This window comes from Paenibacillus liaoningensis (assembly GCF_059609455.1).
This window is the reverse complement of the sequence record NZ_JCAALU010000022.1, coordinates 1-115,343: the sequence shown is the minus strand read 5'-3', so window position 1 is coordinate 115,343 and position 115,343 is coordinate 1. Positions and strand designations below refer to the sequence as shown.

96 protein-coding genes (1 of these 96 running past the window's edge) are annotated in these 115,343 nt (G+C 49.0%); 69 read left to right on the top strand and 27 right to left on the bottom strand.

The features are described 5' to 3' along the window. Positions 1 to 290 carry the end of an ABC1 kinase family protein gene (locus AC6B99_RS28805; RefSeq protein ID WP_327204949.1) on the top strand. The gene continues 1,273 nt to the left of window position 1, outside the view, so 290 of the gene's 1,563 nt are visible here — the last part of the coding sequence; its start codon lies off the left edge, out of view; it ends in the stop codon at positions 288 to 290. A gap of 147 nt (positions 291 to 437) precedes the next feature. Continuing rightward, positions 438 to 1,115 carry an Lrp/AsnC family transcriptional regulator gene (locus AC6B99_RS28800; RefSeq protein ID WP_496664830.1) on the top strand — a complete coding sequence of 226 codons (678 nt, stop codon included), beginning with the start codon at positions 438 to 440 and terminating at the stop codon, positions 1,113 to 1,115. A gap of 222 nt (positions 1,116 to 1,337) precedes the next feature. On the opposite strand, the gene AC6B99_RS28795 is transcribed toward AC6B99_RS28800, so the two are convergent. The 4 genes from AC6B99_RS28795 to AC6B99_RS28780 form a co-directional block, all read right to left on the bottom strand. Next, on the bottom strand, positions 1,338 to 2,321 hold the full coding sequence (locus tag AC6B99_RS28795) for an aldo/keto reductase (protein WP_056040883.1): 984 nt from the start codon (positions 2,319 to 2,321) through the stop codon (positions 1,338 to 1,340). 112 nt (positions 2,322 to 2,433) lie between these two features. Then, positions 2,434 to 3,105 carry a nitroreductase family protein gene (locus AC6B99_RS28790; RefSeq protein ID WP_494863488.1) on the bottom strand — a complete coding sequence of 224 codons (672 nt, stop codon included), beginning with the start codon at positions 3,103 to 3,105 and terminating at the stop codon, positions 2,434 to 2,436. Positions 3,106 to 3,189: 84 nt separating this feature from the next. Beyond that, a complete protein-coding gene (locus AC6B99_RS28785; RefSeq protein ID WP_494863486.1) occupies positions 3,190 to 3,822 on the bottom strand; it encodes a hypothetical protein in 633 nt (210 codons plus the stop codon). Positions 3,823 to 3,876: 54 nt separating this feature from the next. Continuing rightward, positions 3,877 to 4,710, bottom strand: coding sequence for a helix-turn-helix domain-containing protein (locus AC6B99_RS28780; protein WP_056040889.1), 834 nt, complete (start codon positions 4,708 to 4,710; stop codon positions 3,877 to 3,879). Between the two features lie 292 nt (positions 4,711 to 5,002). Here AC6B99_RS28780 and AC6B99_RS28775 point away from each other — a divergent pair, with 292 nt between their 5' ends. Next, positions 5,003 to 5,812 carry a phytanoyl-CoA dioxygenase family protein gene (locus tag AC6B99_RS28775; protein ID WP_496664829.1) on the top strand — a complete coding sequence of 270 codons (810 nt, stop codon included), beginning with the start codon at positions 5,003 to 5,005 and terminating at the stop codon, positions 5,810 to 5,812. Beyond that, entirely contained in the window at positions 5,790 to 6,662 is an 873-nt protein-coding gene (locus AC6B99_RS28770; RefSeq protein WP_496664836.1) for a sugar phosphate isomerase/epimerase family protein, read from the top strand. The genes AC6B99_RS28775 and AC6B99_RS28770 overlap by 23 nt, the downstream gene beginning before the upstream one ends. A gap of 566 nt (positions 6,663 to 7,228) precedes the next feature. Here AC6B99_RS28770 and AC6B99_RS28765 read toward each other — a convergent pair. Both AC6B99_RS28765 and AC6B99_RS28760 read right to left on the bottom strand, forming a co-directional pair. After that, positions 7,229 to 7,876, bottom strand: coding sequence for a transcriptional regulator (locus AC6B99_RS28765; RefSeq protein WP_496664828.1), 648 nt, complete (start codon positions 7,874 to 7,876; stop codon positions 7,229 to 7,231). A 200-nt stretch (positions 7,877 to 8,076) separates the two neighbouring features. Continuing rightward, complete coding sequence (locus AC6B99_RS28760; protein WP_056040892.1) at positions 8,077 to 8,895, bottom strand: arylamine N-acetyltransferase family protein; 819 nt, start codon at positions 8,893 to 8,895, stop codon at positions 8,077 to 8,079. A 226-nt stretch (positions 8,896 to 9,121) separates the two neighbouring features. Between AC6B99_RS28760 and AC6B99_RS28755 the strand changes: the two genes are divergently transcribed. Then, positions 9,122 to 10,021, top strand: coding sequence for a LysR substrate-binding domain-containing protein (locus tag AC6B99_RS28755; RefSeq protein WP_056040893.1), 900 nt, complete (start codon positions 9,122 to 9,124; stop codon positions 10,019 to 10,021). 13 nt (positions 10,022 to 10,034) lie between these two features. On the opposite strand, the gene AC6B99_RS28750 is transcribed toward AC6B99_RS28755, so the two are convergent. Beyond that, positions 10,035 to 10,850 carry an alpha/beta fold hydrolase gene (locus tag AC6B99_RS28750; RefSeq protein WP_496664827.1) on the bottom strand — a complete coding sequence of 272 codons (816 nt, stop codon included), beginning with the start codon at positions 10,848 to 10,850 and terminating at the stop codon, positions 10,035 to 10,037. Positions 10,851 to 10,958: 108 nt separating this feature from the next. Between AC6B99_RS28750 and AC6B99_RS28745 the strand changes: the two genes are divergently transcribed. Next, a complete protein-coding gene (locus AC6B99_RS28745) occupies positions 10,959 to 11,900 on the top strand; it encodes a helix-turn-helix transcriptional regulator (RefSeq protein WP_056040895.1) in 942 nt (313 codons plus the stop codon). A 47-nt stretch (positions 11,901 to 11,947) separates the two neighbouring features. On the opposite strand, the gene AC6B99_RS28740 is transcribed toward AC6B99_RS28745, so the two are convergent. Continuing rightward, the gene (locus AC6B99_RS28740; protein WP_496664826.1) at positions 11,948 to 12,937 is read right to left on the bottom strand and encodes an aldo/keto reductase family protein; all 990 of its coding nucleotides are present in this window, start codon (positions 12,935 to 12,937) and stop codon (positions 11,948 to 11,950) included. A 215-nt stretch (positions 12,938 to 13,152) separates the two neighbouring features. On the opposite strand from AC6B99_RS28740, the gene AC6B99_RS28735 reads away from it, so the two are divergent. After that, a complete protein-coding gene (locus AC6B99_RS28735; RefSeq protein WP_496664825.1) occupies positions 13,153 to 15,891 on the top strand; it encodes a winged helix-turn-helix domain-containing protein in 2,739 nt (912 codons plus the stop codon). Positions 15,892 to 16,055: 164 nt separating this feature from the next. Here the strand turns inward: AC6B99_RS28735 and AC6B99_RS28730 are convergent, their stop codons facing one another. The 5 genes from AC6B99_RS28730 to AC6B99_RS28710 form a co-directional block, all read right to left on the bottom strand. After that, complete coding sequence (locus tag AC6B99_RS28730) at positions 16,056 to 16,595, bottom strand: SDR family oxidoreductase (protein ID WP_496664824.1); 540 nt, start codon at positions 16,593 to 16,595, stop codon at positions 16,056 to 16,058. A 57-nt stretch (positions 16,596 to 16,652) separates the two neighbouring features. Further along, complete coding sequence (locus AC6B99_RS28725) at positions 16,653 to 16,916, bottom strand: Crp/Fnr family transcriptional regulator (RefSeq protein WP_496664823.1); 264 nt, start codon at positions 16,914 to 16,916, stop codon at positions 16,653 to 16,655. Beyond that, positions 16,916 to 17,173 carry a Crp/Fnr family transcriptional regulator gene (locus tag AC6B99_RS28720; protein ID WP_496664822.1) on the bottom strand — a complete coding sequence of 86 codons (258 nt, stop codon included), beginning with the start codon at positions 17,171 to 17,173 and terminating at the stop codon, positions 16,916 to 16,918. The genes AC6B99_RS28725 and AC6B99_RS28720 overlap by 1 nt, the downstream gene beginning before the upstream one ends. 70 nt (positions 17,174 to 17,243) lie before the next feature. After that, positions 17,244 to 18,056, bottom strand: coding sequence for an NAD(P)H-binding protein (locus AC6B99_RS28715; protein WP_496664821.1), 813 nt, complete (start codon positions 18,054 to 18,056; stop codon positions 17,244 to 17,246). 57 nt (positions 18,057 to 18,113) lie between these two features. After that, positions 18,114 to 18,560: a MarR family transcriptional regulator gene (locus AC6B99_RS28710; RefSeq protein ID WP_494879685.1), complete on the bottom strand. Its 447-nt coding sequence runs from the start codon at positions 18,558 to 18,560 to the stop codon at positions 18,114 to 18,116. Between the two features lie 236 nt (positions 18,561 to 18,796). On the opposite strand from AC6B99_RS28710, the gene AC6B99_RS28705 reads away from it, so the two are divergent. The 4 genes from AC6B99_RS28705 to AC6B99_RS28690 all read left to right on the top strand — a co-directional run bounded on the left by AC6B99_RS28705 (position 18,797) and on the right by AC6B99_RS28690 (position 23,569). Next, positions 18,797 to 19,708 carry an NAD(P)-dependent alcohol dehydrogenase gene (locus AC6B99_RS28705; protein ID WP_496664835.1) on the top strand — a complete coding sequence of 304 codons (912 nt, stop codon included), beginning with the start codon at positions 18,797 to 18,799 and terminating at the stop codon, positions 19,706 to 19,708. Between the two features lie 82 nt (positions 19,709 to 19,790). Continuing rightward, positions 19,791 to 21,404, top strand: a complete 1,614-nt coding sequence (locus AC6B99_RS28700; protein ID WP_056040902.1) for a helix-turn-helix domain-containing protein — start codon at positions 19,791 to 19,793, stop codon at positions 21,402 to 21,404. A 126-nt stretch (positions 21,405 to 21,530) separates the two neighbouring features. Continuing rightward, the gene (locus AC6B99_RS28695; RefSeq protein WP_056040904.1) at positions 21,531 to 22,520 is read left to right on the top strand and encodes an ABC transporter substrate-binding protein; all 990 of its coding nucleotides are present in this window, start codon (positions 21,531 to 21,533) and stop codon (positions 22,518 to 22,520) included. Beyond that, positions 22,517 to 23,569, top strand: a complete 1,053-nt coding sequence (locus AC6B99_RS28690) for an NAD(P)/FAD-dependent oxidoreductase (RefSeq protein ID WP_496664820.1) — start codon at positions 22,517 to 22,519, stop codon at positions 23,567 to 23,569. Before AC6B99_RS28695 ends, AC6B99_RS28690 begins: the two co-directional genes overlap by 4 nt. Before the next feature lie 131 nt (positions 23,570 to 23,700). Here the strand turns inward: AC6B99_RS28690 and AC6B99_RS28685 are convergent, their stop codons facing one another. Both AC6B99_RS28685 and AC6B99_RS28680 read right to left on the bottom strand, forming a co-directional pair. Beyond that, positions 23,701 to 25,161, bottom strand: coding sequence for an MFS transporter (locus AC6B99_RS28685; RefSeq protein ID WP_056040909.1), 1,461 nt, complete (start codon positions 25,159 to 25,161; stop codon positions 23,701 to 23,703). 127 nt (positions 25,162 to 25,288) lie between these two features. Continuing rightward, complete coding sequence (locus tag AC6B99_RS28680) at positions 25,289 to 25,405, bottom strand: ribosomal protein L7/L12 (protein WP_081419046.1); 117 nt, start codon at positions 25,403 to 25,405, stop codon at positions 25,289 to 25,291. A gap of 201 nt (positions 25,406 to 25,606) precedes the next feature. Between AC6B99_RS28680 and AC6B99_RS28675 the strand changes: the two genes are divergently transcribed. The 8 genes from AC6B99_RS28675 to AC6B99_RS28640 all read left to right on the top strand — a co-directional run bounded on the left by AC6B99_RS28675 (position 25,607) and on the right by AC6B99_RS28640 (position 38,412). Beyond that, positions 25,607 to 27,076: a spore germination protein gene (locus AC6B99_RS28675; RefSeq protein ID WP_496664819.1), complete on the top strand. Its 1,470-nt coding sequence runs from the start codon at positions 25,607 to 25,609 to the stop codon at positions 27,074 to 27,076. 18 nt (positions 27,077 to 27,094) lie between these two features. Further along, positions 27,095 to 28,213: a GerAB/ArcD/ProY family transporter gene (locus tag AC6B99_RS28670; protein WP_056040911.1), complete on the top strand. Its 1,119-nt coding sequence runs from the start codon at positions 27,095 to 27,097 to the stop codon at positions 28,211 to 28,213. Then, a complete protein-coding gene (locus AC6B99_RS28665) occupies positions 28,188 to 29,366 on the top strand; it encodes a Ger(x)C family spore germination protein (protein WP_056040915.1) in 1,179 nt (392 codons plus the stop codon). The genes AC6B99_RS28670 and AC6B99_RS28665 overlap by 26 nt, the downstream gene beginning before the upstream one ends. A gap of 206 nt (positions 29,367 to 29,572) precedes the next feature. Further along, on the top strand, positions 29,573 to 33,019 hold the full coding sequence (locus tag AC6B99_RS28660) for an S-layer homology domain-containing protein (protein WP_496664818.1): 3,447 nt from the start codon (positions 29,573 to 29,575) through the stop codon (positions 33,017 to 33,019). A 401-nt stretch (positions 33,020 to 33,420) separates the two neighbouring features. Then, complete coding sequence (locus AC6B99_RS28655; protein WP_496664817.1) at positions 33,421 to 35,076, top strand: helix-turn-helix domain-containing protein; 1,656 nt, start codon at positions 33,421 to 33,423, stop codon at positions 35,074 to 35,076. Between the two features lie 313 nt (positions 35,077 to 35,389). After that, on the top strand, positions 35,390 to 36,367 hold the full coding sequence (locus AC6B99_RS28650) for an iron-hydroxamate ABC transporter substrate-binding protein (RefSeq protein ID WP_056040921.1): 978 nt from the start codon (positions 35,390 to 35,392) through the stop codon (positions 36,365 to 36,367). Between the two features lie 33 nt (positions 36,368 to 36,400). Next, the gene (locus AC6B99_RS28645; protein ID WP_056040923.1) at positions 36,401 to 37,408 is read left to right on the top strand and encodes a FecCD family ABC transporter permease; all 1,008 of its coding nucleotides are present in this window, start codon (positions 36,401 to 36,403) and stop codon (positions 37,406 to 37,408) included. Continuing rightward, positions 37,405 to 38,412 (top strand): FecCD family ABC transporter permease, encoded by a 1,008-nt coding sequence (locus AC6B99_RS28640; RefSeq protein ID WP_056040924.1) that lies wholly within the window; start codon positions 37,405 to 37,407, stop codon positions 38,410 to 38,412. Before AC6B99_RS28645 ends, AC6B99_RS28640 begins: the two co-directional genes overlap by 4 nt. Before the next feature lie 87 nt (positions 38,413 to 38,499). Here AC6B99_RS28640 and AC6B99_RS28635 read toward each other — a convergent pair whose 3' ends face one another. Next, a complete protein-coding gene (locus AC6B99_RS28635) occupies positions 38,500 to 39,360 on the bottom strand; it encodes an alpha/beta fold hydrolase (RefSeq protein ID WP_496664816.1) in 861 nt (286 codons plus the stop codon). Between the two features lie 59 nt (positions 39,361 to 39,419). Then, positions 39,420 to 43,901, bottom strand: coding sequence for an AAA family ATPase (locus tag AC6B99_RS28630; RefSeq protein ID WP_496664815.1), 4,482 nt, complete (start codon positions 43,899 to 43,901; stop codon positions 39,420 to 39,422). Between the two features lie 369 nt (positions 43,902 to 44,270). On the opposite strand from AC6B99_RS28630, the gene AC6B99_RS28625 reads away from it, so the two are divergent. Further along, positions 44,271 to 48,773, top strand: a complete 4,503-nt coding sequence (locus AC6B99_RS28625; RefSeq protein ID WP_496664814.1) for an invasin domain 3-containing protein — start codon at positions 44,271 to 44,273, stop codon at positions 48,771 to 48,773. A gap of 102 nt (positions 48,774 to 48,875) precedes the next feature. Here AC6B99_RS28625 and AC6B99_RS28620 read toward each other — a convergent pair whose 3' ends face one another. The 3 genes from AC6B99_RS28620 to AC6B99_RS28610 all read right to left on the bottom strand — a co-directional run bounded on the left by AC6B99_RS28620 (position 48,876) and on the right by AC6B99_RS28610 (position 53,046). Then, positions 48,876 to 50,348 carry an S-layer homology domain-containing protein gene (locus tag AC6B99_RS28620; protein WP_496664813.1) on the bottom strand — a complete coding sequence of 491 codons (1,473 nt, stop codon included), beginning with the start codon at positions 50,346 to 50,348 and terminating at the stop codon, positions 48,876 to 48,878. A gap of 63 nt (positions 50,349 to 50,411) precedes the next feature. Then, positions 50,412 to 52,172, bottom strand: a complete 1,761-nt coding sequence (locus AC6B99_RS28615) for a glycosyltransferase (RefSeq protein ID WP_496664812.1) — start codon at positions 52,170 to 52,172, stop codon at positions 50,412 to 50,414. A gap of 154 nt (positions 52,173 to 52,326) precedes the next feature. Beyond that, positions 52,327 to 53,046: a response regulator gene (locus tag AC6B99_RS28610; RefSeq protein WP_494863443.1), complete on the bottom strand. Its 720-nt coding sequence runs from the start codon at positions 53,044 to 53,046 to the stop codon at positions 52,327 to 52,329. A 282-nt stretch (positions 53,047 to 53,328) separates the two neighbouring features. Between AC6B99_RS28610 and AC6B99_RS28605 the strand changes: the two genes are divergently transcribed. From AC6B99_RS28605 to AC6B99_RS28535, 15 genes are all read left to right on the top strand, one after another. Next, positions 53,329 to 54,519 carry an ABC transporter substrate-binding protein gene (locus tag AC6B99_RS28605; RefSeq protein ID WP_056040933.1) on the top strand — a complete coding sequence of 397 codons (1,191 nt, stop codon included), beginning with the start codon at positions 53,329 to 53,331 and terminating at the stop codon, positions 54,517 to 54,519. A 34-nt stretch (positions 54,520 to 54,553) separates the two neighbouring features. After that, positions 54,554 to 55,513, top strand: coding sequence for an NHLP bacteriocin system secretion protein (locus AC6B99_RS28600; RefSeq protein WP_494879649.1), 960 nt, complete (start codon positions 54,554 to 54,556; stop codon positions 55,511 to 55,513). 196 nt (positions 55,514 to 55,709) lie between these two features. Further along, complete coding sequence (locus AC6B99_RS28595) at positions 55,710 to 57,866, top strand: NHLP family bacteriocin export ABC transporter peptidase/permease/ATPase subunit (RefSeq protein ID WP_494879647.1); 2,157 nt, start codon at positions 55,710 to 55,712, stop codon at positions 57,864 to 57,866. 26 nt (positions 57,867 to 57,892) lie between these two features. After that, positions 57,893 to 60,811 carry an NHLP bacteriocin export ABC transporter permease/ATPase subunit gene (locus tag AC6B99_RS28590; protein ID WP_496664811.1) on the top strand — a complete coding sequence of 973 codons (2,919 nt, stop codon included), beginning with the start codon at positions 57,893 to 57,895 and terminating at the stop codon, positions 60,809 to 60,811. A gap of 102 nt (positions 60,812 to 60,913) precedes the next feature. Next, positions 60,914 to 61,297 carry a hypothetical protein gene (locus tag AC6B99_RS28585; protein ID WP_056040939.1) on the top strand — a complete coding sequence of 128 codons (384 nt, stop codon included), beginning with the start codon at positions 60,914 to 60,916 and terminating at the stop codon, positions 61,295 to 61,297. A gap of 177 nt (positions 61,298 to 61,474) precedes the next feature. Beyond that, positions 61,475 to 62,758, top strand: a complete 1,284-nt coding sequence (locus AC6B99_RS28580; RefSeq protein WP_496664810.1) for a dicarboxylate/amino acid:cation symporter — start codon at positions 61,475 to 61,477, stop codon at positions 62,756 to 62,758. Further along, positions 62,730 to 63,620 carry a GNAT family N-acetyltransferase gene (locus AC6B99_RS28575; protein WP_496664809.1) on the top strand — a complete coding sequence of 297 codons (891 nt, stop codon included), beginning with the start codon at positions 62,730 to 62,732 and terminating at the stop codon, positions 63,618 to 63,620. Before AC6B99_RS28580 ends, AC6B99_RS28575 begins: the two co-directional genes overlap by 29 nt. Positions 63,621 to 63,638: 18 nt before the next feature. After that, positions 63,639 to 66,074 (top strand): beta-ketoacyl synthase N-terminal-like domain-containing protein, encoded by a 2,436-nt coding sequence (locus AC6B99_RS28570; protein WP_496664808.1) that lies wholly within the window; start codon positions 63,639 to 63,641, stop codon positions 66,072 to 66,074. A gap of 66 nt (positions 66,075 to 66,140) precedes the next feature. After that, positions 66,141 to 66,446 (top strand): phosphopantetheine-binding protein, encoded by a 306-nt coding sequence (locus AC6B99_RS28565; protein WP_056040947.1) that lies wholly within the window; start codon positions 66,141 to 66,143, stop codon positions 66,444 to 66,446. Continuing rightward, a complete protein-coding gene (locus AC6B99_RS28560; protein ID WP_496664807.1) occupies positions 66,443 to 67,186 on the top strand; it encodes an SDR family oxidoreductase in 744 nt (247 codons plus the stop codon). The genes AC6B99_RS28565 and AC6B99_RS28560 overlap by 4 nt, the downstream gene beginning before the upstream one ends. Positions 67,187 to 67,215: 29 nt before the next feature. Further along, positions 67,216 to 67,947, top strand: a complete 732-nt coding sequence (locus AC6B99_RS28555; protein ID WP_496664806.1) for an SDR family oxidoreductase — start codon at positions 67,216 to 67,218, stop codon at positions 67,945 to 67,947. 50 nt (positions 67,948 to 67,997) lie between these two features. Further along, entirely contained in the window at positions 67,998 to 68,222 is a 225-nt protein-coding gene (locus tag AC6B99_RS28550; RefSeq protein WP_056040954.1) for a hypothetical protein, read from the top strand. Then, positions 68,219 to 69,211, top strand: a complete 993-nt coding sequence (locus AC6B99_RS28545; protein WP_056040955.1) for an ABC transporter substrate-binding protein — start codon at positions 68,219 to 68,221, stop codon at positions 69,209 to 69,211. The genes AC6B99_RS28550 and AC6B99_RS28545 overlap by 4 nt, the downstream gene beginning before the upstream one ends. Before the next feature lie 131 nt (positions 69,212 to 69,342). Further along, positions 69,343 to 72,696: an ATP-binding protein gene (locus tag AC6B99_RS28540; RefSeq protein WP_496664805.1), complete on the top strand. Its 3,354-nt coding sequence runs from the start codon at positions 69,343 to 69,345 to the stop codon at positions 72,694 to 72,696. Between the two features lie 194 nt (positions 72,697 to 72,890). After that, complete coding sequence (locus tag AC6B99_RS28535) at positions 72,891 to 73,871, top strand: cell wall hydrolase (protein ID WP_056040959.1); 981 nt, start codon at positions 72,891 to 72,893, stop codon at positions 73,869 to 73,871. Positions 73,872 to 74,036: 165 nt separating this feature from the next. Here AC6B99_RS28535 and AC6B99_RS28530 read toward each other — a convergent pair whose 3' ends face one another. Together AC6B99_RS28530 and AC6B99_RS28525 are read right to left on the bottom strand one after the other, a co-directional pair. Beyond that, positions 74,037 to 74,708 (bottom strand): zf-HC2 domain-containing protein, encoded by a 672-nt coding sequence (locus AC6B99_RS28530; protein WP_056040961.1) that lies wholly within the window; start codon positions 74,706 to 74,708, stop codon positions 74,037 to 74,039. Further along, the gene (locus tag AC6B99_RS28525; RefSeq protein ID WP_494863410.1) at positions 74,708 to 75,193 is read right to left on the bottom strand and encodes a sigma-70 family RNA polymerase sigma factor; all 486 of its coding nucleotides are present in this window, start codon (positions 75,191 to 75,193) and stop codon (positions 74,708 to 74,710) included. The genes AC6B99_RS28530 and AC6B99_RS28525 overlap by 1 nt, the downstream gene beginning before the upstream one ends. A 207-nt stretch (positions 75,194 to 75,400) precedes the next feature. Here AC6B99_RS28525 and AC6B99_RS28520 point away from each other — a divergent pair, with 207 nt between their 5' ends. Next, positions 75,401 to 75,778 carry a VOC family protein gene (locus tag AC6B99_RS28520; protein WP_494863408.1) on the top strand — a complete coding sequence of 126 codons (378 nt, stop codon included), beginning with the start codon at positions 75,401 to 75,403 and terminating at the stop codon, positions 75,776 to 75,778. A gap of 110 nt (positions 75,779 to 75,888) precedes the next feature. Here the strand turns inward: AC6B99_RS28520 and AC6B99_RS28515 are convergent, their stop codons facing one another. Further along, on the bottom strand, positions 75,889 to 76,926 hold the full coding sequence (locus tag AC6B99_RS28515) for an NAD(P)/FAD-dependent oxidoreductase (protein WP_099518978.1): 1,038 nt from the start codon (positions 76,924 to 76,926) through the stop codon (positions 75,889 to 75,891). 209 nt (positions 76,927 to 77,135) lie between these two features. Here AC6B99_RS28515 and AC6B99_RS28510 point away from each other — a divergent pair, with 209 nt between their 5' ends. After that, entirely contained in the window at positions 77,136 to 77,624 is a 489-nt protein-coding gene (locus AC6B99_RS28510) for a SitI3 family protein (RefSeq protein ID WP_099518979.1), read from the top strand. A 100-nt stretch (positions 77,625 to 77,724) separates the two neighbouring features. On the opposite strand, the gene AC6B99_RS28505 is transcribed toward AC6B99_RS28510, so the two are convergent. After that, entirely contained in the window at positions 77,725 to 79,236 is a 1,512-nt protein-coding gene (locus tag AC6B99_RS28505; protein WP_494863406.1) for a PAS domain-containing protein, read from the bottom strand. A 280-nt stretch (positions 79,237 to 79,516) separates the two neighbouring features. On the opposite strand from AC6B99_RS28505, the gene AC6B99_RS28500 reads away from it, so the two are divergent. The 11 genes from AC6B99_RS28500 (at position 79,517) to AC6B99_RS28450 (ending at position 91,168) form a co-directional block, all read left to right on the top strand. Continuing rightward, the gene (locus AC6B99_RS28500; RefSeq protein ID WP_494879622.1) at positions 79,517 to 81,280 is read left to right on the top strand and encodes a histidine kinase; all 1,764 of its coding nucleotides are present in this window, start codon (positions 79,517 to 79,519) and stop codon (positions 81,278 to 81,280) included. Beyond that, positions 81,273 to 82,880, top strand: a complete 1,608-nt coding sequence (locus AC6B99_RS28495) for a helix-turn-helix domain-containing protein (protein WP_056040977.1) — start codon at positions 81,273 to 81,275, stop codon at positions 82,878 to 82,880. Before AC6B99_RS28500 ends, AC6B99_RS28495 begins: the two co-directional genes overlap by 8 nt. Positions 82,881 to 83,156: 276 nt before the next feature. Beyond that, positions 83,157 to 84,071 carry an ABC transporter permease gene (locus AC6B99_RS28490; RefSeq protein WP_056040979.1) on the top strand — a complete coding sequence of 305 codons (915 nt, stop codon included), beginning with the start codon at positions 83,157 to 83,159 and terminating at the stop codon, positions 84,069 to 84,071. 32 nt (positions 84,072 to 84,103) lie between these two features. Continuing rightward, positions 84,104 to 85,033: a carbohydrate ABC transporter permease gene (locus AC6B99_RS28485; RefSeq protein ID WP_056040981.1), complete on the top strand. Its 930-nt coding sequence runs from the start codon at positions 84,104 to 84,106 to the stop codon at positions 85,031 to 85,033. Positions 85,034 to 85,118: 85 nt separating this feature from the next. Beyond that, entirely contained in the window at positions 85,119 to 86,687 is a 1,569-nt protein-coding gene (locus AC6B99_RS28480; RefSeq protein ID WP_056040983.1) for an ABC transporter substrate-binding protein, read from the top strand. A gap of 413 nt (positions 86,688 to 87,100) precedes the next feature. Continuing rightward, the gene (locus AC6B99_RS28475; protein WP_056040985.1) at positions 87,101 to 87,397 is read left to right on the top strand and encodes a LiaF transmembrane domain-containing protein; all 297 of its coding nucleotides are present in this window, start codon (positions 87,101 to 87,103) and stop codon (positions 87,395 to 87,397) included. Positions 87,398 to 87,430: 33 nt separating this feature from the next. Further along, positions 87,431 to 88,105 (top strand): PspA/IM30 family protein, encoded by a 675-nt coding sequence (locus AC6B99_RS28470; RefSeq protein WP_046232873.1) that lies wholly within the window; start codon positions 87,431 to 87,433, stop codon positions 88,103 to 88,105. 5 nt (positions 88,106 to 88,110) lie between these two features. After that, on the top strand, positions 88,111 to 88,608 hold the full coding sequence (locus tag AC6B99_RS28465; RefSeq protein WP_063892659.1) for a PspC domain-containing protein: 498 nt from the start codon (positions 88,111 to 88,113) through the stop codon (positions 88,606 to 88,608). A gap of 2 nt (positions 88,609 to 88,610) precedes the next feature. Beyond that, positions 88,611 to 89,303, top strand: a complete 693-nt coding sequence (locus AC6B99_RS28460; protein ID WP_056040988.1) for a PspA/IM30 family protein — start codon at positions 88,611 to 88,613, stop codon at positions 89,301 to 89,303. A 79-nt stretch (positions 89,304 to 89,382) separates the two neighbouring features. Next, positions 89,383 to 90,468 carry a histidine kinase gene (locus AC6B99_RS28455; RefSeq protein WP_494879618.1) on the top strand — a complete coding sequence of 362 codons (1,086 nt, stop codon included), beginning with the start codon at positions 89,383 to 89,385 and terminating at the stop codon, positions 90,466 to 90,468. 40 nt (positions 90,469 to 90,508) lie between these two features. Next, the gene (locus AC6B99_RS28450) at positions 90,509 to 91,168 is read left to right on the top strand and encodes a response regulator (protein ID WP_056040989.1); all 660 of its coding nucleotides are present in this window, start codon (positions 90,509 to 90,511) and stop codon (positions 91,166 to 91,168) included. A gap of 38 nt (positions 91,169 to 91,206) precedes the next feature. Here the strand turns inward: AC6B99_RS28450 and AC6B99_RS28445 are convergent, their stop codons facing one another. Together AC6B99_RS28445 and AC6B99_RS28440 are read right to left on the bottom strand one after the other, a co-directional pair. Next, positions 91,207 to 91,890, bottom strand: coding sequence for a hypothetical protein (locus AC6B99_RS28445; protein ID WP_099518984.1), 684 nt, complete (start codon positions 91,888 to 91,890; stop codon positions 91,207 to 91,209). A gap of 91 nt (positions 91,891 to 91,981) precedes the next feature. After that, positions 91,982 to 92,362 (bottom strand): hypothetical protein, encoded by a 381-nt coding sequence (locus tag AC6B99_RS28440; protein ID WP_494879614.1) that lies wholly within the window; start codon positions 92,360 to 92,362, stop codon positions 91,982 to 91,984. A 311-nt stretch (positions 92,363 to 92,673) separates the two neighbouring features. Here AC6B99_RS28440 and AC6B99_RS28435 point away from each other — a divergent pair, with 311 nt between their 5' ends. From AC6B99_RS28435 to AC6B99_RS28390, 10 genes are all read left to right on the top strand, one after another. Beyond that, positions 92,674 to 93,444, top strand: a complete 771-nt coding sequence (locus AC6B99_RS28435; protein WP_496664804.1) for a YwmB family TATA-box binding protein — start codon at positions 92,674 to 92,676, stop codon at positions 93,442 to 93,444. Between the two features lie 143 nt (positions 93,445 to 93,587). Further along, on the top strand, positions 93,588 to 95,144 hold the full coding sequence (gene zwf / locus AC6B99_RS28430; RefSeq protein WP_056040996.1) for a glucose-6-phosphate dehydrogenase: 1,557 nt from the start codon (positions 93,588 to 93,590) through the stop codon (positions 95,142 to 95,144). 147 nt (positions 95,145 to 95,291) lie between these two features. Beyond that, on the top strand, positions 95,292 to 96,878 hold the full coding sequence (locus tag AC6B99_RS28425) for a peptide chain release factor 3 (protein ID WP_056040997.1): 1,587 nt from the start codon (positions 95,292 to 95,294) through the stop codon (positions 96,876 to 96,878). A 269-nt stretch (positions 96,879 to 97,147) separates the two neighbouring features. Further along, positions 97,148 to 97,477: a hypothetical protein gene (locus AC6B99_RS28420; RefSeq protein WP_056040999.1), complete on the top strand. Its 330-nt coding sequence runs from the start codon at positions 97,148 to 97,150 to the stop codon at positions 97,475 to 97,477. Between the two features lie 184 nt (positions 97,478 to 97,661). Beyond that, entirely contained in the window at positions 97,662 to 98,690 is a 1,029-nt protein-coding gene (locus AC6B99_RS28415) for a substrate-binding domain-containing protein (protein WP_494879610.1), read from the top strand. 20 nt (positions 98,691 to 98,710) lie between these two features. Beyond that, positions 98,711 to 99,877, top strand: coding sequence for a Gfo/Idh/MocA family protein (locus AC6B99_RS28410; protein WP_056041004.1), 1,167 nt, complete (start codon positions 98,711 to 98,713; stop codon positions 99,875 to 99,877). A gap of 18 nt (positions 99,878 to 99,895) precedes the next feature. Next, complete coding sequence (locus tag AC6B99_RS28405; protein WP_496664803.1) at positions 99,896 to 100,597, top strand: ThuA domain-containing protein; 702 nt, start codon at positions 99,896 to 99,898, stop codon at positions 100,595 to 100,597. Then, positions 100,590 to 101,693: a Gfo/Idh/MocA family protein gene (locus AC6B99_RS28400; protein WP_056041008.1), complete on the top strand. Its 1,104-nt coding sequence runs from the start codon at positions 100,590 to 100,592 to the stop codon at positions 101,691 to 101,693. The genes AC6B99_RS28405 and AC6B99_RS28400 overlap by 8 nt, the downstream gene beginning before the upstream one ends. Before the next feature lie 245 nt (positions 101,694 to 101,938). Continuing rightward, the gene (locus AC6B99_RS28395) at positions 101,939 to 103,042 is read left to right on the top strand and encodes a M24 family metallopeptidase (RefSeq protein ID WP_496664802.1); all 1,104 of its coding nucleotides are present in this window, start codon (positions 101,939 to 101,941) and stop codon (positions 103,040 to 103,042) included. A 248-nt stretch (positions 103,043 to 103,290) separates the two neighbouring features. Further along, positions 103,291 to 104,550 (top strand): alpha-D-ribose 1-methylphosphonate 5-triphosphate diphosphatase, encoded by a 1,260-nt coding sequence (locus tag AC6B99_RS28390; RefSeq protein ID WP_496664801.1) that lies wholly within the window; start codon positions 103,291 to 103,293, stop codon positions 104,548 to 104,550. Positions 104,551 to 104,556: 6 nt separating this feature from the next. On the opposite strand, the gene sspI is transcribed toward AC6B99_RS28390, so the two are convergent. After that, a complete protein-coding gene (gene sspI, locus AC6B99_RS28385) occupies positions 104,557 to 104,787 on the bottom strand; it encodes a small acid-soluble spore protein SspI (protein ID WP_056041012.1) in 231 nt (76 codons plus the stop codon). Positions 104,788 to 104,982: 195 nt separating this feature from the next. On the opposite strand from sspI, the gene AC6B99_RS28380 reads away from it, so the two are divergent. The 11 genes from AC6B99_RS28380 to AC6B99_RS28330 all read left to right on the top strand — a co-directional run bounded on the left by AC6B99_RS28380 (position 104,983) and on the right by AC6B99_RS28330 (position 115,085). Next, a complete protein-coding gene (locus tag AC6B99_RS28380) occupies positions 104,983 to 105,648 on the top strand; it encodes a potassium channel family protein (protein WP_056041014.1) in 666 nt (221 codons plus the stop codon). Positions 105,649 to 105,657: 9 nt separating this feature from the next. Beyond that, on the top strand, positions 105,658 to 106,512 hold the full coding sequence (locus AC6B99_RS28375) for a TrmH family RNA methyltransferase (protein WP_496664800.1): 855 nt from the start codon (positions 105,658 to 105,660) through the stop codon (positions 106,510 to 106,512). A 654-nt stretch (positions 106,513 to 107,166) separates the two neighbouring features. Next, a complete protein-coding gene (locus AC6B99_RS28370) occupies positions 107,167 to 108,021 on the top strand; it encodes a GIY-YIG nuclease family protein (protein WP_496664799.1) in 855 nt (284 codons plus the stop codon). A gap of 189 nt (positions 108,022 to 108,210) precedes the next feature. After that, positions 108,211 to 109,071: a hypothetical protein gene (locus AC6B99_RS28365; RefSeq protein ID WP_496664798.1), complete on the top strand. Its 861-nt coding sequence runs from the start codon at positions 108,211 to 108,213 to the stop codon at positions 109,069 to 109,071. A gap of 357 nt (positions 109,072 to 109,428) precedes the next feature. Then, complete coding sequence (locus tag AC6B99_RS28360; RefSeq protein WP_496664797.1) at positions 109,429 to 109,965, top strand: NUDIX hydrolase; 537 nt, start codon at positions 109,429 to 109,431, stop codon at positions 109,963 to 109,965. Positions 109,966 to 110,424: 459 nt separating this feature from the next. Continuing rightward, the gene (locus AC6B99_RS28355) at positions 110,425 to 110,856 is read left to right on the top strand and encodes a hypothetical protein (RefSeq protein ID WP_496664796.1); all 432 of its coding nucleotides are present in this window, start codon (positions 110,425 to 110,427) and stop codon (positions 110,854 to 110,856) included. Between the two features lie 137 nt (positions 110,857 to 110,993). Further along, positions 110,994 to 111,917, top strand: a complete 924-nt coding sequence (locus AC6B99_RS28350) for a hypothetical protein (protein WP_496664795.1) — start codon at positions 110,994 to 110,996, stop codon at positions 111,915 to 111,917. A gap of 474 nt (positions 111,918 to 112,391) precedes the next feature. Then, positions 112,392 to 113,075, top strand: coding sequence for a Fic family protein (locus AC6B99_RS28345; protein ID WP_496664794.1), 684 nt, complete (start codon positions 112,392 to 112,394; stop codon positions 113,073 to 113,075). Between the two features lie 10 nt (positions 113,076 to 113,085). Further along, complete coding sequence (locus AC6B99_RS28340; protein ID WP_496664793.1) at positions 113,086 to 113,490, top strand: hypothetical protein; 405 nt, start codon at positions 113,086 to 113,088, stop codon at positions 113,488 to 113,490. After that, positions 113,471 to 113,911 (top strand): hypothetical protein, encoded by a 441-nt coding sequence (locus tag AC6B99_RS28335; protein ID WP_496664792.1) that lies wholly within the window; start codon positions 113,471 to 113,473, stop codon positions 113,909 to 113,911. The genes AC6B99_RS28340 and AC6B99_RS28335 overlap by 20 nt, the downstream gene beginning before the upstream one ends. A 508-nt stretch (positions 113,912 to 114,419) precedes the next feature. Continuing rightward, the gene (locus AC6B99_RS28330) at positions 114,420 to 115,085 is read left to right on the top strand and encodes an HNH endonuclease (protein ID WP_496664791.1); all 666 of its coding nucleotides are present in this window, start codon (positions 114,420 to 114,422) and stop codon (positions 115,083 to 115,085) included. The last annotated feature ends 258 nt before the right edge of the window (positions 115,086 to 115,343 follow it).

Genomic DNA, 115,343 nt, shown 5'->3' with positions numbered 1-115,343 from the left:
CTTTGAAACAGCTTTCTCTCGTCGTACGGAAGGGAAAACTACGGATGGAAGTGGAATCACCTCAGCTCGACACGCTCATGAAAAAAATGGATCGGATCAGCAACCAGCTGTCTTTCAGTATTGTCTTGCTTGCGCTTAGTTTAGTGATGGTTGGCTTAATTGTCGGTGCAGCCTTAAACCACTCCCAAACGCTGTTTTGGGGACTGCCTATTATAGAAATCGGCTTCGGTGTTACCTTGGCTATGTTTATTTGGCTGATCTATGCGATTATCCGTTCTGGGCGTTTCTGACAACAGGATGATCCAAATAACGGCAAGCTGTTGCCTTGGAACGCTTGTTGACGGAACTGAGAGGGGATGTTAACATTAAGCCGCAAACCAGCCAAAGGTAGACAGACAAGAGGCAACCAGCTGCTGGCTGAAAATAGGGGTGGATTTATGGGGCTTACGAAACGCCGATTACAATTTCTAGACCAGCTCATGGAATTGTATCAAAGCACTTCATTACCGATACATTATGAGACGTTAGCAAAAGCCCTAGGCGTAAGCAAATGGACAGCCTATGACATGCTGAAGGAAATAGAGAAGATGGGTTTTGTATCGCGCAGCTATGAGGTAAATGAAAAAGAAACAGGAAGGTCACAGGTTGTGTTTGCACCGACAGTCAAGGCGGCGGAGCTTTTTCACCAGGAGCGTTCTGACTTAGTTAATCCTGGAGACTGGGAGGCAACTGCAAGTACGATTAAGCAATTGCTCAGCGGCAAGAATCATATGAACATCAATGAGCTGCTTAGAAAAATATTGGATGGCATTCCTAACAAAGCGACCCATATTGAATTTTGCGGCTACATTATTGGGCTGCTGCTAGCCTATTTAAAGAAACTTGGAGGCAAGTCGGAGAGTGTCATTCGACTGCTTGTTAATAAAACGCCGAATGACCATTCCGGGCTGCTCGTATTTGTTGGAACGGTTCTGGGTACGGTCATCCAAACCGTTCAAGAGGAGCTGGGTAAAGAGATTACGGAGCTGGTGTCGGAGTTCGTTAATATGATCCAGAATCTCTCTAATAAAGAACAAAAATTATTGTCCGAGTTCGTCAAGGAGTCACTGGCTTAATGCAAACAGCTGCATAATTGTTCGAGAGCTACGGCGACGATATTTCGATACTAATTTTAAACAGCCATTATCCCCTGAACTCAGAAATGCCGCCTGATGCGGAGCAATATGGCGTGATAAAGTGCCATACTGCCCGCATCAGGCGGCGTTTGCTGGGCTATTTTTGCATAGAAGGTAACTGGGGCTATAAAGAGTATGGAGCAGCTAATAACCAAGCTGACGTCAGCTTAGACCGCCCATAACGGGATGGGGAACGTAAGGCTCCTCCAAGGCGGCGATTTCCTCAGCTGTTAATTTAACATCCAGGGCAGCTACAGCATCCGTCAAATGATGGGGCTTCGTTGCACCGACGATTGGAGCGGTAATCGAGTCTTTTTGCAGCACCCAGGCAAGCGCGACCTGCGCTCTAGGGATTTCACGTTTGCCAGCGATTTCAGCTACTTTATCTACGATTTTCCGATCGGCTTCTGCGGTTTGGACATACAAGGTTTTGCCGAACTCATCTGTCCTTGAGCGTTCGCTCTCTTGCTCCCAATCACGGGTCAGGCGGCCGCGGGCAAGCGGGCTCCAAGGAATGACACCGATACCGTCCGCTTTGCAAAGGGGAAGCATTTCCCGTTCCTCTTCGCGGTAAAGCAGATTGACATAGTTTTGCATCGAGACGAAGCGGGTCCAGCCGTTCCGCTCCGCAGCCTGCTGCATTTTCATAAACTGCCAGGCATACATGGAGGACGCGCCGATATAGCGGGCTTTTCCGGCCTTTACAATATCGTGGAGCGCTTCCATCGTTTCTTCAATCGGCGTACCATTGTCAAAGCGATGGATTTGATACAAATCGATATAGTTGGTGCCAAGCCGCCTCAAGCTGTGATCAACCTCCGCCATAATGGCTTTGCGCGAGAGGCCTGCGCCATTAGCGCCGGGGCGCATCCGGCCGTGAACCTTGGTTGCGATTACGACGTCGTCGCGGCTCGCGAAATCTTTTAACGCCCGGCCGACGATTTCCTCGCTTGTCCCATCTGAATAAACGTTTGCTGTATCAAAAAAATTAAAGCCCAGCTCAAGCGCCTGCTTAATATACGTTCTGCTCGCATCCTCACCTAACGACCAAGGATGCGTCCCGCGATCAGGAGCCCCATAGGTCATACAGCCAAGCGCAAGCCGTGATATTTCAAGGCCTGTTCGTCCTAGTTTCGTATATTCCATGTTCCATTAAGCCCCTTTCGAATTAGGAAATCGCTCGATTTGAAAAAAAACCATTTTCCATAAGAGGCGTCGCTAGGCAGCTCTAGTGGAAAACGGTCTTTTGCTAATTGATTTAGAAATGATTCCAATGTGTAACGTCATTAACATCCAGACGGGTAGTCGGGTGACCAGCCTCTGATGCTTTGCCAAGGGCAATCAGCATGACATTCGTATATTGGTCAGGCACATTCATCAGCTCACGGAATTTCGCTACGTCGTAACCAGCCATCGGTACGGTATCGAAGCCTTTGGCACGCGCAGCCAGCATCAGCTGCATCGACACAAGTCCGCCGTCAACGAGTACAGAGGAGAGCAGACGTTCAGCAGGAGCATTAGAATAGAAGCCTGTCATATTTGTTCTGAGCTTGTCGGCAGCTTCACGAGTCATATAGCCAGCTTCAATTGATTTTTCATAGATGCGCTCGGCATGCTTATAAAACTCCAAATCGGCCATAACGGCAATGACCGCAGAAGAAGTTACAATTTGCTCTTGGTTGAAAGCAATAGGAAGCAGCTTTTGCTTCGTTTCCTGATCCGTAATAACTAGAAAACGCCAAGGCTGCAGGTTGCTTCCGGATGGCGCAAGAACCGCGTCAGCGATAATATCGTGAATTTCTTCCTGCGTCATTTTAACAGTTGGATCGTATTTGCGAACCGAACGGCGCTCGCGGATAACCGTGCTGAATGAACTTTCGGAATTAGACAAGGGTGACACTCCTCTTCGCAGATCAAATGCGTTCACCATTCGGCATGAAGCTGCCAAAAGAGAACGATGAACTGTACTATTTTTATGTACAGTATAATTGTCGGCAGAGCCGATTGTCAATTGTTATTCCAAACCGTTCTCTTCACGGATTTTGTACAGGCCATGAACGAGCGGATCTGCTGGATCACGATTCATTAAATGAAGCGTGAGCAAGTAGGCGAAAGGCATCGCACATACATTGTTGCCATCTGTAATTGCAGGGAATCCAGCTTCGATAACCGGGCCAATTTGCTCATTCATGTCCAAATCGACATAAACCTGCTCAGGACTAAATTCTTCCCGAACCGACTTCGCGCAATGCGGCACGATATATTCATCGATCAGCTTCTTGGCTTCGTCTTCGGACTGAGGAGGTGTCTGAAGCGGCTTGCTGATACCGCTGTCAATCATATCGATATAGAAGGAAGCGAGCCATTGGCTTGCCCTCTCAGCATCCTTATGCTTTTCAAGCAGTTCATTAATGAAAAAGCCGCAAGCATATTCCTTATCGGTATCCGCTTCTTTCAAGCGGTAGGCAAACAGGGGCCCGTAGTTGGGATTGTTAGTAATCTGTCCCTCAACCTGATAGGTTTCAAACTCGGCTTGAAGCATTTGGAGCGTGCGAGCATATACCGCCAAAATAATTTGTTTCGCTTCTTGCTCTTGTGGGTTCTCGCTTTGTTGTTCCTCTTCGCTTACTTCGTTTTCCGTGGTCATAGTTGACCTCCTTCCCTGTTCCTATTTTACCATTTCTAAGAGTTTGGTTTCCACTTATTGTTGTGCCAAATGATCAGGCGTTTGTTTCCAGTTGCGGTAAGCGCGTGGGGAAATGCCATAAACCTTGCTAAATTGCACCGCAAAGTGATTATAATTTTGGTAGCCTACGTCAAAAGCGATTTCAGAAGCGCTCCGCTTCGTATGCTCCAGCAGCAGGGCAGCTTGGCGAACACGCATCCGGTTATGCATATCGATGATCGAATAGCCGGTTGAAGCCTTGAATAGATGGGACAATCTGGACGGAGAAAGCCCAATCGTATGAGCCAGCTCTCCAATAGAAAGCGGCTGAGTCATATGAACGGCGAGCAAATGCATCGCTTCTTCAATACGGGCATCCGCCGTACTGTTCATCTGCTGGGCCAGTAACAGCAAAATTTCGCGCAGCGCATTTTCGCATAATGATTCGCCATACAGGCTGCTTGCCAGCGAGTCGGTCAATATCCGCCGAAAAGCCCGATAAATTCGCTTGCCCGCTGAGGGCTGGCGAATTGGACAGGAAATCAGATCGGTGGCGGGGAGCAGACCCGTTTCAGCTATCACATCGGGAAAATGAACCCACACAAACTGCCACGTTTTGCCCGCCGCTGTTCCATATTCATGCATGCAGCCTGGCCGAATGAGCGTCAGCTCGCCCGGCAAGCAGCGCTGGCGCGAAGCAGCGGTCAGTGCAAAGCCTTCGCCTTGCAGCGTATAAAACATAAGCCAGTCGCTTCTGCCATGTGGCCGCACCGTATGATAATGATCGTTTTCCGAAAAATGGCCTGCAAAAATAACGGACTGCTCGGCAGCATCCTTGCTCTGGCGTCTGTCCCAATCGTTTCGCTTCATGGCGGCTCCATCCTTTCCAAAACAGCCTTGCAGAATACAATTAGTTTACCTTTTTGCTGTCGTCTTGGCTATTGCTCTGAAAACCAGCTAGTAGAGCGCAAATGAAGCGGAGGAAAAAAAGGGCATATACGCTGTTATTTTTAATATAGCATAATTGATGTAGTTTTCAGTATGATTGTTGATTCCTTCATATAGCGCTCTCGCCCTATACTTGATTTATCAAGCAGCACCCATTAAACCTTAAAAATCAGGCACGCCACAGTGCCGCTATGTGAAAAAGGAGCGAGGCCTTATGACATTTGGTGCCCTGACATTAACGGCTGAACAGCTGGAGCAATACCGTCGTGACGGGTATGTAATCGTCAAAAATTTATTCAGCGAGCAGGAGCTTGCCGAAATCGATTCAACCTTTGAAGAGATTAGCAAGCAGAGCGTTCCCGGTTATTTTGAGCCTGATCTGAGCGAGGAGGCGACCGATCCGCTGAAGCGTTATCCTCGGGTCATGCATCCCCACCGCTTCAATGAGACGGCAAAGCGCTATATGCTGCACCAGCCGGTGATGGATGTGTTGAGGGATTTATATGAAGAGGAGCCTATCGCCGCGCAAAGCATGTTCTACTATAAACCGCCGGGCTCGCGGGGGCAGGCGCTGCATCAGGATAATTTTTATTTGAAGGTGGAGCCGGGCAATTGTATTGCGGCATGGACGGCGATTGATGCGGCGGATGAGGAAAATGGCGGCATGCTCGTCGTGCCGAAGACGCATGATTATGAGCTGTCCTGCCCGGAGGAGGCGGATGTGACGGAGTCGTTTACAAGGCATTTTGTAAAACCGCCGAAGGATAATAAGCCGGTTCCAGCAAGGATGGAGCGGGGAGATACATTATTTTTTAACGGCAATCTTATTCATGGGTCGTACCGCAACAAAACGAAGGATCGGTTCCGGCGCGCCTTTATATGCCATTATGCGAATGAATCTGCGACGCATATTAGCCATTTTTACCGCCCGCTGTATCGTGCGGATGGCAGCATGATCGATCGGGAGAACAATCCGGACGGGGGGCCGTGCGGCATTGAATATGAAGCCAATTACCCGCATTGACCGGAAGCTCAGCGTTCAGATGTCCTGGTGGGGCATGGAGCAGGTGCCTGATTTTGCTGCCGATACGACAGCGGAGAAAATAAGGCGCATTGCAGGCGCCGGATTCGACGGCCTTAATGGTTTTATTCCAGATCAGGAGCAGGAAGCGGAGTGGAAGGAGCTACTGGCGCAGCATCAGCTTGAGCTGAGTGTTAATGCGTATCCTGCAAGCGCAGCGGATATGGAAAGCTTTTTGGAAAAAGCGGTGCGCTTTGGCGGCATTTCTTTCATTAACGCACAGGTCATGACGCCATTCGTAACGGGAATAGAAGCCGAAAGCTTGCTTGGCGCGATTAAGGAGCTGTCCCGTCAAGCGGGTATTCCGGTTTATGTCGAGACCCATCGGGGAACGATTACGCAGGATTTAATTCGGACTGCCCGCTATGTGCGAGATTTGGGGCAGCTGGATCTGACGATTGATTTTTCCCATTATGTGCTGGCTGGCGAAATGCGGAGCGTTCGGCCTGAGGCCGAGGAGCTGCTCCAGCAACTGCTCGTGCATACAAGCAGTATTCATGCCCGTATCTCGAATGGGGAGCAAATCCAAATCGGCATGGAGCATGAAGAGGCGAAGGTGATGCTGCCGCTTTTTGAGCGCTGGTGGCGCAAAGGGATGGAACAATGGCTCCTGCGTTCGCAGCCAGGGGACAGCTTTCCGTTCGTCTGCGAGCTGGGGCCGCCGCCTTATGCGATGACCGGCCACACAGGTGAGGACAAAGGCGAGGGGACAACAGCTGAGCTAAGCGACCGCTGGCGTGAATCGCTGCTGTATGCCGAACGGGCGCGCAGGCTGTGGGATTCATTAGATTGAGTCTAGGGTGCAGCGTGTTGCTGCAGCAATATAGTGAAATAGCGTTGGTACAAGTAGAAATACCTGCTGTACTGACGCTTTTTGTATGCTGTTTTTTACCTTATTGTTAATGATGAAGAAGTTGAATCATATGGTTGCTTGTGAAGTGCACCGATAGAATAAACAGTTGAGAACCCATTGCCTACTTTTCGAGAAATATCCTACATGGATAGATTGGTTTCCAAAGGCGGCTTGTTGGGTTCAGCGATGCTCAACTGTCTAATATGCTCAAGGTGCAGGTAGAGGTAGAGGTTGTTGTTTCGAATAACAATCCTCCTACGGTAAAATGAATCATTCTGATTTTGGTTCGAGGACTGTAGATCCGCTATTTCTGCGATTTTATTCATTTGGGCGCGTATGCGGACAGGAATGCCGTTATTGCCTGAATAATCAAGTAAATACTAGCAATTTGCAGCTATTAACTGCTCCTGAGTCCGCGAGCACCTTAATAAACCGTTGATTTTAACAAATAGCGGCTCCTGAGTCCGCCAAATTCAGGATGATACCTCGTCCTGCTTATTTTTTAATTAAAAGCGAAGCTTGTAAGTACGGGCGCGCAGTTGGCCGCTTGCTATGTCCATTATTTGAAGCTTAACTAGTTCATGCAAGATACGTCTGGCCTGTCGGTCACTTACCCTAAGATGGCTGGCGAGCTCCAAAGGGGATATTGGACGCAAAAGGCGGCGAGCAAACCGAACGGTTTCAGCTTCAAGCCAGGATAATGTCGAAGGTACGTCGGAGGCAATAAATTTCCCGATAAAAGCTAGAACGAGCTGTTGGCACTGTTTTGGCTCATCTACGATTGAAGGATAAGCAATGGGAAGAAACGTCCACCCATCCAGTGACAGCAGGCAATGGCGGCGACATAAATCCTTGAAGCGTCTTACATCAAGATCTCTAGCATGGGGGCCATACCCTTGGATTTCTATTCCGCCTTTTGCACCACCGGGCATATAGGCAAGATCCAGATAACGGTAGCCATTGCTGAAATCACGCACCTCCCACTCAGGATGCAAGTGATTAAAATGACCGACAGCGGGAAACCACACGTGCCGAAGGAACTCTTGCGTACCATGACCGAGCCCTTTATGAAGAAGCTCCAGCCTGCGAGGGTTGGTTTCATTTTCAAGATTATCCTTCATCCAATCCAGATATTGCTGCTCAAAACGCGGCATGGTGTTTTTCCTCCTTTTTGCTTGAATTAGATTTGTCTATTTGTAACTCTCCGCATTAAAAACAAAAGCCGCCTCCATACAGACCATCCCAATTACTCAATCAGGATGTTCAATGTATGGAAGCGGCGTGTTCTTCACGGCCTATATGCTATTATTATATCGTGAGCTTTTCAAATGAACAATCCATCATTTTTCCTCAATCACCGTTTCTCCAAGCTCGGGCCATAACCGCTTCCTTTGCTCGACATTCCAAAATGCTGCTTCAGCAGCCTTTCGTAGTCCCCCATATCGATCTGCTCTTTTGTTAAAACGCCGTCCTTCCATTGTGTTAAAGAAGTATCGGTCAAAGTTACGCTTCCATCATCTGTTATTTGTGTGATCAATGGATGCTTATTAAATCGGGATTCTGGATGTTCGTATACAATATGGCGGATGGCATTACATTCCGTTAAGTCAGTCAGCTGCTTTTGAGAATCGAAGGCATAGCCGACTTTCCAATCGGTATCCTTATGCTTCAGCTTCATTTCAAGAAGGTAGTCTCCATGCTCGCTATCTTCTTTTTTTATGCGAAATTGGCCATTGCTTGACGTAATCGTTTCACCTGTTAAAGGAACAGGCTTTAACGGCAAATTTCCTCCAAAGCCCGAATCTAAAAGATAGGTTTGCTCCTCATGAGTAAGCAGAGTCGTTAAATGCGTCCTTCCCAGCGTGAAATACGCTTGCGTATCATGATTGTAGACAACCCCGCGCGTCAAAACAGCGTCAAATCCATTTTCGATCAAAAAAAGATAAAGCAGCGCATTTATTTCGTAGCAAAGCCCGCCTTCTTGATCCTTTAGAATTTTTTGAATGACATATTCTTTCGTTATAACAGCGTTGCTTTTTCTAATTATATTTAAATTTTCAAAAGGTACGGTTTTTGCCAATCTCTCAAGCACGTAGGCTAAGCGATCGAAAGGAATAACCTCGCTTTCTGGAATCCCTACTTTTTTGCGAAATAAAGCGTTCAGTTCGTTCATTGTCCGCGCCTCCAAAAGATTTCTCAAGCCGCAGCGCAGCTTGGAAAGGTGGGAATAGGCTCACGAGCCTTAATCCGTTATTTAAAGGATAAACCGAAATCGCGGCCTGAACAATGTGGAATGCTGCAAACTGTATGGATACAGTTTTTTCGGGATTCGCATTGGGCCAGAAATGTCCTTATACTTATAGGTTAATAGATGAGTTAGAGCAGGGGAGGGAAAGCCAGTGGATATTCGTAAGCTGCAATACTTTATTGCTGTGGCGGAGGAGCTTCATTTCAGCCGTGCCGCACAAAAGTTGAATATGACGCAGCCGCCCCTAAGCCAGCAAATGAAGGAGCTGGAAGAGGAAATTGGCGTAAAGCTGCTGGAACGCGACAAGAGGCAAGTTCGGCTTACGCCAGCGGGAGCCGTTTTTTTAGAGGAATCCAAAATGATATTAGCCCAATTGGAGCAATCCATTAAAACGACTCAGTTAACCAGCCAAGGCATTATCGGACAACTGGTCATTGGCTTTGTGGATTCAGCGGCAGGTGAGAGCTTGGTACATATTTTGAAAGCGTTCAGGAACCAATATCCGAGAATCAAGCTTACTTTATGCGAAATGACGTCTGCTGAGCAATGGCTGGCACTGCGTGACGGAACGATTCATATCGGGTTTCTGCGTTTTATCGAACCGGCTCAGCATATTAGCTATCGTACGCTAGCAAGCGAGTCGCTTGTTGCCGTATTGCCTGAAGAGCATCCATTAGCGAAGCTTACGGAAATTTCTATCCATGATTTAGAATCAGAGCCGTTTATATTGTTTCCGCGAAAGCTCGGCGCCTCTTTTCATGATCTCATTACAGGCTTTTGTGCGAAGCACGGCATTTATCCAAACGTCGTACAGGAAGCGACCCAGATGTATACAATCGTCAATTTGGTGGCTGCGAATTTAGGCGTTTCTATCGTTCCGTCTTCTGTAGCTGTCTTTCAGCGCAGCGGCGTCGTCTATCGTCCTTTTAAAGAAAGTGTCCCGCCAGTTCCCCTCTATACCGCTTGGAGAACCGACGTGAACAAGGCTGCCTTATCGGCCTTTCATCGGACAATGGAAGAAGTGGCCCCGATAGAAACTGAATCCATGTAAGTGAAGCGTAAGCTTAGAACACTTTGGCAAGGAACGCGCTGACTACTTGATAAAAACGATGCGGATCATCCGAATGGACACCGTGGCCACAATGTTCAAAAACTTCAAGTGTTGTATTTGGTCTTCGCGATACCATAAGTTCGGCTTGGTCTGCGTTTAATACAAAGCTTTTTTTGCCATGAATAAGCAAAATAGGACAACGGGAGGCTAGCCAGTCGTCCCACCAAGCCCCATTTAAGTTTTGCTGAGAAATGAGCATTCCTTTTAAATCGCAGCGGAATCCCCAACCTCTTTCATCCTCAAACACACTTTCTGAGAAGTAATCAATTGCCTTAATGCCGGCAAGCTCAAGTGATCTTCTCAGTTCCTGCAGGGATGAGGAGCGCGTGGGAAGTGTCTCGGCAAAGGACAAGTCGGCGTTAATTTCGACACCGATGTCCTCGACAATAACAGCATGGACAAGCTCAGGGTAGCGTGCGGCAAACTGATAAGCGTTAACTCCGCCTAAGGAATGGCCCAATAGGGTGACCGGTTGTCCGCCTAGCTCTATGCGAATCAGGTTCAGAATATCCTCCAAATAGCTTTCCCTTGAATAATCCTTATCCTGAGGATGCTCACTCCAGCCATGTCCACGTTGGTCTAAACCAATAACTCGCCAATCCGTGCATTTGGACGCCAGCTCCGAATAGGTTCTAGCATCATTCATATGCCCATGCAAAGTGAGCAGTATATGGCGGCTCTCTCCGCCAAAGTCGAGATAAGAGAGCGTATGATTGCCCGATTTGAAATATTTTCTTGCCGCCGTATCCTTGTCCTGAAAATGTTGCATGCTATATCCTCCTCGTATTCTTTTGGATAGCAGTCCACTTGATTTCATATCAACGATAACAGATAATAGTGACAACTATTGTCATAATTAAATAATCGGAGTGTTAGGATGTCTAAATCCAAAAGACTTATGGAATTAATGATGGCTGTCAATCACAAACGCAAGTTTACCGTAAAGGAGCTTGCTCAAGAGTTTGGCGTCTCGCAAAGAACGATATTAAGAGATTTGCAGGAATTGAGCGAATTAGGGGTGCCGTTATATTCGGAGGTGGGGCCTCATGGCGGCTACCGTGTGCTGAAGGAAAGAATTTTGCCGCCGATTGCCTTCTCCGAGGAGGAAGCCGTCGCTATCTTTTTCTCCATTCATGCCCTTCGCCACTATTCATCGCTTCCATTTGAAGCTGATGCTTCTTCGGCATTGCGAAAATTTTATCATTATATGGCGCAGGATACCCGGGACCGCATTGATCAAATGAAGAGCCGCGTTGATTTTGTATCTCCTGCGAGGCAGGCCCAATCCCCGTATTTATCGATTCTGCTGGATGCAGCTATCCAGCAGCAAGTGCTGCTCATTGATTACGAGTCCTCGGAAAAACGAACAAGCCGCGAGGTACAGCCGATTGGCATCTATACAAGGAACGGTTTATGGTACTGCCTCGCCTATTGCTTCCAGAGCGATGACTTCCGTTTGTTTCGCTGTGACCGAATGGTTGCTGTGGCTGCTTCAACAGCAGAACCGCGGGATTTTAGGCATGTTCACCTTGAAAATAGACAAGCGAAGGGCGTAATAGAGCAGGATGCTGTGGCACTTTATGCCGAACTTACGAAAGAGGGGGTGCAGATGTGCGAGGGAGAGCCTTGGCCGGAACCCAAGCTTCATATTCGAAGCGATGGAACCGGCTGGCTCGAGGGCAGTATCCCGAGAGGTGACCTGCTGTTTTTTGCAAAGTTTTTCATCAGCTTGGGACATGTTGTGACGATTAAAAATTCGCCAGAGCTGTTGGATTGTATAAAAAGAACCTTATCTGAGCTGATGGCCAAATATGATTAAAATGAGCTTTCCTAGTTCAACTTATATAGCCAGTAACCAGAACAAGTTCAACCGGTTTTTGAAGGGTCGCGCTCAATTAGCCCCTCTAGTATCACATCGATTTGCTTGAGCAAATCAGGAGCAAGTCGAATGCCTGCGGCTTTGACGTTTTCTTGAATTTGCCCAGGATTCGAAGCTCCAATAATTGCGGCCGATACTTGTGGATTTTGCAGCACCCAAGCGATGGCAAGCTGTGGCAATGTCAGTCCGGCTTCTTTTGCAGTAGTGGAGAGCTTGGATACCGCCTGCAAAACTTCAGTGCGCAGCCATTGGCCTGCTAATTTCTCGAAAAAGGGAGCACCCGCCGACGTCGCTGCACGCGACCCTTGCGGAAATGGCTTACCCGGCGAATATTTCCCCGTAAGAATGCCTTGGGCAAGAGGGGACCAGACGACCTGTCCGATGCCTTCCCGCTCGCTGGCTTGAACGACCTCCGCTTCAATCACGCGCCATAACATGGAATATTGGGGCTGGCTGGCCACCAATGGAACACGCAGCTCCCTGGCAAGTGCAGCACCTTTGCTAATCTGCTCGGCTGTCCACTCGCTGACGCCTACATATAACACTTTGCCTTGGCGCACCAAGTCCGAAAAAGCAAGAAAGGTTTCTTCGAGCGATACTTCCGGATCAAAGCGATGGGCATAATAGACATCGATGTAATCCGTCTGCAAGCGGTTTAGAGAAGCATGGCAAGCCTCCATTATATGTTTACGAGACAGACCTCTGTCGTTAGGGCCCGTTCCTGTTGGATGATACACTTTGGTGCACAGCTCGATGCTTTCTCGGCGAATGCCTTTCAGAGCTTGTCCGAGCACCGCTTCTGCCCTCGTCTCCGAATAAACATCCGCTGTGTCGAACGTCGTAATCCCCGCATCCCATGCAGCATGAACACAGGCGCTAGCCGTCTCATTATCTACTTGTGCCCCATGAGTAATCCAGTTCCCTAAAGCCAATTCACTTACGACTAGGCCGCTGGATCCTAATTTTCGATAGTTCATTGTTAAGCCTCCTTTACATCTTGCTGCAATCGTAGCAAACCTGCATAAATAGGTGAAATATGACTTTCCCTTTGTTTTGATTCGAAAAAAATATAACAGGAGCGTTGCGTTCCGGCAGGACCAGCTTACGGGCTTGGCACAGCAAACATCTATCATCTATTGGATTGACGATGCAGGAATGCGATTATTATAATTGAGCTATGATAACCCCAATATTGTCTACAAAACTATATATACCGGTGCCGCGCTCGAACGCTGTGCTGCGCCCCCGTCTAATTGAACGGTTGAATGAAGGCTTGCACCGCAAGCTGACGGTCATCTCGGCCTCTGCCGGTTTTGGCAAAACAACGCTCGCCAGCGATTGGATCAGAAGCTGCGGAAGGCCCGCGTGCTGGCTTTCACTGGATGAAGGGGACGACGATCCGCTCACTTTTATGCTTTATTTGCACGCTGCTTTGATGACGGTCGCGGCGAATTTTGGCGTTGGCCTGCTAAAGCTGCTCCAAGCTCCTCAGCCGCTGCCCATTGAAACGTTGGTCAAGGCGCTGCTGAGCGAAATCGCCTCGATTACTCACCCATTCCTGGTTGTACTTGATGATTTTCATAAATTAGAAAATAAGTCGATTTATCAAGCTATCACTCTTCTTCTTGAACACTTGCCGCCACCCATGCATCTTGTAATTGTCACCCGTGAGCTTCATCACTTGCCTGTGGCCCGCCTGCGTGTGCGGGACCAGCTAACCGAGGTGCGCGCTGCTGATTTGCGCTTTACGCTGCCCGAGGCAAGCGAATTTTTTGAACGGGTGATGGGTCTGAGCCTGACGACCGAACATATGGCCATGCTGGAGAATCGCACAGAAGGCTGGGTTGCAGGAATGCAGCTTGCCGGACTCTCCATGCAGGGGCAAGCGGATACGTCCGGCTTTATTCACTCATTTACGGGCAGCCACCCGTTTGTGCTGGATTATTTGGTTGAAGAAGTGCTGCAGCAGCAGCCTGTAGCCATTCAGCATTTTTTATTGGGCACCTCCATGCTCGACCGTTTTTGCGGTCCGCTTTGCGATGCTGTGCTTCGCCCAGAAAACGGGGAATGGGGCTCATTTTCCGAAATCAATCCCGAAGCCGATTCCCAAGCAAATGGGCAAACGACTTTAGAATATTTGGAGCGTGCTAATCTGTTTATCGTCCCGCTGGATAATGAGCGGCGCTGGTACCGCTATCATCATCTGTTTGGCGATTTGCTGCGGCAGCGGCTTGCCCAGAAGCAGCAAGGGAGCTCATCTGTGGATGCGGCAGGCGAGGGCGTAAATGAATCGCATCGGCGTGCGAGCAAGTGGTATGAGCTAAATGGCTTTGTGCTGGAAGCCTTTCACCATGCAGCAGCCGCTCAGGACATTGAAGGTGCTGCCAGACTGCTGGAGGGAGATGGCGTCTCCCTTATTTTTCGAGGGATGGTCACTCCTGCGCTGAAATGGCTGGATTCGCTGCCGGAAAAGGAGTTTGTGGCACGTCCTTCCCTATTCGTGCTCTATGCTTCGGCGCTGCTGATGACGGGACAATTAAGCGGTGTTGAACAGAAGCTGCTAGCTGCTGAACAGCTTTTGCAAGCGGACGCCTGCCAAGATGCGAACACCCGTGATTGGATCGGTCATACAGCATCTATTCGCGCCACGCTTGCGGTGAGCAAGCACCAGCCAGACATGATTTTGGCTCATTCGCGGCGTGCGCTCGATTATTTGCATCCGGATAATCACTCTGTTCGCACAGCTACGACCTGGACGCTCGGCTATGCGTATCAGCTTCAGGGAGAATATGGCGCTGCGGGCAGGGCTTATGCTGAAGCGTTGGCCAGCAGCGAGCGGATTGGGCATGTCATCATTTCGTTTATGGCGGCGATTGGCCTTGCAAGCATTCAAGAAGCGGAAAATTTGCTTGATACGGCGGCAGGGACTTATCGTCACGCGCTTGAGTTGGCGGGAGAGCCGCCGCTGCCCGCAGCAGGCGTAGCCTATTTGGGCTTAGCCCGCATTTATTACCAATGGAATGAGCTGAATGCCGCTGAGCAGTATGCCCAAATAGCCCTTCCACTCACGCAGCAGCTGGAGCATACAGACCATGCCATTGAGGTCGAGGTATTTCTTGTACGCCTGCTGCTGGCGAGAGGAGACGTCGGCGGTGCGGCTGCACTGCTGGCAAAGGCGGACCATGCAGCACGCCAGCAGCAGCATGCTTTGCAAATGCCGGCCATTGCAGAGGTGCAGGTGCTAGTGCTGCTTCGCCAAGGCAGCACCGAAGCGGCCGCCCAGCTTGCGGCAAAAAATGAGCTGGCGATCAGCGAGGCAAAGTGTGAATTAGCGCAAGGGAATCCAGCCGCTGCGCTTGCGATTTTAAAGCTGTGGCGGGAGCACGCGGAAGCGAAGGAGCTGCCGTATGAACGGCTCAAGGCAAGTGTGGCACAAGCCGCCGCTTGGTATGAACATGGCGATAAGGTCAAAGCCACAGCTATGTTGGCCGAAGCGCTGGTGCTTGCTGAGCCCGGCGGCTTCATTCGCGTTTTTGTCGATGAAGGGCTGCCCATTCGCAAGCTGCTGCGAGAGATCGTTGCCCGAGGAGCTGGCTCAAGCTATCGGAATCAGGTGCTCGCTGCATGTGAAGCCGAGGAGAAAATAGGCAAGCTAAGTCACGCAAGCCCATTAGGCCAAAATGGTCCAGAAGGTCCAGAAGGCAAAGACCGGCTGAAACACGCCTCTGAGCCGCTTATTGAGCCATTAACTGGAAGAGAGCTGGAGGTGCTGCAGTTGATTGAGCAAGGGCTCTCGAACCGTCAGATTAGCGAACGGCTATTTCTCGCCCTAAGCTCAGTCAAAGGCCATAACCGCAACATATTCGACAAGCTGCAGGTCAAGCGGCGAACTGAAGCGGTAGCACGCGCCCGCGAGTTAGGACTATTTTAATGAAAAATAAAATCGTGTGGGGTAATGCCGCTAAAGCAGCTAACTATTTTTCAATATGCGCTCGGCAAGCGACGGGAACCAGCGCTGGATAGTCTTTAGCCATTTCACTTTGCCAATCGGCACCTCCAAGCGGTTATTTTGAAAATAATCCATAAATTGCGAAGCTAACTCATCTGGCGATATTTTGTTTTTCCCAGCTGATAGCGGAGGGATTGGGAAAATAGATGCAACCCCGCCTTCGTCGCGCAATAAACGGGAGCAGATTTTTTCGGAACGAGGCCTAAACCAGATGAAACGTTAACAATTGCGGCTTCATGCTGGCGGGCAAGCAGCGGCAGCAGCTTGGAGGCAAGAACAATAGGGGCGGTCAAATTGATCGCGATTTCTTCCTTTATTTGCTTAGAAGCAGGCTGCGCCTCCAATAAGGAATAGTTATATTGTATTCCGGCATTGTTAATAACAACGTCCAGCTCTGGATGGTTATTGTACAGCTGCGCGACAAGCGCATTCAGCTGTTCTTCGACCTCAATATGACAAGCATAGGTTGTGATGCTCGCATAGGTTGCTTTCATTTCTAACAATTTGCGCTCATCCCTGCCGGCAACGATGACGTGATTATTATGACGGATGAATTGCTTAGCTAAAGCTAGCCCAATGCCTGAGGCCCCGCCGGTAATGAGAATGGTATGCCCGGATCGCTTCAAAAAAATCTCCCCTTTCTTTCCTCAACTGTAGAGCAAGGAGGGGAGCTTTTCATTAACCTAGGTTAATTTTCGGCGAATTCGGCTTAGGGCGACAGGGGTAATTCCCAGATAGGAGGCCACATGATACTGCGGAACATGCTGGGCTTCTAACGCGTATTGCTCAAGAAAAATGCGGTATCTTGCTTCAGCGGACAGAAAAAGCAGCTCGCGCTCGCGCCTTTCTTTTTTTACATATAACTGCTCGATTAAAGCTCGCCCCAGCCGTTCCCAACAAATATGACGGTCATACAACGATTGAAAATCCTTATACGGAATAATCATTAATTCGCTGCGATAAAATCATTTTTAGCGCAAAAGCTTTTATTGAACTCCACTCCGTCAGGCGTTGTATAGTACAATCGAAACAATCCGCTGACGCATATACCGATGCAGTCTGCCTGTTCTCCTTCTCGAATAAAATGGCTGTTTTTTGCAATGGATTTGTGCACGGCTAACCGCTTGAAGGCTTGCTCTTCCTCTTCAGGAATAGGCGAAATTTGTTGCAGCTTGGTAAATATAGCTTCCCACCTATGCGTCATAAAGAAATGGCTCCTTACTAAAATGGAATGATTGTATACAGCGATCATATAAAGCTATAAAGCTATAAAGCTATAAAGAGATAAATGGTTTTATGCTTTCTTTTAATGAGGTGGACGGACGACCGATTAGCTGCTCCAAATCATTGGAGGTGGATGAAGCATCGCTTTTGCGGAGAAAGCCGTATATCCAATTTTGAATGGTGGCGTCTTCCTGCAAGGAAATAGGCTTGCGGGCAAGCTCGGCCATCGCAGCAGTCAAATCGCTGAACGACCATGGGCTGGATGCCGTAAGCTCGTAGGTTTTGTTCAAATGGCCGGGTTCAGCAAGAACGGCCGCAGCGGCTAGAGCAATATCTTGCCGAGGAATGGAATTAAACAGCCAATCTCCGGGAGGCACACGCAATTCTCCGCGTTCTATAGCCGTCTTTAAATCAAGGGTATCAATAAAATCGATATATAAGGCATTCCGTAAAAAAGTATAGGGGATACCCGTGGCTTGAATGGCATGCTCGGTAGCTAAATGCAAGTGAGGGAGCGGAATCGAGCCTTTTTCCGGAAAAGCAAAGCTGGTATAGAGCAGTTGCTCGACCTTTGATTTTTTGGCTGCTTCAATCACTTGGGTATGCTGGCGCATACGAATCGAATCATCAGGATGGGAGCTCGAAATGAATAGCAGCTTGGATGCGCCTGCGAAGGCGGATTCAAGAGAATCGGGGCGATCATAATCGCAGTAACGTACCGTAATCCCCAGCTCCTCATAGGGCCTGGCCGTTTCGCGAGATCGAACGCAAGCAATGATCTGGTTCATTGGAACTTTGTGGAGCAGTTGATTTAAAATGAGAGTCCCCAGCTTGCCGCTTGCTCCTGTTATGACGATTGACAAAAATACCACCCTCTCCTACAGAAAGTTAAGTCCTTAACTAAATGGGTAAAAAGAGCTTTAGCCCTTTTTCAACTTCGTTAATAAAGCTAAAAGCTGATGTAATTCATGCTCCTCCAGCGCTTGCATTTTTTCAGCAATTCCTTGTCGGTTCTCGGGCAAATATTGCAGCAGCAGGCTCTGCCCCTCATTGGTTATCGAGATGACGGATTTTCGGCCATCCTTGGGATGAGGCTCCCGGCGAATGTACCCATCACTCTCCATTGGTATGAGCAGCAGGCTGATATTCGATTTGGTGACTCCGATTTTGGCTGCAAGCTTGGAGGGAAGGATGGTGCCTCCTGCTTTCATGATTTCAACTAAAAGACGCATTCTGGCTCCATTAAGTCCTTTGGATTGCCAATATTTCTCCGATACCTCGACTAGCCTCGCCGTTGTTTCAACCATTGAAAAAAACACCGAATTATGAAGCGGCAAATCGAGTACATATTGCTGCAAGTCTTTCATAGTATCACCTTCAAGGAATATGGTTAAGTGCTTAACTAAATAAAACATACTATATCGAATGATAGATGTCAATAAAAGGGGAGTCAGGCTAAACCGATAAGGGAATCGTGTCGCCAGCGCCATTTTCAAAACCATACTTAAGTAGCTACTTGCTGTTCTTCCCTGCCTCTATACTTATGGCATATAAATGCACGCAGGAGGATATCTATATGAAACCGTTGAACGCAACGAAAACGATGAAAGCTGTATTTTGCACAAAGTATGGAGCACCGGAGGTTTTACAGGTCAAAGAAGTGAATAAGCCGGCTCCGCAGGACGATGAAATTTTAATTAAGGTGCATGCAACCTCTGTTACATCCGGGGATTGCCGAGTTCGCGGCTTTAAAAGTCCATTTTTATATCGGCTCCCCATGCGGCTCTTCCTCGGAATAACTAAACCAAGACAGCCGATTTTAGGCGTGGAGCTTACCGGAGTGGTTGAAGCGGTCGGCAAGGATGTCAAAAAATTCAACATAGGCGATTCCGTTTATGCGTTCACGGGCATGCGTTTTGGCGCCTATGCCGAATATGTCTGTCTCTCGGAAAAGGACCTGGTCACGCATAAGCCAGCCAATATTTCTTATGAAGAAGCCGCTGCTGTTCTATTCGGCGGAACGACGGCGCTGCATTTTTTTCGCAAGGGGCCTTTGCAAAGCGGCCAAAAGGTGCTGATTTATGGAGCTTCCGGGTCAGTAGGCGCTGCCGCAGTCCAGCTTGCCAAGCATTTTGGAGCAGACGTTACGGGCGTATGCAGCACCTCTAATGTGGAATGGGTAGGGGCACTCGGCGCAGATCATGTTATTGATTATACGCTGCATAATTTTGCGGAAACAGGCGAGCGTTACGATATCATCTTAGATGCGGTGGGCAAAACCACGAAAGCACATGCCCGCAAGGCGCTGGCGCCGAACGGGACATTTTTAACGGTGGAGGGACAGGGCGTCGCGAAGGTGTTTGTGGAGGATTTGCTGTTTCTGAAGGAGCTGATTGAGCGCGGCGAGCTCAAAGGCGTGATCGACCGGAGCTACCCGCTGGAGCAAATCGTTGAGGCGCATCGCTATGTGGATCAAGGGCATAAAAAAGGCAATGTGGTCATTGCCGTGCAGTAGGAGGAAGAACGAACTAAGCGCGGCAAAGCAGTTGTTTTACTTCCCTATTCCTTGTACATTGGTAAAAAGGAAGGGGAAGGCTATGGAAACGGAGCAGAATGTGCTATATGCGTTTAAATCGATTCAACAACTGGCTTGCAGTCCGAATCAGCCTGAGTACTTATTTCAAACCCATTTTCATTGGATGCTGATTGGCATGGCAGGGGCTGGAGCTGTGAGCATGGAGCATGGCCGAATGGAGCTGGCCTCGGGTACGGCTATTTTAGGCAGCCCAGGAGACTGCGTATTGCAAACAGAAACCGAAAATGGAGAATGCCGGGTCTTTTTTATAGAATTTATGCCCCTATCTATTAGGATGCCAGCACAGGATGGCAGCTTAGCGGAAGCGGGGGCTATTTATTTGCATATGTACAATCACGCACCCAATGCAAGCGAGCTTATTGCACTGGCAGAGCAGCTATTTTCGACTGCAATCACACATCCTGAAGTGCCACAGCGCAGCTTAACGGCACATATGCTCATTCAGCAGATGATGCTTTGGTGGGTAAAGGATCATCAAGCGGGCCATGATGAGCGCTGGACAACCGAGCAGTCGGTTTTGGCCGCTTTGCGTTATATGGAGTCGCACTACACCGAAGCGCTGACGAGAGAACTATTAGCTGAAAAAGCTGGAATTTCCAGCACCTACTTCTCCGTATTATGCAAAAAGGTGTCGGGGTTCAGCCCTTCTGATTTATTGGAACGGCTTCGCGTGCATCGTGTATCGGAGCTGCTGCTGCAGGAGCACGGGCATAAAAGCAAGCTTGATGAATTGGCGCATCGATCCGGTTTTCGTGATGCCTGGTATATGAGCAAGCGATTTCGCAAGGTGCAAGGGATGAGCCCTACGATGTATAAGCAAGCTTTTGTACCTGAGCGTATCGCCTCCCTTGAGTATCCGTATACCTACCATTTTATTGCCCTTGGGGTAGTGCCAAGCATCGCCCGCTTCAGCAGCAGCAGCCATGAGGTTATCCCGTTAGACGTTCGTGCTAAGGTGACGGAGCTTCCCATGCTTGCCTCTATGGAAAGCCAAAAAAAATGGCTGGAAATAAGCAAGCCCCAGCTTATTGTAACGAGCAGCATGGAGAGCGTTCAGGAGAGATTTCGCTCGCTGGCGCCAGTTGTTCATATCCCTTGGCTAAGTTTGAGCTGGCGTGAGCATTTGAAATGGATTGCACGCCTAGTTGCAAAGGAAGCCGAAGCGATACGTTATATCGAAGTGTTGGATCAGCAGGCAAAAAGACTGCGGGAGAAGCTGCAAGACAGGATTGCTCCCAATGCGACGGTCAGCCTATTCAAAATCGAAAATAACCGCTGCTACTTATATGGCATAAGGGATGCCGGATGCATTTTTTATGAATTTCTCGGCCTGCTGCCGCATCCGGTTATACAGCAGCGTTTGGCCCAAGATCCTAACTTTCATAGCATGGAAATTTCAATGCGCCAAATGGCTGATTTTGCTGGCGATATCAATTTTATTATTTTGGTGCCCGATGTGGGCGAGCAAAATGATTTGCTGCGAATGAATGAGCATTGGCGGCAGTTTGAGCTGAAAAATGAGAGACCGGTTATTTATTTGGATTACCGCGAGTGGCTGCACTATGATCCCGTTCATATCGCTGATCAACTTACGAAAGTGATGCCATTGTTTTAATGAACAGCATAGCTCGTTAACAATATGACCAGCAGCTTTTAATAATTGGATATAGCGACGCTCCTTATTCCTCCCTATAATTAATAATGATTATCGATATCACAAACATAGAGGGGAACATGAGAGATGCGCACAAAAATGATTTTCATCGCCAGCCTGCTGGTTATTATGATGGCAGTATCGGCATGTGGACAGAGCGGGGCGGCTAATCAGAGCAAGCCTGCACAAACTGCGGAGGCGGCGGCTCCAGTAGAGGAAGCACAAACCCGAAAGGTGACAACCGTAAATGGCGAGGTGGAAATACCCGTTAACCCCCAGCGGGTTGTAGCAACCTACTATCTTGGTGAATTGGCAGCACTCGGCATTAAGCCCGTTGGTGCAGTGGAACGCCAGCTCGGGAAAGCAAGCCCCAATCTGGCTCCGTATTCGGAAGGAATTGCAGGTATCGGCGATTTCCCGCCGAATTTGGAGGCCATCGCTGCTTTAGAGCCAGATTTAATTATCGCAACGGATTTTGACAATATTGAATATGCAGATTATTCCAAAATCGCCCCTACTGTCGTCATTTCGTGGAGTACCGACGATGTCGCAACGAAACTGCGCTCCATTGCGGCACTTTTGGGCAAGGATGCCGAGGCGGAAGCCTTTATTCAGGAAATGGACGCCAATGCGGCTAAAGCAAGAGAAGCGATAAAGGGGCATATATCCCAAGAGGAAACGGTAGCCATTATCCGCTTTTTTGGCAAATCCATTCGGGCATATGGCGGACGCGATATTGGTTATGCTCTGTATCACAGCTTGGAATTGACGCCAACGCCGCTGATCAAACAAGCGATGGAACAAAATCCAAACTTCACGAGCACGGAGGATGTATCGCTGGAGAAAATTCCGGAATATGCAGCAGATCGTATTTTTGTCCTCGTTTCCGATGAAGAAGCCGACAGCCAGTATAATGAATTGCAGAAATCGGCCATCTGGGCTAATCTTCCGGCAGTGAAAAACAACAAAGTATACAAAATTCAAGCTGACAAGTGGTTTGCTTATGACCCTATTTCGATTAACGTCACGGTTGATGATGCTGTTCGCATACTGACTGGGGAAGGCGATAAAGAATGACAACGGAACTGGAGTTATATGATGTAACGATTATCGGCGGCGGGCCGGCGGGCTTGTATGCCGCTTTTTATAGCGGGATGCGGGATATGAAGACGAAGCTGATCGAGGCGAAGGAGGAGCTTGGCGGAAGGCTGTTGATTTACCCGGAAAAAATGATTTGGGATGTCGGCGGGCTGAAGCCTAGCCGTTGCGAGCAATTGATTGCTCAGCTTATCGAGCAAGCGCAAACCTTTGAACCAACCATTGTGCTCGGCCAGCAAATTACGAACCTCGAACGGCTGGAAGACGGGACGATGATCGTTACTTCGGATACGGGGGAACAGCATCATACGCGTACGCTTATTTTAGCGCTTGGTTACGGAGTCGCCAAAGTTGCGAAGCTGGAACTGGAAGGAGCGAGCCGCTTCGAGGTGACGAACTTGCATTATACGGTGACGGATTTGCAAAGCTTTCAAGGCAAACGCGTGCTGCTCTCCGGTGGTGGCGATACAGCGGTGGATTGGGCGATGGAGCTTGAGTCTATTGCTGCCAGCGTTACAGTGGTGCATCGCCGCGAGCGACTGGGTGGACATGAGAAAAATGCGAGATACGTAGAGGAGTCTTCGATTAACGTATTCAAGCCATTTGCAATTGCGCAATTGCATGGCAATGGTGATGCGATTGAAGCGGTCACTATTGCACGTACAGATGGAGATGGCGCGTTGACGGAGGATACGCAGCGCTTAGACGTCGATGCCGTCATCGTCAATCATGGCCAGCTCAGCGATTTTGGACCAATTGTAGACTGGGGCCTAGATATGGGGCAATGGAGTATTGCAGTCGATGAGAAAATGGGAACGAATTTGCCGGGCATTTTTGCAGCGGGAGATACAGCGAGCTTTCCCAATAAGCTGCATTTAATTGCCGGAGCTTTTAATGATGCGGCGATTGCCGTGAATGGGGCCAAGCTTTATTTGGAGCCGAAAGCGCCTTCTATGGCCTATGTTTCTTCACATAACGCAAAGTTTAATGAGCGGAATAAAGCCCTTCTGAATAAAGAGCACGAATAGAAAATAGGGATCCCATAAAAAAATCGTTTTTTCACAGCTGGGCGGCGAATGCATCCCTTTTGTGAGAAAACGATTTTTTGGGTTTAGCCAACATCTGAACATCCGATCATCCAACATCCGAAAACCTGTCGCTAGTAACTGAGAGCACGATCTTTTTTCCCATTCAACGCTACAAAAGCGGCAAACAGCAGCAGGACAACGCCAGTAAACATAAACCCTTGAAGCGTATTGAAGGGCAGCCAGCCTAACAAGGAAGAGCCTACAACTACCCCTAAGGAGAAACAGGCATAAAAATAACCGTATGCTTTCCCGCGCAGCTCTGCTGGCGTTGCATTAATCAGCATCGTATTAATCGATGGAAACAGGAAGGCAAAGCCGATCCCATATAAACCGAGCACGCCATATAGAGTAAGAGTCGTCGTCGATTGGCTAATGAGCAGCTGGCTTAATCCCATTAAGCCTATGCCGAGCGCCATCGTTTTGGCTGGGGCAACGCGGTCAAAAATACGATTGGTCGGAAGGACAAAGATGAGTACCGCAATAATGCCAAACGTGCTCATTAAAGTGCCGCTTAACCTCGAATCATATCCTAAAGACTGCACGTGCAATGGCAGCAAATAAGCGATAACGCCTTGGGAGAACATTAAGAAGAAAGCACCGCCATACGCTTTGATCACGCCAGCATTAAATATCGAGCCTGCTGGCGAAGAGGCAGCATCGTCCTTCTCTTTTTTGGCAATTTTATATTTGCTGAGAAAAATGGCCGATAAGATGGCAAGGGCAAAGCCCATCACGGCGACGCAGGTGAACACGAAGGGCACGGACGTTTTGCTAGCCATAATGCCGCTGAAAGCAGGACCGATAATGGCGGCCAGCCCAACGAATGTGCCGGTGAAAGCGACTTTTTTCCCTTGCTGGCCATTAATCGTCGTGTTTGCCGAAAAGGTAAATGCTGCGGGAACAATTAATCCGGCAACAAAACCGTGAATGATTCGGACGATGATCAATAATAACGGTTCTTCTACAAAATGATAGAGCAGCAGAGCGCTGCTGGATAGCACCAGCCCCACCATTAAAATCTTGAAGGGCCCGATCCGGTCCGTCATAATCCCCGATAAAATATTGCCGAGCGTATTGGATAACGAATACAGCCCGATGACAAAGCCTACAATAAATGAGCTGGCGCCGACAGAGGCTGCAAACGTACTCATGACCGGAAGCTGGGAAAATAAATCGAAAAAGGAAAAAAACACAATGCTGTATACGAGCACCGCATAGTTGAAAGTCCGTAAGCTATAATTGGCCTGCACCTTCTTCAGCTTCCGGTCCAGCACAAAGTTGCCGAATGGCACAAAAGCGGCGATGGCAGCTGCGGCAGACCAAAGCAGGCTCCACTTCACCCGAATCGCGGCATAAAGGATAGCTGCTGCATATAAACAGAATATCCCCCCGTGAATGCTCCCTACTATCGTTACGGCTTTATCGAACCCCCAAATATATTTCAAGGGCATCGCGATGCCTAGCAACACTAATAAAGAAATACCATCTAGCAAACCGGCTATACGTAAAAAATAAATTGGATGTGACCGCACTTGTTTTGCTCCTCATTTATATTTTGAAAGGAATACTCTATTCTATCACTTTATGAGTAGTGAAATAGGATAGACACTAAAGATTCAAAATTGGAAAAGAGGAGTACAAGAGGCAACTCAAAGCGGGTCAACGCTGCCTCCGCTCCAAATCATCCACATAATTTTTGGCTTCCTTGAGGCCAACACCGCTTACTTCCCGGTATTCCTTGATCGCTTGAATCCTTTTTTCTGCGGCGATCAGCATAAGCAATCGTTCATCTATATTTGCTGCTTGATTGGAAAGTGTATCTTATATGATGGTTCATTATAACACAACATTTGGCCTGCTCTTGCTTTTAGAAAGGGGGCTGTGCTTAGCTCCATTCACTTGCATCAAAATCCACTTATTGGGTAAAGCTAACTTCGATTATTCTCGGATATTTGCAGCATAAGGGGGTGGACCATCATGACGAATGACACGAAGCTGTTCGAAGAGCTTCACCATAATGTGAAGGAAATGAGAAAGCGCATCGGGCACAGTCCAGACGTGGTTATTCGCTCGTTCATGATGGGCCGTTTGGGCTTTCAGGCTGCGCTTATCTATATCGATGGCTTGGTCGACAAGCCGATGATTCATGAACAAGTGCTCAAGCCGCTTTTGCATCTGGAGAAAAACGCTGCCGGATATGACAGAAGGGCGACGATAGCCGAGGCGATTATTTCGGCAGGCGAGGTGAAGGCGCAAAATCAACTTGATGCTTGTGTCATGGAGGTGTTGTCTGGCAACACCGTATTGCTTTTGGATGGGACAGATACGGCGCTCGTCATTGACACTCATGGCTGGGAGCGCCGCTCGATTGAGGAGCCGGTTTCGGAAGCGGTCGTGCGCGGCCCGCGGGACGGCTTCACCGAAACGTTGCGCAGCAATACAGCCATGCTCCGCCGCCGTATCAAAGACCCGAGCTTCACGATGGACATGTACAAAATCGGCAGGCGCTCCCAGACCGATATCGCTTTACTGTACATGAAAGGGCTCACAGATGAAGCGTTGGTGGAGGAAACGAGAAGCAGGCTGAAGCAAATTGATATTGATGAGGTGCTGGAATCCGGTTATATCGAGCAGCTCGTTGAAGACAATGTGATGTCGCCATTTCCTCAGGTGCAAAATACCGAACGGCCTGACCGGGTGGCGGGTGCTTTAATGGAAGGCCGGGTTGCTATTCTAATCGATGGAACCCCTATTGCCCTCATTGTGCCCGTAACGTTTGCGATGATGATGAGCTCGCCAGAGGATTATTATGAGCGCTGGCTGCCTTCCTCGCTCATTCGGCTGCTGCGTTATGGAGCAGCTTTTATCGCTCTGTTCCTGCCTTCGCTGTATATTGCTCTTATTTCCTATAACCATGGACTTATTCCAACCAAGCTGGCCATATCGATTGCTGCAGGCAGAGAGGGCGTGCCGTTTCCCTCAATTGTAGAAGCGCTCATTATGGAAATTACGCTTGAAATTTTGCGCGAGGCGGGGCTGCGGCTGCCAAAGCCGATTGGACAAGCGGTTGGCATCGTCGGAGGACTTGTCATTGGTCAAGCCGCGGTACAAGCTGCAATTGTCAGTCCGATTATGGTTATCGTCGTGGCGCTGACGGCGATATCCTCGTTTGCTTTTCCACAGTATGGGGCGGGTCTGGCGATTCGCATTTTGCGCTTTGGCATGATGATGGCGGCTGCGGTACTGGGCCTTTATGGGGTCATTTTGTTTTATATTTTGATTACCGTTCATATGACCAGGCTTAAAAGCTTCGGCGTTCCTTACCTCTCGCCGTTTGTGCCAGCGCGCCCTTCGCAGTGGAAGGACCTTTTCCTCCGTTTTCCGCTCCATATGTTGAAACGGCGTCCCGCCATGGTCAGCCCTCAGGACGATAAGCGGCAGAAATAGAGACAAGGGGAATGCAGCATGAAGACAAAGGATAGGAGCAAGGAATCGATTACCGCTACTCAAGCCGCGATGATGACGGCGAAAGCAATGATCGGCACAGGCATTCTCGTGCTGCCGCAAAGCGTTGGCAAAAGTGTGGGAACGCCCGACGGATGGCTGTCTGTTCTGCTTAGCGGCATATTGGCTATGATGTTCGGCTTCATTATTGTAAAGCTTAGCCAGCGCTTTCCCGGCAGAACCTATTATCAATACAGCCAAGAAATTATTGGAAAATTGATCGGTTCCTGCGTTGGGGCTATGATGTGCCTGTATTATATTTTTTCCGCTGGCTACTTGCTGCGTGTCATGGGGGAGGTTGTGCGCATGTATTTGCTGGATAAAACGCCGATCGCCATTATCATGCTCACATTTATGGGGGTTGCCATTTATATGACGACAGCGGGAATCAACGCGATCGCGCAGCTTATCGAGATTTTTTTGCCGATCATTGTCCTGATTATGGTTGCTTTTATCGTTTTCAGCTTCGGTGACTTTGAGCTGGACAATTTGCGCCCGGTATTGGGGGAAGGCATTGCGCCGGTGCTGAAAGGAATTGAGCCATCGATTTTATCCTACAGCGGGTTTGAAGTGATGCTGTTCGTGACGGCCTTCATGACGGATGCCCGCAAGGCGCTCAAGGCAACCTTCGCCGGAATCGGCTTGACAGCGGTGCTATATACGCTGGTTGTTGCTGTTGCGATTGGCTCCTTAACGGTGGAGGAGGTGCAGACCGTAACGTGGCCAACGATGTCAGTCGCAATGAACATTGAGCTGCCCGGCGGATTTTTCGAGCGATTCGAGTCTTTGTTTACCGTCTTGTGGGTTATATCGATGTTTACAGCCTTCGTGATGTACCATTATGGAGGAAGCTTGGGGTTTGGACAGCTAACGGGCAAAAAATTTCAGCTATTCGCCTATTTGTCTTTGCCTTGTATTTTTTTGATTGCCATTTGGCCAAGCAATTTGAACAAGCTGTTTAAGCTTGGCGACTATATCGGTTATGCTTCGTTTTTTATGTTCGGCACCATTCCCATTATTTTTTTTATAGTGGCGGCGGTGAGGAGGGTGGGGCATGGAACTAAAAATAAGCGCGCGTAATCGATCTGTTGTGCTGCTCATGCTCGTCATCCCTTTGCTGCTGACGGGCTGCTGGGATCGTAATGAAATTGAGGAAACGGGCATTGCGCTTGGAGTCGGCATTGATTTTCCAGCTGGACAAGAGGAAGGGGCCAGGCCGATCATCGCCATGACCCATCAATTTGCCCTGCCCAACCAGTTTTCGGAGAGCACCAGCAGCAAGGTGCAGAAGGATTACGTCAACATGTCCAGCGCTGGGCCAATCGTCTTCGATAACATTAGAGAGCTGTCTACCCGATCTGCAAGGCCACCTAATTATGAGCATCTGCAAGTCATTGTTATTAGCGAGAAAGCGGCTCGGGAGCTTGATCTGAAAAATGTCATTAACTTTTTTCTGCGCAATACCGAAACACGGCGTTCCATCCGCGTCGTCATTTCTCACGGAAAGGCGAGCGATATTTATCAACAACAGAAGAGTACGAAAACCCCGGCTTTGGAGCTGCGCGAGCTAACGGACAATTATCGCAAGACGCTGCGTATTCCTCCGGCGCTAACGCTTGGCAATATGTCGGAGCATCTGACCGGGCAGTCCAGCTTTGTCATTCAAGGCGCAGGCAACTCGCCAGAAGGGGCGAAGCTCACGAGCGCAGCAGTCATTAGGGGGACAACAGCCCGGATGATCGGCTTTCTCAGTGAAATCGAGACGGTGGGGCTGAACTGGCTGCTTGGCAACAATCACTCTAATGGCATTGTGGAGGGGATTGAGCCGGACAGCGGCGCCATGCTTGGTTATGAGGTGCGGAAGATGACGTCCAGCATTCAGCCGATCGTCCAGGGGGACGAAATTTCTTTTCAGGTGAAGATTAAGACAACGGGCAAGCTGCGGGAGGATTGGGCATTTCCTGGCGACGCATTTGATGCTGATTTCATCAATCGTGCAGAGAAGGCTACGGCGGTCATGATTAAGCAAATGGCGGAAAAAGCGCTCGCCAAGACGCAGCGCCAGTACAAGGTTGATGTAGCGGGTTTCGGCAAGCGCCTCAGCATTAAGAAGCCGGCGGTATGGAAACGGGTGAAGGATGGCTGGGAGGATCGCTTTAGTCGAATGCCTGTTTCTATTGTGGTGGAAGTTGATATTCAGGAGTTTGGCACAAGAGGAACGAAGCGAAATTAGACCGCGTTGAAGACTAGGAGAAAATAGTCGACAGCGCGGTATTTACATTGGAATGAATAGAATAAAAAAATATAAATCCTACTATTACTTTATGGTAGAATTGTTAAGAATAATATAATTTAGCTTAATGTAATGGTGCCTAAAGCGCCAGAATCTATCATTATTTTAAGCGATACAGTATAGCGATATAATTGAGGGGGATTTTTGTGAAAAGATGGCTTGCTGCAATAATGGTTGTCATTCTATTTGTATATCCGATGCTGCTGCCACCAAAAGCATCTGCAGCGGGGACGATGTTTACATCCGTTGCTTCACAACTGGGCACCACAATGGCGCTGGATGCAAGTGGTCAAATCTGGGCTTGGGGCAGCAACATATCTGGTCAATTTGGAGACGGGACAAACGTTTCCTCGCATACTCCGAAAAAGATTACGGTCATGGATAATGGCGCAACTGTGACGTTCAAGGAAGTGAAGCCAGGCTTCAATTCCGCACTTGCCTTGGACACGAGCGGGCAGCTGTGGTCGACAGGAGATAATGGAGATGGCCAATTGGGACTTGGCGCTGGGACTGCGAGTACGATGGTCTGGACAAAGGTTGAAGTGATGGACGGCGGTACAGCTGTCACCTTTAAGAAAATCGCCTCCCTGCGCACTACTTCGCTTGCGTTAGATAGCAATGGAACGCTTTGGATATGGGGTTTCAGATCGTGGACGCCTGATCCTTATGTCCCTACTAAAAGGGAATTGACGGACGGCAACGGAGACCCTGTCGTTTTTGAAACGCTGGAGGGAAATGAGGAGAACGGAATCGCAATCGATTCGACGCAGCATATTTGGGAGATTTTCCATGGCCAGTATATGCCCACGCCATTAGGGGTGATGGATGGCGCGTTGGAAGCCGAATTTCAATCCATCGCAGTCGGAGCAGGCTATGGTACGGGTACGTTTCTGATGCTTTCCATCGACAGCATCGGCAACGTATGGACCTGGGGAGGAAATGATCAAGGGCAGCTTGGTGATGGACAAATCTCCAGCGATAGATGGTTCCCAGAGAAAAATCCGGTGCTAGACAACGGGAACCCGGTGAAGTTCACACAAGTTTCAGGAGGCAACAAGCATGTTCTGGCGCTCGATGAAAACGGTGATATGTGGACATGGGGATTGAATGCTGCCGGGCAGCTTGGAGACGGCACAACATTAAATTCCGCTCCCCATAAAGTAGCCGTATCGGATAATGGTACGTCTTTTCAATTTGTCTCTCTAACTGCCGGTTTTGATGTATCGTATGGGCTTGACCAAGATGGCCGATTATGGTCGTGGGGAAGTGAATATATGCTTGGTGATGGGGGAAATGGCACCGGGTCGCAAGCAACGCCTGTGAAAATATTTCTGCAGCCTGCGGTAACGCTGCAAACGTCGGTAGCATCGTCTACCTATCTCCAGCCCATTACTTTGACCGCTTCCCTTACTGGTGATTTCGACATTCCGACTGGGAACGTTGAGTTCAGGGACGGGGGCTTGCTGCTGGGCTCCTCTTCACTTGCTGCGAACGGAACGGCAACCTTAACGGTTTCGTCACTGCAGCCGAGAACTCATACCTTCACTGTACATTATGCAGGTGATGACTATTATTTAGCGAGATCAACGAATAATTTGGCCTTTCAGGTAACGATGCCAGATGCGCCAGTTATTTCTATAACGCCATCAACGACCGCACAGACGAATGATCCGGTAACGCTGAACGTCACCACGTCAACCTATGGTATTGGCAATTCGCTGCACAGCTTGAAATGGCTTCCGGGCGATCATGGTGCGGCCGCATTTGCGGGTGCTGGAACCGACCTATTGGCTGCTGGAAGCTTTGATGTGGCCAGCAATGGCAGCTATACGGTTTACGCCAAGGATTTGGCAGGCAATGAAACGGTGAGAAAAATGGAGGTTGCGAACATTGTTCCACTACCGAATGACAGCCTCATCAGCCCTGTGGCTGCCAGCTTTGATAAATACACGGGAGCAGTGGCAAATGTTGACGTGGCAACGGGGCTGACGCTGAACGGCAACACGCTTAGCAGCGTTGCTAACGGCGCAGCGGCGCTCGTTCTAGGAACGGATTATACTGTAACAGGCAGCACAGTAACGATTCTGAAGGCATATATGATGTCGCAGCCGGTCGGTACAACGAGCCTGACATTTATGTTTAGTGGAGGAGCAGCTCAGACGCTGACGATAACGGTAGGCGATTCTACGCCAAGCCCAACACCGACACCGACACCGACACCGACACCAAGTGCTACACCAAGTCCTAGCCCAACGGCCACACAGATTCCGTCACCAAATCCAGCTTCGACTTCTTCTAATGTACGGCCTAACTATCAAATTGTGACGGATTCGTCAGGCAGAGTTGTGGTCATTGTTGATCCTTCTGTACTGGTAACCGAGAAGAAACCGGATGGAACGAATGTTCAAAAGCTGATGGTCCCGGAAAGTATTTTGAATCAGGCTGCTGGCCAGTTAAAGGACCCAGCGAACCCGATTATTATAATTAGAATCGACAATAAGGAAAGCGCCGTTCAGGTTCAGCTTCCAGCTTCATCGATTGCAGCTATTGGGAAGACTTTCTCGAATGCCGTAATCGAGGTCGAAATAAAAGGCTCCAGCATGCAGCTTAAGGCTAGCGTGCTTGATCTGGAGAAGCTGGCGAAGCGGCTTGGCGTTTCCGTATCCGAATTGAAAATCAATTCAACGATGGAGCAAGTCAGCGATACTGTGCGTAATGAGCTTACACGGGTTGGAAATGACAAAGGGTTCAGTCTGCTAGGCAGCGTTGTTGATTTCAAAGTAACGGCTGAAGCGAACGGGCAGACGGTTGACATAAGCGATTTTGGTGGGACGTATATGGTTCAAGCCATTGTAATTGATCAGACAGTCGCGGGAGATTTGGTTTTTGCCGTGCATTATGATCCTGCGACTAGACAGGTTTCATATATTCCAACCCAATTGGGCGAAAGAAACAACGGCAGCAAGCAGGCCGTCATGAGAACTCCTCATCATAGCATCTATGCTGTAATCAGGAAGGACGCTCCTTCTTTTGCCGACATGCAAGGACACTGGGCGAAAGCAGAGGTTGAGCAGCTTGCTGCCAGGTTCATTGTTAATGGCATTTCCGCTGAGCGTTTCGCTTCGAATGACAGCATTACGCGGGCTGAATTTGCTTCTTTACTCGTGCGCGGAATGGGAATCTCTTTAAAGCATGACTCCGAGTATAAAGGTTTTACGGATATAGCCCCGACTGCATGGTATGCTTCTGCGGTAGAAGCAGCAGTAAGAGCCGGACTTGTTCAAGGACTAACCACTGAGCGCTTTGGGCCCAATGAGCAGATCAGCCGGGAACAGATGGCGGTTATGATTGCCAGAGCATTGACGATTGTCTCCAAAGACGGAACTGAGCCAGTAGATAGCGGGGCGCAGGCTGCATTTGCCGATCAGGATCTGATCTCCCCGTGGGCTGAGACCGCAGTTGCCGAGACAGCTAAAGCAGGGATAATTACCGGAATGGCCGACCAAACCTTCGCGCCTAAAGACTTTGCAACTAGAGCGCAGGCGGCAGTGATGCTGAATAGATTTTTGCAAGCAGTAGGATTTATCGGCTAATACGATTCTCATATGTTTCATAGATAACGACTAGGCAAAAGGCACCTGTAACTTGCAGGTGTTTTTTGCTTTTTTAAATGAAGCGAAACGCCCAGCAGGGCAGGAAATAAGATGAATTATGTCGAATCATTTTAAAGGCTTTATTGGATCTGTGAGCGTTTGGGCAGCTGTATGATTATTCCCATTTTATATCGTATAAACTCAATATTTTACAATTTCGTAACGCTTGGTGTCCCGAGCGTTTTTTTGTATGCAAAAGCATAAAATATGCGCGAAGCAGCGCCTTTTTTTCACTATGCTTATAAATTTTCAAGGCTATAGCTATTTTTTTATATAATCGGGATAATAGTGGTTAGTATAAATAGAAGGTCCATAAATAGATCACATCGGGGGCTGTAAGGATGATTCATGTTGAGTTGGAGTGGGCGGAGTCTCATTTTCCACTATATGCTGCTGCCAGCATTCATTCGCTGTACAGCACTTCAAATATGCCCATGTATAAAATAAACGAGAATGCAGCCTCGCTCCTGGCGATCGCCAGCGGCAAAGGCACGCTCACGATGAACGATCAGACGTATGAGCTGACGGAAGGCAGTGTTATCGTTATCCCCGCGCAAACCCATGTGTCTTTAGTGACTAGCGCGGTGCAGCCGCTGCATGCCTATAAGCTGGTAATTGGCACAATCGAGCAGCAGCGTACTTTAGCCGCGGGTGCAATCGTACGGATAAGCGAGGTAGCTGGTGGCCTGAATAGCCTGTTTATTCCTCATGCGCCAGCCGTTGTCTCGCAGATGGAGGAGCTGTATGTCCATCGACTGCCTGCGCATGAGGTGCGTCATATGCAAAATCAAATTCTTTTTCACCAAATACTGCTGTACTTGCTGGAGTGGATGGACGCCAAATATGCAACGAGCGACAAACCGTCAATGGAGCGAAGCGTCGCATATTTAGAAAACCATTTTAATGAAAAAATAACACGTGAGCAGCTGGCGGCAATGGCTGGGGTCAGTCCGTCGCATTATTCGACCTTGTTTAAGCAGCTTAACGGCTTTTCGCCTAATGAATATTTGTCACGGCTGCGTGTCCACCGCGCCAAGGAGCTGCTAATTAACGGTTCGGGCACGCTTAGGGAAATTGCGCTTAAGGTAGGCTACCATGATGAGTTTTATTTGAGCCGGCGCTTCAAGCAGCAGACGGGTGCTGCTCCTTCAGGGTATAGCCGAGACTCTTTGCAGCATGTAGCCGTGCTGCTCCTTCCTTACGCCAGCCATTTAATGCTGCTTGGGCTGGAGCCTGCCGTTACGATTACGGAAAGCAGCGAATATGTGAGTACCGCAGATATGCCGCCTCCGCAAACGATGCGCTTCATTCATGCCGAGAGCTCGCCTGAACAGGTGAAATCGGTATTGCTGGATGCGAAGGTGGAGCTCATTATTGCTGCGAAGCAGCATTTGCAGCAATATGGGCTGAGGCCCGAGCAACTGCGGGCGATAGCGCCTGTCGTGGAAATTTCATGGATGGACATGGGGTGGAAGGAGCATTTGCGGCTCATTGCCCAAGCGGTGCAGCGAGTAAGTGCGGCCGAGCAGTGGCTGCATACGTTTGAGCGGCAGGAGCAGGAGGCGCGTGCTCTCGTCCAGCAAAGTCCCGCCGCGCGCGAGATCATCACAATACTAGTCATTAAGCCGGAGAGGCTGCTCATATATGGGGCGCGAAATGTAGGATATGTGCTGTATCAATCTCTAGGCCTGCGGCCGCCTGCACGGATTGCGGAGGAAATGGACAAGCTGGGAGAGCAATTTCATTCTGTGCCAATTGAGGCAGCGGAGCTTGCGGAATATGCGGGGGACCGGATCGTCGTCATTGCGTTTCCAGATGAGAAGGGCTCAACGCTCCATGCGCAGAAAACGTTTGAGTCGCCGTATTGGCTCAGCCTTCCCGCAGTGAAGCAAAATAAAGTACATGTGCTGGATAAGGACGAATGGGTGCCATACAACCCGATTTCGATTCGGCTGCAGCTTGGACGTGCGGTAGCTTTATTTACGGGCAGCCAATAGTCCAAGCTATTTTTCGAACAAAAAGGCATGGCTTGGCGCATAGGTGGCCTCTATAATGATGAAAAGCGAATGCGAATGATTTTCATAATCACAAGGTGAAACGGCTGTCGCCGTCCTTTGGCAGCGCGGCGCGTTTCAGTCCGAGAAATATAGAGAAAGGATGGCGAAATAGTATACTTTCCTATATTTCAAGGTGAAACGGCTGTCGCCGTCCTTTGGCGGTGCAGCGCGTTTCAGTCCGAGAAAAATATAGAGAAAGGATAGAAAAAATTATATACATTCTTATATTTTAAAAAAGGGAGAGAGTCATCTTATGAAAAAGCTTTTTATTCCGCTTCTACTTCTTATGGCGGTTGCACTTAGCGCTTGCAGCGGAAATCAAGCGGGTAATGCCGGAGCTGCCGGAAATGCGGGAAACAGCAGCAATACGGGCAATACTAGCACGTCAGCTGCACCTTCGGCAGAGGCGGAATCTGCAACGTTTACATATCAATCTGAAAATGGTCCAGTCGAGGTGCCGACAAATCCGCAGCGCGTCGTCGTGCTGACGAGATTTTTGACGGGCAACGTCATGGCTTTGGGTGTGCCTTTAGTCGGTGCGGATGAAATGTCCAAGGCGAACCCGAATTTTGAAGAGAAGTTAAAGGATGTTGAGGCGGTTTCCGACGAAAGTATTGAAAAAATCATCGAGCTGCAGCCTGATCTGATTATCGGGCTTTCCGACATTAAAAATATTGATAAATTCAAGCAAATCGCGCCTACGGTTACCTTTACGTACAACAAGGTCGATTATTTGACGCAGCAGCTCGAAATCGGCAAATTGCTGAATAAAGAAAAAGAAGCGCAAGCCTGGGTCGATGATTTTTCCGCAAGAACGAAAAAAGCGGGCGAAGAAATTAGAGCGAAGGTCGGCGACAATGTGACGGTTTCGGTTATCGAAACGTTCAATAAGCAGCTGTACGTTTACGGCTACAATTTTGGCCGCGGCACCGAGCTGCTTTATGGCGATCTTGGTCTTGGCATGCCGGAAAAAGTGAAGGAAGGCACGAAAACAGACGGTTATTTCGCCGTGTCGACCGAAGTTCTGAAGGACTATATGGGCGATTACGTCATTTTTAGTAAAAATGCGGATGAAGACAATTCGTTCCAAAATACCGAAATTTACAAAAGCGTCCCTGCCGTCGTCAACAACCACGTCTTCGAGGTCGATGCGAAAGGGTTTTATTTCAACGATCCATTGAGCTTGGAGTATCAGCTTGCGTTTTTCAAACAAAGCTTTCTCGGCCAATAATCCTATCCCATTTGAAGAAAAGATGAGATTGAATTGAAAAAGAAACAAGGCGCAATTTCGTTTTCCTGGAAGCTGGCCGGCAGCACACTGCTGCTGGTCGTTTGCTTCATTCTTTCGCTTCTATTAGGAGCAAAGGAAATTCATTTGCAGGACTTATGGCTCGCTCTGACATCCGATTCCAAGGGCGACAACCTTCTCGTCCTGCGTGAAATTCGGGTGCCGCGCGAGCTGGCTGCTATTTTGGTTGGAGCGGCTTTTGCTGTATCTGGCGCGATCATGCAAGGAATAACCCGCAATCCGCTTGCTGATCCGGGCTTGCTGGGTTTAACCTCGGGCGCGAACATGGGGCTGGCGCTGACCTTTATATTTTTGCCAGGGCTAGGTTACTTCGGCATGATGATCGCCTGCTTTTTAGGCGCTGCTTTGGGGGCCGCTTTAGTGCTCATCCTTAGCTCTATGCGCCGGGGGAGCCTGTCTCCCATGCGGATTGTGCTGGCGGGCGCGGCGATTTCAGCTTTTCTCTACGCCATTTCAAGCGGTATCAGCCTAGCCTTCAAAATATCCAAGGATGTGTCCATGTGGACGGCTGGCGGCTTGATTGGCACGACTTGGGGACAGCTTCAAGCGATCGCTCCGGTTATTTTGATCGGCATACTGGTAGCGCTTATGCTCTCGAGCCAGCTGACAATTTTGAGCCTAAGCGATGATGTGGCGGTGGGACTCGGGCAAAAGCTTGTACAAATCAAAGCGATTTTGTTTGTTCTTATCATTATGCTTACGGGGGCAGCGGTTGCGCTGGTTGGGAACATTGCTTTCGTAGGCTTAATGATTCCCCATATCGTTCGCTTGGTTGTTGGAACCGACTATCGGTATATCATGCCGATTTCGGTATTTACAGGCGCATCCTTTATGCTGCTTGCCGATACGCTTGCCCGCACCATTAATGCGCCTTATGAGACGCCAATGGCCGCGATTGTGGCGATGGTGGGCTTGCCTTTTTTCCTCATTGTCGTGCGTAAAGGAGGCAAAGCTTTCTCATGATTCCACGTACACTAGCTCGTAAACAACGTTTGATTTTGCTTGTCGGCTTAGGGTTAATCGCTGTGGTTGCGGTGGTGAGCATGGGCTTAGGCTATGCATCTCTGTCCTTTGACCGGCTGCTTCCCGTTTTGCTTGGGCAAGGCACGTTTAAAGAGGAGTTTGTGCTGTTTTCGGTACGGCTGCCTCGCATCTTTATTACCTTGCTTTCAGGAATGGCGCTCGCTTTATCCGGTTCGATTTTGCAGAGCGTAACCCGCAACGAATTGGCGGACCCGGGCATTATCGGCATTAATTCCGGGGCAGGCGTAGGCATTGCGATTTTCTTTCTATATGTTCCGGTGAGCGTAGGATCGTTTGTTTATGTTTTGCCGGTAGTTGCCTTTATCGGGGCATTGCTCACGGCTGCATTAATCTATGCTTTCTCGTACAGCAGAAGCCGCGGTCTTGATCCGATACGTCTGGTGCTGGTCGGCGTCGGTTTTTCTCTGGCGCTGTCGGGTATTATGATCGTCATCATTTCCGCAGCGGAACGCTCCAAGGTCGATTTTATATCCAAGTGGCTGGCAGGAAACATATGGGGAACGGATTGGCCGTTTATTTGGGCGCTGCTTCCTTGGCTCATCCTGCTTATTCCATTCACTCTGTATAAAGCTCAGCGGCTCAATCTGCTCAGCTTGAACGAGGAGTCGGCGCGGGGTGTCGGCTTGAATCTTGAACGTGAGCGTCTCATGCTGATTGTCACTGCCGTAGCCTCTGCTGCTGCTGCGGTATCTGTGACGGGCGGCATCGCTTTCGTGGGGCTAATGGCTCCGCATATTGCAAAGACGCTGGTTGGTCCGCGCAATCAGCTGTTTATTCCGGTCGCTGTGCTGCTCGGCGGGTTGCTGCTGCTGCTCTCGGATACGATTGGCCGCAACATTGTCGATCCTGATGGTATCCCGGCTGGCATTATGGTATCGTTGATCGGCGTACCGTATTTTGCATATTTGCTGTTGAAAAAATAGCGTGGCTTCAGCACGAAAAGCCCTGCCCCATGTGGAAGAAGTTCCACTGGTGCAGGGCTTTTTCTGCATGAATCCATTCAAATTCATTTACACATTCATCTTCAAAATTTCTTCAATGATAATAGCTGGATCGGTAAACATGACGAGATGGCCGGAATGGGGAGCTTCGACAAATCTGCCGCCCGGCAAGGTAGCTGCGGTTTCGCGATGGGCAGCTATAATAGCCGTTCTTATTTTTTGTTCCGAGCGTATCGGCTTCGTTCCCGAAATGACGCACACCTCCAAATCGCCAAGCGCTGGAGGCGTGGTGCGAAGCGAGGCCAAATCGTCCAGAAATGGCGTTAGTTCAGCCGCCAGCGTGCTCGCAGCCGCAATCGTAAAATCCTCCTTGCGATGATCTGCTGCTACATCGGCAGGCTGCACGCTGCCGGGGCGGCTGCCAAGCAGGCGATATAGACCGAGCCGCGCCAATAGCGGAAATAGCACTCGGCTCATCGCAAACCGTTTAGCCACAGCTTTGCCGAAGTACATCGCGCAATTTTCGTCGGACTGGTCGACCAATACAATACCGCGTATGCGTGAAGGATTTGCCGCTGCTGCGGCGCGAACGATCGGGCCGCCCCAGCTGTGGCCCACGAGAATAAAGGGGCCGGGACCAAGCGCTTCGAGCAAAATGCCGAGGTCATCGGCGAGTCTATGAAGCGTGCGGGGAGCCGTATCGGCATCGCTGCGTCCGCTGCCCGCACGGTCATAAACGACGGCGCGGGCATGCTTGGCAACGATTGGTTGAACGAGGCCCCAGGTCGAACGGGAAAATCCCATTCCTGATTCAAAAACGACCGTCACCTTGCCGCTTCCTTTGACCATATAATGCAGCTTGCGTCCATCGCCAGTGGTGACATATGCACTTGATCCAAATGAATGTGGGGGTGTAGGGATCATGTTCATGAATACCTCCATTTGGTGAGCCGATTACATTTGCGAAAAGTAGGATAGGGCTGACAGCATTAGCTGAGCAGCTTCATCTCCTTCGCCTGAGCGACTGCTTTTGTGCGCCGATTGACCTTGAGTTTAGCAAAAATATTTTTTACATGCACCTTTACCGTGCTTAGGGCGATAATGAGATGCTCGGCAATCTCTTTATTGGATAAGCCTGAGGCAAGCAGGGCAAGCACCTCGAGCTCGCGCTCCGTAAGCGGCTCTGCAATCAAGCTGGGAGGCGGCTGCATATCATCGGTTTCCTTGCTGGCCTGAAGCTCGGGTTGCTCCGGCAAGCTTTGCAGAACACACATTAGTAGACCGTAAGAGGCTATAGCGAGCAATACCGGTATGCGTTCAGCTGTGAACACGCCGCTTGCCAGCTTATTTTCAAGATAAAGCACGCCGAGCATGGTGCCGTGAACAGCAACGGGGATGCATATAACCGACTGGGGCCGATGCTTTCCCATATAAGGGTTATGGATAAGCCAGCTTTCTTCGGCTCCGGCATAATGAACCTTCTCCTGTGTACGAAGCACATAGCGGATAATGCCTTCTGGCAGCAGGGAGCTGTCCTTCAGCTCGAAAGGGGACGGGACAGTCTGCTCCTCCGAGGCGGCATAAACCTGAACAGAAAGGACATCATGGCTGCCTGTTAGCAAGGCTCCCTTGCTTGCGCCAGCATGCCTCAATATCGTTCTCATGATTTCCGCAAGCACGGCGTCCATATCGAGCGGGTTCGCTATCGCTTGCGTGGTTTGCAATATGGCGGCGAGATCAAGGCTTTCCGTTGCCAGCGTTTCGTTGCTGTGGAAGTAGGCTGGAGCAGCTGGCTGCTCCTTCTGGCTCCTATCCGTATCGGCAGGCAGGGCGTATAAGGACATTCGTGCAGAAGCGGAATCTGCTTGTGTCTGCTCTTGCCGCCGCAAGCTAAGCAGCTGCTCCTCCAAATGCTTAGATTTTACGTACACTTCCCACTGCATATACCCGTCGTGTGCGGTCTGCAAATAAAATAAAGCCGTCTTGATCTTAGCTTGAGCCATATAGTAGTTCGCTGCGAGTTCGGCTGCTAGGCTGATCGCTTGAATATCGCTCACCTCTCTGGCCTGGCGCAGCGCTTTGTCATAAAGCTCCTCTGCCTCGCTTCGCTTATTGCAGACGCGAGCATATTCTGCATAAAGAATGTGGGATCTTGCCTGATAAAAATCCGGACTCCATAGGGCCCATTTTCGCAAATGGCCAAGATTGCGCAGCAGGCTATTTCTCATAGCCGGGTGTTTGCGCAGATCGGGATAGGCCGCCATGATAGCTAGCGATTCATAAAACAGGCATTCCGGCAAATGGGGCAAATGCGTGGCGTAGGCTTCATGCGTCTTCGCTTGGCTGGCCCATTGAATCGCATCGTCATAGCGCCCCAGAAGGCAGCAAAGCTGCGTTTTGTAAGAGCTGAATTGAAATAAGGTAGTAGCTGCCGTCTCCTCACGGCGAATTTGCGTTAAAAATTGCTCTTCATCAAAGCCAGGTCCGCTGAAGGAGTCCGGCGCATTCGTTCGGCCTTGCAGCGCGAGAAAAAACTGCTGATAAAGGTAAAAATTTTGCCGTACGAATTCATCCTTCGTCGTATCCAGTACAACCATATAGTCGGCTATTCTCCGATTTAATTCGCTTAGCGGCGCTCTTGCGTACAGGGCATTGATATGGGCTCCGATCGCATAGCTGGCAAACACATAATCGCCAGAGTCCATACCTAGACGCATCGCTTGGGATACATAAAAATCGCCTTCCCCAGCCTTGCCGGCAAATTGGCACAATACTCCGCCGTAGATCGTATAGGTTTTGCTTTTAACGGAAGAGATATTGTATCGCTCGGAAAGCTCCACGCCTACCTTGCCAATGGCATAGCCCTTGTTGAATTTCCCCATTGAAATGCCCAAAATCATGCCGTAAGCCGAATAGGCAGCAGCGGAAACAGGTGTGTTCCCATGTTTAAGCGACAGCTGGATCGCCCGGCATATGAGCAGAAAATATACTTTTTTATTCGTAAAGAAGGTAGAGGGCACCATCGCAAAAATCAAATTCATCGCTGCGATCCGGTCCGCATCAGTCATTTCCTTCAGCTGGGCAAGCTTGTCATAGCGGTTGCGCAGCAGCATTTCAATTCGCAAGCCTTCAATCATAAGCATTTGGCTTCCAGGATTAGGATCAATGATAATGTGATGCTCCCTCAAGCTTTGCAGGCCGAGAGCGGTGCCTTCCAAATATTTGCCCTGATTGATATATTGCATAATTCGAATCATAAATACGCTGCTTCGTTCAGCCGGATTGCGCGCATAGCTAAGCAGCAGATCGATGTCGGCGCCAGATTGCTCATAATGGCCGCACATATATTCACATTCCGCTTTTTGGGCATAGAGGTCAAAACAAAGCTCAAAGGACGCCTCCCAATCGTCTTCGTTCAGCAGCACGACCCCTTTGTGAAAATAGCCTAAGGCTACATCATGGGCGGAGGAGGCTTTGGCCCGTGTTCCTGCCTCTAAATTAAGCCTCACGAGCTGAAGCCTTTCATCCGGGTCTAAGAAGAGCTTTGCGCCCCTGTTCAAATGATTGACGGCATCAAACGCATGCTCCTCGATCCCAGCTTCCGATGCAGCCTCGTGCTGCCTGTTCAAAAAACGGCCGATTTGGACATGCAGGTCCTGCTTCGCTGAATCGTCCAATTGGCTGTAAATCAGCTTCTGAATACTGTCGTGGGCAAAACGATATTGCTGCTTTTGAACGGGAAGGATGATTCCTTCTGCCTCAATAGCGGGCCATTCCGTGGACAGCGCCTCGATATTCTGTCGGGCGACCTGTGCAATGACATGCGGCGAAAAGGTGCTTCCTACACAGGATGCGATTTGGAGCAGCTTCTGCGCCGTGGAAGACAGTCTGTTCAATCTATACGCCATCAGATCATGAATGGCAAAGCTTGGCTCCTGCTCGATTATTTGCTCCCAATCCCATTGCCAGCTGCGTTTATCGTAGTTATACCTTAAACTGCCGTCATCCTGCATGCGAAGCAAAATTTGCTTGAAGTGAAAGGGATTGCCGCCAGATTTATGATAAAGCAGCTCCGTTAAAGACAAGGTTGTCTCGGCTGGGCTGTTCAGCGCCTCCATGACAAACTGCTGAATCGGCTCAATATCGAGCGGCGCCAGATGAAGATGGCGAACGACCGCTTGCTCCGAGATACTCCCATCCGGCTCATATCCGGGCAGCTTGCTGCGATCGGTTTCCAGATGGCGATACGCGCATACAAAGAGCAGGTACTGGCATTCTGGATCGCAGACTAGAGCATGAATAAGCTGCAGCGACGATAAATTTGCCCATTGCAAATCATCTATAAACAGCACAATGGGCTGCTCTTTTGAAGCTAAAGCCTGCACAAATTTGCGGAAAACGTATATGAAGCGTTTATGCGATTCATGGGCAGGCAGCTCCTCCGCCACAGGCACATCGCCCAGCAGCAGGGCAGCCTCAGGGATTATGGCGGTAATGACGCCGGCACCTGCCCCCAGTGCCTCCCGCAGCCGAAGCTTCCATTGTTCAGACTTATCCTTGTGCTCACCAAGCAAGTGGCGAATAAGTCCGCGAAACGCCTGAATAATCGGATGATAGGGGCTTTCATTCGCAAGCTGCTCAAACTTCCCTGTTATGTAGAAAAAATCCTGTGTGTGCAGCTGTTTGCGAAATACTTCATCGATGAGGGCGGTTTTGCCAATACCGGCTTCACCCGAAATATAGACTAATTCTGTGGAACCGAAGCAGGCGGAATAGAAAGCCTGAGTGAGTATTGAAAGCTCATACTCCCTGCCGTGAAAGCCGGGCTCCAGTATAAAAGCAGGCTGGGAGTGGCCAACTTTGTCCAAATCAGCGAGCAGGAGGGAGAAATTGGGATAGCGTTTGTCTGGATTTTTTTCAAGCAGCTTCATAATAATTGCTTCCAGCCCATCAGGCCAAGCCTGCTGCTGATCCATTATTGGCGGAGGGCTCTGTACCAAATGCATATACACCCATTCAAGCGAATTGTCTGCGACGAAGGGCAGGCGGCTTGCCAGCATTTCGTAAAAAATGACGCCCAGAGAATAAAGATCGCTTCGCTCGTCGACCGCCCGCTGCATGCGCCCGGTGTTTTCCGGCGAGCAGTAGGCCAGTGACGGTTCGGAGATCAAATGTCCGGCCGGGCGAACATAGCGGTCGGCGGTGCGCTGTACGGCAAATCCGCGATCATTAACGGCAGCACTATTTTTATTAGGAAAAATCGTTATTCTCTCCGGCCGCAAATCAAGATGAATCATATGCTGCTGATGGAGCTCCCCTATGCTTGCCACAAGCGCTTTCGCCAAAGGCAGAAAAGTCTCAGGAGGCATCCCCCTTCCTTCCCCCATAAATTGTCTAAGTGGCATCGCGGCGGGAGCTAGACTTGGCTCCAATTGGCCGGTTGTATCATCGAAAGGCTGCATTCCTGTCATTACCTAACACCTCTGGCGTCAAATTACTCTTTCATTCCTTCTATTATAATAAATCGTGCGCCGTTTACGTGTGATTTCAGTGAAAATACTCCTTAAGAGGTATAGGGTTATAGCGGTTTTTACATTAATTTGGTACATACATAGAACATGGAGAGAGGCTGGGGTGAACAGACGATGACGGATGCCCTCATTGCTTTTGTCAGCACCATCATTTTGGGAATCGTAATTTTAGCGAAAATATGGTGGGATGGCGATGGTACGAGTTGGAGGTTTACGAAGTGGTATAGCGTTGTTTTTTTTGCGGTGGCTTTAGTAGTTGGCGGAATTACTTTTTTTAACAGTTAGAATGAATTTATTTATTGGGGGATTATGATGAAAGCATGGAAATGGAATAAACGATGGATTGCTGTATTTCTTGCAGTTGTACTTTTACTGGAGCTGCCATCTGTACGCTTAGCTGAGGCGGCGGGAACTGCAGTATTGGATCAGGAGAGTTTAGTTGTGTATGGGAATATATGGGTAGATGCTGTGAACCCGCGCTATCAAACCTTTACCCCAGCGGTAACGGGATACCTTGATGCCATTCATTTAAATCTTTCTGGTTCCTTTGGTTCTCCTGGGGCTCTTATCATTAGCATCTATAAGGAAGGCAACCTGTCAACCCCGCTTGGATCTGCACAATTAGCAGCAACGGGGTCAGACTGGAACGCAGTTGATTTTTCCGGGACATCGATTTATTTAACAAAGGAAACGATGTATCGAATGGTTGTTACTACGGAATATGCAGGCGGCTCGGGTTTTGGATGGTATAACAGCTCTACTGATACTTATACAAGAGGTTATTCTATTGCCAGCAGCCGTGATTTTTCTTTTAAAACATACATGGTCCCAGACTATTCGCTCTCTCCGGCCTTGAGCACCGTTTCAAGCGGTCAGGCGAGCCTTGCTGCCGACGGCACAAGCCAGACAACCGTGAGCGTGCAGTTGAAAGATGCGCAAGGAACGGCAATGACAACGGGAGGGGAGACGGTTGCGATTACGGCGACGAAGGGAACCGTAAGCGCCGTAACGGATAATGGGGACGGGACGTATTCGGCGACTTTGACTGCGCCGACAACAACGGGCAGTGCGACCGTGAGCGCGACCGTAGGCGGTCAAGCAATACCATCAACAGCGAGTGTGCAGTTTGTGGCAGGTGCGCCGTCTGCGTCGCAAAGCACGGTTGAAACGAGTGTTGCAACGCTAACGGCTAATGGTACGAGCCAGACGACTATAAGTGTGAAGCTGAAAGATGTGTATGGCAATGCCTTGACGAGTGGAGGAGCAGCAGTAACGATTGCTGCATCGAAGGGAACGGTAAGCGCTGTAACGGATAACGGAAATGGGACCTATACGGCAAGTTTAACTGCTCCTGTGACAGTAGGTAGCGCGACCATCAGCGCAACCGTTGGCGGTCAATCGATCACGTCAACAGCGAGCGTGCAGTTTGTGGCTGGAGCTGCTTCAACGGCGACAAGCACTGTGGAGTCAGCAGATGCGACCTTGACTGCCGATGGTGTGAGCCAGACAACGATAAGCGTGAAGCTGAAAGACGCGCAGGGCAATGCTTTGACGAGCGGAGGAGCAGTGGTAACGATTGCTTCGACGCGGGGGAACGTGGGCTCCGTAACCGATAACGGAGACGGAACTTATTCAGCGACACTGACAGCTTCGACAACGGTAGGTACCGCGACCGTCAGCGCAACCGTTGGCGGTCAATCGATCACGTCAACAGTGAGCGTGCAGTTTGTGGCCGGAGCTGCTTCAACGGCGACGAGCACAGTGGAGGTGGCGGATGCGTCCTTGACCGCCGATGGCACGAGCCAGACGACGATCAGCGTGAAGCTGAAGGATGCGCAGGGCAATATCTTGACGAGCGGAGGAGCAGCGGTAACGATTGCTGCTACTAAGGGGACGGTAAGCCCCGTAACCGATAACGGAGACGGAACTTATTCGGCGACATTGACAGCTTCAGCAACAATAGACAGCGCGACCGTCAGTGCAACTGTTGGAGGCCAGTTGATAGCGTCAACAGCGATCGTGCAGTTTGTAGTCGGTGCCGCTTCAACGGCAACGAGCACTGTGGAGGCGGCGGATGCATCCTTGACCGCAGATGGCGTGAGCCAGACGACGATAAGCGTTAAGCTGAAGGATGCGCAGGGCAATACCTTGACGAGCGGAGGGGCAGTGATTACGATTGCTTCGACGCGGGGTACCGTAGGTGTCGTTACGGATAATAGTGACGGAACGTATACGGCGCTGCTGACTGCGTCATCAACAGCAAGCACCGCTATTGTGAGCGCCAAAGTTGGCGGTCTGGCGCTTGCCGATACGGCAACCGTATCGTTTGTTCCAGGAGCTCCATCCGTATTAACTAGCAGAATTCAAGTGTCAGATGGGTCCCTAACCGCTGACGGAGCAAGCCAGACAACGATTCATGTAAGTCTGAGCGACGCACGGGAGAACAGTTTGACATCCGGTGGAGCGACGGTAACGATTGCTACGACGCTGGGTACTGTTAGTGCAGTGACGGATAACGGTGACGGCACGTATACAGCAACGCTGACTGCTCCGAATACGTTAGGTCAAGCGATTGTGAGCGCAACTGTGGATGGGCAGACGATACGGATGACCGAAGAAATCGAGTTCCTCGCCGGGGAGGTAAGCCCCTCCCAATCAACCGTCACCGCAAGTGCGGCAGTGGTTCGGGCAGACGGCAGCAACAGCGCCTTGATTTCCGTGAAGCTGCTGGATGATCATAACCATCCGATAGTGGGGCAAACGGTGCGGCTTCAAGCAAGTGGCGGGCACTCCATAATTGCTCAGCCTGCTGTAGTGACCGATTCAAATGGAATTGCTGTCTTTGCGGTGAGTAATACAGCCTCAGAGGACGTTACTTATTTTGCCGAAGAAGAGGAGAGCGGAGTTACGCTGGACCAAACTGTAGAGGTATCATTCGTCTATGATCAGCCTCCAACTATTGCACTGCAAGCAGACCCAACAGCAGCAACTTTTGGAACGGTGACTGTTCATACGTCGGCAGCAGCTATAGGGGAATTCAACCACATCGCTTCGATAAAATGGGCGGAAGGAAGTCGCAATGTCTCCTATTTTGAAACGGATGGCACGGAAATAACGGATCCATTTACCGTACAGACGAACGGAGTATATTCTGTCTACGCCCTGGATACCACAGGAAATGCTGCTGTTGCTACGATTAACATTCAAAATATCGTTCCTTTAAGCAGCAATGCGGATTTGTCGGAATGGGAATTAGCGGGAGCTGAAGGCGCGGTGAGCTTCAATTTTGATCCGGCCATTACGGATTATACTGTCAATGTGAGTCAGTCGACAGCTGGTTTGAACATGACACTGACCACGTCAAATGCCTATTCCGAAGTTTACGTAAACGGTACACAGGTGACGAGTGGCACGGCAACCGATGAATATTCGCTTGCTACGGGTAACAATACGTTTGAGGTTCGGATCGAGGCGCAGGATGGCACGATTAAAAACTATAAGCTCAACGTAAACCGCGCAGCAGCCGCTAATTCCAATTCAGGCGGCACCTCCAGTACGACTGCTTCTGCAGCGGATAAGTCGATTGTAATTCGAATTAATGATAAAGAAATAGCGGGTGCGGCTTCGCTCCAGATGGAAGCAAACGGGGCAAAGCGTATCAATGCCAAATTGGATGCTGTTACCATCAGTAAGGCGACGGATTCATTGTCCTCTTCGCCAGAGCAGACGATCTCTATTTTCATCGAAAATGAGGCGGACCAAGTCAGCTTGCAGCTTACGGCTGATGCAGCGGTCATGCTCTCCCAAAAGGCTTCGAGCGTTACATTGATGACGAAGTACGGACAGTATCGTTTGCCTATGGCCGAGCTGACAAGCAAGGAATACGGTTGGAGCAGTGCAACTGATATTCGCATTATGATTGGTATTGAAAAAAGTAAAACGTTAGCCGGCTTCCAGCAAGAAGCGGAAAAGGGCGGCTTTCAGCTCGTGGGAAATCCCCTCCAGTTTAAAATTGAACTGATCACCCCAAGCGGGCCAAAAGAGCTTTCCAGCTTCAATCGCTATGTGGAGAGGATCATTTATTTGCCAAAGAATGATTCCGGAATGGCCTCAACAGCAGTAGTGTGGGATGAGACGCTTGGCGTACATCCAGCACCAACGGTGTTTATGGAGCTGAATGGACGACAGGCTGCCATTATTCAAGGGTTTACGAACAGTACCTATGCACTCGCACTCAAAAAATCCGATTTAGTGGACATTCAAGGACATTGGGCTGCTGCAGAAATTTCCAGCATGAACAGCAGAATGATTGTTAATGGCCAGGATGAAAGCCATTTTAATCCGGAAGCTGCCATTACCCGTGCTGAAATAGCCGGATTGCTTGCAAGAGCATTAGGTTTGCCGAACGTAGGAAATCATACGGACTTCCACGACGTAAATGAGTCGAGCTGGTATAGTGGCGCTGTAGCTTCTGTAAAGGCCTATGGTATTATGGACGGGTTTAAAGACGGAACGTTCAGGCCAAACGAGCAGGTATCGAGGCAAGAAGCTATTGTCATCATCGTTCGTGCGCTGAGACTGGCAGAAGGGGCTTCGCTTGCAATAAATGACAATACAACAGTGGATTTATCCGAATACGCTGACGTTAATCAAATTGGGGAGTGGGCGCGCGAAGCGATACAGATTGCTATTAAGGAAGGTCTTGTAAAGGGCTATGGCAATAAGCTGCAGCCGAAAAAATTATTGACACGCGCTGAGACGACCGTGCTGATTTATCGAATGCTGCTGCAAGCAGAGCTAATCAACGATTAATTTTAAGTAGAAAAATGCGAAAAGACACTGCCAAGCAAGGCAGTGTCTTTTCGCATTTTATAGTCGACACCGCGATATCACTTGAAACGATACATAAAAACGTTAAGAACCTGTAGCTCCTGTAGCGCCGGTAGCGCCAGTAACTCCTTGAATGCCCTGAGCACCAGTCGGTCCAGTGGCGCCAGTAACTCCTTGAGCACCAGTAGCTCCTGTAGCACCAGTATTACCCTGAACGCCCTGAGCACCAGTAGCTCCTGTAGCACCAGTATTACCCTGAACGCCCTGAGCACCAGTAGCTCCTGTAGCACCAGTATTACCCTGAACGCCCTGAGCTCCAGTAGCTCCGATAGCCCCTGTAACGCCAGTAGCACCCGTTACCCCAGTAGCACCTGTTGCACCGGCCGCGCCTGCACCTCCAGATGAGCCATTCGCTCCTGCGGCTGCAAGAACCATATAATCAGCTGAGCTGTTCGGCAGCCCGGCGGGTGGAGATTTCACCACCACATAGGTGCTGCCGCTATAAGTAACTACTTGATATTTCTCATAAGTAGCAGCTTGGCTGGCATCAAAAACGACAATGCCTTCAAAAATAGATTTCAGCCAATCCTGCTGCGCCTGTTGATTTTGTCTTTCGATGAAAGACAGGCTGGCGCTCGGTTCCACATAGAAGGCAGTTTCTCCCGTATAGACGACCGCAATCATCTGTCCGGGCTGAAGCTGCGTGCCCTGTACAACCGTGCCTGCATTGATTTCAAAATGAATGGATTCGCCACTGTCGGAAAATAAAGTGATATCGTTCGCAGATAAACGGACGAGCATGCCGCGGACGACTTTATCGGTCTGGTTCGCATAAAGCTCGGCGTTTGCTACGATAGCAGCCATTTCCAGTCGAGTAACGCTGATTTCCGGACGGAAGGTACGATCTGCATACCCACTTGCATCACCAAGTTTAATGGCGGCATTTACATAACCCAAATAGGCAGGAGATATTTTTTTAGCGTCAACAAAGGAGGGCTTGCTGCTTGTAAGCTTAATGGCTGATGCTTCTTGGCCGAGTGCCCGGACAATCACTTTCATCAACCACTCGCGGGAGACATTCGTTTTGCCCCAAGTTTCGGAGGCCGCCTTCTCTTCCTCTGGTACAATAATACCTTGTTCAATAGCTAAAGCAATCCAATCCTGAGCCCATAGGCTGGCTGAAAGCGGAGACTTCGCTGCGCTTTTCGGGGGCGTTTCCACACCCTTAAGCCGGAGCGTCATAATGAGCGCTTCCTCATAGGTCATTTTTTCATTGGGATAAAATAAATTTTGTTTATTATTGCTGATAATTCCCATCGCGCTTAGCTTCATGACCGCCGGGTAAGCCCATGAGCTTTGCGGGACATCGCTGAACCGGAAAGGCTCAGCTGCTGCTGCATGGACACCAGAAATGCCAAGTCCCGATACCGTGCCAGTCATGGAGCCTACAGCTCCTAAAGCGAGTAAAACCTTGGAAGCGCTTTGACGTAATGAATTGCTCTGCTGCGCCGCTTTGCGGTATTTGCGCATTTCCTTCTTCAACAAACGGTCATTCATTTTAACTCACCCTCATTTTCGTATAATGTCCTGCTTATATGTAAATTGGTTATTCAACGGAAGCTAATGACTAACTAAGTGTTCAGCAAAATAGAGCCTGTTCCGCAATACGCTTTCATTATTCGGAACAAATACAGCGGCCTCCTCGTTATGCATCCGCGCTAGCTCCGGCATATTTAAACGATCGTAGCATACGCATAGCTGCAAGTGAGGCACCCAAGTCCGGCAGCCGTGTGCCTGAAGCGAATTGGTTTGAAGGAAGGAAGGGATGTGCAGCGCCTGCTTGTACCACGAGATAGCCCCGGCATAGTCACCCTCCTCCATATGATAAAAACCGAGGCGGCAGCAGTTTTCCGGTCTGGGTGAGGCATAGGTGAAGGATTGCAGCACCATTTTTCGTGCTTCGCCCAGCTTCCCCAAAGCATGAAAAGCATCCGCAGCGTTTCCGCATGCAGCGATGTTATCGTCCTGCCAGCCTTCTCCTTGGTCCAGCATCTTTTTGTACTGGGATATGGCGCGATCCCACAGCTTGTGATCTTTCAGCTCATTTCCATAATAAAAAAGATCGCGTGCCGAAAAGCGTTCCCCGCTCTGCTCCCGCTCCTCATAAATGAGCAGATTGCGCATGGACTGGGAATGCTCGCGTCGATGGGTAACGGCCGCATCAGACTTACGGATTTCTCCATGTACGGCCAAATATTCGTGAACTTGTCCAATCCATTGGAAGCCTCGTTCTCTTCTCACGATACGGTTGCGGCGCAAGCTGCTGGAAACATTGCCGTCATCATCAAACGAAAGATGATACGGCATGGACACGGCATCCACATCTGAAGTCAGCTCGGACAAGGTTTGCAGCAGCAGCTGGGTATCCTCAGGCAGCAGCACATCGTCAGCATCCAGCCAAAAAATGTAGTCCATCTTCGCCTTACTGAAAGCATAATTACGCGCCTTGGCAAAATCATTCACCCAGGCAAAATCATAGATGCTATCGGTAAAATCACTAGCGATGGCTTTGGTTTTATCGATTGAGCCTGTATCGACGATAATAATTTCATCGACGGCAGCATTGACGCTGGACAAGCAGCGCGCAAGGGTCTGCTCTTCATTTTTTACAATCATGCATAGGCTTACGGTAAAGGGACGATTGAGAATTGGAGGGTGGGTCTGAGGTGGTTTATGATCGTCGTGTTCAGTAGGGAGAAGATTAATGACCGTGTAATCTTGGGCGACAGCCAGCTCGTAGCCAGCCGGAATGGCATCTAGGCCAACAGTTGAAAAAGCAAGGCTGCCCTGTTCAGGCTGAAAATAAAAACCGCGCATTTCGATGAAGGCGCTCTTGCGTATGACGAGCAAGGGTCCCGCCAGCGTGTTCACTTTGCGGATTCCGCGTGAACGAAGCGCACGTCTTCCTTTTGCCAGCGTATAAAGCGAGGCGATATCAGAGTAATCGTATTCCAGCCGCTGCTCCCCGGTTATGTCATTCATCATAGGACTAATAACCGCAAGGCTGCGGTTATCTTCCAGACACCCAGCAAGATCGGCCAGCCACTGGCTGGTCACCGCGATATAATCATGCATAAATACTAATAATTCGCCTTCAGCCAGGGAAGCTCCGATTTGGAACCCTTCGGCAGCGCTGAGTGAGTCAGGCCAAGTTAAGCAGCGAAATCCCGGCATGCCCTTATATCGCTCAAGTCCGGAAGGGTCATCCAGCTCATTGATTACAATCAGCTCATAAGGATAAGCTGTATGCAATTGAATGCTTTGGATACAAAAATGGAGCCTGTTCATTCGCTCGGCAAAGACAATAATGGAAACGCTCATTGCAGCCCCCTGTGTAATAGACGAAAATGGCTTCTTTCACTTATATGTTATGAATTCTACCATATCCAACAATGAAATAATATTGGGCTTTTAGATTAAATGAGAGGGAATTTATACTGCGGGATGAATAAAAATGGAACCGATGCCATCCCATTTACTCATTGGCTTCGGCAGGCTTGTCGTTGAACTTATAGCCGACGCCGCGAATGGTGCGGATATAATGCGGCTTTGCTGGATTTTTCTCCAGTTTTTTTCGCAAATTATAAATATGTACCATGACGGTATGCGTATCTCCCATATGAACATCATCCCAGAGCAGCGAGAAGAGCTGTTCGTTTTTGTATACCCGATTTGGATTTTTAGCGAGATGGAACAGCAGCTTGAATTCCTTGGCCGATAGGGAAACGGGCTTGTTGTCCACGAGCACAAGGTGGGTGGCAGGATCAATGAGCAATTGATCAAATTTTAACGTTTTATCGGATACCTCTTCGTGCTTATGCAGCAAATTGCTTCTTCGGATATGTGCTTTAACTCTGGCGATTAGCTCAATCGGGCTAAACGGCTTCGAAATGAAGTCATCCCCTCCAAGGCCAAGCCCCAGCACTTTATCAATATCCTCATCCTTGCAGCTGACGAACAAAATCGGCACATTGCTCGTTTTGCGAATTTCGCTGCAAATTTGAAAACCGTCCATGCCTGGCAGCAGCACATCGAGCAGCACCAGATCAGGAGCATGCTCCTGCGCGGCTCTAAGGGCATCCACCCCATTGTAGGCAGAGAGCGTATGAAACCCTTCCCTTTTCAGAGACATGGTCAGCAATTCATTAATTTCATGATCGTCATCCACGATCAAAATCGTATTCTTTGAAGACATAAGATAGCCATTCTCCTCTTGTATAGCTTGCTGGTTGCGAGCGAGTAGATTTCTCTTCTCTAGCAGCGGCATACCCTGCCGAAAGTCTCAAAATTATCCTGTTTTAAGTATCTCATGTTCGCAAAAATATGTCGATTGGATAAATCAGATTTTAAATGAAATTGAGGTTATCTTGACTTTGAATTGATGGTTTAACATTTTGGGCTATTTTATAATGTAGGGCAGTAGGACTTGATAGGTATAAAGGTTTAGTCAGGTTTAGTTTTGAAGGGAGATAGCCTAGTGAATGTTATTGGGGGAACACGCCGAAAGGGGCTGTTATGGAAAATCGCACTGCTCGGAATCGCGCTGACGATAAGCGGATGCGCTTCGTCCTCCGAACCGGATCAAGCTCGGGAGCGGGCGCTTAGCGGCTCGTCTAACGAGGTGGTCATTGGAGCGGTATGGCCATTTGAGCAGCAGAACGATCAATTTCATGAAGGGCTTCAGCTGGCGCTTGAGCAAATCAATCAGGAAGGCATTCTGGGCGGGAAGAAAATCAAGCTGATGGAAATGGATGATGATGCCTCTACGACAAAAGGCATGGCGATTGCGCAGCAATTTGCGGATAATCCTGCTGTCAGTGCGGTCATCGGTCATCGTGGTTCTTCCGTCACGGTACCAGCGTCACGCATTTATGCGCATGCGGGCATTGTGCTGCTGACTCCGGCATCGACATCACCGAAGCTCACTGATGTGAACAGCTCTTATATTTTCCGCAATATTCCTAATGATAATCAGCTAGGACAGGCGCTTGCCATGTACGCTGGTGGAACGAAGCACCGTAATATAGCGATTTATTATACGGATGACGAGTATGGTAGAGGACTGGCGAATGCTTTCGAAGATCAGGCATCCCAGTCTGGGCTTCGCGTCGTTGACCGTCTATCAGGCTATAAGGATACGGCTGATATTATGCGTATTGTCGATAAATGGAAAACGCTAGATAGCGATCTTATCATGGTAGCCGCGAGGGCAAGCGAAGGAATCTCCTTCGTAAAAGCCATTCGCGCAGCTGGCATGGATATTCCCGTCATTGGCGGCGATGCGCTGGATTCGGCGGAATTTGCCAAAGCGGGTGAAGCGGTGGAAGGAACGATTGTCGCTTCCGTTTATTATGAGCTTGGACCTTCCGAGCTTAATCAAAGCTTCCGGCAGCAGTATATCGACAAATATGGGAAGGAGCCGGGCAAATGGGCTGCACAGGCCTACGATTCGCTGAGGCTGCTTGCTGACGGCATCGAGAAAGCGGGCTCCCGCAGCCCGAAAGCGTTAGCTGCCGCGCTGTCCGAGCTGAAGGGCTGGGAAGGGGTCACAGGCCAGCATTCCTTCGATGCAGAGGGCGACGTTCAGGGCATGAGCATCGTCATGAAAAAGCTGGAGGCAGGAACCTTCAATCGTCTGGATGAGGTGCTCCTTCCGAATCCATTGTAAGGCAGCGTTAGGCTTCAACACTTGGGAGGTAGCGATGAATAATCATGTTTTTCGTAAAGTGGCACTTGAGCGGCTGTCTTCCCCGGAGCAGCTCGACAATTTGGTTCGGGTAACCTCGCCTCGCGGCTGGCTTATGCTCACGGGTGTAGGCTTGCTCATTGTCGCCGCCTTGTATTGGGGGATATTCGGCACAATGACCGTCAAAGCGGATGGGCCGGGTGTACTCATTCGCCCAGGCGGACTGAAAACGGTTCATGCCTCTGCGGCAGGAGCGATGTCTGATATTCGTGTGGTCGAAAATGACACGGTGAAGCAAGGCGAGGTCATCGGCCGGATGGAGCAGCCGGAGCTGCTGGAGCAAATTAAGCAGACTAAGCTTGCCATTGCGAGCCTTGAAGGGGCGGCAGCTGAAGACAGGGCAGGCCGTGTAGCGGAGCTTAAAACCCTGAAGCAGCAGCTGGAGCAGCAACAGCTTGGCTATGAATACAGCACAAGAGTGATAAGCCCGTATACTGGCAAAGTGAAAGAAGTGTTGGTGAAGACGGGCAATTACATTGGGGATGGCTCCGATATTATCAGGCTCGAAACGTATGGCGTGCAGACGGATGAGTTAATTGCCGTACTGTATGTGCCGGTCAGTCAGGGACGGCAGCTGCTTCCGGGCATGGAGGTGCGCGTCTCGCCAGGCTCGATTAACCGCGAAGAGTTTGGCTCACTGATTGGGCAGGTCGTCTCGGTATCCGAGTTTCCAGTAACGGTGCAGGGAATGATGTCTACGCTGGGCAATGAAGGGCTTGTACAGCAAATGGCGTCGCAGGGCGTATCGCTTGAAATTCGCGTCAATCTTGCCCCTAATTCCGAGATGGCAAGCGGGTACAACTGGACGACGGAGCAAGGTCCGCCCGTTCGGCTGAACAGCGGCATGATGGTCGATGGTTCTATCACGGTCAGCTCGCAGCGCCCAATTGCGACCGTCATTCCATATTTTAAATAATTAAGAAGGGCGCGGTGAAAAAGGCGCAGCGGAATGAAAAGTTTGGGCTGGAGAAACGCAAGTGTTCGCTTTTAGCCTTGAATTTCCCCGGACACGGGTTTATTCATAGAAATGCAAGGCTAATGGCGATCGGAGGCCCTATCTTTTCATGCAGCGCAGCCTCTTTTAACCACGCCTAACGGAGGAGAGCGGATTCGTGGCCTCAAAAAGAGTAAAGACGCCAACCGTATTGCAAATGGAGGCCGTAGAGTGCGGAGCGGCTTCACTTGCTATCGTGCTCGCTTATTACAAGAGCTTCATTCCGCTTGAGGAGCTGCGGATTGCCTGCGGTGTCTCCCGGGATGGAAGCAAGGCCAGCAATGTGCTCAAGGCAGCGCGCCAATACGGCATGGAAGCGAAAGGGTATCGCAAAAATCCGGAAGATCTAAAAACGATGGAATGGCCGCTGATCATCCACTGGAATTTCAATCATTTCCTTGTACTGGAGGGCATTCATAACGATCGTGTGTTTTTGAATGATCCGGTCACGGGTCCCCGTGAAATCACATTCGAGGAGTTTGACCAATCCTTTACCGGCGTTGCCATTGCAATTAAGCCATCCCCTACGTATGTCCGTCAAGGGAAAGCGCCAAGTGTGCTGAGCTCGCTATCCAGCCGAGTCAAAGGGTCGGAAAAGGCGCTCATCTTCGCCATAGTGGCAGGATTATTTCTCGTATTGCCGGGCCTAGTTATTCCGGTGTTCAGTAAGGTGTTTATTGACCAAGTATTGCTGGGCAATTTGAAAAATTGGCTGTTCCCGCTGCTTATCGGCATGGGGCTGACCGCTTTGCTCCGGGCGTTTCTGACGTGGCTGCAGCGCTATTACTTGCTCAGGCTGGAAATGAAGCTTGCTCTAAGCTCATCCAGCCGTTTTTTCTGGCATGTGCTGCGGCTGCCGATTGAGTTTTTCTCCCAGCGGTTCAGTGGAGATATTGCGGCAAGAGTTGCCATTAACGACCGCGTTGCCCAACTGCTTTCCGGGCAGCTTGCTGTAGCGGCGCTCAACTGCGTCATGATTGTATTTTATTTGCTGCTGATGCTGCAATACAGCATAGTGTTGACCGGCATCGCTATCGGGGCTTCCCTGCTTAACCTTGTGTTCATGCGGTTTATTACTCGCAAACGCAACGATCAAAATTTGCGCCTGCTGCAGGAGGCTGGCAAGATGCAAGGCGTATCCATGAATGGACTTCAAGTCATTGAGACGTTGAAATCGAACAGCTCCGAGGCGGACTTTTTCGTCAAATGGTCGGGCTACCAGGCGAAGCTGCTTAATTCCACCCAGCAATTCGGGGTGTCGAATCAGTTTCTAATGGCCGTTCCTGCTTTGCTGACGAGTCTAAGCGCCATTGCGATTTTGTTTCTCGGCGGCTTTCAGGTTATGGATGGGGCGCTGACCATCGGCTCGCTGGTCGCCTTCCAAAGTCTTGCCGCAAGCTTCAGTCAGCCGGTCAACGAAATGGTTGCGCTGGCGGGCACGATTCAAGAAGCGGGAGGAAGCATGAAGCGGCTGGATGATGTGCTGCAATATCCGATTGATAGACAAATGCAGCAAAATCAGGAGCAGGCTTCTGAGTCGCCTGATATGGCGAAGCTATCGGGGCAAATTGAAATTAGCAATTTGACGTATGGCTACAGCAAGCTGGAAGGTCCGCTGATTGACCGGTTTAATTTATCGATTCAGCCGGGAATGAAGGTCGCATTGGTTGGCGGCTCCGGCAGCGGAAAATCGACGATAGCGAAGCTGATTGCCGGCATTTATGAACCGTGGGACGGTGATATCCGCTTCGACGGGTTAAAACGCGATGAAATTTCCCGCAATCGGATGGGCAATTCGCTTGCCGTTGTCGATCAGGACATTGTGCTGCTGGAAGGAACGATTAAAGAGAATATTACCTTTTGGGATTCTACCATACCGGAGATAGACGTTGTTCGGGCTGCAAAGGATGCGGTGATCCATGATCATATTGCGGAGCGCAGCGGCGGTTATGAGCATATGATTTCGGAAAATGGCGGCAATTTCAGCGGGGGGCAGCGCCAGCGTCTGGAAATTGCACGGGCGCTGGCTGGCAACCCATCGATTGTTATTTTGGATGAGGCGACAAGCGCGCTGGATCCGGCAACGGAGAAAAAGGTAGACGATAGTCTGAGGCGCAGAGGCTTGACCTGTATTACGGTGGCCCATAGGCTCAGCACCATCCGGGATGCGGATGAGATCGTTGTGCTGGAGCGCGGAAAGATTATTGAACGGGGCACGCATACTTCTCTCATGGAACGAAATGGCTATTATACCCGTCTCATTCAAAATCAATAGTCATGGTGCGAAAAGGAGATGGAAAAGTGGCTGAAGCAATAAAATTCAACCTGCATTCATTTTTTGAAGAATACGGTGCCTGTCATGAGGTGGAAGGCAACAGACCGATCCTAATAACCGATCAAAATGATGTATGGTACGTCGATTCCGGTTATGTGGATATTTTCGCCGTGACCCTTGAGCTTGAAAATGGCGGGACGAGAAACAAGCGGCGCTATTTATTCAGTTTGGAGGAAGGGGCTCTCCTATTCGGTTTTGAGGATTATGCAGGGGTAGAGAAAGCGGGCTTGCTGCTGACAGCATCCTTGGGCACGAAGGTATCGCAAATGAACCGGGATATATTCATGAGCCATAGGGCGGAATACAGGCTGAGTGATGGGCAGCTTGCCCCTTTAATTGATCAATGGGTAGGCTGCTGGTCAGCGGCGCTGAGTGTGCGGAATGCCCCGCCGGAGTTTGAGCTGCTGGAGCAAAGCGAGCACCTTGAGCTGGCACCCGATCAAACCTGGCGGTCTCTGCAAACGGTATGGGTGAAAATACGTGACGGCGTCGTTTACTGGGTATCCGAACATCCGATTACAGCGGAGGAGCCCTATTACATACCCGTGACCTCCTCCAGCTGGCTGGAAACGAAGCAGGCTGCGGAGCTCGAATTGCGGAGCACGCTTGAATGGCTGCAAAATGATCAGCAGCTGCAAGGTTTATATGCGTTTCATCAATTAATCGCAAGCCGCTTGGCTGTGCTGTTGACGAAGGAGCGGCTGCAGGAGCATGAACGCCTGCTTCGGCGAACAGAGCATGACGATTCGCTAATGGATCATGCGCTCAAGCGCTTGCTTGCCGTTACAGGACCGGAAGATCAGCGAGCAGCTGCTTTCCATTCAACCGATCCGCTATTTATGGCCTGCCGCGTCGTCGGCGAATATGCCAGCATCGTCATTAAACCTGTAGGCAGAAAGCTTAAGAAGCAGTCGCAGCGTTCGCCTATTCAGGAAATGGCCGAAGCTTCTGGCGTCCGCTCCCGCAAGGTCGTGCTCAAAGGGGAATGGTGGAAGGAGGATAATGGGCCGCTGGTCGCTTTCATGGAACTATCCCGCGAGCCCGTTGCCCTGATTCCGGCTTCTGCCGGCTCCTACACGTGGGAAAATCCGCTTAGCGGCGAAAAAGGCATCGTTCATGCCGATATGGCGGCGGGCCTTGAGCCGATTGCTTATATGTTTTATCGAACGTTTCCAGCTCGTGTGCTCGGCATAAAAGACATTTTGCAGTTTGGCACGCATCATTCGATTCGGCGGGATCTCATTATGGTTCTGCTCATGGGTGCGTTAGCCGGCTTGCTAGGCATTATGCTGCCGGTTGCTACCGGCATATTGGTAGATACGATTATACCGGAATCTTATCGCGGACCGCTCGTCCAGATGGCGCTGATTCTCGTCTCTGCCGTCCTGTCGATTGCCTTGTTCCGGCTGGCGGGGTCGCTCGCTTCGATGCGAATGGAGGGACGGGTAGAAAGCTCGATTCAGGCGGCGATTTGGGATCGGCTGCTGAATTTGCCGGTATCCTTTTTCCGCAACTATACCGCTGGCGATTTGGCATCGAGAGCGAGCAGCATAAATACGATCAGGCAGCTTTTATCAGGAGCGGTTTTGGGCTCGCTGCTGACGGGTGTATTTTCTATTTTTCAATATGCGCTGCTGTTTCGTTACAGCCCGAGTCTTGCTTTAGTGGCCGGGGGTCTTGTGCTCATTTCCATGACGTTTACGGTTACCATTGGCTTGCTGCAAATTCGTTACCAGCGCAGGCTGCTGGATATTCAAGGACGTATTTCCGGCACGGTGCTCCAGCTGCTGAACGGCATTAGCAAATTTCGCATGGCGGCGGCGGAAAACCGCGCTTTCTTCTTATGGGCAAGAGCGTTTGCGGAGCAAAAGAAATTGTCCTTCAAGGTTAGAATGCTGGATAACTACTCCAGCGTGTTTCAATCCTTTTTCCCCTTGGTCACCTCCATGGTGTTGTTTTATTTGGTCGTTTCCAGCAATTCCGCGCTGTCGGCGGGACAATTTATCGCTTTCTTCTCCGCCTTCTCCAGCTTTCTAATGGCGATGCTGGCGATGGCTTCCGCGCTGCTGTCGGTCGTGCATATCGTGCCGCTGTATGAGCGGGCGAAGCCGATTTTAAGGACGCTGCCCGAAATGCATGATCAGCTGGAAGATCCGGGCGAAGTGAGCGGGGCGATTGAAATTCGCCATATCCAGTTTCGCTATGCTGAGGATCAGCCGCTTGTGCTGAATGATCTGTCGATGAACATTAAAGCAGGGCAGTATGTCGCCTTTGTCGGTGCTTCCGGCTGCGGCAAGTCCACGCTTATGCGGCTTTTGCTTGGTTTTGAGCAGCCGCAGGGCGGCTCGGTTTATTTTGACGGACAGGATTTGCGCTCGCTTGATGTGGGGCTGCTGAGGAGCCAGTTTGGCGTTGTTTTGCAAAACAGCAAGCTGATGTCTGGCGATATTTTCACCAATATTATTGGCACCTCCGATTTGACGCTTCAGGATGCTTGGGAAGCAGCGGAGATGGCGGGCTTTGATGACGATATCCGCAGCATGCCGATGGCGATGCATACGGTTATATCCGAAGGCGGAGGCACGCTTTCCGGCGGGCAGCGCCAGCGCCTAATGATTGCGAGAGCGATTGCCAAGCGGCCGAAAATTCTCTTTTTTGACGAGGCTACGAGTGCGCTGGACAACCGGACGCAAAGCATCGTCAGCCAAAGCTTGACCAAATTGCAGGTGACGAGGATCGTCATTGCCCATCGTTTGAGCACGATTACGCAGGCTGATCACATTTATGTGTTTGATAAAGGGCGAATTATTCAATCCGGCACTTATGAGGAGCTGCTGCAGCAGCAGGGCCTGTTCGCGGAGCTTGCCAGCCGCCAATTGGCGTAACAATTGAACTAAAATTGAACGAGAGTTGAGAGCAGATTGAAGCTGGGCTGTTATTCTAATACCTGTAAGAAACAAAACTACATTTATTGGAGGAATTAAATCATGAGTTGGAATGAACAGCAAGTTACGGATACGGTAAATGCAGTAATTACGAAAGCGAATTCGGATGCAGAATTCCGCGCGCTTGCAGTAAGCGACATCTACGCAGCAATTAAAGCAGCAACAGGACATGAGGTTCCACAAGAATTTAAAATCAACATCGTTGATGCAACTGGCTACCACGCGACAATCGTACTGCCGGAAGTACGCGGCGCGGCTGATGAACTGACAGAAACAGAACTGGAATCCGTTGCTGGCGGCAGCAAATCGGGAGCTAATGATTTCTTTAATGGCGTAGGCTCTATTGCCGAAAATGCAGCTAACACAGCAATCCGCGTTGGCGAAAATATCGGTAATGCAACAGCTGACCAAATCAGAAATGCTTAATTCCTTTATTCCTTTCATACTTAAATAGAGCTTGCATTGGAGTGATATCCGCCGCTGAGGCACGATGTCACTCCAAATTTATAGAGAAGCGATGAGAGGGACAGCTGCTTGCCAGCGAGTGCCCGCGGTTTCCAGCGGAGGCTGCTTCGTCGCAATGCCTAACAAGAGGGTGCTTGTGTGTCGGTTGTGTCTGTTTTGTCATTCAAATGGATCAAGTCTTTCTGGATGATTATGCTGTGCATGGTGTCGGGTATAGCTACTGGCCTCTATGCGCCAAGTATCGCTCATTCTGTAGCGGATTTCGGCGATCTTTATTTATCCTTCCTGAAAATGTGTGTCATTCCGATTATGATGACCGCCATTATTTCCAGCATCGGCAGCTTATTCATCAAAAGCGGAGCAATGAAAACGATTGGACGCATGTGCCTCGTTTATGCCGCCGCACTCATCATTTCCGGTGTATTCGGGCTGGTATTTGGGGAAATCGGACATCCGGGGGCAGGCTTGCCCGAGCAATCGAAGCAGGTGCTGGGTGCGATTGTTAATGACTCCAGTACAAATGGAGCCCCAGTGGAAGAAGAGAAATCGCAAGGGATTTTGCTGTTTTTGCTCGACATGATCCCGTCAAATATTTTTACAGCACTGATGGAAAACAACACGCTGCAAATTTTGTTTTTCTCCGTCATCGTCGGCGTAGCCGTTGGCATGATGCGAACGAGGCAAGGGGAAGATGTGCTGCAGCTGGCGGATGTGCTGTTCCGTGCTTTTCAGAAGGCGATTTCCTGGTCGATGTACGCGCTGCCGTTTGCTTTGTTTTGCATGATGGCTGGTCAGTTTGCCACGTTGAACTTGGACATTTTGCCTGCGATGCTGAAGCTGATTATGATGTTTTATCTCGTTAGCGTCGTTTTAATTATCGTTTCCGTCGCCGTATTATCCCTGCAATTGCGCCAGCCGGTCAAGGTGGTCATCAGCGCTTTAAAGGAGTCGCTAATTTTAGCATTTGGTACGCGAAACAGCATTGCTACCGTTCCATCCTGCATGCATGCTTTAAGCAAGGAGCTGCAGCTGCAGCCGCACGCGATTCAATTGGTTGTACCGATTGGCATGATTATGTGCCGTTACAGCATGGTGCTTGTCTATACGCTGGGCATTGCATTTACCGCTCAATTGTATGAATACGATTTTACGATGATGCAGTGGATGCTGGTGCTGGTCGGAGCGGTGCTGACTTCTATAGCAGGTGCAGGTTCGCCGGGCGTCGTATCGATTGGCATGATTGCCATTATAGCAGGGATGCTGAAGCTTCCGGCTGAAGTGACGATCATTTTATTGCTGGCAATCAATCCAATTATTGATCCCATTATTACGGCGGCCAATGTATCCATTAATTGTGCTACGGCTTCACTTCTGTCAGCTAGAAAGGAAACTCATGTACAAGATAAAGAGATTAACGTCTGATGACAGATTAAAATATAAGCCGCTCATGTTTCAGTGGCTTTATTTGCAATTGGAGCAGAGTACGAGGAGCGATGAGGGACGAAGCCGCTTTATGCTCATTGGGGCGGAAGTGGCAGATGCTCCGGTAGGTTTGGCTGTGCTGGAGCTGCGGGAAGGAGCAGGGGCGCAGCATGCGATATTGCAATGCCTGTTCGTTGACAAACGTTGGCGCAGGAAGGGAATCGCCTCCTCTATCATGGAAGAAGTACGGAGCTCATGCCTCGAGAAGCAGATCGAAAGCCTGGAAGCTTACTATTATTCCGGAAACTCCTCTACGGAGACGCTAGAAGCTTGGCTGCAAAAAGAAGGCTGGACACAGCCATTATGCGAAGCGGTTGTTTTCCATATTAATAGCGATATCGCACGCGCAGGCTGGCTTCGGGAACGGCCTTTGCCAAGCGGCCTGGAGCTGTTTCTGTGGGCAGACAAGAAGGAACAGGAGCTTAAGCAATCGATAGAAGCAGCGGCAGCTGTTTTTCCGGATTTCCTGTCGCCGTTCAAAACCTTTGCGCCTTTGGAGCCAAGCAACAGCATTGGGTTATGCTCGAAGCAGGGCATGAAGGGCTGGTCAATGACGTACCGGCTGAACGAAGAGACGATATTGTACGATGCGGTATACATTTCACCGGAATATCAGCAGATAGGTCTAGCTTTCCATATGCTGGCGAGGTCGATCCGCCTTCAACTGGAAGCGGGCATTCCCTACGGCATTTTTACAGTGAACCGAGGGACCCCTGTCATGATGAAGCTTGCGCAGCAATGGCTTGCGCCTTATTCATGGAAGACGAGCGAAAAGCGGATTAGTTATTTGCCATTGAAGTAGGGATGTGGGGGAATGAACATGAAGGACAATGAACGCACCCATCGTATTGCGGTAACAGGTATAGGCGTATTGTGCGCGCTGGGCAATGAGCCGCAGGCCGTCTTTGAGCGAATGCTCGCGTCAGAGACAGGAATTGGGACAGTTACCCGTTTTAAGACGGACACATTGTTAAGCTCGCTTGCCGGACAATTGGAAGAATCGTGGCGGGAATCGGCACTTGCACATACGGCGGATCAGTCGATGGACTGGTGCGCGCGGTATGCCATTGCGGCTGCGAAGCAGGCGCTGCACAGCAGTGGCCTTACTATAGCACCAGGAGATTCCGCTGTGCAGACAGCAGCAGTTGATTCAGCAGATGTCGCTGCAACTGCAACTGCTGCTGCGCATCAGATCCCAGCCTCAAGAATTGGGCTGGCGCTTGGAACGTGCAACGGCGGCATATTATCGCTGGAGAAGCAGTGGGATTTGTCGGCGCTGGATGAGGAAAATACAGCTAATTATCCCTTTTACCAGCAGGGGGATGATACTGCGCGGCTGCTGGGCGTGCAGGGACCGGTGGCGACGTTAAATACGGCATGTGCCGCTAGTGGCAATGCAATCGGCTATGCCAGCGATATGATTCGCTGGGGATATGCCGATGTCATGCTCGCAGGCGGTTCAGATCCGCTGTCGCATAGTGTATATGCCGGATTTAATGTACTCCGGGCGCTTAATCCGCTGCCATCCTCGCCGTTTGGCAGCCGCTTTGGCCTTAATCTGGGCGAAGGCGCAGCATTTGTCGTGCTGGAGCGGATGGATGCCGCTGCTGCGCGCGGAGCGACCATCTATGCGGAGCTATGTGCCTATGGGCTGAGCAATGATGCCCATCATATGACGGCTCCGCATCCGGAAGGCGCAGGGATGCAGCGGGCGGTAGATATGGCCCTGAGCCTTGCGCAGGTTGCCAAACAGGATATTGAATACGTGAACGCGCATGGCACCGGAACGCAGGCGAATGACCGCGCGGAAATTAGCGGTTTGAAACGCAGCTTTGGCGAGCAGCTGACCATTCCGGTCAGCTCAAGCAAAGCGTATTTTGGGCACAGCCTAGGTACCGCTGCTGCCCTTGAGCTTGTCACTTCGCTTTATGCGATCAAGCAAGGCTATGTGCCGGCAACGCTGCATTTTGACACGGCGCGCGAAGGCTGCGAAGAGGCGGATATTATTCAGCACAGCATGCGCCCGATGCGTCCAAAGTATATCGTCAGCAATAATGCCGCCTTTGGCGGACACAACGTTTCATTAGTGCTGCGGACGGATAATTTGAGTGAAGCAGCGATACTGCATACGGAAAGCATAGCCCAGCTCGCCAAGCGGCGGGTTGTCATTACCGGGCTTGGCGCTGTTGGCGGCGGCCATATTCATCAGGGCAGCATCCTGAATGGGCTTGCAGAGGACGCTTCCTCAGAAGCAGTCGGCGCATTCTCTTTTTCCCTGAAGGAGTATGACAAAAGCAAATATGAGCGCCGAATGAATCAGCTGTCGCAAAATACGATCGGAGCAGCACTTGCTGCACTGGGGGACGCGCAAATAACCGAGGCGGAGAAGGAAGAGCTCGGCTTTATTTTTGGCACAGCCCGGGGCAGTACAGATAGCATTTCGCAATATTTGGAGTCGGTATTTGTGAAAGGGCCGGAATATGCGAGCAGCATTTATTTTCCGCATACGGTCATTAATTCAATTGCCGGGCAGACGGCGGAGAAGCTGAAGCTGCTGGGCTTCAACAGCTCATTCAGCACGGGAGGAAATGAGGGCCTGACGGCAGCGCTGTATGCTGCTGGCAAAATCCGCGAGCGTACGTTGTCCTCCTGCCTTATTGGAGCGGGAGATGAACGCTCGGCGCTGTCGAGCAACATTGACCGTGCGAAAGGCTTGCAGGCGAGCCGTTTTCGGATGGTAGAGGGCAGCGTCTGTATGGTGCTTTGTGATCTGGAGCAAGCGAGGCAAAGGCAGACTGGCATTTATGCGGAATTAAGCGGCTTTGGCACCGCCTTTGGAGCAGTGGCAAATGCTTCCCAGCAGGAAGCGACGCTTTGCAAAGCGGTAACCGAAGCATTAAATGAAGCGAAAATTGGCATGGCACAGCTTGGCCTGATTTTGCTGAATACGGTCGGCAGGCCTGATGAAACAGAAGGCGAGCATCGCGCTCTATCTTCATTGGCCGCCCATGGCCAGACACCGCCCATTATCAGCTTCAATGAAAGCGCGGGCTTTGGCGAATCCTACAGCTCGATGCTGCATCTTGCTGCGGCTGCGGAGCTTGTGAGCGGCAAAGCCGCAAGTGAAGTGGCGAGCGGCGCCTATGTCCATCTGGGCATTCCGCGGCAAACGGATCAGCTACAGCATGTGTTAGCGATAAGCTCGACGGTCAACGGCAGCTACTGCGCGGCAGTTGTAAGTGCATGGAACGATTGATGGGCGCTTGCACGAGGGAGTTATTTTCACGATACAAAAAGCTTAATACCAAGGAGGCGCATACGTATGAGCGTAGAGCAAATTTTAGACATGGAAACGATTAAACAGACGATTAAGCAACAGCTGTTAATTGACAGGCTTAAGCTTGAGGATATTACAGCGGAGGAAATTACGGACGATTTGATTTTATTCGGCGATGGGCTGGGCCTGGATTCGGTAGAAGCGTTCGAGGTAATGGTAGGCATGGAAGAATTGTACGGGGTAATGGTGGAGCAAATTCCAGCTGATGAATTAAAAATTCATTTGAAAAATGTCCAGTCCATAGCCGAGCTGATTATGGCCAGCCAGCAGAAGGGGACCGAAGGGCCATGATCTTTCGTGATCACGTCATTTTGATTACTGGCGTAACACGCGGCATTGGCCGGGCCATCGCCCTGCGATTCCTTGCAGAAGGAGCTGTCGTTGCCGGCATTTATGTGCGGGATGATGAAGCGGCGGAGCAGCTGCGGGGCGAGGCTGAGGAAGCTGGCGGACGGATTAGTTTGTACAAAGGCTCTGTCAGCGATCATCATTTTGTAGCAAATGTAATGAAGGACGTATTCGAGACGTATGGCCGTCTGGATGTGCTGGTCAACAATGCAGGACGGACGAATGATCAAATGGCGCTATTTATGGAAGAGCAGCAGTGGAATGAGGTGCTGGATACGAATTTTATCGGCACCTGCTGCTGCTCGCAGGAGGCGGTCAGCTATATGCTGCGCCTTGGGAAGGGCGCCATTATTAATATGGTGTCCGTCAGCGGCATTTACGGACGCGAAGCCCAGACGAATTATGCGGCATCCAAAGGCGCGATTATGGGCTTAACGAAGCTGTATGCCCGGCTTTACGCCTCGCGAAACATTCAAGTTAGCGCTATTGCGCCAGGCATGATTGAGACCGAAATGGCCCAAGGAGTGCCAGCGGAGAAAATGGCTGATTTTTTAAAGCATACGGCAGCCGGGAGGCTTGGCTCAACTGAGGAGGTAGCCGAAGCGGTTATGTATTTGGCGGGACCTCTAGCAAGCTATCATGCAGGTCAAACATTGAAAATAGATGGCGGGTTTTTGCGTTAAGCTGGATTGGGATAGAAGGGGGAATGAGGATGAAAACCGCATTTTTGCATCATGCCGAAAGTGCTTTGGGCACAGCGATAGCGCTATATTTGCTGCAGCGGGGCATCCGGGTTGCGGCGAGCTTCCAGACGCCTGAGCAGGCGGAGCAGTTTAAGGCAGAGCTGCCGCCTCCGTTGCAGGAACAATGTCAGACGATTGTTGCGCCGGACGTCCAAATGAAAGCAGTCGAGTCGGCTATTGCGGGCATAGCCGAGCAGATGCAAGGGCTTGACCTGTATATTCATGGCCATGATTGGGTCGACGAGCTGGAGGTGCTGCAGCATGATCCCGCCGAGTTCGCCTTGAAGAGCTACAGCCTTCTGAGCGAGCTGTTTTTGTACAGCCGGGCGGCGGGGAGCGTGATGGCCCGCAAGCAGCGGGGGCAGATTATCGTGCCGATGCTGGCAGATTCGCTGCATTACGACGGCTTTCCTACATCCCCGGTATATAATCAGGGAGCGCTCGCTTTTGTTAAAAGCTTCGCCAAGGAGCTGTCGCCGTTCCGCGTCAGTGTAAATGCACTGACATTTGGGTATTTTCGCAGGGAGAAGCAAGCGGCCGCTGGTCGAAGTAATCGCAAGCCGTTTGATATTTATGCATTAAAACCGCCAGTGCCGGAATTGGAAGAGCTCGCCCACGGGCTCGGCCTGCTTCTTGATTACGGTCATGGCATGAGCGGTCAAAATACGACATGGGGTTACGGTATTCAGTCTGTTCTCTAGCAAGGATATGAGGACGCGGCTTAAGGTAACCTTTGAAAGAGGCGGGGCATATGGGGGATCAGCAGCAGGCCGAGAACGATCAGAAAAAGGAAAATGGGCAGGCTGATGAGCTGTTGGAGGAGGAGCTGGAAGAGGTAGTTGGAGGCTTGGCGACCGTCTCGATTCCACGCTGCAAGCTTTGCCATGTTCGTATCGCTGTGTATGACATGACCGTATGCGCAGTATGCTTTCGCAAAACTCAAGTTTCGCATGGAGGGGAGGATGGCCAGCAATGATCGGCAAATACGATCGCTTGGCCTTCTGCTTGTTTTTGGTGTTGGCAATAGGCTTTATTACAGCATCATGTGCAAGCACGTCACAGCAGGCCTATCAATTGGAATCAGAAAAACAAGCTCATGCAGCAAATCCAGCCGCCTTCAGCCCATCTCCCGCAAGTTCTGCCGTTCCGGCTGCTAAAGCGGAGGTGGGGGAGAATGCTGGAAGTAAAGTGGAGCTTCCGGTTTACACAGAGGAGCAATTAAAGACTTACCCGGAGGACATCCGGGACATTTTGAGCAGAGGCAAGCTGAGGGTAGCCCTCTATCAGGAGGACCGCTATCCGTTTTTTTATGTAGATGATCAGGGAGTGCTCCGCGGAAGCGATGTTGAGCTTGCAAACGACATCGCTCTTAAGCTTGGCGTACAAGCAGCATTTATACGAACAGCTGATTCATTCAATGAAGTTATTAATCAAGTATCCCAAGGGGAGGCGGATATCGGCGTTTCCAAGCTGAGCATTACCTTGGAGCGGGCGAAGCGGGTATTATTTTCCGATGCCTATTTGAATTTGAAACAAGCGCTGTTGATTAACCGTATGCAGCTTGCCGCAATTACTGAAAAAGGCGATGCTGCTGATCCGCTTGCCCTCATCCAAGGCCGCGGGGAGCAGGTGGGCATTGTCGGAGGCACCTCTTATGCGGGCTTTGCCCAGGAGCTTTTTCCAAATCAAAGCCAGGCGAGCTATCCGAATTCGGCCGAGCTGTTTGATGGCGTAAGGCAAGGGGATGTGCTAGCAGCCGTTTATGATGCCTTTGAAATTTCCCGTTATTTGAAAAAATACCCTTCGTATTCGCTCCAGCTGCAATTCGTGCAATTGGATGATCACGATGATGATATTGCCATTGCCGTCGATCCGCAGCGTTATCATCTCCAACAGTGGATTAACACCTATCTCCATATGGAGCAGAAGGAAATTCAAAAACGGCTTGAAAACTTTGAGATATAAGCCCATTACAAGTATGAAACTTATAGATTCTTATATTTTAAAAAAAGGATATGGTATGATGCAGAGGCGAGTGTTACTGCTTCGGCCATCTTATTTTGTAATAAAAAGGGGTAATCAGCGGTGAAGCTTCCATGAAGAAACGTGTGCCTTTCCTCTATTTTTTCGTTCCGATAGCGCTGGCTGCATTTATATTCATCATACTGATGACTTTTAATTCTGCTTTGGATAAGGATAAACCAGAAGCGAGCAGGGGGAAGCTGTCGATTACAGCACAGGATCAGATTGCGGGTAATGGCAGCTCGCTCGACGGCGAGTGGGAATTTTACTGGAATCAGCTGTTGGAGCCTGATGATTTTACAGCGGGGAACGCCGGCGAGGCTGGCTACATAAAAGTGCCCAGCTCATGGAGCAAGCATGAAGTTGACGGACAAAAGCACACAAGCAAGGGCTATGCCACCTATCATCTTGTCGTACAATTGCCGAAGACGGACACCGAGCTGGGCCTGGTTGCTAAAGGGATAACCTCCGCCCACCGCATGTGGATCAATGGGAGGCTCGTTTCTGAAAGCGGAGTTGTTGGTCGAAGCGAGGCAGAGGCGACACCGTATATGATGCCGTCAGTACTTCGGTTGGAGGTAGGACAGACGCAGGCAGACATTGTCATTCAAGTGTCCAACTACACGCAGCGCAAAGCAGGCCTGTTTGCTTCTTTAACTTTGGGAGAATACGACAGCCTCCATTCGTATATGAAAAAGAAGCTTGTGTTCGAAAGCATGTTAATAGGCTGCATGCTCATTATGGGGCTCTACCACATCGTTTTGTTTATCCTCTTGCGTAAAAATTGGGAATCTTTGTTTTTTGGCCTCATTTGCATTTTGCTGGCTATGAAAAATAGCTCCCAATCCCAATACACGTTATCCGTCTTATTTCAAAGCTTAAACGATAATGTTTTAGTGAAAATCGAATATTTAGGCTTTCTCGGGAGCGCCCCGCTGTTTGTGCTGTTTTTCTATTACAGCTTTCCACGCCAAATGACAAAACGAATGCGCAATATACTGTGGATTCCAGGCATGCTGCTCACCTTGTTTATTGTGGTGACGCCGGTTCAAATATTTACGAAGCTGGCCGTTGTCATGCAGGTTTATGCGATTGGGATTGGTTTTGTGCTCATTCAGTATGTATTTAAGGCTGCCATTGGCAGGCTGTCAGGCGCAAATTTGATGCTGACGGGCACCGTCGTCTTTTTTATTACGGTCGTCAACGATATTTTGATGAGCAATGACACGATTAGAACGGGCATCTATTTTCCATATGGGCTGCTGTTTTTAATTATTTGCTTATCCATTATTGTGTCGATCAAATTTTCCAATGCCATTAAAACGAATGAGCGCTTATCTGCCCGCTTGCTAGATCTGGATAAGGTAAAGGATGAGTTTTTGGCCAACACCTCTCATGAGCTTCGTACACCGCTTAACGGCATTATTGGGCTGGCGCAGTCGCTGCTTTACAGCATGCATGATCGGATGGAGGACAGCCAGCGTGTGCATTTGAATATGATTGTATCGAGCGGGCAGCGCATGTCCTATTTGATTAATGATATTTTGGATTACGCTCTATTAAAAAATAATGATATGCGCCTTCATATTGCAAAAATCGATTTGCATCAGCTGGCGCAGGTTGTGCTGACCGTCGTCAAGCCGCTGGTGACGGGCAGAGATCTAGTGCTCCTTAATCAAATTGGCACGGATTTTCCGCCTATTTATGCCGATGAAAACCGGATGCAGCAAATTTTGTTTAATTTAATAGGCAATGCGATCAAGTATACGCCATCGGGATATGTAACGATAAGCGCACAGCATTACCGCGACTATGTGGAAATTCACGTCGAGGATACCGGCATCGGCATAGCAGAAGACAAGTTTGAAATCATTTTCAATCCGTTTGAGAAGCTTGAATCCATTGATGATACGGGAGCAGGTCTTGGACTTAAAATTACGAAGCAGCTTGTCGAACTGCATGGCGGGGAAATTACAGTATGGTCGAAGGTGGGGCAGGGCTCTCTATTCAGCTTCACGATTTTTCATCAGCCGGTAAATCGTTCGGCTGGAGCGTTGATGACGCAGAAGGAGACGGGCAGGCAGGCGCTCATGGCTGATAAGAAGCAGCAAGCTGCTGAATCGATGGCAGCATCCCTATACGCTCCAGCAGGGGATAGGAGCGATGCAGAGCTGTCTGTACAGCGTCCTTATCGCGTGCTTATTGTGGATGATGAACCAGTGAATTTGCAAGTGGTCATTCAACAGCTGGCACCGCTGCCATGCGTATTCGAGACCGCCACTAGCGGCGCTGAGGTGCTGGCTCGCATGGATGAGCTGCATGAGGTGGATTTGGTTATTGCCGATTTAATGATGGTTGGCATGTCCGGTTATGAGCTGTGCGGTCTGATTAGAGAAAAGTACAATTTAATTGAGCTGCCTATATTAATTATGACAGCAAGCAGCAGGGATCATACGATTAAGGCCTGCTTCAGCGCCGGAGCAAATGATTATATTTCGAAGCCGATTGGGCGCAATGAGCTCGTAAGCCGCGTTCGTACGCTGCTGCTGTTAAAAAGGTCCGTTCAGGAAGTGAGCCTCAATGCGCAGCAGCTTGCAGAGCTAAACGAGCAGCTTTCCGAGCTGAACACGAATCTGGAGCATCGCATTCATGAGCGAACGGTGGAATTGGAGCGCAAAAACAAAGATTTAAGCCGGCTGGAGCTGTCACGCAGGCGGCTGCTCAGCGATATTTCCCATGAGCTTCGTACGCCGATGACGGCGATTCAAGGCTATGTGGAGGCGATCGTATCTGGACTGGTGGAGCAGGAAGCGGATAAAAAAAGATATTTACAGATGGTTTTGGTCAAAGCGCTCGGTCTAAACCGTTTAATTCATGATTTATTCGAGCTGTCGCGGCTGGAATCAGGCAAATCCGAAATGATCTTTCTCATGATGACGCTGCAGGAGCTGGTGGCGAAAATCGAGGATAAATTCATGCTCGATGTCGTGCGCGCCGGGCTGCAATATGATTTTCAGCTGGCATTCGATTCGGCTAAATTGGCTGAATACCATGTAGTTGTGGATATGGACCGAATTACGCAGGTGCTGACCAACCTTGTGTTTAATGCAATTCAGCACACGGGGGCGGAAGGGCAAATTCGCATACATTGTGCGATCGAAGAATGGGCAGGCAATGACGATTCCGCCGGCCAGCTCACCATACGTGTTCAGGATAATGGGGCAGGCATGCAGAAGGAGTCGCTGCCGTTTGTATTTGACCGCTTCTTTCGGGAAAAGCATGATCGGCAGGCGGTTCAGGGGAGCGGAATTGGCCTTGCGATTGCCAAAGAAATCGTCCACTATCATGAGGGAGAAATTCATGTGGAGAGCACGTTGGGAGTAGGAAGCACCTTCTATTTCACGCTTCCGCTGTACGTTTTTGAATAGCGGGTGGAACAAGCTTTTTATTATTTCTGTGAAAATGTTAATCCTACAGCCCTAATTAGCTGTGGTATAATTTTGCCCAGAGAAAGAATGCTGGGAGATTGCTCCAGCTAGGGCCGTGTTTTAACTGAGGAGCTGCGACGGTTTGCTGTCATCTCTTCAAATGAAATACGACCACAATATTCTGGGAGGTACGTATGATTAAAGAAAGCAGGCCGGTTAAACGGCTAATATTCGCTATGGTTTTGGGAATGCTTCTGCTATGCATCGGGCCCTTGGCAAGCGCTTCGGCCGCGGATGACGCGAAGATTAAACTCGACGGCAAGCAAGTAGTGCTGAATGATTCTACGTTTATTCTGGATGGAAGATTGTATGTGCCTGTGGCCCGCATCGCTGAATTGTTCAGTGCCAAGTCGAGCTGGGATAGTGACAATGAGGAAGTAACGATACATACGGCATTGAATGATAAAATCGTACTCGGAAACGAAGTGCCCGTTGTCTATTTCAATGATGAGCGCTATGTGATGGATGCGGCTCCCGTTTTCAAGGAAGGTAGACTGTATGCGTCCCTGCGCCAATTAGCCGAAATGCTGCATGCCGATTTGCAAGTGAATGCACAGTCAGGCGATATTGAGCTTGCTACTGTGAAGCCAGCAGTAGTAACAGACAAATACGGAATAGACGAGATCAGCAAGGAAACGAGCAGCAGCAAGTCGGAGCTGCTTAAGCGCAACGGACTGGATAGCAAGACCAAGCTTAAAGCAGGTACGAAGCTGAAGGTGGTCATTCCTTCGATTTTCGATCACGCAGCTGACCCGTTCACAGAAGCAGATTTGACGCTGCTTGCCAAGATCACAATGGTTGAATCAGGCTATGAGTCGTATCAAGGGCAGCTTGCCTTGGCGAATGTTATTTTGAACAGAGTGAAGGACTCCCGTTTTCCGAATACGATTCGTGAAGTGATTTATTCCGGCAGACAGTTCCCGCCAGCCCACAATGGCCTCCTTGATAAAAGCAAGCCCAATGAAGGCTCCCTGCGCGCAGCTAAGGAAGCGCTCAACGGCAAAAACAATGTGCAAAACGCCATCTACTTCTTTAACCCTAATATATCCCAAGGCGCGTTCTGGGATAGCCTAGAAGTCATTACGACGATCGGCAATCATAGCTTCGCAAAATAGGAACGACACATATAGAGAAGTCCGTTATGGCGTAGTGAGCCGTAACGGACTTTTTTGAAATATAGGAAAGGATATGATGTTTCCATCCTTTCTCTATATTTCTCGGACTGAAACGCGCCGCGCCGCCAAAGGAAGGCGCCAGCCGTTTCACCTTGCTGTATGGACCTAGGAAGCCGGCTTGGGATTCATACGTTTATAGTCAGCTTCTTGCTCGGCAGTTGCTTTAGGAATATCCATGCCTTTTTCCCAAATAATGAGACGGTCGTTTTCGTCCTTGCCTTCGTAGTAAATAATTGTTTTCTCTTGCGTGGGATCGGGGCTGTCCAGTGAAGACCAATATTCGGGCAATATTTCAGGCTTTTTATCCTGTTTAGAAAAGAAACGCCTACGCTCATTAATTTTGTGTACTTCTCTATTGGTATCGGTTAGTCCGCCTACGTTGCTTAGATAGCCATTCACATTGGCTGTCATTCGGTAATGAATGGAGCCATCCTTCATTTGATAGACTTCGCTGATGGCAATATCCTTGCTGGCTATAGCAAAATTCCTCATGCCAAAAAAATAGAGGGCTGTCAGCAAAATAATAACGGCAATACAGACGCTGATGCCAGCTATGACCCATTGTCTTCGTTTGATTTTTTTTAGAAAGTTGATCTGTTTCTGTGGGGCCGCCTGAAAGCCCTCGGTCTCCGTCATCATGCTGTCGAGCACCTGCCTGCAATCGCTGCACGAAGCGAGATGCTGTTGGATGGCTTCATTCGTATCTTCGCTTGTCAGCCCTTCGATATAGTTGGGAAGCAAATCCTGCACAATATGGCAATTTAATTGTTGTCCCATTATACGCTCCCTTTCATCATTTTTTGCTTGCCCCGGTAAAAGGTTACTCTGGCCCAAGCTTCGCTTTTTTCCAAAATTTCTCCGATCTCGGCAAAGCTTAATTCGCCGGAAAGCCGCAAGTACATCACTTCTTTCGTTGTTGCATCCAATTGATGCAGCATGCGAAACAAGGAGAGCTTATCTTCCTTATGTAAAATATCTGCTTCGACCTGCTGCCCCATAGAAACAGGAATATCACATGCATCCAAGGAAACGGATGGCATCTTTTTGTTTTTATTAAGCTCCCTATACCACGCGCGCTTAGCGATTTGGCATAACCAGACCGACATTTTGCAATCGCCGCGAAAGTTGTGGATCCCCTTCATCGCTTGATAAAAGGTCTCCTGCGTCAGCTCCTCCGACAAATCGGCATTTTGCGTCAAGCTGTACAAATATTTATAAACCGTTTGCGCGTACGTGCTATAGAGCTGCTCCATGCTTTCCATTTCTACACCTCCTACCCTATAAGTGCATGAACATTGGATTTCGTTACAGATGCCCTGCAATATTTTTTAAACCGATTGAAAGCATGGCTATGATAATTTAGTTTACTTCATCAAAGTGAAAAAGGCTGGATTTTTATGGGGAATGGATTTAAAATAGAGTCATAAAATGAAACTATGTTTCACTATATGAAACAGGAGGCGGAATATATGGCTTATCATTTCTATGGTATTGATCATGTTCAGCTGGCAGCTCCGGAAGGCTGCGAAACAGAGGCAAGGAGCTTTTTTAACGGCATATTGGGGTGGACGGAAATTCCAAAGCCGGAAATGCTGAAAAAACGTGGCGGGGTCTGGTTTGAATGCGGCACCCATCAAGTACACATTGGGGTACAGCGGGATTTTGTTCCGGCAACGAAAGCCCATCCTGCCTTTCACGTACAGAGCCTAGATGAATTGCGCGAGCATTTGCTTCAGCATCATATCCAGGTAATCGACGACGAGGCTAGGGCAGATGAAGGGGTCAAACGCTTCTATTTAAACGATCCATTTGGCAACCGCCTTGAGTTTCTAGAGTGGCTCTCCTAATCATTTAATAAGCCGAAGGCAGACGTCTATACGCAAAAGCCCCTATCCGAGGATGAACCCGGACAGGGGCTTAGCAAACAATACGCATTCGGTTTATGGAAGAGGTAGCTCTACGCTTTAATAGAGGCGATATGCAGCTGCTTATTGCGTTCTTTGAAGCGCACATTATGGGAGGACACGTAGGCGTATTGATCCGCTTCCGGCTCCATGTACAGTTTGGCGCTGTTCAGGGCAAGCACAGCATCGGTAAACGTTCCGGCAATCAGCCTAACCTTGCTGTCATAATGGACGCAGTCGCCAGCTGCGAAAATGCCCGGCACATTCGTCGCCAGACGGTTGCTGACGTTGATTGCCCATTCGCCCAGCTCAATGCCCCATTCTGCAATTGGACCATAGTCGCTCGTATAGCCATGGTTCACGACTACCGCATCAACATCAAGCACCTCGGATTCGCCCGTCTCGGCATGGGTAATCGTAACGCTGTGAATCGTCTCCCCTTGCCCATTCAGCTGGCTGACGAAATAAGGCGTACGTACATCAGCAGTTGCCATCATATCCGCGACATGCTTCTCCATCGCTTTGAATTGGTCACGGCGGTGAATTACGATAACCTCTGCCCCAATACCCGTAAGCTCATTCGCCCAATCGACGGCGGAATTGCCGCCACCGGAGATCAGCACTCTTTTTCCACGGAAGGAGATCAGCTCTTGAATGGTGTAATGCAGATTCGTCACCTCGTAGCGGTCAGCACCCTGAATATCAAGCTTCTGAATTTGCGTAATGCCGCGGCCTACGGTCACAATGACCGTACGCGATAGATGCTGCTCGCCAGTTGTCGAGGTAAGAAGGAAGTTGCCATCCTCTTGCTTGACGACGCCGACGATTTTTTGGTTGAAGACGAGTGTAGGGTCAAACGTGCGCGCCTGCTGCTCCAGCCAAGCAATCAGCTTGTCACAGCGCATCGGTGGAATGCCGCCGACGTCCCAAATCATTTTCTCCGGGTACGTGTGCAGAAAGCCGCCAAGCTCATTTTGGGCTTCAATCAGCTTTGTTTTCAAATCGCGCATTCCGCTATAGAAAGCAGTGTACATGCCCGCAGGGCCTCCACCAATAATCGTTACATCAAATAATTCCAAGGATTCAGACATTTGAGCTAGCCTCCAATTATAATGAAAATCATTATCAACTCACTATTTTCTATAGTAAAGGAGAATAAGGGGGGCGTCAACAATTGGCATATGGCAAAAAAGAAAATTTTTCCGATTAACGCTCCGGTCAGTATCCGGTCAGAATCCGTTCAGAGCTATTTGCTATGATGCATGTAGGATGCTGATATCAATAAAGCGGAGGGGAATTTATGGCACTGCAATATTCCTTAATGTTTGAGGAGCGGTCGTTGACACAGTCGATGGTGACAAAGGTTTTTAAGCAACTGGGTTTTGTGACCGAGCAACTGGTTCCGCTTGCGGGTGGTTTTCGGGTGGATGAGTTTAATGAAAGAATCGGGTTTTCGATGACGGTTATCGATACGCTCGATATGTCATTTGGATGGGATTCCGACTATTTGGAAGATGAATTTATGTACCAGCAGCATGTGAGCTTTAAGCTGTACAATTCGTACGATACAGAGCCGGAGGCTTGCGAGCTGATGCTCCAAATGGTGTTCAGCCTACTTGATATGGCGGGCTCGGATGCCCTCCTGACATTCAGTGATTCAGAAATTTTTTATCGGAAAAATAACGCCTTCTACGTCAATAATGATTTTGGCTTCTGGGAGCATGACAGTGTGAAAGCTTTAATCGGCACGATGGAGTATCAGCCGTTTAGATCGTTTGTCCATATATAAGCTGTTCATATAAGTTTGAATTATTATAATAGAAGAAAGACGATTGCCCCTTCTAAAAAAGGAGAGGCAATCGTCTTTTTCTTCATTAAAGACTCAGCACCTACAACGTCTTCGCAATATCGACCAGCGATTGCGACATGTCATTAATTTCATCCATGGAGGCGTTGACTTGCTCGGTCAGGGCAGCCTGCGTCTGCGTTAAGCTAGCCATGTTGTGAATGTGCTGGAGAATTTCCTCGATATAATCCTTCATCGTGTTCAAGCTGTTTTCGATATTGACCGTTGCATCGGCGCTGTGGACGGCAAGCTTGCGCACTTCATTGGCGACGACGGAGAAGCCTTGGCCGAGCTCTCCGGCACGCGCTGCCTCAATCGCAGCATTGAGGCCCAATAGATTCGTCTGATTTGCGATTTCTTTAATAAAATTAGAAATGTTTTTCGTTTCATCAGCACTATTTTTGGCATGATTGGCGGCTTCGGTCGATTGCTCTTGGGCAACGGCGAGCTCCTGCGCCTGGGTCGTTACATTGTTAATGCCTTTGACCATATCCATAATCGATTGCGAAAGCTGCTCGGTTTTCTCATTCAACAGCTTGACGACATCATCTTTATTTTTCTCATATGTAATATCCCGAATCGTGCCGGCAACGCGAAGCGGAACGCCTTTGGAGTCCCGGATCGTTTCGCCGCCTGCATGGAACCAGCGATATTCGCCATTTTTCAGCTTTAAGCGGTAGTCCAGATCATACGGCGTTTTACCGCTGTAATCGTTCATATGATCCGCAAATCCTTTCACCGTCCGTTCGGCATCGTCAGGATGCAGCCTGCTGCTCCAGCTGCTGAATACGTTAGGGAAATCACTTTCGTCTTGAAAGCCGAGCGTTTTGCGGAATTGGGGCGACCACCAAAATTCATTATTTGGATTAACCACGTCGCCAGCTACAACCGTCATATCCCATGGGGCTTCGACTAGGGCACGGTTAATCAGATCGTAGCGCGTAACGAGAGCCGCTGTTTCCTGATCCTTCATTTTCTTGTCATGGATATCGAATAAAGCGCCAGCTACGCGGAGCGGAACACCCTTCGAGTCTCTTACCGTCGTGCCCGTTGCACGGAACCAGCGATATTGACCATTTTTCAGCAGCAAACGGTATTCCAAATCGTAAGGGACTGTCCCCGTTCGATCGTTCAAGTGGTCGGCAAAGGCAGCAAGTACCCAATCATGATCATCTTTGTGCAGCTTGGACGACCAGCTGTCCAGTATATTCGGAAAATCAGCTTCATTCTGATAGCCTAGCATTTTGCGCAGCGCATCGCTCCAAATGAACGTGTTTTTCGGATTGACCGGATCTCCGGCAATGACCTGCATATCCCATAGTCCAACTTGGATAGCCTCCGTTACAAGCTGTAAACGAAGCTCCGCATCTGCGGCCTGCTGGGTCACCATCTGAAGGGCGGCATTAAAATGCTGTACAATGGCTTTCGTTGCGTCTGAATGGACAGCAGGCAGGGCAAATGGAGAAAAATCATGCTGTGAAAATAGCTCGGAGCGTTTTTTGGCTTCTTCTAGCAAGGCTGTCATGGCCTTAGATTGAGCATCCTTGAGAAACATAAGGTTGTCCCCCTTTTCATTTGCGAAACTTTTTTATAAAGTCCCAGGTTAACTCCACGATAACACTTAAAATGCTATATTTCTACAGCGTTCGACAAACTTTCATAGGTTTAAATTGCGTCTTTTTTCCTAAACGGCAAAAACGAATGATAACCGTCCGCTAGACGGCACTTTGAAGGAAGAATGACCGCTGCTAAACTCATAGATTATGATTCAAAGAAAAGCCTTTCAATGGTAATATAGGAGTAATTAGTAGATTAATTTGGGAGGATTTCGGCCTATGAGGTTTGGGCAATCGATTAAAACGAAGCTGATCATCGGCTTTATGGGCGTTATGCTCCCCATTGTCGTATACATGCTCATCAACAATATGTATGCGAAAACAATTGTGCGGGAGAAGGTTTCGGAGACTTATCGCAATACGCTCGATATTTTTGGCGGGCAGATGGATCATAACTTGGAAGAGATCAATGAATATTTGTACCAGATGTCGGTGCTGGATTCCGATGTTGGCCTCCTCACCTCGTTTCCGATGGACAGCGACTGGTATATGCTCACCAAGGTGCAGATCGATTCTAAGCTGAACCGGGACGTTGGCGTGTACAGCCTACTGGACAGCATTTTCGTCTATCACGATCATGACATCATATTTGGCACAGACAATGCGGTGTATGAGGATGCGCGGCAAATCATTAAGCAAAATATGGTGCAGTTGACGAAGGGAGGACAAGCGCTACTCAATGATCCCGAAACGTGGGAGGTCAAATACGACGAACGTATTCCCGGGCATTATTTTCTCATTAACTTTATTGAGGTCAGAGATGGGCTTTACGTCGGCGGCATCATTCGGGTGATGGATTTGGAGCGGCTGCTGGCGATTCAATGGAGCGATGGCGACATCGGGAACAACGGCATTTATTTGCGTGAAGGCGATCAGTCCGCCCAGGCACTGACGGAGCAAGCGCCGCGGCTTCTGAATGGGCAACTGGCTCCTGGGGAGGAGTCGCTCAATTCGGTCGTCGATCCCGATACGAAGCAATCGTATTTGGTGTTGAACCGCAACAGCAGCTTGGCGAATATCTCCTATAGGGTGCTGGTTCCAGAGCAGACGCTGCTGAAAAGCCTCATTTTTTTCCAAAATGCAGCTTTGCTTGCGCCGTTTGGCTTTCTGCTGCTGCTGGGCATTTATTTGCTGTTTATGCGAAATATGCTGTTTAAGCCGCTGCGCGAGCTCATGCTCGGAATGAAAAAAATCGCCATCGGCCAGCTCGATGTCCGCCTTGCGGCGAAGCAGTCGGGGCAATCGCTGGAGTTCGCTTTTCTCGGGAACACCTTCAACAAAATGGCGGAGCAAATTACGACGCTCAAAATCGACGTTTACGAGGAGCAGCTGCGCGTCAAGCAGGGGGAGCTGCGGCAGCTTCAAGCGCAAATCAACCCGCATTTTTATATGAACAGCCTGAACATTGTTTATAATTTAGCGGCGCTTGGCGATACGGAATCGGTGAAAAAAATGTCCCTGCATCTTGCCGATTATTTCCGCTTTATTATGCGGTCAAACCGCGACATGATTTTGCTCAGCGAGGAGCTGGATCATATCGACAATTACATTACGATTCAGAAAATGCGCTTCCCGGACAAGCTGCAATTTACATATGACGTGCCGGAATTTGTGAGAAACTACAAGGTCGCGGCGCTGACGGTGCAGCCTTTTGTGGAAAATGCCATTATTCATGGGTTCAAAAACCGCCGCAAGCCATTCATCATACATATTGGGGTGGAGGCGCAAAAGGATGGCGGATTTTATTTGACGATTACCGATAACGGAACGGGCTTCTCGGAGCCGGTGCTGGACAAGCTGCAGCGCAAAATTCCGCTTATCGAAGGCGAGACGAGCAGGCTCGGCATTATGAATGTCATCCATCGGCTGCAATTAATTTATAGCGAACGGGCAGCCATTACGTTCAAAAATGTAGAAGAAGGCGGCGCTGCCGTTACCATTCGATTCCCGGTAGGGGAAGAGGAGCTAATTTCGAATGTATAATTTGCTAGTAGTAGATGATGAGGATATTGCCGTTCGCGGCATAGTGCAGGGGATTAATTGGTCGGATGTGCCGATAGGCCAGCTGTTTACCGCCTGCGATGCGGAGGAAGCCAAAGAAGTGCTGCTGCAGGAGAAGGTGCACATCGTGCTGTCGGATATTGATATGCCTGATTTGAACGGCATTCAGCTATTGGAGTGGGTCAATGAGCATTCTCCTTCCTCGGTCACCGTGTTTTTGACAGGCCATGCCGATTTCAAATACGCGCAGCAGGCGGTGCAGCTGGATTGCTTCGATTATTTGCTGAAGCCGGTCGATCATGAGGTGCTGAAGACCTGCATTCATAACGCGATTGAGAAGGTTGTGGAGCTGGAGGAGCTTGAAGAAATCCGCAGCACCTACAGCCATTATTATGAGCAGTGGAACAAGCAGCGGCCAGCACTTATTGAGCGTTTTTGGCAGGATATGCTGCATTACCGGGTTTCGGCTGCCCCTGTGCATCTGGATTCTTCGATGGAAACGTACGGCATACCGCTGCGCGCGGATAGTGAAATACGTGCGGTGCTGATCAGCATTGAGCATTGGCGGGAGGAATGGTCGGCGCGCGATGAGGAAATTATGACCTACGGGGTGAAAAATGCCGCGGCCGAGCTCGTGCTGGGCGGCAAGCCCGGGCATATTGTGCACGACGGAAACGGCATTTTGTACGCTCTCTTCTATAGTAATGAGGAGGACGAGCAGGCGATTGCTGCTCGCTGCAAAAATTTCATCCAGCAGGCACGGGGCTTGCTGCATTGCCAGCTGTCTTGCTATATCGGCGCCGCGACGGTGGCCCAGCAGCTTCGCGGCAGCGTGCAGCGGCTGCTTGATCTGGAGCGCAGCAATGTAAATGCGGCCTGCGCCGTTATACACGAAAGCAGCCATAGCATTCAGACTTCGAGCGTATCGACAGCTTCACAGCCGCTGCCCTTCACCGATTGGGCGATGCTGCTTGCACCGGGCAAGCGAGCGGAACTGCTGCTGCGCATTGACGAGCATTTTGATCATTTGCAGCACAACAACGGCGATTATACGCAGCTGGCTTCGTTTTATTTCGGCTTTATGAATATGGTATTCCAGTGGCTAAGCAAGCAGGGGGTCGCTATAACCGACGTATTCGCAAAGCGCGAATGGGAGGCGGGCGAGCAAGTAATGAAGTCGCTGCCGCGCATGCGCAGCTGGACGCATCAAGTATGCATGCAGCTAACGGACTATGCCGGAACGGCGGGCAAGGACGTATCGCAGGTCGTAGCCAAGGTGCAGCGTTATATGGAGGAGCACCTGGATGAGCAGTTCAGCCGCGAGCATGCGGCGGAAGCCGTCTATTTGAATCCGGCGTATTTGTCCCGGCTGTTTCGACGGGAAACGGGGCATTCGCTGACAGATTATCTCGTCAGAATGCGCATCGCCCGCGCCCGGGAAGAGCTGGAGAAGACGAATACGAAAATCAGCGATATTGCGGTCATGATCGGCTATTCGAACTTTTCCCATTTTTCCAAGCTGTTTAAGAAAGAGACGGGTCTCACCCCGCAGGAATACCGCAAAAAGGTTCAGCATATTTAGAAGCGTGGTGAAAAAGCGAAGCGGAATGAAAAGGTTGAGCTGGAGAAGCGGCAGCGTTCGCTTTTATCCTTGAATTTCAACAAGTTGCGGCTCATTCATAGAAATTCAAGGGTAATGGCGATCGTAAGCCAATCTTTTCATGCAGTGGAGCCTCTTTTTCACCACGCTTCTAAAATAAGTCATTATAGCGTTAATACAGTCACGGAGCCGATAGATGAGAGGCTCCGTTTTTCATTACAATTTAAACATAGAGAGGGATGGAGAAAGGATGAAAATATGACGCTCGCTACCAACATGAGAAGATATTGGATCTTCTATGTCATGATGGCTCCCGGAGTATTGTTTTTGATTTTCAACAACTATATTCCGATGCTAGGAACCGTCATCGCATTCAAAAACGTCAATTACACTGATGGGATCATTAATAGTCCTTGGGTCTGGTTCGACAATTTCAAGTATTTGTTTAAAACATCAGACGCCTGGATTATTACGAGAAACACGCTGCTTTACAACATTTCGTTCATTATTCTGAATATGATTGTGCCGGTCGCATTTGCGATTATGCTCAATGAGATGAAAAACAAGCTGATGGCTAAGTTTCATCAAGCCGTCATTTTCCTAGCTTATTTTTTATCGATGGTCGTAGTCAGCTATTTGGTGTACGGATTCCTGCATGATACGCATGGCTTCGTCAATACCTCCATTATGAAATGGCTGGGACTAGAGCCGCTGCAATGGTATTTCGAGACGAAAATATGGCCGTTCCTGCTGCCAATTATTAATACGTGGAAAAATGTCGGCTATTACACCGTGCTTTATTTGGCGGCTATTATTGGCATTGACGACGAATATTACGAAGCGGCAACGATAGACGGCGCCAGCAAATGGCAGCAAATCAAAAGTGTGACGATTCCGCTGCTTATGCCAACTATTATCGTACTAACGCTGCTGCAAATTGGACGGGTATTTTATGCGGATTTCGGTTTGTTCTTCCAAGTGCCGCGCGAGTCGGGTCCTTTGTTCCCAGTAACGAACGTTATCGACACGTACGTTTACCGCACCTTTATTGCAATGGGCGATATTGGCTTATCGTCAGCAGCGGGGCTGTATCAATCATTGGTCGGCTTCATACTCGTATTCCTGTCGAACTGGTTCGTTCGCCGAGTCGACAAGGACAGCGCATTGTTTTAGAGTATGGATAAAAATGGGAGGAAACAAACCTTATGCAAACTGAAATGAGCAAATCGGGCTCGAACCCGTTCAACGCGATTTCGCCTACAGCGAACACGATCATCAACATTGGTTTTATGCTGTATACGATCGCTTGTCTGCTGCCGATTCTTCTGATCGTCATGGTATCGCTATCGAATGAGCAGGATGTGCTGACGAAAGGCTACAGCTTCATTCCAAGTCAAATCGATTTTACCGCTTATAAGTTTCTCTTTACCGATTGGCAGCAAATTTTGCGCTCTTACGGCGTTACGATTTTCGTAACGATTGCCGGTACCATTCTCAGCCTCATTATTATGGCGCTGTATGCGTATCCGATTTCGCGGACGGACTTTCCGCACCGCAAGTTTTTCACCTTCTTTATTTTCTTCACGATGCTGTTCAACGGCGGGCTGGTGCCTTGGTATCTTGTCTACGTGAACATGCTGAATCTGAGGGACAACATTTGGGCCCTTGTGCTGCCGCTGCTCGTTTCTGCGTTTTTCGTGCTCGTCATTCGCACGTTTTTCCAGTCGACGATTCCAGTAGCCATTCTCGAAGCAGCCAAAATCGACGGAGCGAGCGAGATGCTGATTTTCTTCCGTATCGTCACGCCGCTTTCACTGCCCGTGCTGGCAACCGTTGCGCTTTTCAGCACCGTCAACTACTGGAACGATTGGTTCCTCAGCCTCGTCTTTATTACCGATGACAAGACGCTGAGCATCCAATATCTCATGTACAAAATGCTGCTCAACATTCAGTTTCTGGCGAGCAACAGCAACGCGGCATCGGCCATTGCCGCAGCGGGAGGCCAAGTCTCCTTCCCGAATGAAACGGTGCGTATGGCTATGGCGATTATGGGTATTGGACCGATCGTATTCGCTTATCCGTTCTTCCAGAAGTATTTTGTAAAGGGTTTGACCGTCGGCGCTGTAAAAGGCTGACGGCAGGCTCTGCCTGCTAAGGGCTGTTACCGGATCAATGCCGGTGCAAGCATAGATTTATCATTTTGGGGAGGTCAATGGGGATATGATTAGAACAAATAAGGGAGTGCTTGGCGTTACCACCACGATGCTCACTTTTGCTTTATTGCTGAATGCTTGTTCCGGCGGCAGTGGTGCGACGAATGGAAATGCTTCACCAAGCAATGCAGGGGAAGCAGCGGCAAGCCCAGCTGCATCCGAGGCGGCAACACCAGCTGACAATGGAGCTGCGGGCCTGGAGCCGTATACGATTAAACTCGTGTACACAGGAGCACCACAGGCAGATGAAGCGAAAGTGGAAGCGAAGCTGAATGAATATTTGAAGGATAAAATCAATGCTTCCATTGATTTAATGCCCATCGATTGGGGTCCGTGGGATGATAAAATCAATCTCATGATCGCTTCGCGCCAAAAGGTTGATATTATTTTCACCGCGCAATGGAATAAGCATGCCGTTAACGTTGCAAAAGGCGCATTCCTCGATTTGGGCGATCTGCTCAAGGAAAATGGCCAAGATATTTTGAAAACGCTTGATCCTGTATTTTTGGAAGGCGCGAAAATCAACGGCAAAAACTATGGCGTTCCAACGAATAAAGAGCTTGCGGCGCAAGGCGGCATCATTTACCGCAAAGACATTGCCGATGAGCTTGGCATCGATATGACGGCAGTAAAAACGATTGCTGATCTTGACAACGTATACAAAGTTGTAAAAGAGAAGCATCCGGAATTGACTCCGCTTTATTTGAAAGACGGCGAGACGTTCAACTCGCATTATTTCGGCAATTATGACGCGCTGGGCGATACGTCGATCCCGGGCATTATTTTGAAAGATGAAGATGGCACGACGGTTAAAGCGAACTATGATGTAGCGCGTTATGTCGATACGCTTAAGCTGACTCGCGACTATTTCAAAAAAGGCTACATTAACAGCGACGCAGCAACGAACCAAACGATGAACTACGATGCTATGAAAGCAGGCAATGTATTCTCGATGACTTCGTCGCTGAAGCCAGGCAAAGATAAAGAGCTTGAGAACCAGACAGGAATGACTGGCAAGCTTGCTCAGCTGGAACTGAACACGAAGACGATTGCGACTTCGGAAACAGCTGGCTCTATGCTAGGTATTTCTTCCACTTCGGAGGATCCTGCTCGCGCTATGATGTTCATCAATCTGCTTCACTCGGACAAATATGTCAACAATCTGCTTAACTTCGGTATCGAGAATGACCATTATACGAAGGTTAGCGATGAAGTGATTAAGTCCAGTGATAATACGAAAAACTACAACCCAGGCGCAGCTTGGATGTTCGGCAGCCAGTTCCTGAACTATGTATGGGAAACTGAGGACCCGAACAAGTGGGAAAAATTCAGAGAGTTTAACCAAAATGCCAAAGTTTCTCCTGGCCTTGGCTTCGTCTTTGACGGCGAGTCTCTGAAAGCGGAGATCGGCGCAGTTGTCAACGTCGACAAACAGTATTTGACGGCACTCGAAACAGGTTCGGTCGATGTGGATAAAGTACTGCCGGAATATACAGCGAAGCTGAAATCCGCAGGCATCGAGAAAATCATTGCTGAGAAGCAAAGCCAGTTTGACAAGTTTTTAGCTAGCAAATAAAGGTGAAACGGCCGAAAGCCGTCCTCTGGCGGCGCGGCGCGTTTCAATCCGAGAAATATAGAGAAAGGATAGCGATACGATATCCTTTCCTATATTTAAAAAAATACCGGTAGACAACGTAATTCAAGCGAGCGGGCAGCCTCCTCAGGTAGAGGGGGCTGCCCGCTTGTTTTCACATAAAAAACCGCACTAAGACTGCGGTACGGCATGCCTCCCCGACCAAGGTCTAGTGCAAAAACAGCCGCAGGTCCATTTTAGAAACATGCAAAACAACCTACAATAAGTACATAAGCAACACCGCAACAAACGAAGCAAATGAAACAAGCGAAACAAAGCAAGAGGCACAAGGAACTAACAAACGATTGGGTTTGCGGCATTTCACAATTCACAACACGGAAGGCGGTGACAAACAAATGGCAAATCAAAAACTGCTTGGTGTTATCCTAGCGATAGTAGGAAGCTTCATCGTTCTCAAATTTCTCGGCGTACATCTTGGTGGATTAATCGGCTTCCTGTTCCCTTTCATTCTGATCGGCCTAGGTGTTCTTGGCTGGAGCAACAATAAGAAATGGATCGGCGGCATTCTCATAACGATCGGTGCACTCGGTGTTTTCTCAAAATTTTCAGGCTTGATCCTGCTGGTCTTGGCTGTTGGACTCGTCGTTTACGGCGTTTCGCTTCTGAAAAAAAGCAGCTATCGCGGTTACTAATCAAATATAGATGGAGATTAAGGAGGGAAGCCAATGAGCATTATGCGTAGAGTTCGCGACATCACGGTCGCCACACTAAATGAACGATTGGAAAAAGCAGAGGACCCCGTTAAGCTGATTGACCAGTTTCTCTGGTCGACAAGGGAAGATATTTTGCAGGCGGAACGCTTGTATGAGCAATATACAGGGCACACCAACCACTTGAAGATCCAATGGCTGCAAGCTGAGCAGCAGAAGGAAAAGCGTGAACAGCAAGCGATGACTGCCTTGAAGGCAGGCGAGGAGCAGCTGGCAAGGCTGGCGCTTCACGAGAAGGCAAGCAGCGAGGAGCGCGCAGCGCAATACCGCGATTTGTACGAGCAAAGCAGGTTGAATACGCTCGGCCTTGAAGAACAGCTTCGTGAAATGCGCAGTGAATACCAATCGGTTTATGATAGACGTGAATATTATGCAGCAAGAATGGAATCGCTAAGGTTGCAGCAGCGAATGAATGCAAGGTTTAGCGGAATTGGCGAGCAAGGCGCACAGCCGGGCAGCATGTTCAGAAGGCTCGAAGACAGCATCAGCAACATGGAGCTGGAAGCGAAGAGCCTGCATGATTTGCGCCGGATGGGCAGAGAGTTCGCTACTGAAGCAGGCCATTCGATTCAATCGGCAATCGAGCAAGAGTTGGAGCAGCTCAAAAGGAAGCTGCAGAAGGAGGGCTGATTGATTTGAAGAAACTATACCGTTCGTCACGAGACAGCAAACTATTCGGCTTATGCGGCGGGATTGCCGAAGCCTACAATATAGATGCAACACTGCTCAGAATTTTACTCATCGTAGTGACCATATTCTCGAGCGGAATCGTTATTTTTATCTACTTACTGGCTGGTCTGGTCGTTCCGAAAGAGCCGCCTTATTATAACAATGGCGGGTTTGGAAATGGATTCGGCAACGGTTACGGCAATGGCGGTCAAGGATCGCAAGGCAATGGCTACGGTTATGGCAGCGGCGGTGCTGGTGGAAACCAAAACTTCGGTTCGCAATTCCAAGGCTCGTTCACCAAAGGGCCACAGCAGCAATGGAACGGTCAAACTGGGCAGACGCCACCAAACCCATCCTCGTCGCAATTTGACAGCATGTTTGAGGATTTGGAGAAAAAGGCACTTCGTAAAGAAATCGATGAGTTACGCGCAAAATTAGCCAAACACGAGAAGGGAGAGTTATAATTATGGGAATCTTCAAAAGAATGAAAGATATGACGAAAGCATCGGTGAATGAGGTATTGGACAAAATGGAGGATCCGGTTGTGATGCTCAATCAGTACCTGCGTGACATGGAAGCGGAAATTCATTCGGCAGAGGTTACAGTAGCGAAGCAAATCGCCAACGAGCGCCGTATGAAGCAGCGTTTGGAGGAAGCTGTTCGCAGCACGGCTGACCGTGAGTCGAAAGCAGAAGCGGCAATCCGCAATGATCAAGAGCAGCTTGCCCGCAAATTGCTGGAAGAAAAATTGTTCTTCGATCAAAAAGTAATTGAGTACACGGATCTGTATGCTCAATCCAAATCGCAAGCAGAGGAGCTGACTCAGCAGCTGCATGCGCTGAAAGACGAGTTTTATCAGCTTCGCAACAAACGCAATGAGCTGGCATCCCGTGCTCAAGTCGCAAAAGCGCAAAAGCATATTGCTCAATTGACAACTACGAATACAATTGACAAAGGTACAGCTTCCAGAGGCTTCAACCGTATGGAAGAGAAAATTTTGCAAATGGAAGCGGAAGCGGATGTATTGCGCACACCGTATTCCTACAGCGGTACGGCTGCACCATTTAATGCAGTAGAAGCCGAAAAACAGCTTAAAGTGGATGAGCAACTGGATGCGCTCAAAAACAAGCTGAAGCTCGATAAAGCACCACAGGAATAATACAACCCGCAGGATGAGAAGAGAGCGGACCGGGCAACCGGTCTGCTCCTTCTTGCTTGTCGTTTAAGGAGTGAGCAGGTTGGCCGAAGAGAAGCCCTTGCAAGGAGATCAGCCTATTGCGCCGCAGCAACAGGATCAAAGGCCGCCGTTACCATACCCAGGCCATCATCAACAGAAGCTGGGCGGCCAGCGCAATGGGCGGGATGCAGCCAATCGGCGCAAAAACTTAACGGAGTCGCTCCTATGGCTTCTTATTATACTTAGCCTCGCAGTCATTATGCTGCAAGGCATCGGTTATGTGAATTTATTTACGCTGCAGGCGAAATGGGCGGTTATTGGGCTCGCGATTACTGGAGCAGCAATGGCACTTGTTGCTTTGAACAATTATTTGCAAAATTCGAAGCTGCGTGAGGTCATTAAGCGGTTGACCGAGCAGCAGCGCAAACGCAGCTATCCGGTGACGATTGATTCGGCGGAGCATGATGAACACTCGGAAAGCATACAACGGGAAGAGCAGGATGATGTATGGACGGAGAAGGTTAAATTTTCTGCAGTTATTGAAGAACGCCAGCGGCTTGCGCGCGAGCTTCATGATGCGGTCAGCCAGCAGCTATTCGCAATTTCGATGACGGCGACGGCGGTCAGCCGGACGATTGAGCGCGATTGGGAACGGGCGCGCCGGCAGGTGCAGCTGATTGAAGAGATGGCCTCCGTGGCCCAGTCGGAGATGAGAGCGCTGCTGCTCCATTTGCGGCCTGTACACCTCGATGGGAAAAATCTCGCTCAAGCACTGACGCTGCTTGTTGGTGAGCTTAAGGAAAAAGTGCCGATGACGATTGATTTGTCGTTGGATGATTCCATAACGATGAAGCCAGCGGCGGAGGATCATTTGTTCCGCATTGCGCAGGAGGCATTGTCCAATACACTTAGACATGCCAAAGCGGATACAATGAACATAAAGCTTTATCGGGAGGATGGAGCCGTATGCATGCTGCTGCAAGATAGCGGTGTGGGCTTTGATCTGGAGCAGAAGAAGAAAACCTCCTATGGCTTGCTCACGATGGAGGAGCGGGTTAATGAGCTGCGCGGCAAGCTGTATATGTCATCACGCCCTGGGGAGGGCACACTGATTCATATTACGGTGCCGCTGGATATAAATGGGTAAACAGTGAAAAGGACGAAAGTGGGGGAGCCGTGTGGAGTCGATGGAACAATTAGCTGCACCCGTAAAAGTGCTGCTGGTAGATGATCACGAGATGGTGAGAATCGGCCTTGCTGCCGTATTGGATACGGAAGAAGGCATAGAAGTAGTCGGAGAAGCAAGCAACGGGTATGACGGTATTCGTATGGCCCAATCGTATAAGCCGGATGTTGTGCTGATGGATTTGGTGATGGATGGCATGGATGGCGTGGAGACAACAGCGAAGCTGCTGGAATTGTACCCGGATTGCAAGGTCATCGTTCTGACGAGCTATCTCGATGACAGCAAGCTGTATCCGGTCATTGAAGCGGGTGCGTTCAGTTATTTATTGAAAACATCTAGAGCAAACGAAATAGCGGATGCGATCCGTGCGGCCGCACGCGGGCAATCGGTACTGGAATCGCAAGTAGCGGCCAAGATGATGAGCCGCATGCGCCAGCCTAAGCAGCCCGTCGTAGCTCCGCTGCATGATGATTTGACCGACCGCGAGATGGATGTGCTGAAGCGGGTCGCACAGGGGATGTCGAATCAGGAAATCGCGGATGAGCTGTTCATTGGGGTGAAAACCGTGAAGTTTCATATTACGAACATTTTCAATAAGCTTAACGTAGATGACCGGACACAGGCTGCCATATACGCACATAAGCAAGGAATTGCCGAATAGGAGGCAATTTCCTTGCTTATTTTTTTGAAAGTTATTGGTTAGCCTTCATCGTTCAGCAGCAGGCCGCTTGGGGGAAGCGGATAATGCATTTTCATCGAGCTGTAGTAAGTGGCGTATGGCTGCGTACGCTCGGCACTATTTTTCAAGAGATCGGTTGTCCGGATTTCGTCGCCGCCGAGCGACAAGGCCTGCAGCAGCGTCGTCATTAGCCCGTAGGGGCCTAGAAGCTGGCGATACAAATGCTGGCCTGACAGCGGGTATTCGCGGTAGATGGAAGCGGCAATGGCAGGACGCAGCATCCAGCGGCTTGTGATGTCGTCCCGTATAAAGCCAACCAGCTCCGCCGCATGATGGTTCATGGCCTGCTGCGCACGATCCCACAGCGATGGCTTAATGTAGCGGGCTACCTGTACAAAAGCTTGCTGCAGGCGATTCATGACGCCCGTCAGCTTCGTCAGCTGTTCGACAAGGCAGCGCTCGTTGAAATCATTGCGGATTTTGAGTGCAATGACTTGCACCTCTTTGTGGGCTTGTCTATATTGTTCGAGCCAGACGGCCGCATGGCCGGCAGCTTCGCGATAAGGATCATTCCAGTCAAAATCATGCTCGGGAGGCCGTTGAAACTCCATGTCCCTGTAGGGATAACTGGCATAAGGCGTGATGCGCTGTATAGGCTCGAAGATGGCTCTCCGGTTCGTACGTTCGATAGGGCGGATGGACATTTCAATAACCTCCTTCAATCGGTTTCCTGTAGTTAGCATAAAGGATGACAGCTGCAAATACTGCTGAAAATCGCTGTCGAAAGCTGGCTTATTAAATGAGCAGGAACAAAAAGGCAATTAGGGCAAGGTCAATAGCGAACGCGCCGCCATACGGCCAGTTATACCCCGGGTAATTATAATAGTAGGGATCATAAGGATAAGCTTGGGTTTGAGCGACTTTTTCTTTGGCTGTTTTGCTTGCTTTGCTTGCTTTGCCTGCTTTGCCTTTGTTTTTGCCTTTGGCCTTATCGGCTTTAGGGGATTCGGCTTCGGCCAGCATCTGTGCGCCCGGTTGTTCATTTAGCGTAAGCTTGCCGCCTCGGCAGTGGCTTAACACGCCGAAATGCCTTGCGCCGTCATGGGTCACAATGCAAACGGGCATTCCGCAAAAACGCGATATGACGCCTTCTTCAAGCGGATAAATTTGTTCCATATACGAGTAACCTCCTATTGGGCTTTATGCTTTTGCAAGCAGTATATTCACCTACAGGCGGATGTGTATGGATGTTTACCCAGATGAGCGAAGAAAGCAGCCTATCTACAGTAAATTCACCTTTTTCTGCCTAATTCAAACAGCAATCGCGTTTTTAAATAAGCGGCAAGCGGAAATGTAAGGCTAGAGGCTCAAAGGAACACAAGCAAAAATAAATATATTGCTCCTGTTCTTTCATGGAATTTCATGTAAAATGGAAGCGTTATCCATGATTTGGAAGGCTATGTAGACCAAGGAGGCTGATGTGTTCGATGGCAAAGCTGAACAGGTACACGGAACCGGATAAAATAAAACGGCGCAGCCGAATCGGCGTGCTGGCAGCAGCAATGGTATTGCTTTTTGGCGCGGTATGGGCGCTCGTTAATCAGGACAAGCTGACAACGCAGGGGAAAGCGGAGGGCAGCTTGCTTCAGCATGACGTTAAGCAAATGTGGAGCTGGAGCGATGGGCTGCTGAAGTCCGGGGCGCCCGGAGCAGGCTGGACGCTGCGCTGGTATGCGAGCGGAGAGGCGGCTAAACTGCGGGAGCAGCTGTTTCCACGCTACGAGGGCGATGCGGAAGGGGAGCTGAGCACGCTGCTGCCGGAAGCAGGCGGCAAGCTGTCTATGACCGTGACGGCGTCAGCCGGGCAAGGGAAACAGCAGATGCTGCTGCTTTTTTCCACCGAATCAAGCAAACAAGCGGATCAGCATAAGCTGCTTTCAGCTATAGATCATATCGAGTCTGCTATGAGAAGGACAAATATTTCTTATGATGGAGGAATAACCATCAGAGGCTTGACAGAATATAATAATGTGGCGGAGAGGCTTGCGCAGCTTGCAGCCGCTGAACAGGTGGATCGGTATGATGATGCCGGGACGGTGAGCGAAAGCTTTTTTACTGGAGGGCTTAAAGCTTCTGTAAAGACTGGCGGCAAGGAGGCGAATATGCAGGTTGCCGTGCATAAAGGAACGGATACGGGACAGCTGGAGGTCGTCATTGGAATCCCGCTGATTTCGGGAGATTACAGCGCCTCGCAATAGATGAAATATTGTGATGGAATCAGGAGAAATAACGATCGTTATTAGTTTTTTTTATGGTGGATTGCGTAGCAGTTTCAGGATTAATATGTTAAACTACATACCATGCAAAGACGTATAAAAATTCATAGGAAAGAATGAGGAATATGGAGCAAAATACGAATCCCGAAACGCTATCGCCGCAAGGCGCCGTATATTATTTGTTTGGAGCAACAGGCGATTTAGCTAAGCGCAAATTGTTCCCTGCCCTGTTCAGCTTATATAAAGAAGGAAAATTGTCTGAAAAATTTGCGGTCGTAGGCCTTGCCCGCAGACCTCGCACGAACGAGCAGTTCCGTTCGGACGTTTATGATTCCATTGTGGAATTTTGCCGTTACAAGGCGGATGATGCCGAGCTATGGAATCGTTTTGCCGAGCATTTCGAATATATGTCGCTGGATATTAACACGGTGGACGGCTTCCGCGAGCTGAGCAAGCTTTCGGAGCAGTTGGAGGCGAAATTTGATATTCCAGGCAACCGCTTATTCTACTTGGCACTTGCGCCTGCGCTGTTCGGACCGGTGTCCTTCAACCTGCGCGACGGCGGGCTGCTTGAGTGCAAAGGCTGGAGCCGCGTCGTTATTGAGAAGCCTTTCGGCTACGATCTTCCATCCGCACAAAAGCTGAATGACCAGCTGAGCCAAGTGTTCAAGGAAGAGGAAATTTTCCGCATTGACCACTACTTGGGTAAAGAAATGGTGCAAAATATTCAGGTTATCCGTTTTGCTAATGCATTTTTTGAGCCGTTGTGGAATAATAATCATATCGCCAATGTGCAAATTACGCTGTCGGAAACGGTTGGTGTAGAGGATCGCGGCGGTTATTATGACAAATCCGGCGCATTAAGAGACATGGGCCAAAACCATATGCTCCAAATGCTCACGATGATTGCAATGGAGCCGCCTAGCCGTCTGCATGGCGAAGATATTCGCGATGAGAAGGTGAAAGTGCTGCGCTCGCTGCGCAACTACAAATCCAGCGATGAGGTTCGCAAAAACGTCGTTCGCGCCCAATACAGCGAAGGCTCGGCTCGCGGCAAGGAATTGGCCGGTTATCGCCAAGAGGATTCCGTTAATCCGGAATCGACGACGGAAACGTATTTCGCTGCTAAAGTAGCGGTAGACAACTTCCGTTGGGCTGGCGTTCCGTTCTATATCCGTACAGGCAAACGCCTGCCGGTGAAGACGACTGAGGTTGTTATTGAATTCAAGTCGATGCCGCAAAACGTTTTGTTCGCGCAGCGTCATGATCTTGCGCCGAATTTGCTCGTCATTCGGGTTAACCCGATGGAGGGCATTTATATTAAAGTCAATGCCAAGACACCTGGTGCCGACAATTCGGTACAGCCCGTGGCTATGGAATTTTGCCAAAGCTGCCAAATCGGCTTGAATACGCCGGAAGCGTATGAGCGTCTGATCCACGATGCGGTGCGCGGCGATTCCACTTACTTCACCCGTTGGGATGAAGTAGCGCAGGCATGGGAGTTTGTTGACAAAATCGCTCAAGCATGGGGCGAGGACAAAAAGGATCTTGGGTCTTATTCTGCTGGCTCATGGGGTCCGGAAGCGGCAGATAAGCTGCTTGCAGAGGATGGCTTCCACTGGTGGCCGGTCAATGGACAGGACGAAGACAAAGTGATCTGGATTACGAACAGCGGCAAGTAAGCAGCTGCGAGGAAATTAGCGGTACTTTATTTCTTCGCAGTCTCCAAGCAGCAGGCTGGGCGTCAATTTCGCATAATTTCAAATGAAGATATTCCACAGCGCACCGCCTTTAGGCCGTGCGCTGTATGAATGAAGGGAAGGCAAGCAATGAGCAAAACGCTAAGCAATGAATTGCAGCTGGAAGTCGATAAGCGCCGCACCTTTGCGATTATCTCTCACCCGGATGCGGGAAAAACGACGCTAACCGAGAAGCTCCTCCTGTTCGGAGGAGCTATTCGTCTGGCAGGCTCCGTTAAGGCGCGGAAAGCAAGCCGCCATGCGACCTCCGACTGGATGGAAATTGAGAAGCAGCGTGGAATCTCCGTTACTTCCAGCGTCATGCAATTCGATTACGACGGCCATCGGGTCAACATTTTGGATACGCCTGGCCACCAGGATTTCAGTGAGGATACGTACCGGACGCTGACAGCAGCGGATAGCGCGGTCATGCTGATTGACGTTGCCAAAGGTGTCGAGGCCCAGACGATCAAGCTGTTCCAAGTTTGCCGTAAACGCGGCATTCCGATTTTTACCTTCATCAACAAGCTGGACCGTGAAGGACAAAGTCCGTTTGAACTGATGGAGGAGCTGGAGCGTGTGCTTGGCATCCGTTCGGTTCCAATGAACTGGCCGATTGGCATGGGCCGCGAGCTTTGCGGCGTTTATGACCGGATGAAAAACCAGGTCGAGCTGTTCCAAGGCAATGACCACAGCACGATTGAAGTTCGGAAAACGGATGATTACAACGATCCGATTATTCGCGAGATGGCAGGCGACTATTTGCATGATCAACTCGTGCAGGATCTTGAGCTTCTTGATGTAGCAGGCGATCAATTCGATATCGAGAAAGTACGCGCTGGCGAGCTGACACCGATTTTCTTCGGCAGTGCGGTTAACAATTTCGGCGTCCAAACGTTTCTGGATAACTTCCTTGAGCTGGCGCCAAAACCGACAGAGCGCATGAGCAAATCCGGCCCGGTTGAACCGACGAATGAGAAGTTTTCGGGCTATGTCTTTAAAATTCAAGCGAATATGAACCCGGCCCACCGCGACCGGATTGCCTTTTTGCGCATTTGCTCCGGGCGCTTTGAGCGTGGGATGAGCGTTCGCCATGTCCGTGCGGGCAAAGATATTAAGCTGGCGCAGCCGCAGCAGTTTTTGGCGCAGGATCGCGACATAGTGGAGACGGCTTATCCGGGCGATATTATCGGCTTGTTCGATCCGGGCATTTTCCGGATTGGCGATTCGCTGTCGCAAAACTCGGAAGTCATATTTGATGAGCTGCCGACGTTCTCACCAGAGATTTTTGCTAAAGTAACGGTTAAAAATGCCTTGAAGCATAAGCAGTATCAAAAAGGCGTTGACCAGCTGACGGAGGAAGGCACGATTCAGGTGTTCCGTTCGGTTGGCGGCTTTGATGAAACGATTTTGGGCGTCGTTGGGCACTTGCAGTTTGAGGTGTTCGAATATCGGATGCGTGCGGAGTATGGCGTCGAAATCCAGTTGCACCGCATGACGTTCCAGTTTGCACGCTGGATTGTAGATGACAAAATCGATCCGGCGAAATTCCGGATTAACTCCACGCTCGTTCAAGATAAGAAGGGCAATTATGTCGTCTTGTTCGAGAATGAATATGCGATGAGGACGGCGATGGACAAAAATCCTACGTCGAAATTTCTAGAAACAGCGCCTTAATCGCGCTGGAAACGCCAGGGCAGGCAAGCGGCTCTGGCGTTTTTTTTTGAAAGATAAGCATTTATAAGTTTCTCCCTTATTAATGGCTTATATTTCTCGGACTGAAACGCGCTGCACCGCCAAAGGACGGCGACAGCCGTTTCACCTTGTGGAAAAGCATTGTCAAACCTAGTCGAATTGGAATACAATAGGAGAGTATATGAGAAGGAAGCTTGTATTTGTTTTCCTTGCATGGTGACGATTGCATCGAAGTGGGGGGTTGAAGGAAAATGAGCAATGTAAAAACGTTATTGTTGATTACAGGAATTTTTGAAATTATTATAGGAGTCCCAGTTATGGGCGGCCTGATTGTAATGGGTCTTTCTTATATTCCGTTAGTTGTAATGCTGGCTCTGCATATTGTGACCTTGGTGCTGGCTTCGCAGCATAATGCCGATAAGCATGGCAGCATTTTGGGTATTGTGACGTCCGTTATTGCGGTTATTCCGATTGTGGGCATGATCATGCATTTAATTACAGGCGTTTTGCTCCTTGTTAGTGCGTCAAAGGCAGATCGCAACCAGTCGTATTCGCCACCTCCGCCGCCGTCAAGCTTCTAAGGAAGTCATTGTAAGCAGCGGTTGAGAACAGCAAAGAAGCAAACAGCAAAGAGCAGGGCAGGCCTTCCGGGGTTCAGCACTGCTCTTTGCTGTTTATGCTTTTATTTTTAGTATTGACGAGCTTCCACTTTCATGAAATAATGTACGCGTGTACATTGATTGAATTTGCTTGAGAATCAGGAGGATGCTTGCTTTGGTTAGTAGAAAAGAAGTTGCGTCACTTGCGGGCGTATCCGAAGCCACAGTATCCAGAGTGCTTAATAAGGTTGGGCCTATCAGGGAAGAAACTCGGCTTCGAGTAGAGGATGCGGCAAAGCAGCTTGGTTATGTGCCAAGTGCGCTGGCGCAGCAGTTTGCTAGAAGCCGCAGCGGCAATTTGGGCGTTATCTTGCCATTTGTACCTAAAGTTCATTTGTTTTCCACGTATTATTTTGCAGAAATTTTGAGCGGCATTGGCGAGGCGGCTAAGCAATATGGGTATGATGTGCTGTTAATCTTTCGAGAGCCTAGCGGCTCGCGTGATTATGCCAGGCTGTTTCTGGCGCAGAAGATCGATGCCTGCATTGTGCTCGGCGCTCAAAATGTGCCGGAAGAGAAGAAAGCGCTTGCGGAGCTGCAGGAGAAGGGTTATCCGTTCTGCCTCGTTAACCAGCGATTCGCGGAGGAAGGATATTTGTCCGTCGATGCGGATCATCATGCGGGGAGCTACGAGGCCGTCAAGCATTTGATCGACGGCGGGAGCCGAAGGATTGCTTTTCTCAATGGGCCAGATGTGTTTTCAAGCAGTATGGACCGAATGACCGGCTACAAGCAGGCGCTTGCACATGCGGGACTTGCTTACGATCCGTCATTGACGCTGCTGGGCAATTACAGCCGCAAGAGTGGGGTTGAAGCTGCGGAAGCTGTCGCAGCGCTCATCCGCAGCGGCCAGGCGGATGCGGTTTTTGCCGCTAATGACCGGATGGCTATTGGCCTGATGGATGGCTTGCGCGCGTATGGAATCGAGGCTGGGATTGATGTGAAGCTCGTCGGCTATGATGATTCGGAAGGCTCGGTTATTGTGAGCCCGAAGCTGACGACGGTAGCGGTACCTTTTTACGAAATGGGAAGAAGGGCAGCTCAGCGGCTGCTCGCTCCAGAGAAGGAATTGCTGGAGCAGACGGAGGAAGGGCTGCTGCCTGTGCATTTGATTAAGCGGGAAACATCTTCATAAATCGGGAGGCGGAGATTGAAATGGGGAAAGTACGTGTGGGAATGGTCGGCTATAAGTTTATGGGAAAAGCGCATAGCAATGCTTATCGGGCTTTGCCGATGTTTTTTCCGAAGACGCCAGCGCTGCCAGAGATGAAAGCGATTTGCGGGCGCAACGCCGAGGCGCTGGAGCAAGCTAGAAGCCAGTTCGGCTGGGAAAGCGCCGAGACGGATTGGCGCAAGCTGATTGAACGCAGCGACATCGATGTGATTGATATTAATGCGCCAAGCGATGCGCATAAGGAAATTGCGCTGGCGGCTGCCGCAGCTGGCAAGCATCTGTTCTGCGAAAAGCCGCTGGCACTCAATGTAGCGGATGCGAAGGAAATGCTCGATGCGGCAGAAGAGGCTGGCATCAAGCATATGGTTGGCTTTAACTATCGGTTTGCACCAGCGGTGCAACTGGCGAAGAAGCTCGTCAGCGATGGCCGATTGGGCGAAATCTACCATTTCCGTGCGGTATTTCTTCAGGATTGGATCATTGATCCTTCATTCCCGCTCGTCTGGCGCTTGCAGAAGGAAGTCGCCGGCTCAGGCTCGCATGGCGACCTTGGCGCTCATCTGATCGACTTGGCGCGCTTCCTTGTTGGCGAGTTTGACGAGGTAATCGGCATGAGCGAAACGTTCATCAAGGAGCGCCCGCTGCCATCGGAAATGACGGGGCTTAGCGCCAAAGGGGATGCTTCTGGTGCTCGCGGCAAAGTAACGGTGGATGATGCGACGCTGTTTATGACTCGTTTTGAAAATGGTGCGCTCGGCAGCTTCGAAGCGACGCGCTTCGCGGCAGGTCACCGCTCTACCAATGCTTTCGAAATTAACGGCAGCAAGGGCAGTGTCAAATTCGATTTCGAGCGTCTGAATGAGCTGGAGGTTTATTTTACCGACGATGCTGATGACGTTCAGGGCTTCCGCCGCGTGCTGGCGACCGATCCGGCTCATGCTTATATGGATGCCTGGTGGCCGGCGGGACATACGATTGGCTATGAGCATACGTTCACGCATGAAATGCAGGAGCTGATGCTGGCGATTCACGAGGATCGTCAACCGGTGCCGAATTTCCACGATGGCCTTCGGTGCCAAGAGGTGCTAGAGGCAGTTGAGCAGTCCATTACAGAGCGCCGTTGGGTGAAGCTGGCGGAGTATAAATAGAGGAGATGCGATAAGACGATGAGCAAACCGAAGGCATTAATCGTATGGGGCGGCTGGGACGGACATCAGCCTAAAGAGGTAGCAGCTATTTTTGAAGCAGTGCTTGCAGGAGAAGGCTTTGAGGTTGAGGTTTCGGATACGCTGGAGGCTTTTGAGGATGGCGAGAAGCTGAAGGCGCTGGACCTGATCGTTCCGGTATGGACGATGGGAAAGATTACGGGCGATCAGCTGAAAAATGTGTCCGAAGCGGTTCAAAACGGCGTCGGCCTTGCCGGCTGCCACGGCGGCATGTGCGACTCCTTCCGCGAAAGCGTAGAATGGCAGTTCATGACGGGCGGCCAGTGGGTATCGCATCCCGGCAATGACGGCGTGGAATATGTGGTCAATGTGACCAACACGTCCAGCCTGCTGACCGATGGCATTGAGGATTTTACAGTAAGCAGCGAGCAGTATTATATGCATGTGGACCCAGCGGTTGAAGTGCTGGCGACGACGCGCTTCCCCGTTGCAGACGGTCCTCATGCGCTGAATAAAGCGGTTGATATGCCGGTCGCTTGGACGAAGCGCTGGGGCGTAGGCCGCGTCTACTATAATTCGCTTGGGCACCAGGCTAATATTGTAGACATTCCAGTTGTTAAAGAAATGATGAGACGCGGGTTTAACTGGTGTGCGGAAGGCAAAGCAACTGCGGCAGGCAGAGACGGAGGCAAACATGAGTAAAGTCAAGGTTGGGATCATCGGGACAGGAAATATTAGCCGTATTTATTTGGAAAATGGTTCAAAATTCAGCTCCATGGAAATTGTCGCTTGTGCGGATCTCGATGTAGAACGCGCCAAGGAGAAAGGCGCGGAGTATGGCATTCGCGGCTGCTCGGTCGCTGAGCTGCTTGCGGACCCGGAAGTGCAGCTGGTCATCAATCTAACGATTCCAGCAGCGCATGCCCCGGTATGCTTGCAGGCGCTGGAAGCTGGCAAGCATGTGTATGTGGAGAAGCCGCTCGCGGTTACGCGCGAGGAGGGCAAGCAAGTGCTGGAGCTGGCGGCGGCGAAAGGGCTGCTCGTAGGCAGCGCGCCCGATACGTTCCTTGGCGGCGGACTCCAGACGTGCATTAAAATTATTGAAGACGGCTGGATTGGCACGCCTATCGGCGCTACCGCTTTTATGATGTCCGGCGGACATGAGAGCTGGCATCCGGCTCCCGAGTTTTATTACCAGCAAGGCGGCGGCCCCATGTTCGATATGGGACCTTATTATTTGACGGCGCTAATTGCGATGCTAGGACCGATTGCCCGTGTAACGGGCTCGACTCGCATTACCTTCCCGGAGAGAACGATTACGAGCGCGCCGAAGCATGGGCAAAAAATTGAAGTTGAAGTGCCGACGCATGTGGCCGGCATTATGGAATTTGCCGCTGGGCCAATCGCGACGCTGCTGACTAGCTTTGATGTGAAGGGCGGCTCCACGCTGCCATTCATTGAGGTGTACGGCAGCCAAGGCACGCTTCAAGTTACGAACCCGAACAATTTCGGCGGGGAAATCAAGCTGCGCCGCGGCGGGGCTTCGGAATGGTCGACGATTCCACTTGCTTACGGCCATTCGGAAAATGGCAGAGGCATTGGCGCAGCCGACATGGCGCAAGCCATTCTGACGGGCCGCAAGCACCGGGCAAACGGCGAGCTTGCTTACCATGTGCTGGAAGCGATGCATGGCTTCCATGATGCGGCGGAGCAAGGCAAGCATTATGTGATGCAAAGCAGCTGCGAGAAGCCAATGGTATTTCCGCTCGGTTTGGCGGAATATACACTGGACAAATAGGCTGGTAATAGACAGTTGAAGCAGGCTCGTTAATTCGCGTAAATCGCGGGTTGGCGGGCTTTTTTTAATAGATGCAGGTCGTTGGATTAGCAAGGGGGAGGTGCTATCCGGTGTTAACGCGCTATTTTTCACAAAAGGCTCTCGTTTGTCTTGCACCATCCGCTTCCAGTTTCAGGCTCATTTGAGGTATGATAGAGCTATTGGATTTAGCAATTGGTGCACTAGATGGAGGAGGAGAGTGAAACGTGTATAACCCCTATGAGCTTAGAAAATCAAGCTTGATCGCCGAGCTTTCGGCTGCTGGAATCGAGGCTGCGCTCGTTACGTCGCCGGGCAGTATTTTTTATTTGACGGGCTTTCATAGCGATCCGCATGAGCGTTTTATGGGACTGCTCATTAACCCGAAGGAGTCGACATATACGCTGTTTGTCCCGGCTTTGGATCAGGAGAGTGCGAGCGAGGCGGCGATGGTATCGAAGCTGGTCGCGATATCGGATACGGACAATGCCTACGAGCTGCTGGGCAGAGAGGCGGATAATAGTGCGGCTGCAATCGGCATAGAAAAGCGGCATTTGAATGTGGCAACCTATGAGCAGCTGGCTGGAGTATTTCCTAAGGCCGCATTCCGGGATGTGGAGCCGCTGCTGATGCGTTTGCGCCTTCGCAAGTCGGCGGAGGAAATCGAGCTTGTGCGCGCCGCAGTCGTAATTGCGGAGAAGGTGCTGCAGGAAGCGGCAGCCAAGGCGGCTGTTGGCGTGTCGGAGCTTGAGCTGAACGCCGAGATAGAATATCGGCTTCGGGTGCTGGGCGGCGATAAGCCTGCATTTGAGACGAGTGTGCTGGGCGGCGCTCGCTCCGCATTGCCGCATGGCCGGTCGGGCGAATATCGGCTGAAGGAAAATGATTTTCTGCTCATTGATATGGGCGTATACAAGGGCGGTTATTGCTCGGACATTACGCGCACCTTTGTGATCGGTGAAGGTACAGCCGAGCAGGCGCGTATTTATGATGCGGTGCTGGCGGCGAACCGTCAAGGGATTGCGGCAGCAGAAGCTGGCAGGACACTTGCCGCAGTCGATCGCGCTGCCCGCGAAGCCATTACCTCACGAGGCTATGGCGAATATTTCACCCACCGCGTGGGGCATGGCTTCGGCATTGATATTCATGAGCTGCCTTCCGTTCACGGGAGCAATGAATCGCTGATTGAAACGGGGCTGCTGTTCACCGTAGAGCCGGGCGTTTATGTGCCGGGGGTTGGCGGCGTCCGCATCGAAGACGATATTTATATCGTTGATGATGGCAAGCCGCAGGTGCTGACGAGCTTTCCGAAGGAGCTTCAGCATTTGTAATCTGCGATACAGCCGGAGTATGAACCGATTTATACGAACCTCCTGCCATGTTGAATGGCAGGAGGTTTTTTGTTATTTTTCACCTGGTGATTGATCTTGCAATTGATCTTGCACATGGACGGGACAACCCCTTTGTTATTGAACGCAAAAATGGTATGTTAAGCTTTAATAAAGCTTGTCTGACAGCTTAGTAGCTTCTACATAATCACTTTATATTTTTGGCAAAATTATAAAGGGGAGCGTGCAAGATGAAGACAGAGATGCGGCAATCGGTTGTGATGGTTAAAGGGAAGCTCGTGCTGCCGGATGCAGTAGCGGAAGGGGCAGTTATCGTTAGGGACGGCATCATAGAGGAAGTGCTGCTTGGCGCAGAGCAGGTACAGAGCTGGCTAGCGCAGCAAGGCGACTTTGCTGAAAATGTTGGTGAGCATGAACATGATGGACGAGGTGTAGGAAATAGCGGCTACGCAGCGCTTGAAATCATCGAAGAGGAGAGCTGTTATGTGCTGCCTGGACTCATTGATATACACTGTGATGCGATTGAAAAAGAGGTGCAGCCCAGACCAAATACGCTGTTCCCGCTAAGCATGTCCCTGCTGGAGTTTGAACGCAAGCTTCCGCTGCATGGCATAACGACGATGTACCATTCGTTATCGCTTGGCGTTGGGCTTAGTCTGAGGGGCGAGCATTTGCTGACGCAGATGGTGGAGCTCATTCGCAGCTACCGCGAGCGGCGCTCTGTCGTGCGCAATCTAATTCATTTGAGATACGAGATTTCGTATTTGCCGGGTTTGCCTATCGTGAAGCGCTATGTGGATGAAGGTGCCATTGATTATTTGTCCTTCATGGATCATTCGCCGGGCCAAGGGCAGTACAGGCAGCCAGGCTCGTTCGAACGTTATGTGATGAAAAATCAATCGGTCAGCATCGATGAAGTAAATGCCATCGTAGCAGAGCTGATGGAAAATAGGCGCCAAATTGATTGGGCCGGATTAGAGGAGCTTGGGAAGCTGGCCGTGCAGCGGGGCATATCGGTCGCTTCGCATGATGATGATTCAAGCGAGCGAGTCGATCAATTGAAGGGCTGTGGCGTCAGTATTTCAGAATTTCCGATTACGCTGGAAACGGCTCTATATGCGGTGCAGCAGGGCTTGCATGTATGTGTAGGGGCGCCTAATATTGTGCGCGGCGGCTCGCATGATAAAAACCTATCGGCGGCTGAGGCGATTGGGGCGGGTGCGGCAGACATCATTTGCTCAGATTATCATCCGTCGGCGCTGCTGCATGCGATTTTTAAGCTGGCGGATGAAGGAATAGCCGCTTTGCCCGCAGCAGTTCGCACAGCTACGCTCGCTCCAGCTGAAGCGCTGGGTATAGCAAGTGAAGTTGGCTCGCTGGAACGGGGCAAAGCGGCAGACCTTGTTATTGTTGATCGTTATGAAGGCCATCCATGGGTCAAACGGACAATCGTTGGCGGCAAAACGGTGTATACCGCGTTGACCCGTTAAAGCATTTTAATTCGTGGCGGGCTGGGCGAATCGTGCTAGCTGCGTATGCAGCGCTGTTACCAGACGGGCTTGTTCCTGCTCGTCGATTTGCTTCCAAATCATTTCGAACAAAACGCCGAGTCCGGGAAGCGCACGCTCGTCATTGCCAATCGAGCTTTCGATCACTTCGGTTAATTCATTGAGCGGCTTATCGTGTACCCGCCTTATAATGGCTTGACGCAAATCCAGATTATCCAACCGGATTCCCTCCAAGTCGTCGTTATTACGCGCAACCGCAGTGGTCCTGCGCATGGTAAGCGAGGCCGCTAAAAACCTGCTAATTGGCGTGCCTGATTAATATGTCCGCAGCTGCACTTTTTCATTCTGCACGGGTGCGTGTGTTATAATGGTCGATAGCAGATTTTCGTACATATAGGAAGGGAGAGTTGCGTTTTGCCGAAAAAACAATACGCCGTCATTGGCATAGGCCGCTTCGGTCTTAGCGTCGCATCATCGCTCACCGAAATGGGCTTTGAGGTGCTGGCGATTGATACGAGCGAGGATCGCGTACAGGACGCGGTCAATCATGTGACGCATGCCGTCATTGCCGACTCCACCGACGAGGAAGCGATGCGGGCGCTGGGCCTTCGCAATTTTGATGTCGTGGTCGTGGCGATCGGGCAGGATATTCAGTCGAGTATTTTGACAACCCTCATCTTGAAGGATATGGGGGTTGGCGTCATTATCGTAAAGGCGCAAAATGAGCTGCACGGCAAAGTGCTTAGCAAAATCGGCGCAGACAAGGTTGTATATCCAGAGCGGGATATGGGGCTGCGCGTGGCGCATCATTTGATCTCGCCTAACATTTTAGACTACATTGAAATTTCCGAGGATTACAGCATCATTGAAATTAAAGCGCCTGAAGCGATGATTGGCAAAAGCTTAAAGCAGCTCGACATTCGCGCCAAATTCAAATGCAACGTCATGGCGATCAAGACGGGTTCAAATATGAACATTGCGCCATATGCGGATGATCTCATTCGCGATATCGATATTTTAGTTATTGTAGGGAAAAATTCAGACTTATCCAATTTAGAAATTGCCTATTCGGAAGGTTGACTAATAAATATGAACAATCATAGCCTTTTAACCTCGATTCAAAATGACCGTGTCAAGCAGTGGGCTTCCCTGCTGGACAAAAAATACCGCGACCGCCTCGGCAAGTTCATCATTGAAGGCGTTCATTTGGTGCAGGAAGCTTTCGCCGCTGGAGCGGCAATCGAAGCAGTCATGTACGATGCGGAGCGCGGCTTGCCGGAGGAGCTGCGGAAGATGGCGGAGCAGGGTGGCCGCGGAAGCGGATATGCGGGCAGTGCTGCGGAGAGTGCGGGAATAGGTGCCAGCGTCGAATGGATTCAGGCGGCGCGGCCGGTTATGGCAAAATGCTCGGGGACGGATACGCCGCCGCCGGTTTTTGCTGTCGTGCGCAAGCTGGAAGCAGCGGATGATGCTTTATTTTCAGCTAACGGATTGGTCGTTGTACTGGATGGGGTAAGGGACCCTGGCAATGTCGGGACGATTATTCGCAGCGCGGATGCGGTTGGAGCCAATGGCGTCGTGCTGGGCAAAGGCTGCGCTGATCTGTACAATCCGAAAACGGTGCGCTCCACGATGGGCTCGCTATTTCATTTGCCGATTATAGAGGCGGACTTGACGGAGCTGCTGCCTGCGGCGCAGGATCGCGGCTTTGCGCTGGTTGGGACGAGCCTCGAAGCGTCGCATACTTGCTATTCGTATGATTGGACTGCACCGACTTGGCTGCTGCTCGGCAATGAGTCGGAAGGGCTGTCTGCAAGCTCGCTTGAGGCAGCCGATGAGACGGTCATTATTCCGATGCACGGACGGGCGGAATCGCTGAATGTGGCGATGGCGGCAACCGTGCTGCTGCATGAGGCGATGAGGCAGAGACGGTTTAACAAATAAATAATTCCTGTCCAACTCCCAAATAACCGTCCCAGACTAAAATTAACTGTCCCCAAACCACCAAAGACTGGAACCTGGTTGATGATTGACTCAACCATTTCTCCAGTCTTTTTCTCTCCTCTTAAAGCACCATAGCAGGGATTTTCCATCCAAATCCCGAATAAGTAATCAAGCAGAAACCCAGGCTACTCAAGGCTTTTGGGGTATGCAGAGACGGTTTTACTCAGGCATTTCCCAGTCTCTTACTCAGGCGTTTTAAATGCAGATCCCTGCTTTTCTCAAGTATCTCTCAACCCCTTCAAGGACACGAATTATTATTCGTTTTCGTTCACAACTGAACCAGTTTTCTTCCAGTTTTCAAGCCTTTTTCTCAGCGTTTTTGGGACAGGAATTTTTATCTCAGAATTGGCGGTGAGACCTTGTGGGGTAAGGGATTGGGGCGGATTGGAGGGAGGGTGTTTTGGGGACAGTTATTTTTAGTTTTCTACAAAGTAACAGGTTTTATGGTGGCAGGAGTGATGGGATGCTAACTTGCCCCGTATATCATTGGAAAATATAGTTTTCGTGAACTGCTTTTATCAGAAGAAATTAGCACGGAAAGTGTTGGTCAGCTTGGCGATTCAATGATGCTAATGACAAGGTAGGGTGAAAGTGGTGTATCTAACTGAATTGCTTTCAATGAGAGGATTGGATCTTTCCAAATCAATAAAGTTAGTTCGGCATCAAGATCCGAATTATGATACCAAATACCTTTATAAGCGAGGAATGCTCGATTTTTATCAAAGTATTCAAAGCAATGACGTGTTTGGGAATTGCGAGTATCTCATTTCGTTTTTGGGGTATGAGCAGTCGAAAGCAATCTACATTGGGGCTTACAAAGTAATTGGAAAGTCAACATTTAATAAATCATTGGCGAATGTTCCTCCTGAGTATCCATATATGGAGATTTTAGAGCAACCATTATTTCATTATGAAATGGAGAAGATGGATCTACTAAATGATCTGGTTGATCGGCTGGTTATTGATTGGGGAGCATCGACGAGGGCTTGGTATCAATGGCTAAAAAAAGACATTCCGAAGCGAGTAGTTGAAATACTTCCTGCTGGATATGTTAAGGAATTCCCAGGCTTTGAAGAAATGATCTTAACTTTTGACGAGCTTCAAACGATTGTTAATAGTCCTGATCCAAATAGAATATGGCACACCATGCTATCCTCTGTTGCGGGTGTGTATTTAATAACTGATATGACTAATGGAAGTCAGTATGTAGGATCGGCATCAGGGAAACTGGGTATTATGGGTCGCTGGAGAAGCTATGCAGAAACGAAGCATGGAGGAAATATTAGATTGATGTCATTATTACAGGCAGAGCCAGATCGTTACAACAATTTTCAATACTCGATTTTACGAACACTTCCTAAATCATTAACTCAAACTGAGGTTGTTGGTTTTGAACAGATATACAAGCAGAAGCTGGGGTCACGGGCATTTGGTTTGAATGGAAACTGATTAATTGTGTGGGGTTCTAATTAAATACCGTGATCCTAAGTGTAAACTGTGACACCACAAGTCTTCTAAGAAAGTGTCTTATCTGAATTATAAAGTCTAAAAAGCGAGAGTGGTTTACGTCAATCCCAAGTGAAAAGCATACTTAATAAACATTAAGACAACACCATTTATTGAAGCGGGGGAATTTCAATGAAGTTACTGAATAAAAAGGCACGCAAGAGATCATCAAATGAATTTAAAGAACAAGGTGATTTTCTCTCAAATGGTTTGTTTTTGGGTACTGATATGGGAGAATCGAAAAGAACAAGTGCTAATGACATTGTTATTTCAATCTATAAGGATAGCGACAACTCATGGACTTGGGATTTTAATGACAAAATTGACTTTTATGAATATATGTCCAACATTCCAATACGTTATTCGAAAGTATATATGGTGTTATGTATGGATGCATGTCTTACTGAACCAGTTAAACCTCACTATTCTTACAGAGATGTTGAACAGGAGTTAAATGGAGTTTCAGGTGCTCATCTTCAATGGCAACCAAAAAGTTTGATTAAAAGCAAAGATGTCTTAACGCGTATGCCATTATGGGGTATTAAGAGTCGATATATCTTAGAAACGCATCCTCAAAGTATTTTTGAAACGAAAAAAATTATCAATCAAATAAAAGAATCCCTCGATAAACATATCAATGAATTAGAGTTTGAGGATCTCGACAAGAATAAACAAGAAATTGAAAATCTAAAAACCAAAAAAACTAAAATTACTCGATCGACCCAGGAGGTTTGGGAAAGGGAAATTTCTTTCATTGATGTTATTTTCAAAAGATTTGGGATCAATATTTCGATTAGCGATGATATTAGGTTTCATGGGGAAGGTGGTGCTCATTTTAGAGATGCTATGATTGCGTGTCTCGTTTCTGTATCCTATGGAATGTGGAAAGATAATTTAGAAAAGGATTATCTTGCAGTAGTTATTGATCATGATGGGACTTACTGGCTTTTGAATCAAGATGACATCAATGGGAGTCCTGAAAATCTGATTTGATTTAGCTCCAATATATCTAAAAATTCTCATGGAGAATATATTTCTTCCATCAACTACCTTCCTTAATTACTAAAACCCTACTGTGTAGATTTTAATTTAAGTCTGCCGTTATTCAGCACACGCTGTCACTCATAAATCAAAGTCAGCCACAAAGCCGACGAATTTCAGGTATCCCCCCCCTGATTTTCGCTCGGCTTTTCTTTTGGGTAGGAGGCGGGAAATTGGGGAACGCAGGAGAAGGAAGAGTTCTTCTCGAATCATACCTCAGAGGCTTTTAGCAGGCGTTTCAGGGCTTCTCAGGCTGGTAACTACATTCAAAATAATTAGGTCTGTGGAGCAAATGATAGGAGTGATTTCATGCAGTTGATAAGAAGAATAACTGGCAGTGATTTTATTGGTGATGCTCCTGATTTCATGGAAACCATAACGCGTTATGCCTCCAGGGGTGTATTGGTGGACGACATGCTTCATGTTGCTATGATGTACATGTCAAAAATTAACATTTATAAGTTGCCTGGCCGGGGAGTTTATGAAGGCGAAGATAACAGAGATGCGTTTCTACGTGAAATTAAGGAAGAGATAGGTTATGAATCCGAGATTATACATGAATTGGGTTACATCGAGGAGCATAAGAACAAAAATAATTTTATGCAACATTCCTACTGTTTTGTAGCAAAAGCACAAAACCGCGTAAGTAACACAATACTTACTAAAAGTGAAGCAGAGCTTGGAATGATAGTTGAATGGATGACATTTGAAAAAGCATTAGAAGCAATGAACAACTCAGAAATTATTTTCGAGGATTATTCAACCCATTTTATGATTGTACGGGAAAAGGTTATTCTTGAAAAAGCGGTTGAAGTATTAGCGAACCTACGGACGAGGGATATTTGAAGAATGTAAGGGAGCGGTTGAAAATGACAAAGGTTGAGAAGATCTACTAATAGGTTAAAGAGTCAGTTTTAAAAGAGCAGGCTTATGAATTTGCCAAAAGCAGATAAAGCTTCCGGGATTACTGGGCTTCCAAGTGAAGAGGTGAATAAACTAAAATAGAATCAGTAATACCGAAGAAAAAACAATAAGTGATTCCATCTATTATGTTCGGGAAGCATCGGCAAATTGGATGCGTATACTTGCGTGGAATCATCCAAATTATGAATCTGAAGTTGTGATTCCAGAGTTAAGACAATCAGCTTCCCCGAAGATTGTATTACAACAAAGTGTGAAAAATTGTAGAGTAGCTTTGAAAATTTCACAAGAGGCAATACGTTCAGCAATTGAGATATTAGAATTAAATCATTACGCTTAGCTACGACATAATAAGTCGAATAAACGATCGTAAGGTGATTTTATATGAACTCTAATATTGTGGATAAAATAAAGGAAACAATCAATGAGTACGAGAGGTTATTAATTATTGTAGGTAATGAGTCAGGAGTCATTTGTAAGATTCCCAAAACGGAGATATCACGTTTATATGGGAAATCTTATACAGGCACGCTAAAAAAATTGGCTTTTCTTGAGCGTTATAACTTGATCGAGAAGGTTGATGGAGGATATATCCGATCTGAGAAAACATTTATGAACGATACACCAATGGCTTTAATACCCAAGATTATATTTTTAATTGGAGAACGTCCTGAATTGTTTGATAGTTACAAGCAACAGGCTGAAATACTATTGGTTCCGTTTTCCGAAGTCCAGAGCGCATGGGGATTTATTTCTTATTTCTTCGGATCAAAAAATCGTGATATTGAAGATGATAACAAGAGAGAATTTAGTTAAAGGATAGCGGCACGTTGTATATTTGCACAAGCCACAATACAGATGTTGTAACCGCTCAGTGGAAGAGTTAATCAGTGATAAATTCGATTGCTTCGTACTATAATGTGAAAAACTAATAAGAAAGGAAGTGATTATTTGTGAATGTAAAGAATATAAAGACTGCCATTGCAATGTTGCTGGTCGGGATCATCTTGTTTAGCATGTTTATACCAACAAGATCATATGCTGCAGATCCTAACGAGATACGTAATTATATTCAAGCAGAAATCGATTTGATTAAGGCAGATCGGGATCGAAAAGTAATCGAAATCAGCGTCGAAGAGCATGAAGCCATACTGCAATTCATTGCCCGCATTGAGGAGCTTCGTGATCTCGTAGACATCTTGCCGAATACGATGGATACTGACCATTTTTATTTGCAATTAGATGCGCTGCATGAAAGACTCGTAACCGAAGAACCGAATTATAAAGCAAATGTGATGTACTTCGTCTTGTCGAGTGTGATCGAGAAGATTGAACAAGCCGAAGAAACTCATAACCAAGGTGACGTAGATAAAGCGAGAATTGGCGTCAACGAGCTGTTTAGCGGACAAATCAAAGCTGAGCTGCAAGCCCGTCTGAATGCGGTGCAGGAGAAGATTGATAGAAATAAGCCATTTACCGACATTGACGCTGTTAGCGACCTTGTTGTGAAAGCAACGCTATCGGATGTGGAACGTTACGTAGAGCTTGGTGAAAAGTATAAAAGTAAAACATGGATCGTTTCAGCATTGGGGAAAGTGGAAGCTATTCCGTCATCCATTCGATCAAATCCGCTATATGTTATCATCGTCAATGATTTGACGAATCGAGCGCAAGTCCTCAAAGATAAATATAACGGCGGAATTGCAGATCAAGCGCTTCAACAACAGATCAATGTAGCAACAAATTATGTCTCTCAATACGAAAAGTACAGATCAATATCCTACAGCACAAAGGCTCAAGCGGCTGTGAGCGCGTTGCCAGAAGGTGAAATAACGACTGCATTGCAAGCTCGTATTGAGGCCGTTGTGCCAAAATAATTTATGAAGATACGAATGATGTTCGTATCTTTTTTGATGCCAACAGGTAGCATAATTGAATTGTTTATCTGAGACTGATTCTTGAATTAAATAACGCAGATCGGCAATAATAGAATTTTTACATAACTTATAAGTTTTTAAGTTTAGGGTATATCTTTTAAGTTCAATTTTAAGTTTACTGAAAGAGTATTCCTTTGTTAAGCCTTCAAGATCGGTCAATTTATCCAACTGTTTCACTCCTCCGTCTGATCGTTATACCATGTATAATCCTATTTTGAGTATAAAGCAAGATGGAGTTTGGATTTATTTTTAATGTGGTTACAATTGTAACACCATCCAGTTTTTATTGACGGAATGGAGATTTTTTGATTAGCTTGATATAAGATAGATCAGCTACGAGTGTATCTTAATGCCAAGCGAGGAAAAGGATTGACGGTTCTTGCTATTCGTTAAGATTTAAGGAACGGGGGATAAATGATGCATCTTCCGAAAGATTATTTGGACGACCTCTTAGTGCGTATGACACATCATTCTTGTGCAATTGAGAATAACACGATCACGCTAAGCGGAGCTGTTTCCATCATCCTTTATCGAATGATTCCAGGCAAAATGTCTGTGCATGAATTTTACGAATTAGAAAATCATCGCTTAGCTTTCAACTACATTATTGAAAATATCGATCAAGATCTTACGACTTCACTTATTCATGATGTTCATTTTCTTCTGATGGATCGACTTCATCATGAGAGAGGACAATTCAAGTCACAAGAAAATGGAATAGCAGGGACGACGCTTCCTATAGCTTCTCCAAAAGAAATTGCTTCCCGCATTGATCAATGGCTTCAAAATCTGAACGATCAAATACAACAAGCAAGGTCGTCTGAAGATATCATTGCTTCAGTTTGCTCCAGTCACATTGAGTTCGAGCGAATTCACCCATATTCGGATGGGAATGGACGATTGGGTAGATTGCTTATGATGTATCTGCTGTTGCAAAATCAAGTTGTGCCTCTTGTAATTAAAAAAGAAAATAAGCACGAATATTTTCAATTTCTTGAAAATCAAGATGCAGAAGGATTTGAAGTGTACGCTAAAGCAACTATACATAAAGAGCAACAACGATATAAAGCATTCTTAAATTCGCTTCCTATGGAGTGAGGGGAACAGAATGAAGACAAACGAGGAAGATAATTTTGACGATGGTTTTGATGATGGTATATATGCAGTGCCGAGTCTGAAATGCCTTCCGCAATACAGTATACGCAGAATTGCACAGTACATGGAGGAAAATAGAGTAGAAGGTCCATTAAGCCAAGATGAGCTGAAGCAGTTCAGAATCGAGCAGCGAGGGTTCAAATGCAGCGAAGTCAAAACGGTAGAAGAAGCTACTCGTTGGTCTCCTCTCTTCGTCAACCGACTTGAAGAATGTGAAGTAACGCCGTATCAGTTATATCGAATCTTTCATGATCGCTATGATAATGAGTTCCTCATCATGGACGACAAAAATAACTTCTCACTAATTCATATCTGGAAAAAAGGGCGGTATGTTGTCCTTGAAGAAACGTGGAAGTAGGAAGCATCGGAATGTTGAAAATAGGGAGAGGAGAGATGGTATGGTTAATTATTATGATCATCAGCAAACCGTAGCAAACGCTTTGATTCAGTATATGAGGCAGATAGGATATTCAAGGCTAACTCTCTCCAGATTAACTGGAATTCCTCGATCAACGATTGATTCACTAATATTAAGAGGTGGGGAAAATATAGATAAATCGGGATATAACACATATATTGTGCAGATCAATCACATCTTTAATTTTACTGAGGACTACTTACTTACAAAGAAAGAAATTGTAAAGTCATCGTCAATTTTTTCGCTGAAAAGCGAAAAAAGCCCAGAAGCAGAAGAGGCGCATTTTGGACTGGAATGCATCTTGGACATCTATTCGATGTATATTAAAAAAAGTAAAAATTTAGAGCGGGAAAGTAATTGAAACAAACCTTCTACTTCTCAAGCATCCGCAACGTCGAAATGTTCTACGCAGTTAGAGCGGCTGGAACCGCACCTTTGCGTGAAGCCCTTTGCTATTCCTATTAGCGGGAAAAAGACAAAGATGGCATGGTATGCGAGCAGGTGTAATAAGGATATATGAGATAAAAGCTGTATTGAGTAAATAAGAGTAAAAGTCTTCTCACAAGCCGATTTGAACTCAGATGTTTATTCTGTTGTTTATCGGCTTTTTTATTTGCTGAATATAAAATTGGAATAGTGGTTTCTGGAGAGTGGGAATAGCGAAAATAGTTTATTCCAAATGATTGTTGATTATGAATGTAATCAATTCATAATCAGCTCATGGTTAGTCACAGGTTGCAGCCAAAAAAATGCTAAAACCACACTGTAAAATCATGTGATATGATCTCAATAAGCGATTTGCTAATTCAAGATAATGGTGATTCATAGATGTAATTCGTCAATATGTTTAGAAAGGTGAATGATTATTAATGAACAAGGATGACTTCATGTTTTGGCTGAGAGGTAATCGATCCATTAAAGAATATTCAGTAAATAGATATGCTAATGCAATACCCACCATTTCTTCAGAAATGAAGGACTATGGGATAAATCAAACGGATCTGTTTGAAATTACAGATATATCGTTGATTGATAGAATCCTCATGCATCCTGAATTTTTGAAAAAGAATAAGAAAGGGAATAGAATGTACAGTTCAGCATTGAAACACTTTAAGAGGTATGTAGAGCAATTTCAAGTTGAAAAGGTTGGGGAAGTAAGGTCTGTAGATCAGATTACGAATAGGGCTGACTTAGAGTACCAAGAAGGAAAGGAACTGCTTCGATTGCATAAAGTTCGAGAGCGTGATCCCCAGCTCATTAAAGATGCTAAGAAGCGATTTAAGAAGTCGAACGGGGATTTGTTTTGCGAAGCGTGTGGAATCAATTTTGAAGAGGTCTACGGTGAGCGAGGAAAAGATTTTATAGAGTGTCATCACAAAAAGCCATTATCCAAGATGAAGAAAGGGGAAACAACCAAAGTTGAGGATCTGGGCATGCTTTGTGCCAACTGTCATCGTATGATTCATAGAATCCCGATGATTAGCATTGAGGATCTGAAGAAGAGTCTCAGAATCAGTTGGAAGGGGATTTCGTAGGGTTTAGTTCTGAATGATAAGCTTATGAATTCTGCCTGAATTCTATTCAACACGTATTCAGTATTTGAAGACTACGATTTTTATCATTGTAGGGGGCGACTTAATGGCTAAGCATGGAGAGGGTTTAGGTTTTGAAATAGTTAAAGCTGGATCGGCTACACTTAGTTGGACAATAAAAATGAGGGCTTGTAGAATAAACCTATCATCCTAAGGAGCGGATCTCTACAATGCCAAAACAACGACGCACGTTTACAGCAG

What these genes read in the sequence shown, in the direction of transcription:
- AC6B99_RS28800 (WP_496664830.1), top strand. Translation starts at nt 438, where the DNA reads ATGGGGCTTACGAAACGCCGATTACAATTTCTAGACCAGCTCATGGAA.
- AC6B99_RS28795 (WP_056040883.1), bottom strand. Translation starts at nt 2,321, where the DNA reads ATGGAATATACGAAACTAGGACGAACAGGCCTTGAAATATCACGGCTT.
- AC6B99_RS28790 (WP_494863488.1), bottom strand. Translation starts at nt 3,105, where the DNA reads ATGGTGAACGCATTTGATCTGCGAAGAGGAGTGTCACCCTTGTCTAAT.
- AC6B99_RS28785 (WP_494863486.1), bottom strand. Translation starts at nt 3,822, where the DNA reads ATGACCACGGAAAACGAAGTAAGCGAAGAGGAACAACAAAGCGAGAAC.
- AC6B99_RS28780 (WP_056040889.1), bottom strand. Translation starts at nt 4,710, where the DNA reads ATGAAGCGAAACGATTGGGACAGACGCCAGAGCAAGGATGCTGCCGAG.
- AC6B99_RS28775 (WP_496664829.1), top strand. Translation starts at nt 5,003, where the DNA reads ATGACATTTGGTGCCCTGACATTAACGGCTGAACAGCTGGAGCAATAC.
- AC6B99_RS28770 (WP_496664836.1), top strand. Translation starts at nt 5,790, where the DNA reads ATGAAGCCAATTACCCGCATTGACCGGAAGCTCAGCGTTCAGATGTCC.
- AC6B99_RS28765 (WP_496664828.1), bottom strand. Translation starts at nt 7,876, where the DNA reads ATGCCGCGTTTTGAGCAGCAATATCTGGATTGGATGAAGGATAATCTT.
- AC6B99_RS28760 (WP_056040892.1), bottom strand. Translation starts at nt 8,895, where the DNA reads ATGAACGAACTGAACGCTTTATTTCGCAAAAAAGTAGGGATTCCAGAA.
- AC6B99_RS28750 (WP_496664827.1), bottom strand. Translation starts at nt 10,850, where the DNA reads ATGCAACATTTTCAGGACAAGGATACGGCGGCAAGAAAATATTTCAAA.
- AC6B99_RS28745 (WP_056040895.1), top strand. Translation starts at nt 10,959, where the DNA reads ATGTCTAAATCCAAAAGACTTATGGAATTAATGATGGCTGTCAATCAC.
- AC6B99_RS28740 (WP_496664826.1), bottom strand. Translation starts at nt 12,937, where the DNA reads ATGAACTATCGAAAATTAGGATCCAGCGGCCTAGTCGTAAGTGAATTG.
- AC6B99_RS28725 (WP_496664823.1), bottom strand. Translation starts at nt 16,916, where the DNA reads ATGATTATTCCGTATAAGGATTTTCAATCGTTGTATGACCGTCATATT.
- AC6B99_RS28720 (WP_496664822.1), bottom strand. Translation starts at nt 17,173, where the DNA reads ATGACGCATAGGTGGGAAGCTATATTTACCAAGCTGCAACAAATTTCG.
- AC6B99_RS28710 (WP_494879685.1), bottom strand. Translation starts at nt 18,560, where the DNA reads ATGAAAGACTTGCAGCAATATGTACTCGATTTGCCGCTTCATAATTCG.
- AC6B99_RS28705 (WP_496664835.1), top strand. Translation starts at nt 18,797, where the DNA reads ATGAAAGCTGTATTTTGCACAAAGTATGGAGCACCGGAGGTTTTACAG.
- AC6B99_RS28700 (WP_056040902.1), top strand. Translation starts at nt 19,791, where the DNA reads ATGGAAACGGAGCAGAATGTGCTATATGCGTTTAAATCGATTCAACAA.
- AC6B99_RS28695 (WP_056040904.1), top strand. Translation starts at nt 21,531, where the DNA reads ATGCGCACAAAAATGATTTTCATCGCCAGCCTGCTGGTTATTATGATG.
- AC6B99_RS28690 (WP_496664820.1), top strand. Translation starts at nt 22,517, where the DNA reads ATGACAACGGAACTGGAGTTATATGATGTAACGATTATCGGCGGCGGG.
- AC6B99_RS28680 (WP_081419046.1), bottom strand. Translation starts at nt 25,405, where the DNA reads ATGCTGATCGCCGCAGAAAAAAGGATTCAAGCGATCAAGGAATACCGG.
- AC6B99_RS28675 (WP_496664819.1), top strand. Translation starts at nt 25,607, where the DNA reads ATGACGAATGACACGAAGCTGTTCGAAGAGCTTCACCATAATGTGAAG.
- AC6B99_RS28670 (WP_056040911.1), top strand. Translation starts at nt 27,095, where the DNA reads ATGAAGACAAAGGATAGGAGCAAGGAATCGATTACCGCTACTCAAGCC.
- AC6B99_RS28665 (WP_056040915.1), top strand. Translation starts at nt 28,188, where the DNA reads ATGGAACTAAAAATAAGCGCGCGTAATCGATCTGTTGTGCTGCTCATG.
- AC6B99_RS28655 (WP_496664817.1), top strand. Translation starts at nt 33,421, where the DNA reads ATGATTCATGTTGAGTTGGAGTGGGCGGAGTCTCATTTTCCACTATAT.
- AC6B99_RS28650 (WP_056040921.1), top strand. Translation starts at nt 35,390, where the DNA reads ATGAAAAAGCTTTTTATTCCGCTTCTACTTCTTATGGCGGTTGCACTT.
- AC6B99_RS28640 (WP_056040924.1), top strand. Translation starts at nt 37,405, where the DNA reads ATGATTCCACGTACACTAGCTCGTAAACAACGTTTGATTTTGCTTGTC.
- AC6B99_RS28635 (WP_496664816.1), bottom strand. Translation starts at nt 39,360, where the DNA reads ATGAACATGATCCCTACACCCCCACATTCATTTGGATCAAGTGCATAT.
- AC6B99_RS28630 (WP_496664815.1), bottom strand. Translation starts at nt 43,901, where the DNA reads ATGACAGGAATGCAGCCTTTCGATGATACAACCGGCCAATTGGAGCCA.
- AC6B99_RS28625 (WP_496664814.1), top strand. Translation starts at nt 44,271, where the DNA reads ATGATGAAAGCATGGAAATGGAATAAACGATGGATTGCTGTATTTCTT.
- AC6B99_RS28620 (WP_496664813.1), bottom strand. Translation starts at nt 50,348, where the DNA reads ATGAATGACCGTTTGTTGAAGAAGGAAATGCGCAAATACCGCAAAGCG.
- AC6B99_RS28615 (WP_496664812.1), bottom strand. Translation starts at nt 52,172, where the DNA reads ATGAGCGTTTCCATTATTGTCTTTGCCGAGCGAATGAACAGGCTCCAT.
- AC6B99_RS28610 (WP_494863443.1), bottom strand. Translation starts at nt 53,046, where the DNA reads ATGTCTTCAAAGAATACGATTTTGATCGTGGATGACGATCATGAAATT.
- AC6B99_RS28600 (WP_494879649.1), top strand. Translation starts at nt 54,554, where the DNA reads ATGAATAATCATGTTTTTCGTAAAGTGGCACTTGAGCGGCTGTCTTCC.
- AC6B99_RS28585 (WP_056040939.1), top strand. Translation starts at nt 60,914, where the DNA reads ATGAGTTGGAATGAACAGCAAGTTACGGATACGGTAAATGCAGTAATT.
- AC6B99_RS28575 (WP_496664809.1), top strand. Translation starts at nt 62,730, where the DNA reads ATGTACAAGATAAAGAGATTAACGTCTGATGACAGATTAAAATATAAG.
- AC6B99_RS28570 (WP_496664808.1), top strand. Translation starts at nt 63,639, where the DNA reads ATGAAGGACAATGAACGCACCCATCGTATTGCGGTAACAGGTATAGGC.
- AC6B99_RS28565 (WP_056040947.1), top strand. Translation starts at nt 66,141, where the DNA reads ATGAGCGTAGAGCAAATTTTAGACATGGAAACGATTAAACAGACGATT.
- AC6B99_RS28560 (WP_496664807.1), top strand. Translation starts at nt 66,443, where the DNA reads ATGATCTTTCGTGATCACGTCATTTTGATTACTGGCGTAACACGCGGC.
- AC6B99_RS28555 (WP_496664806.1), top strand. Translation starts at nt 67,216, where the DNA reads ATGAAAACCGCATTTTTGCATCATGCCGAAAGTGCTTTGGGCACAGCG.
- AC6B99_RS28550 (WP_056040954.1), top strand. Translation starts at nt 67,998, where the DNA reads ATGGGGGATCAGCAGCAGGCCGAGAACGATCAGAAAAAGGAAAATGGG.
- AC6B99_RS28545 (WP_056040955.1), top strand. Translation starts at nt 68,219, where the DNA reads ATGATCGGCAAATACGATCGCTTGGCCTTCTGCTTGTTTTTGGTGTTG.
- AC6B99_RS28540 (WP_496664805.1), top strand. Translation starts at nt 69,343, where the DNA reads ATGAAGAAACGTGTGCCTTTCCTCTATTTTTTCGTTCCGATAGCGCTG.
- AC6B99_RS28535 (WP_056040959.1), top strand. Translation starts at nt 72,891, where the DNA reads ATGATTAAAGAAAGCAGGCCGGTTAAACGGCTAATATTCGCTATGGTT.
- AC6B99_RS28530 (WP_056040961.1), bottom strand. Translation starts at nt 74,708, where the DNA reads ATGGGACAACAATTAAATTGCCATATTGTGCAGGATTTGCTTCCCAAC.
- AC6B99_RS28525 (WP_494863410.1), bottom strand. Translation starts at nt 75,193, where the DNA reads ATGGAAAGCATGGAGCAGCTCTATAGCACGTACGCGCAAACGGTTTAT.
- AC6B99_RS28520 (WP_494863408.1), top strand. Translation starts at nt 75,401, where the DNA reads ATGGCTTATCATTTCTATGGTATTGATCATGTTCAGCTGGCAGCTCCG.
- AC6B99_RS28515 (WP_099518978.1), bottom strand. Translation starts at nt 76,926, where the DNA reads ATGTCTGAATCCTTGGAATTATTTGATGTAACGATTATTGGTGGAGGC.
- AC6B99_RS28510 (WP_099518979.1), top strand. Translation starts at nt 77,136, where the DNA reads ATGGCACTGCAATATTCCTTAATGTTTGAGGAGCGGTCGTTGACACAG.
- AC6B99_RS28505 (WP_494863406.1), bottom strand. Translation starts at nt 79,236, where the DNA reads ATGTTTCTCAAGGATGCTCAATCTAAGGCCATGACAGCCTTGCTAGAA.
- AC6B99_RS28500 (WP_494879622.1), top strand. Translation starts at nt 79,517, where the DNA reads ATGAGGTTTGGGCAATCGATTAAAACGAAGCTGATCATCGGCTTTATG.
- AC6B99_RS28495 (WP_056040977.1), top strand. Translation starts at nt 81,273, where the DNA reads ATGTATAATTTGCTAGTAGTAGATGATGAGGATATTGCCGTTCGCGGC.
- AC6B99_RS28490 (WP_056040979.1), top strand. Translation starts at nt 83,157, where the DNA reads ATGACGCTCGCTACCAACATGAGAAGATATTGGATCTTCTATGTCATG.
- AC6B99_RS28485 (WP_056040981.1), top strand. Translation starts at nt 84,104, where the DNA reads ATGCAAACTGAAATGAGCAAATCGGGCTCGAACCCGTTCAACGCGATT.
- AC6B99_RS28480 (WP_056040983.1), top strand. Translation starts at nt 85,119, where the DNA reads ATGATTAGAACAAATAAGGGAGTGCTTGGCGTTACCACCACGATGCTC.
- AC6B99_RS28475 (WP_056040985.1), top strand. Translation starts at nt 87,101, where the DNA reads ATGGCAAATCAAAAACTGCTTGGTGTTATCCTAGCGATAGTAGGAAGC.
- AC6B99_RS28470 (WP_046232873.1), top strand. Translation starts at nt 87,431, where the DNA reads ATGAGCATTATGCGTAGAGTTCGCGACATCACGGTCGCCACACTAAAT.
- AC6B99_RS28460 (WP_056040988.1), top strand. Translation starts at nt 88,611, where the DNA reads ATGGGAATCTTCAAAAGAATGAAAGATATGACGAAAGCATCGGTGAAT.
- AC6B99_RS28450 (WP_056040989.1), top strand. Translation starts at nt 90,509, where the DNA reads ATGGAACAATTAGCTGCACCCGTAAAAGTGCTGCTGGTAGATGATCAC.
- AC6B99_RS28445 (WP_099518984.1), bottom strand. Translation starts at nt 91,890, where the DNA reads ATGTCCATCCGCCCTATCGAACGTACGAACCGGAGAGCCATCTTCGAG.
- AC6B99_RS28440 (WP_494879614.1), bottom strand. Translation starts at nt 92,362, where the DNA reads ATGGAACAAATTTATCCGCTTGAAGAAGGCGTCATATCGCGTTTTTGC.
- AC6B99_RS28435 (WP_496664804.1), top strand. Translation starts at nt 92,674, where the DNA reads ATGGCAAAGCTGAACAGGTACACGGAACCGGATAAAATAAAACGGCGC.
- zwf (WP_056040996.1), top strand. Translation starts at nt 93,588, where the DNA reads ATGGAGCAAAATACGAATCCCGAAACGCTATCGCCGCAAGGCGCCGTA.
- AC6B99_RS28425 (WP_056040997.1), top strand. Translation starts at nt 95,292, where the DNA reads ATGAGCAAAACGCTAAGCAATGAATTGCAGCTGGAAGTCGATAAGCGC.
- AC6B99_RS28420 (WP_056040999.1), top strand. Translation starts at nt 97,148, where the DNA reads ATGAGCAATGTAAAAACGTTATTGTTGATTACAGGAATTTTTGAAATT.
- AC6B99_RS28415 (WP_494879610.1), top strand. Translation starts at nt 97,662, where the DNA reads ATGCTTGCTTTGGTTAGTAGAAAAGAAGTTGCGTCACTTGCGGGCGTA.
- AC6B99_RS28410 (WP_056041004.1), top strand. Translation starts at nt 98,711, where the DNA reads ATGGGGAAAGTACGTGTGGGAATGGTCGGCTATAAGTTTATGGGAAAA.
- AC6B99_RS28405 (WP_496664803.1), top strand. Translation starts at nt 99,896, where the DNA reads ATGAGCAAACCGAAGGCATTAATCGTATGGGGCGGCTGGGACGGACAT.
- AC6B99_RS28400 (WP_056041008.1), top strand. Translation starts at nt 100,590, where the DNA reads ATGAGTAAAGTCAAGGTTGGGATCATCGGGACAGGAAATATTAGCCGT.
- AC6B99_RS28390 (WP_496664801.1), top strand. Translation starts at nt 103,291, where the DNA reads ATGAAGACAGAGATGCGGCAATCGGTTGTGATGGTTAAAGGGAAGCTC.
- AC6B99_RS28375 (WP_496664800.1), top strand. Translation starts at nt 105,658, where the DNA reads ATGAACAATCATAGCCTTTTAACCTCGATTCAAAATGACCGTGTCAAG.
- AC6B99_RS28365 (WP_496664798.1), top strand. Translation starts at nt 108,211, where the DNA reads ATGAAGTTACTGAATAAAAAGGCACGCAAGAGATCATCAAATGAATTT.
- AC6B99_RS28360 (WP_496664797.1), top strand. Translation starts at nt 109,429, where the DNA reads ATGCAGTTGATAAGAAGAATAACTGGCAGTGATTTTATTGGTGATGCT.
- AC6B99_RS28355 (WP_496664796.1), top strand. Translation starts at nt 110,425, where the DNA reads ATGAACTCTAATATTGTGGATAAAATAAAGGAAACAATCAATGAGTAC.
- AC6B99_RS28345 (WP_496664794.1), top strand. Translation starts at nt 112,392, where the DNA reads ATGATGCATCTTCCGAAAGATTATTTGGACGACCTCTTAGTGCGTATG.
- AC6B99_RS28340 (WP_496664793.1), top strand. Translation starts at nt 113,086, where the DNA reads ATGAAGACAAACGAGGAAGATAATTTTGACGATGGTTTTGATGATGGT.
- AC6B99_RS28330 (WP_496664791.1), top strand. Translation starts at nt 114,420, where the DNA reads ATGAACAAGGATGACTTCATGTTTTGGCTGAGAGGTAATCGATCCATT.